Annotated in this window: 95 protein-coding genes and 1 pseudogene (1 of these 96 only partly in view); 52 read left to right on the top strand and 44 right to left on the bottom strand. The window is 72.1% G+C overall.

The window, feature by feature from the left end; translation table 11 throughout:
- The 5 genes from ACZ5PB_RS15120 to ACZ5PB_RS15100 all read right to left on the bottom strand — a co-directional run.
- On the bottom strand, positions 1-886 hold the start of the coding sequence (locus ACZ5PB_RS15120) for an efflux RND transporter permease subunit (RefSeq protein WP_468691228.1). The gene continues 2,261 nt to the left of window position 1, outside the view; the window shows 886 of its 3,147 coding nt (coding positions 1-886); its start codon is at positions 884-886; the stop codon falls past the left edge of the window.
- Between the two features lie 231 nt (positions 887-1,117).
- Complete coding sequence (locus tag ACZ5PB_RS15115) at positions 1,118-1,852, bottom strand: response regulator (protein WP_468691227.1); 735 nt, start codon at positions 1,850-1,852, stop codon at positions 1,118-1,120.
- A complete protein-coding gene (locus ACZ5PB_RS15110) occupies positions 1,849-3,198 on the bottom strand; it encodes a sensor histidine kinase (RefSeq protein ID WP_468691226.1) in 1,350 nt (449 codons plus the stop codon). Before ACZ5PB_RS15110 ends, ACZ5PB_RS15115 begins: the two co-directional genes overlap by 4 nt.
- A 221-nt stretch (positions 3,199-3,419) precedes the next feature.
- Complete coding sequence (gene pspAA / locus ACZ5PB_RS15105) at positions 3,420-3,698, bottom strand: PspA-associated protein PspAA (protein WP_468691223.1); 279 nt, start codon at positions 3,696-3,698, stop codon at positions 3,420-3,422.
- A gap of 15 nt (positions 3,699-3,713) precedes the next feature.
- Positions 3,714-4,505 carry a PspA/IM30 family protein gene (locus tag ACZ5PB_RS15100; protein ID WP_468691220.1) on the bottom strand — a complete coding sequence of 264 codons (792 nt, stop codon included), beginning with the start codon at positions 4,503-4,505 and terminating at the stop codon, positions 3,714-3,716.
- Positions 4,506-4,756: 251 nt separating this feature from the next.
- Here ACZ5PB_RS15100 and ACZ5PB_RS15095 point away from each other — a divergent pair, with 251 nt between their 5' ends.
- From ACZ5PB_RS15095 to ACZ5PB_RS15085, 3 genes are all read left to right on the top strand, one after another.
- A complete protein-coding gene (locus tag ACZ5PB_RS15095) occupies positions 4,757-5,362 on the top strand; it encodes a DUF3043 domain-containing protein (protein WP_468691219.1) in 606 nt (201 codons plus the stop codon).
- A 146-nt stretch (positions 5,363-5,508) separates the two neighbouring features.
- On the top strand, positions 5,509-6,207 hold the full coding sequence (locus tag ACZ5PB_RS15090; RefSeq protein ID WP_468691551.1) for a class I SAM-dependent methyltransferase: 699 nt from the start codon (positions 5,509-5,511) through the stop codon (positions 6,205-6,207).
- A gap of 103 nt (positions 6,208-6,310) precedes the next feature.
- Positions 6,311-8,200 (top strand): ABC transporter ATP-binding protein, encoded by a 1,890-nt coding sequence (locus ACZ5PB_RS15085; protein WP_468691218.1) that lies wholly within the window; start codon positions 6,311-6,313, stop codon positions 8,198-8,200.
- A 93-nt stretch (positions 8,201-8,293) separates the two neighbouring features.
- Here the strand turns inward: ACZ5PB_RS15085 and ACZ5PB_RS15080 are convergent, their stop codons facing one another.
- The gene (locus ACZ5PB_RS15080; protein WP_468691217.1) at positions 8,294-8,500 is read right to left on the bottom strand and encodes a hypothetical protein; all 207 of its coding nucleotides are present in this window, start codon (positions 8,498-8,500) and stop codon (positions 8,294-8,296) included.
- 80 nt (positions 8,501-8,580) lie between these two features.
- Between ACZ5PB_RS15080 and ACZ5PB_RS15075 the strand changes: the two genes are divergently transcribed.
- The 4 genes from ACZ5PB_RS15075 to ACZ5PB_RS15060 all read left to right on the top strand — a co-directional run bounded on the left by ACZ5PB_RS15075 (position 8,581) and on the right by ACZ5PB_RS15060 (position 13,470).
- Positions 8,581-9,774: a bifunctional adenosylcobinamide kinase/adenosylcobinamide-phosphate guanylyltransferase gene (locus tag ACZ5PB_RS15075; protein WP_468691216.1), complete on the top strand. Its 1,194-nt coding sequence runs from the start codon at positions 8,581-8,583 to the stop codon at positions 9,772-9,774.
- A 30-nt stretch (positions 9,775-9,804) separates the two neighbouring features.
- On the top strand, positions 9,805-10,875 hold the full coding sequence (cobT, locus tag ACZ5PB_RS15070) for a nicotinate-nucleotide--dimethylbenzimidazole phosphoribosyltransferase (RefSeq protein ID WP_468691215.1): 1,071 nt from the start codon (positions 9,805-9,807) through the stop codon (positions 10,873-10,875).
- 79 nt (positions 10,876-10,954) lie between these two features.
- Positions 10,955-12,778: a phosphatidylglycerol lysyltransferase domain-containing protein gene (locus ACZ5PB_RS15065; RefSeq protein ID WP_468691213.1), complete on the top strand. Its 1,824-nt coding sequence runs from the start codon at positions 10,955-10,957 to the stop codon at positions 12,776-12,778.
- A complete protein-coding gene (locus ACZ5PB_RS15060) occupies positions 12,775-13,470 on the top strand; it encodes a hypothetical protein (RefSeq protein WP_468691212.1) in 696 nt (231 codons plus the stop codon). Before ACZ5PB_RS15065 ends, ACZ5PB_RS15060 begins: the two co-directional genes overlap by 4 nt.
- A gap of 25 nt (positions 13,471-13,495) precedes the next feature.
- Here ACZ5PB_RS15060 and ACZ5PB_RS15055 read toward each other — a convergent pair whose 3' ends face one another.
- Positions 13,496-14,254: a hypothetical protein gene (locus ACZ5PB_RS15055; RefSeq protein ID WP_468691210.1), complete on the bottom strand. Its 759-nt coding sequence runs from the start codon at positions 14,252-14,254 to the stop codon at positions 13,496-13,498.
- 76 nt (positions 14,255-14,330) lie between these two features.
- On the opposite strand from ACZ5PB_RS15055, the gene ACZ5PB_RS15050 reads away from it, so the two are divergent.
- The gene (locus ACZ5PB_RS15050) at positions 14,331-15,155 is read left to right on the top strand and encodes an adenosylcobinamide-GDP ribazoletransferase (RefSeq protein WP_468691208.1); all 825 of its coding nucleotides are present in this window, start codon (positions 14,331-14,333) and stop codon (positions 15,153-15,155) included.
- A gap of 4 nt (positions 15,156-15,159) precedes the next feature.
- Here the strand turns inward: ACZ5PB_RS15050 and ACZ5PB_RS15045 are convergent, their stop codons facing one another.
- From ACZ5PB_RS15045 to ACZ5PB_RS15025, 5 genes are all read right to left on the bottom strand, one after another.
- Entirely contained in the window at positions 15,160-16,032 is an 873-nt protein-coding gene (locus ACZ5PB_RS15045; RefSeq protein ID WP_468691207.1) for an endo alpha-1,4 polygalactosaminidase, read from the bottom strand.
- Positions 16,029-16,700, bottom strand: coding sequence for a spherulation-specific family 4 protein (locus tag ACZ5PB_RS15040; RefSeq protein WP_468691205.1), 672 nt, complete (start codon positions 16,698-16,700; stop codon positions 16,029-16,031). The genes ACZ5PB_RS15045 and ACZ5PB_RS15040 overlap by 4 nt, the downstream gene beginning before the upstream one ends.
- Positions 16,701-16,791: 91 nt before the next feature.
- Positions 16,792-18,231 (bottom strand): hypothetical protein, encoded by a 1,440-nt coding sequence (locus tag ACZ5PB_RS15035; protein ID WP_468691203.1) that lies wholly within the window; start codon positions 18,229-18,231, stop codon positions 16,792-16,794.
- Positions 18,232-18,280: 49 nt separating this feature from the next.
- On the bottom strand, positions 18,281-19,801 hold the full coding sequence (gene pelF / locus ACZ5PB_RS15030; RefSeq protein ID WP_468691201.1) for a GT4 family glycosyltransferase PelF: 1,521 nt from the start codon (positions 19,799-19,801) through the stop codon (positions 18,281-18,283).
- A gap of 76 nt (positions 19,802-19,877) precedes the next feature.
- A complete protein-coding gene (locus ACZ5PB_RS15025; RefSeq protein WP_468691549.1) occupies positions 19,878-21,911 on the bottom strand; it encodes a hypothetical protein in 2,034 nt (677 codons plus the stop codon).
- 325 nt (positions 21,912-22,236) lie between these two features.
- Between ACZ5PB_RS15025 and ACZ5PB_RS15020 the strand changes: the two genes are divergently transcribed.
- The 8 genes from ACZ5PB_RS15020 to ACZ5PB_RS14985 all read left to right on the top strand — a co-directional run bounded on the left by ACZ5PB_RS15020 (position 22,237) and on the right by ACZ5PB_RS14985 (position 33,697).
- On the top strand, positions 22,237-23,748 hold the full coding sequence (locus tag ACZ5PB_RS15020) for a leucyl aminopeptidase (RefSeq protein WP_468691199.1): 1,512 nt from the start codon (positions 22,237-22,239) through the stop codon (positions 23,746-23,748).
- 293 nt (positions 23,749-24,041) lie between these two features.
- Entirely contained in the window at positions 24,042-25,430 is a 1,389-nt protein-coding gene (gene lpdA / locus ACZ5PB_RS15015) for a dihydrolipoyl dehydrogenase (RefSeq protein ID WP_468691197.1), read from the top strand.
- A gap of 80 nt (positions 25,431-25,510) precedes the next feature.
- Positions 25,511-27,316: a 2-oxoglutarate dehydrogenase, E2 component, dihydrolipoamide succinyltransferase gene (sucB, locus tag ACZ5PB_RS15010; RefSeq protein ID WP_468691195.1), complete on the top strand. Its 1,806-nt coding sequence runs from the start codon at positions 25,511-25,513 to the stop codon at positions 27,314-27,316.
- A 171-nt stretch (positions 27,317-27,487) separates the two neighbouring features.
- On the top strand, positions 27,488-27,916 hold the full coding sequence (locus tag ACZ5PB_RS15005; RefSeq protein WP_468691193.1) for a hypothetical protein: 429 nt from the start codon (positions 27,488-27,490) through the stop codon (positions 27,914-27,916).
- A gap of 186 nt (positions 27,917-28,102) precedes the next feature.
- On the top strand, positions 28,103-28,927 hold the full coding sequence (locus ACZ5PB_RS15000) for a hypothetical protein (protein WP_468691191.1): 825 nt from the start codon (positions 28,103-28,105) through the stop codon (positions 28,925-28,927).
- An 82-nt stretch (positions 28,928-29,009) separates the two neighbouring features.
- Positions 29,010-29,633: a GntR family transcriptional regulator gene (locus tag ACZ5PB_RS14995; protein ID WP_468691189.1), complete on the top strand. Its 624-nt coding sequence runs from the start codon at positions 29,010-29,012 to the stop codon at positions 29,631-29,633.
- 314 nt (positions 29,634-29,947) lie between these two features.
- The gene (aceE, locus tag ACZ5PB_RS14990; RefSeq protein ID WP_468691187.1) at positions 29,948-32,617 is read left to right on the top strand and encodes a pyruvate dehydrogenase (acetyl-transferring), homodimeric type; all 2,670 of its coding nucleotides are present in this window, start codon (positions 29,948-29,950) and stop codon (positions 32,615-32,617) included.
- Between the two features lie 105 nt (positions 32,618-32,722).
- Complete coding sequence (locus ACZ5PB_RS14985; protein ID WP_468691185.1) at positions 32,723-33,697, top strand: helix-turn-helix transcriptional regulator; 975 nt, start codon at positions 32,723-32,725, stop codon at positions 33,695-33,697.
- A 72-nt stretch (positions 33,698-33,769) separates the two neighbouring features.
- Here the strand turns inward: ACZ5PB_RS14985 and ACZ5PB_RS14980 are convergent, their stop codons facing one another.
- Both ACZ5PB_RS14980 and ACZ5PB_RS14975 read right to left on the bottom strand, forming a co-directional pair.
- Positions 33,770-34,690, bottom strand: coding sequence for an SDR family oxidoreductase (locus ACZ5PB_RS14980; RefSeq protein ID WP_468691183.1), 921 nt, complete (start codon positions 34,688-34,690; stop codon positions 33,770-33,772).
- 135 nt (positions 34,691-34,825) lie between these two features.
- Complete coding sequence (locus tag ACZ5PB_RS14975; protein WP_468691181.1) at positions 34,826-36,898, bottom strand: hypothetical protein; 2,073 nt, start codon at positions 36,896-36,898, stop codon at positions 34,826-34,828.
- A 205-nt stretch (positions 36,899-37,103) separates the two neighbouring features.
- Between ACZ5PB_RS14975 and ACZ5PB_RS14970 the strand changes: the two genes are divergently transcribed.
- Positions 37,104-37,622, top strand: a complete 519-nt coding sequence (locus tag ACZ5PB_RS14970) for a DUF4240 domain-containing protein (protein WP_468691547.1) — start codon at positions 37,104-37,106, stop codon at positions 37,620-37,622.
- 64 nt (positions 37,623-37,686) lie between these two features.
- Here ACZ5PB_RS14970 and ACZ5PB_RS14965 read toward each other — a convergent pair whose 3' ends face one another.
- Together ACZ5PB_RS14965 and ACZ5PB_RS14960 are read right to left on the bottom strand one after the other, a co-directional pair.
- On the bottom strand, positions 37,687-38,571 hold the full coding sequence (locus ACZ5PB_RS14965) for an SDR family NAD(P)-dependent oxidoreductase (RefSeq protein ID WP_468691179.1): 885 nt from the start codon (positions 38,569-38,571) through the stop codon (positions 37,687-37,689).
- Positions 38,571-39,347, bottom strand: a complete 777-nt coding sequence (locus ACZ5PB_RS14960; protein WP_468691178.1) for an SDR family NAD(P)-dependent oxidoreductase — start codon at positions 39,345-39,347, stop codon at positions 38,571-38,573. Before ACZ5PB_RS14960 ends, ACZ5PB_RS14965 begins: the two co-directional genes overlap by 1 nt.
- A gap of 206 nt (positions 39,348-39,553) precedes the next feature.
- Between ACZ5PB_RS14960 and ACZ5PB_RS14955 the strand changes: the two genes are divergently transcribed.
- Positions 39,554-40,156, top strand: coding sequence for a TetR/AcrR family transcriptional regulator (locus ACZ5PB_RS14955; protein WP_468691545.1), 603 nt, complete (start codon positions 39,554-39,556; stop codon positions 40,154-40,156).
- Between the two features lie 4 nt (positions 40,157-40,160).
- Here the strand turns inward: ACZ5PB_RS14955 and ACZ5PB_RS14950 are convergent, their stop codons facing one another.
- The gene (locus tag ACZ5PB_RS14950; RefSeq protein ID WP_468691176.1) at positions 40,161-41,315 is read right to left on the bottom strand and encodes a PP2C family protein-serine/threonine phosphatase; all 1,155 of its coding nucleotides are present in this window, start codon (positions 41,313-41,315) and stop codon (positions 40,161-40,163) included.
- A gap of 102 nt (positions 41,316-41,417) precedes the next feature.
- Complete coding sequence (locus ACZ5PB_RS14945; protein WP_468691173.1) at positions 41,418-41,918, bottom strand: GNAT family N-acetyltransferase; 501 nt, start codon at positions 41,916-41,918, stop codon at positions 41,418-41,420.
- Between the two features lie 182 nt (positions 41,919-42,100).
- Here ACZ5PB_RS14945 and ACZ5PB_RS14940 point away from each other — a divergent pair, with 182 nt between their 5' ends.
- The 3 genes from ACZ5PB_RS14940 to ACZ5PB_RS14930 all read left to right on the top strand — a co-directional run bounded on the left by ACZ5PB_RS14940 (position 42,101) and on the right by ACZ5PB_RS14930 (position 47,079).
- Positions 42,101-42,997 carry a TIGR01777 family oxidoreductase gene (locus ACZ5PB_RS14940; RefSeq protein WP_468691171.1) on the top strand — a complete coding sequence of 299 codons (897 nt, stop codon included), beginning with the start codon at positions 42,101-42,103 and terminating at the stop codon, positions 42,995-42,997.
- A 182-nt stretch (positions 42,998-43,179) separates the two neighbouring features.
- Positions 43,180-44,571 (top strand): NAD(P)/FAD-dependent oxidoreductase, encoded by a 1,392-nt coding sequence (locus ACZ5PB_RS14935; RefSeq protein WP_468691169.1) that lies wholly within the window; start codon positions 43,180-43,182, stop codon positions 44,569-44,571.
- A gap of 267 nt (positions 44,572-44,838) precedes the next feature.
- Entirely contained in the window at positions 44,839-47,079 is a 2,241-nt protein-coding gene (locus tag ACZ5PB_RS14930; protein WP_468691167.1) for a family 20 glycosylhydrolase, read from the top strand.
- Between the two features lie 31 nt (positions 47,080-47,110).
- Here ACZ5PB_RS14930 and ACZ5PB_RS14925 read toward each other — a convergent pair whose 3' ends face one another.
- Positions 47,111-48,586 carry a regulator gene (locus tag ACZ5PB_RS14925; protein WP_468691165.1) on the bottom strand — a complete coding sequence of 492 codons (1,476 nt, stop codon included), beginning with the start codon at positions 48,584-48,586 and terminating at the stop codon, positions 47,111-47,113.
- Positions 48,587-48,826: 240 nt separating this feature from the next.
- On the opposite strand from ACZ5PB_RS14925, the gene lipB reads away from it, so the two are divergent.
- From lipB to ACZ5PB_RS14905, 4 genes are all read left to right on the top strand, one after another.
- Positions 48,827-49,636: a lipoyl(octanoyl) transferase LipB gene (gene lipB, locus ACZ5PB_RS14920; RefSeq protein WP_468691164.1), complete on the top strand. Its 810-nt coding sequence runs from the start codon at positions 48,827-48,829 to the stop codon at positions 49,634-49,636.
- Between the two features lie 123 nt (positions 49,637-49,759).
- Positions 49,760-50,731: a lipoyl synthase gene (lipA, locus tag ACZ5PB_RS14915; RefSeq protein WP_468691162.1), complete on the top strand. Its 972-nt coding sequence runs from the start codon at positions 49,760-49,762 to the stop codon at positions 50,729-50,731.
- A gap of 272 nt (positions 50,732-51,003) precedes the next feature.
- Positions 51,004-51,198: an SCO2195 family GlnR-regulated protein gene (locus ACZ5PB_RS14910; RefSeq protein ID WP_468691160.1), complete on the top strand. Its 195-nt coding sequence runs from the start codon at positions 51,004-51,006 to the stop codon at positions 51,196-51,198.
- A gap of 19 nt (positions 51,199-51,217) precedes the next feature.
- Positions 51,218-51,916 carry a DUF4191 domain-containing protein gene (locus ACZ5PB_RS14905; RefSeq protein WP_468691158.1) on the top strand — a complete coding sequence of 233 codons (699 nt, stop codon included), beginning with the start codon at positions 51,218-51,220 and terminating at the stop codon, positions 51,914-51,916.
- A gap of 100 nt (positions 51,917-52,016) precedes the next feature.
- Here ACZ5PB_RS14905 and ACZ5PB_RS14900 read toward each other — a convergent pair whose 3' ends face one another.
- Positions 52,017-52,484 (bottom strand): RDD family protein, encoded by a 468-nt coding sequence (locus tag ACZ5PB_RS14900; RefSeq protein WP_468691156.1) that lies wholly within the window; start codon positions 52,482-52,484, stop codon positions 52,017-52,019.
- Positions 52,485-52,728: 244 nt separating this feature from the next.
- Between ACZ5PB_RS14900 and glnA the strand changes: the two genes are divergently transcribed.
- Positions 52,729-54,138, top strand: coding sequence for a type I glutamate--ammonia ligase (gene glnA, locus ACZ5PB_RS14895; RefSeq protein ID WP_468691155.1), 1,410 nt, complete (start codon positions 52,729-52,731; stop codon positions 54,136-54,138).
- Between the two features lie 80 nt (positions 54,139-54,218).
- Here glnA and ACZ5PB_RS14890 read toward each other — a convergent pair whose 3' ends face one another.
- Positions 54,219-55,403, bottom strand: a complete 1,185-nt coding sequence (locus tag ACZ5PB_RS14890) for an MFS transporter (protein ID WP_468691543.1) — start codon at positions 55,401-55,403, stop codon at positions 54,219-54,221.
- Between the two features lie 280 nt (positions 55,404-55,683).
- On the opposite strand from ACZ5PB_RS14890, the gene ACZ5PB_RS14885 reads away from it, so the two are divergent.
- The 6 genes from ACZ5PB_RS14885 to ACZ5PB_RS14860 are packed head-to-tail and all read left to right on the top strand — an operon-like array spanning position 55,684 to position 61,530.
- Positions 55,684-56,709 carry an ABC transporter substrate-binding protein gene (locus ACZ5PB_RS14885; protein WP_468691153.1) on the top strand — a complete coding sequence of 342 codons (1,026 nt, stop codon included), beginning with the start codon at positions 55,684-55,686 and terminating at the stop codon, positions 56,707-56,709.
- Positions 56,696-57,820 carry a FecCD family ABC transporter permease gene (locus ACZ5PB_RS14880; protein WP_468691150.1) on the top strand — a complete coding sequence of 375 codons (1,125 nt, stop codon included), beginning with the start codon at positions 56,696-56,698 and terminating at the stop codon, positions 57,818-57,820. The genes ACZ5PB_RS14885 and ACZ5PB_RS14880 overlap by 14 nt, the downstream gene beginning before the upstream one ends.
- Complete coding sequence (locus ACZ5PB_RS14875; protein WP_468691149.1) at positions 57,817-58,641, top strand: ABC transporter ATP-binding protein; 825 nt, start codon at positions 57,817-57,819, stop codon at positions 58,639-58,641. The genes ACZ5PB_RS14880 and ACZ5PB_RS14875 overlap by 4 nt, the downstream gene beginning before the upstream one ends.
- Entirely contained in the window at positions 58,632-59,480 is an 849-nt protein-coding gene (locus tag ACZ5PB_RS14870; protein WP_468691147.1) for a Rossmann-like domain-containing protein, read from the top strand. Before ACZ5PB_RS14875 ends, ACZ5PB_RS14870 begins: the two co-directional genes overlap by 10 nt.
- Positions 59,477-60,547, top strand: a complete 1,071-nt coding sequence (locus ACZ5PB_RS14865) for a GHMP family kinase ATP-binding protein (RefSeq protein WP_468691144.1) — start codon at positions 59,477-59,479, stop codon at positions 60,545-60,547. The genes ACZ5PB_RS14870 and ACZ5PB_RS14865 overlap by 4 nt, the downstream gene beginning before the upstream one ends.
- Positions 60,532-61,530: a pyridoxal-phosphate dependent enzyme gene (locus ACZ5PB_RS14860; RefSeq protein ID WP_468691143.1), complete on the top strand. Its 999-nt coding sequence runs from the start codon at positions 60,532-60,534 to the stop codon at positions 61,528-61,530. Before ACZ5PB_RS14865 ends, ACZ5PB_RS14860 begins: the two co-directional genes overlap by 16 nt.
- Positions 61,531-61,611: 81 nt before the next feature.
- Here the strand turns inward: ACZ5PB_RS14860 and ACZ5PB_RS14855 are convergent, their stop codons facing one another.
- Positions 61,612-61,908 (bottom strand): hypothetical protein, encoded by a 297-nt coding sequence (locus ACZ5PB_RS14855; protein WP_468691541.1) that lies wholly within the window; start codon positions 61,906-61,908, stop codon positions 61,612-61,614.
- A 148-nt stretch (positions 61,909-62,056) separates the two neighbouring features.
- On the opposite strand from ACZ5PB_RS14855, the gene ACZ5PB_RS14850 reads away from it, so the two are divergent.
- On the top strand, positions 62,057-62,416 hold the full coding sequence (locus ACZ5PB_RS14850) for an arsenate reductase family protein (protein ID WP_468691141.1): 360 nt from the start codon (positions 62,057-62,059) through the stop codon (positions 62,414-62,416).
- Between the two features lie 4 nt (positions 62,417-62,420).
- Here ACZ5PB_RS14850 and ACZ5PB_RS14845 read toward each other — a convergent pair whose 3' ends face one another.
- Entirely contained in the window at positions 62,421-63,356 is a 936-nt protein-coding gene (locus tag ACZ5PB_RS14845) for a Gfo/Idh/MocA family protein (protein WP_468691139.1), read from the bottom strand.
- A 785-nt stretch (positions 63,357-64,141) separates the two neighbouring features.
- Between ACZ5PB_RS14845 and glnII the strand changes: the two genes are divergently transcribed.
- From glnII to ACZ5PB_RS14805, 8 genes are all read left to right on the top strand, one after another.
- Complete coding sequence (glnII, locus tag ACZ5PB_RS14840; RefSeq protein WP_468691138.1) at positions 64,142-65,161, top strand: glutamine synthetase; 1,020 nt, start codon at positions 64,142-64,144, stop codon at positions 65,159-65,161.
- A 127-nt stretch (positions 65,162-65,288) separates the two neighbouring features.
- Complete coding sequence (locus tag ACZ5PB_RS14835; RefSeq protein WP_468691136.1) at positions 65,289-66,236, top strand: DUF6891 domain-containing protein; 948 nt, start codon at positions 65,289-65,291, stop codon at positions 66,234-66,236.
- 86 nt (positions 66,237-66,322) lie between these two features.
- Positions 66,323-66,445 (top strand): hypothetical protein, encoded by a 123-nt coding sequence (locus ACZ5PB_RS14830; protein WP_468691135.1) that lies wholly within the window; start codon positions 66,323-66,325, stop codon positions 66,443-66,445.
- Positions 66,446-66,590: 145 nt separating this feature from the next.
- Complete coding sequence (locus ACZ5PB_RS14825) at positions 66,591-67,274, top strand: winged helix-turn-helix domain-containing protein (RefSeq protein ID WP_468691133.1); 684 nt, start codon at positions 66,591-66,593, stop codon at positions 67,272-67,274.
- 183 nt (positions 67,275-67,457) lie between these two features.
- Complete coding sequence (locus ACZ5PB_RS14820) at positions 67,458-68,726, top strand: sensor histidine kinase (protein ID WP_468691131.1); 1,269 nt, start codon at positions 67,458-67,460, stop codon at positions 68,724-68,726.
- On the top strand, positions 68,711-69,355 hold the full coding sequence (locus tag ACZ5PB_RS14815; RefSeq protein ID WP_389246505.1) for a LuxR C-terminal-related transcriptional regulator: 645 nt from the start codon (positions 68,711-68,713) through the stop codon (positions 69,353-69,355). The genes ACZ5PB_RS14820 and ACZ5PB_RS14815 overlap by 16 nt, the downstream gene beginning before the upstream one ends.
- Before the next feature lie 141 nt (positions 69,356-69,496).
- Positions 69,497-70,279, top strand: coding sequence for a trypsin-like serine peptidase (locus tag ACZ5PB_RS14810; RefSeq protein ID WP_468691129.1), 783 nt, complete (start codon positions 69,497-69,499; stop codon positions 70,277-70,279).
- Between the two features lie 129 nt (positions 70,280-70,408).
- Positions 70,409-71,836 (top strand): DUF1996 domain-containing protein, encoded by a 1,428-nt coding sequence (locus tag ACZ5PB_RS14805; RefSeq protein WP_468691127.1) that lies wholly within the window; start codon positions 70,409-70,411, stop codon positions 71,834-71,836.
- On the opposite strand, the gene ACZ5PB_RS14800 is transcribed toward ACZ5PB_RS14805, so the two are convergent.
- Complete coding sequence (locus ACZ5PB_RS14800) at positions 71,821-72,285, bottom strand: hypothetical protein (RefSeq protein WP_468691125.1); 465 nt, start codon at positions 72,283-72,285, stop codon at positions 71,821-71,823. The genes ACZ5PB_RS14805 and ACZ5PB_RS14800 overlap by 16 nt on opposite strands.
- A gap of 81 nt (positions 72,286-72,366) precedes the next feature.
- Here ACZ5PB_RS14800 and ACZ5PB_RS14795 point away from each other — a divergent pair, with 81 nt between their 5' ends.
- Together ACZ5PB_RS14795 and ACZ5PB_RS14790 are read left to right on the top strand one after the other, a co-directional pair.
- Positions 72,367-72,963, top strand: a complete 597-nt coding sequence (locus ACZ5PB_RS14795) for a rhomboid-like protein (RefSeq protein ID WP_468691123.1) — start codon at positions 72,367-72,369, stop codon at positions 72,961-72,963.
- Positions 72,964-73,080: 117 nt separating this feature from the next.
- On the top strand, positions 73,081-73,899 hold the full coding sequence (locus ACZ5PB_RS14790; RefSeq protein ID WP_468691121.1) for a tyrosine-protein phosphatase: 819 nt from the start codon (positions 73,081-73,083) through the stop codon (positions 73,897-73,899).
- A gap of 16 nt (positions 73,900-73,915) precedes the next feature.
- Here the strand turns inward: ACZ5PB_RS14790 and ACZ5PB_RS14785 are convergent, their stop codons facing one another.
- A complete protein-coding gene (locus tag ACZ5PB_RS14785) occupies positions 73,916-74,443 on the bottom strand; it encodes a GNAT family N-acetyltransferase (RefSeq protein ID WP_468691118.1) in 528 nt (175 codons plus the stop codon).
- 54 nt (positions 74,444-74,497) lie between these two features.
- On the opposite strand from ACZ5PB_RS14785, the gene ACZ5PB_RS14780 reads away from it, so the two are divergent.
- Positions 74,498-75,235, top strand: a complete 738-nt coding sequence (locus tag ACZ5PB_RS14780) for a DUF4230 domain-containing protein (RefSeq protein WP_468691116.1) — start codon at positions 74,498-74,500, stop codon at positions 75,233-75,235.
- Positions 75,236-75,318: 83 nt separating this feature from the next.
- Here ACZ5PB_RS14780 and ACZ5PB_RS14775 read toward each other — a convergent pair whose 3' ends face one another.
- From ACZ5PB_RS14775 to ACZ5PB_RS14740, 8 genes are all read right to left on the bottom strand, one after another.
- Positions 75,319-76,047 carry a TetR/AcrR family transcriptional regulator gene (locus ACZ5PB_RS14775; RefSeq protein ID WP_468691114.1) on the bottom strand — a complete coding sequence of 243 codons (729 nt, stop codon included), beginning with the start codon at positions 76,045-76,047 and terminating at the stop codon, positions 75,319-75,321.
- A gap of 83 nt (positions 76,048-76,130) precedes the next feature.
- Positions 76,131-77,270, bottom strand: coding sequence for a PDR/VanB family oxidoreductase (locus ACZ5PB_RS14770; RefSeq protein WP_468691111.1), 1,140 nt, complete (start codon positions 77,268-77,270; stop codon positions 76,131-76,133).
- 3 nt (positions 77,271-77,273) lie between these two features.
- Positions 77,274-78,188, bottom strand: a complete 915-nt coding sequence (locus ACZ5PB_RS14765) for a metal-dependent hydrolase (RefSeq protein ID WP_468691109.1) — start codon at positions 78,186-78,188, stop codon at positions 77,274-77,276.
- 121 nt (positions 78,189-78,309) lie between these two features.
- Positions 78,310-80,352 carry a hypothetical protein gene (locus ACZ5PB_RS14760; protein ID WP_468691107.1) on the bottom strand — a complete coding sequence of 681 codons (2,043 nt, stop codon included), beginning with the start codon at positions 80,350-80,352 and terminating at the stop codon, positions 78,310-78,312.
- A gap of 76 nt (positions 80,353-80,428) precedes the next feature.
- Complete coding sequence (locus tag ACZ5PB_RS14755; protein WP_468691105.1) at positions 80,429-82,489, bottom strand: ATP-binding protein; 2,061 nt, start codon at positions 82,487-82,489, stop codon at positions 80,429-80,431.
- 121 nt (positions 82,490-82,610) lie between these two features.
- Positions 82,611-87,890: a pullulanase-type alpha-1,6-glucosidase gene (pulA, locus tag ACZ5PB_RS14750; RefSeq protein ID WP_468691539.1), complete on the bottom strand. Its 5,280-nt coding sequence runs from the start codon at positions 87,888-87,890 to the stop codon at positions 82,611-82,613.
- Positions 87,891-88,243: 353 nt separating this feature from the next.
- Positions 88,244-89,944: a carbohydrate-binding module family 20 domain-containing protein gene (locus ACZ5PB_RS14745; RefSeq protein ID WP_468691104.1), complete on the bottom strand. Its 1,701-nt coding sequence runs from the start codon at positions 89,942-89,944 to the stop codon at positions 88,244-88,246.
- A 215-nt stretch (positions 89,945-90,159) separates the two neighbouring features.
- Positions 90,160-91,398: an MFS transporter gene (locus ACZ5PB_RS14740; RefSeq protein ID WP_468691102.1), complete on the bottom strand. Its 1,239-nt coding sequence runs from the start codon at positions 91,396-91,398 to the stop codon at positions 90,160-90,162.
- Between the two features lie 177 nt (positions 91,399-91,575).
- Between ACZ5PB_RS14740 and ACZ5PB_RS14735 the strand changes: the two are divergent.
- Positions 91,576-91,713: pseudogene (locus ACZ5PB_RS14735) on the top strand (DUF1801 domain-containing protein); the annotation flags it as partial.
- A gap of 12 nt (positions 91,714-91,725) precedes the next feature.
- Here ACZ5PB_RS14735 and ACZ5PB_RS14730 read toward each other — a convergent pair.
- The 5 genes from ACZ5PB_RS14730 to ACZ5PB_RS14710 all read right to left on the bottom strand — a co-directional run bounded on the left by ACZ5PB_RS14730 (position 91,726) and on the right by ACZ5PB_RS14710 (position 97,786).
- Positions 91,726-92,766 carry a LacI family DNA-binding transcriptional regulator gene (locus ACZ5PB_RS14730; RefSeq protein WP_468691536.1) on the bottom strand — a complete coding sequence of 347 codons (1,041 nt, stop codon included), beginning with the start codon at positions 92,764-92,766 and terminating at the stop codon, positions 91,726-91,728.
- Positions 92,751-94,427, bottom strand: a complete 1,677-nt coding sequence (locus ACZ5PB_RS14725; protein ID WP_468691100.1) for a glycoside hydrolase family 13 protein — start codon at positions 94,425-94,427, stop codon at positions 92,751-92,753. The genes ACZ5PB_RS14730 and ACZ5PB_RS14725 overlap by 16 nt, the downstream gene beginning before the upstream one ends.
- A 168-nt stretch (positions 94,428-94,595) precedes the next feature.
- Entirely contained in the window at positions 94,596-95,456 is an 861-nt protein-coding gene (locus ACZ5PB_RS14720) for a sugar ABC transporter permease (protein ID WP_468691534.1), read from the bottom strand.
- An 11-nt stretch (positions 95,457-95,467) separates the two neighbouring features.
- The gene (locus ACZ5PB_RS14715; protein WP_468691098.1) at positions 95,468-96,502 is read right to left on the bottom strand and encodes a carbohydrate ABC transporter permease; all 1,035 of its coding nucleotides are present in this window, start codon (positions 96,500-96,502) and stop codon (positions 95,468-95,470) included.
- 9 nt (positions 96,503-96,511) lie between these two features.
- Positions 96,512-97,786 carry an extracellular solute-binding protein gene (locus ACZ5PB_RS14710; protein ID WP_468691096.1) on the bottom strand — a complete coding sequence of 425 codons (1,275 nt, stop codon included), beginning with the start codon at positions 97,784-97,786 and terminating at the stop codon, positions 96,512-96,514.
- A 300-nt stretch (positions 97,787-98,086) separates the two neighbouring features.
- On the opposite strand from ACZ5PB_RS14710, the gene ACZ5PB_RS14705 reads away from it, so the two are divergent.
- From ACZ5PB_RS14705 to ACZ5PB_RS14690, 4 genes are all read left to right on the top strand, one after another.
- Positions 98,087-99,751 (top strand): glycoside hydrolase family 13 protein, encoded by a 1,665-nt coding sequence (locus tag ACZ5PB_RS14705; RefSeq protein ID WP_468691095.1) that lies wholly within the window; start codon positions 98,087-98,089, stop codon positions 99,749-99,751.
- 25 nt (positions 99,752-99,776) lie between these two features.
- On the top strand, positions 99,777-100,796 hold the full coding sequence (locus tag ACZ5PB_RS14700) for a LacI family DNA-binding transcriptional regulator (RefSeq protein WP_468691093.1): 1,020 nt from the start codon (positions 99,777-99,779) through the stop codon (positions 100,794-100,796).
- Between the two features lie 74 nt (positions 100,797-100,870).
- A complete protein-coding gene (locus ACZ5PB_RS14695) occupies positions 100,871-101,746 on the top strand; it encodes a phosphatase PAP2 family protein (RefSeq protein WP_468691091.1) in 876 nt (291 codons plus the stop codon).
- 73 nt (positions 101,747-101,819) lie between these two features.
- Positions 101,820-104,813 carry a bifunctional [glutamine synthetase] adenylyltransferase/[glutamine synthetase]-adenylyl-L-tyrosine phosphorylase gene (locus tag ACZ5PB_RS14690; RefSeq protein ID WP_468691089.1) on the top strand — a complete coding sequence of 998 codons (2,994 nt, stop codon included), beginning with the start codon at positions 101,820-101,822 and terminating at the stop codon, positions 104,811-104,813.
- 451 nt (positions 104,814-105,264) lie between these two features.
- On the opposite strand, the gene ACZ5PB_RS14685 is transcribed toward ACZ5PB_RS14690, so the two are convergent.
- The 3 genes from ACZ5PB_RS14685 to ACZ5PB_RS14675 form a co-directional block, all read right to left on the bottom strand.
- The gene (locus tag ACZ5PB_RS14685; protein ID WP_468691087.1) at positions 105,265-106,002 is read right to left on the bottom strand and encodes an SAM-dependent methyltransferase; all 738 of its coding nucleotides are present in this window, start codon (positions 106,000-106,002) and stop codon (positions 105,265-105,267) included.
- Between the two features lie 68 nt (positions 106,003-106,070).
- Positions 106,071-107,432, bottom strand: a complete 1,362-nt coding sequence (locus ACZ5PB_RS14680) for a glutamine synthetase family protein (RefSeq protein ID WP_189821854.1) — start codon at positions 107,430-107,432, stop codon at positions 106,071-106,073.
- A gap of 154 nt (positions 107,433-107,586) precedes the next feature.
- Entirely contained in the window at positions 107,587-109,521 is a 1,935-nt protein-coding gene (locus tag ACZ5PB_RS14675) for an ABC1 kinase family protein (RefSeq protein ID WP_468691084.1), read from the bottom strand.
- Positions 109,522-109,622: 101 nt separating this feature from the next.
- On the opposite strand from ACZ5PB_RS14675, the gene ACZ5PB_RS14670 reads away from it, so the two are divergent.
- From ACZ5PB_RS14670 to ACZ5PB_RS14660, 3 genes are all read left to right on the top strand, one after another.
- Positions 109,623-110,045: a hypothetical protein gene (locus ACZ5PB_RS14670; RefSeq protein WP_468691081.1), complete on the top strand. Its 423-nt coding sequence runs from the start codon at positions 109,623-109,625 to the stop codon at positions 110,043-110,045.
- 72 nt (positions 110,046-110,117) lie between these two features.
- Positions 110,118-110,771, top strand: coding sequence for a DUF3105 domain-containing protein (locus ACZ5PB_RS14665; protein WP_468691079.1), 654 nt, complete (start codon positions 110,118-110,120; stop codon positions 110,769-110,771).
- Positions 110,768-111,457, top strand: coding sequence for a DUF305 domain-containing protein (locus tag ACZ5PB_RS14660; RefSeq protein WP_468691078.1), 690 nt, complete (start codon positions 110,768-110,770; stop codon positions 111,455-111,457). Before ACZ5PB_RS14665 ends, ACZ5PB_RS14660 begins: the two co-directional genes overlap by 4 nt.
- A gap of 18 nt (positions 111,458-111,475) precedes the next feature.
- On the opposite strand, the gene ACZ5PB_RS14655 is transcribed toward ACZ5PB_RS14660, so the two are convergent.
- From ACZ5PB_RS14655 to ACZ5PB_RS14645, 3 genes are read right to left on the bottom strand one after another with little or no spacing between them, the layout of a single operon-like run.
- Positions 111,476-111,988 carry a DUF5990 family protein gene (locus ACZ5PB_RS14655; protein ID WP_468691077.1) on the bottom strand — a complete coding sequence of 171 codons (513 nt, stop codon included), beginning with the start codon at positions 111,986-111,988 and terminating at the stop codon, positions 111,476-111,478.
- Between the two features lie 45 nt (positions 111,989-112,033).
- Positions 112,034-112,912 carry an alpha/beta fold hydrolase gene (locus ACZ5PB_RS14650; protein WP_468691075.1) on the bottom strand — a complete coding sequence of 293 codons (879 nt, stop codon included), beginning with the start codon at positions 112,910-112,912 and terminating at the stop codon, positions 112,034-112,036.
- The gene (locus ACZ5PB_RS14645) at positions 112,909-113,583 is read right to left on the bottom strand and encodes a DUF998 domain-containing protein (protein WP_468691074.1); all 675 of its coding nucleotides are present in this window, start codon (positions 113,581-113,583) and stop codon (positions 112,909-112,911) included. The genes ACZ5PB_RS14650 and ACZ5PB_RS14645 overlap by 4 nt, the downstream gene beginning before the upstream one ends.
- Positions 113,584-113,600 lie beyond the last annotated feature (17 nt).

Genomic DNA, 113,600 nt, shown 5'->3' with positions numbered 1-113,600 from the left:
CCTTGTCCATCGTGATCGACAGGGAGAGGCTGGGCTCACCGTTGGTACGGGTCAGGGAGGTCGCCGTCGCGGGCTTCTCCTCGACCTTGGCGACGTCACCGAGCCGTACCGGCTTGGGGGCGCTCTGCGCACCGGGCGCCGGCTGGGCGCTGACCCGCAGGTCCTCGATCTGCTTCAGCGAGGTGAACGCGCCGCCGACCTGCACGGTGCGGCTCTGGCCGCCCTCGGCGAAGGACCCTGCCGGGACGGAGATGCCGCCCGCCTGGAGGGCCTGCGCGAGGGTCATCGCGTTGAGGCCCGCCCCGGCCAGCTTGCGGTCGTCGGGGGTGACGGCGACCTGAAGGTCACGGACACCGGCCACGGTGACCGTGCCGACGCCCTCGATCTTCTCCAGCTCGGGGACCACGCTGCGGTCCAGCTGGTCGGCGAGCGCCTGCTGGTCCTTGGGCGAGGTGACGGCGAGCACCACGGTCGGGATGTCGTCCGTGGAGCCGGCCACGACCTGCGGGTCGACGTCCTTGGGGAGCATCGCGCGGGCCCGGTTCACGGCCTGCTGGACATCGGCCACGAGCTGCTTGGAGCCCTCGTCGCCGTAGTCGAACTGCGCCATGATCATGGCGCTGCCCTCGCTGGCGGTCGAGGTGACGGACTCGATGCCGTCGACGGCCTTGAGGGTGGACTCCAGCGGCTCGACGACCTGCTTCTCGACCACATCGGGGGACGCACCCTGGTAGGGGGCGATCACGGACACCATCGGGAGCTCGATGGTGGGCAGCAGTTGCTGCTTGAGCTGCGGAATCGCAATCGCGCCGAAGACCAGCGCGACGATCGATATCAGCCCGATCAGGGCCCGCTGGGCAAGGCTGAATCTGGACAGCCAGGACATGGATGGGTCTCTCTTCCGTGGCGAGCGAGGCAGGCGGACGCGACGGTTCCCCCGGTACGGGTCTCCCTGTGCGGAGGTCCCCCTGCGGAGGTGTCCCCCTGTGGAGGTCCCCTGCGGAGGGGTCACGCACGTCCTCTCATACGATCGGCCATCGCCGGAGGCCGATCCGTCGCTCCCAGGTCCCCTTTCCGCCGCGCACGTACCGCAGCTGGAGTACGTGGGGGTACGCCCTCACTCCACCCGTGGACGTACCAGGCCCGATTCGTATGCGAATACCACCAATTGGGCCCGGTCACGGGCGCCCAGCTTCGCCATCGCACGGTTGACGTGGGTCTTCACGGTGAGGGGGCTGACGACGAGGAGGGCGGCGATCTCGTCGTTGGAGTTGCCGCCCGCGACGTGGACCAGGACCTCGCGCTCGCGGACCGTGAGGGTGGCCAGGCGGGCGGCGTGCGCCCCGTCGGCGGCGGGCTCCTGGGCCGTACCTCCGTCGCCCTGTTTGAGGAAGGTGGCGATCAGGCCCTTGGTCGCGGCGGGCGACAGGAGGGCCTCTCCCCCGGCGGCGATCCGGATGGCGTTGAGGAGTTCGTCGGGTTCGGCGCCCTTGCCGAGGAAGCCGGAGGCACCGGCGCGGATCGACTCGACCACGTACTCGTCGACCTCGAAGGTCGTCAGCATCACTACGTGCACCCCGACAAGCGCGGGGTCCGCGCCGATCTCCCGGGTGGCGGCGAGACCGTCGGTGCCCGGCATCCGGATGTCCATCAGGACCACGTCGGGGCGCAGCCCCCGGGTCAGTTCGAGTGCCTGCGCGCCGTCGGCGGCCTCGCCGACGACCGTCATGTCCGGCTCGGAGTCGACCAGTACCCGGAACGCGCTGCGCAGCAGGGCCTGGTCGTCGGCGAGCAGAACCCTGATCGGGGGCAGCGGGGCGGCGCCCTGCGGCGGGGGAAACGCGGTGCTCATGTGGTCGGGTCCTCCCCCTGGCCGGTCCCGGTGGCGGCCTGCGCTGCCGTACGGGCCTGATCGGCGGCCGCAGGTGCCCGGTCGGCTGCCGTACGGGCCTTGTCGGGCAGGATCGCATGGACGCGGTAGCCGCCGCCGTAGCGGGGGCCCGCGGTGAGGGAGCCGCCGAGGGCGGTGACGCGTTCGCGCATGCCGACCAGGCCGTGGCCGCCGAAGCCGGGCCCGCCGTCGCTCCCGCCGTTGTCGTCGTGGGGGGCGGAGGTGGTGCCGGTGCCGGTGCCGTTGTCGAGGACCGTGACCTCGATCGACTTGCCGACGCGGACGACGCTGACCTCGGCCCTCGCGTCCGGGCCCGCGTGCTTGCGGACGTTGGTGAGGGCTTCCTGGATGATCCGGTACGCGGCCAGGTCGACGGACGCGGGCAGTACCTCGTCGTCGGTACGGGCGAGGGCGACCGGGAGTCCGGCGTTGCGGAAGGTGTCGAGCAGTCCGTCCAGGACGGCGAGGCCGGGGGCCGGTTCGGTGGGGGCCTGGGGTTCGCCGGACTGGCGCAACAGGCCGACGGTGGCGCGGAGTTCGTTGAGCGCGGAGCGGCTGGCCTCGCGGACGTGGGCGAGCGCCTCCTTGGCCTGGTCGGGGCGCTTGTCCATGACGTGCGCGGCGACCCCGGCCTGCACGTTGACCAGGGCGATGTGGTGCGCGACGACGTCGTGCAGGTCGCGGGCGATACGCAGCCGCTCCTCGGCCACCCGGCGGCGGGCCTCCTCCTCCCGGGTCCGCTCGGCGCGCTCGGCCCGCTCCCGGATGGCGTCGACGAAGGCACGGCGGCTGCGGACCGCGTCGCCGACGCTGGCGCCGATGCCGGTCCAGGCGAACAGGCCGATGTTCTGCTGCGCGTACCAGGGGCCCTCGCTGAAGCACATCGCGGCGGCCGTCAGCGCGACCATGGTGGACAGGCCGATGCGCCAGGTGGTGGGCCGGTCGGTGCGGGCGGCCACCGTGTAGAGCGCGACGACGGCGCTCATGGAGACCGGAGCGGGCTGCTCCGGGGCTGCGAGCGCGAGTTCGATGACGGTGAGCGCGCAGGTCACGCCGAGCACCACCCGCGGCTCGCGGCGCCGGAAGACGAGCGCGCCCGCCCCGAGCGCCATGAGGACGATGCTGCGCGGTCCGGGCGAACGGGCGCCGAAGGCCGGGCCGTGCAGGCCGTCGTGCGGATCGGCGAACGAGCCGACGATCATGCACGCGAGGACGAGGACGGCGAGAGCGGCGTCGGAGGCGAGGGGGTGGGCCCGTAGCCAGGAGCGGGGGCGGGTGAGGCCGGTGCTGAGGCCCAGGGGGGTCATGGGTTCACGGTACGGGGACGGGGTCGGCCCTGGGGCGGGCGGCGGGGGCGAGGGGGGCCATGGCGGGGGTGGGGCCATGGCGGGGGTGGGGCCATGGCGGGGGTGGGGCGGGGCCGGAGGGTTCGGCTCCGCGGGGGGCCGCCCCCTTGCCCGCCCGTTCCGCCCCCGGGGGGCGGCCCCGCCGCCCAAGGGGGCTCGGCGGGGCGTTGGAGTGGGAGGGGTCAGCCGGGGATGAGGCCGTCTTCGGTGAGCATGGCCCTGACTTCCTCCAGCGTGGAGTCAGGGGCCGGGAGGATGAGCTCGGACGGCTCCAGGGAGTCGTCCGCCAGGGGGGTGCCGAGAGTGCGCACCGCCTCCAGCAACGCTTCCAGGGTCCGCCGGAACCCCGGTCCGTCCCCGTTCTCCATCTCGGCCAGCAGCTCGTCGTCGAGCTTGTTGAGCTCGGCGAAGTGGCTGTCGGCCAGATCGAGCTGACCCTCCCCCATGATGCGGATGATCATGGTGTGCGCTCCCGCCTACTGCTTGTCGAACTTCGGGTGGGACTGGCTCTGCCCCTGCTGCGCGGCGTCCTGCTGGCCGCCCTCGATCGCCTGCTGCGAGGGACCGCCGGACAGCTCCGCCTTCATCCGCTGGAGCTCCAGCTCGACGTCCGTACCGCCGGAGAGGCGGTCCAGCTCGGCCTGGATGTCGTCCTTGGCGAGACCGGACTGGTCGTCCAGCGCGCCCGAGGCGAGCAGCTCGTCGATCGCGCCGGCCCGTGCCTGGAGCTGGGCCGTCTTGTCCTCGGCACGCTGGATCGCGACGCCGACGTCGCTCATCTCCTCGGAGATGCCGGAGAAGGACTCCGCGATCCGGGTCTGCGCCTGCGCGGCCGTGTAGGTGGCCTTGATGGTCTCCTTCTTCGTACGGAAGGCGTCCACCTTGGCCTGGAGGCGCTGGGCCGCGAGGGTCAGCTTCTCCTCCTCGCCCTGCAAGGTCTGGTGCTGAACCTCCAGGTCGGAGACCTGCTGCTGCAGCGCGGCCCGGCGGGACAGCGCCTCGCGGGCGAGGTCCTCCCGGCCCAGCGCGAGCGCCTTGCGGCCCTGGTCCTCCAGCTTGGAGGAATTGCTCTGCAGCGTGTTGAGCTGCAGTTCGAGCCGCTTGCGCGACGTCGCTACGTCGGCGACTCCGCGGCGTACCTTCTGCAGCAGTTCCAGCTGCTTCTGGTACGAGTAGTCGAGTGTCTCCCGCGGGTCTTCGGCCCGGTCAAGGGCCTTGTTCGCCTTCGCGCGGAAGATCATCCCCATACGCTTCATGACACCGCTCATGGGCTTCGCGCGCCCCCTTCTGACGGACTCCGGCTCCTGGCCACTCCAACAGAACCCACAGTACGGGCCCTGTCTCTATTACCGCACTGTTCCGGCGTCGATGTGCTCCTCCTCCAGGACGACTGTGCGGAGCCGGGGCCATGCGTAGGGAGTAGAAGCGACCCTTGGTTCCGCCGTTCCGGCGCAGCTGTTGCCGGATCGTTCCCCTCCGGACTGGGGTCCATGCCCCGCACCCCGTACCCTTGGGTTTTGTGTTCCGTAGCCGTGCCAACTCCAGCGCCGAGAAGACCGCCGCCACCGACAAGGTGACCGCCGATCTCTCCAAGTCGCCCCGTGACCCGCAGGCGCCCAAGGGGCGCCCCACCCCGAAGCGCGCCGTCGCGCAGTCGCAGCGCCGCAGTGCCGTGACCGCGCCGGCGAACCGCAAGGAGGCGATGAAGCGCCAGCGGGAGGCCCGCCGCGCCGACCTCGCCAAGCAGCGGGAGGCCCTCGCCAGCGGTGACGAGCGGTACCTGCCCGTGCGTGACAAGGGCCCGGTGCGCCGCTTCACCCGTGACTTCGTCGACTCGCGTTTCTTCGTCGCGGAGTTCTTCCTGCCGATGGCAGTGATCATTCTCGTGCTGAGCATGGTCCAGGTGGGCAACCTCCAGACCATCGCGCTGCTGCTGTGGATGATCGTCATCGTGCTGATCGTGATCGACTCGATCGGTCTCGCGATCCGGCTGAAGAAGCAGCTCAAGGCCCGCTTCCCGAACGAGTCGCTGCGCGGCGCCACGGCGTACGGCCTGATGCGCTCGCTCCAGATGCGCCGTCTGCGTCTGCCGAAGCCCCAGGTCAAGCGCGGGGAACGGCCCTGACCGCGGACACCCCCGAAGCTCCGGGAGCCCCGTCGACCGCCGCACCGGCGGGTTTCGGCGGGGCTCCCGCCGCGTGGCCCGCCGGTCAGGGGGGACTGCGCGAGGCGGTCCGGCGGGAACTGGTGGCCCGCCAGCTCGACGAGCAGATGGCCGGCCGCTTCCCGGTCGGCCAGCGGCTGCGGATACTCGACGTCGGCATGGGCCGGGGCACCCAGGCCCTGCGGCTCGCCCGGGCCGGGCACAAGGTGACCGGCCTGGAGTCCGACCCCGCACTGCTGGCCGCGGCCCGCGACGCGCTCTCGGGCGAGCCCGCCGGGATCCGTGAGCGGGTCCGGCTGATCGAGGGCAACGGTTACGACACCGGTGTGCACTTCCTGCCGGGCAGCTTCGACGTGGTGCTCTGCCACGGCGTCCTGATGCGCGTGGCCGAACCGGACGCGCTGGTGGCCGGGCTCGGCCGGATGCTGGCGCCGCGCGGACTGCTGTCGCTGCTGGTGCGCAACGCGGACGCGCTGGCCATGCGGCCGGGGCTGGCCGGGGACTGGACCGGCGCCCTGGCGGCGCTGGACTCGGACGCGTACACCTCGGACGCGTACCCGGACCCGCTGGGCCGCGCGGTCCGGGCCGACCGGCTGGAGGCGCTGACGGCGACCCTGGCCGGGATCGCGGCCCCGCTGCACGCCTGGTACGGGGTGCGGGTCTTCACGGACACCGTCGCGGACGGGGCGCCGCCGCCCGCCGGGGAGGAGCTGGCGAAGGTGCTCGCACTGGAGGACCGGGCGGGCCGGCGGGACCCGTACCGCAGGGTGGCGGCGCTGCTGCACCTGTGCGGCGTACGGGGCTGACGGCCGGGGTGGGGTCCGGGGGAAGCCCGGGGTTCGGGGTTCGGGGTGAAGTCCGTTCACCGCATCGGTCAGGTGCGCGGCCCCGCTTTGCGTCTTCTTTAACGTGGCCACGACAACCGAAAAGACCGGGGACCCGGTCGGCACCCCCAAACTGCCCGCGCGCGAGACCTGGCGCGCCCTCTACCGGCACTTCCGTCCGCACAGATGGGCGGTCGCGCTCGGCGCGCTGTTCACGTTGATCGGTGCGGCGAGCGGGCTCGCACAGCCGCTCGCCGCCATGGTGCTCGTCGACCGGCTCGGTCAGGACGAGCCGATCGTCGGCCTCCTGCTGCTGCTCACCGCGCTCGTGGTGCTCGGCACCGCGATCGCGTCCGTCGGCTCGTACGTCCTGGAACGCACCGCCGAGACGGTCGTCCTGGTCGCCCGCCGAGGTCTGATCGGCAGGCTGCTGCGGCTACGGGTGCCCGAGGTCGAGCGCACCCAGCCGGGCGACCTGATGTCCCGGGTCACCTCCGACACGACGCTGCTGCGCTCGGTCACCACGAGCTCGATCGTCTCGGCGGCGACCGGCAGCCTGACCTTCCTCGCGACCATCGCGCTGATGGCGTACCTGGACCTGGTGCTGCTCGGGGTCACGCTCGGAGTGATCGTGCTGATCGGCGGCGCCGTCGGGTTCGTCATGCCGAAGATCGCACAGGCGACGAAGCAGTCGCAGGAGGCGGTCGGGGCGATCTCGGCCGTGCTGGAGCGCGCCTTCGGGGCCTTCCGGACGGTCAAGGCCTCGGGCGCCGAGGCGCGCGAGGCGGCGGTCGTGGAGACCGCCGCGCAGGAGGCCTGGCGGCACGGCGTGCGCTCCGCCAAATGGCAGGCGCTGGCGGGGAGTTCGGTCGGTCTCGCGGTCCAGATGTCGTTCCTGGCAGTGCTGGGAATAGGCGGCGCGCGGGTCGCTTCGGGGTCGATCTCGGTGGCGACGCTGATCGGCTTCCTGCTCTACCTCTTCTATCTGATCGACCCGATCAGCCAGATGGTCAGCGCGGTCACCGAGTACCAGGTGGGTTCGGCGGCGGTGGCCCGGATCGTGGACGCGGAGAAGCTGGAGGTGGAGGAGCCGGGGGCGCTGGTGGCTCCTGTGACGGGAGAGCCCGCGCAGGTCACCTTCGAGGGCGTCACCTTCCGCTACCGGAACGATCTTCCGTTCGTCCATCACGGCGTCGACTTCGATGTGCCGGGCGGCGGCATGACCGCCTTCGTCGGCCCTTCGGGGGCCGGGAAGACGACCGTGTTCGGGCTGATCGAGCGGTTCTACGAGGCGACCGGCGGCCGGGTGCTGGTCGACGGCCGCGACGTACGGAGCTGGCCGCTCGCCGAGCTGCGCGCCACCATCGGGTACGTGGAGCAGGACGCGCCGGTGCTGGCGGGGACGCTGCGGGAGAACCTGGTGTTCGCCGCGCCGGACGCCTCGGACGAGGCGATACGGGAAGTGCTCGTCAAGGCCCGGCTGGACGGCCTGGTGGCGCGCTTGCCGGAGGGCCTGGAGACGGTGGTCGGGCACCGGGGGTCCAAGCTGTCGGGCGGCGAGCGGCAGCGGGTGGCGATCGCGCGGGCACTGCTGCGGCGGCCCCGGCTGCTGCTCCTGGACGAGGCGACCTCACAGCTCGACGCGGTCAACGAACTCGCGCTGCGCGACGCGGTGGCGGAGGCCGCCAGGGAGACGACGGTCCTGGTGGTGGCACACCGGCTGTCCACGGTGACGCTGGCCGACCGGATCGTGGTGATGGACGCGGGAAAGGTCCGCGCGGTGGGCACGCACACGGAACTGATCACCGGAGACACGCTCTACTCGGAACTGGCCGCGACGCAGTTCCTGACGGCGGAGACCGCGGGACGCGAGGAGACCGGGGAGCGGACCACGGAGCGGGGCGGGACCGGCGCGCAGGCTGTGGAGCAGGACGGGGCCGGCGGGCAGGCTGTGGAGGCGGCGGCGCGCCCCTGAGTTCTCGGGGGCGCGACGCCGTGATGCGCCGGTGGGCGCGGCCGGCCGGTCGGCGGTTGGCCGGAGGCCTCCCGGCGGCCGGTCGGCGGTTGGTCAGCTTTCCGCGTTCAGGCTCATCGGGCCGTAGATCTTCTTGCCGTCCTCCGACAGGGTCACCTGCGCCGCCCCGCCCTCCAGAAGGTCCTTCCAGACCTCCCCGAGCCAGGACTCCGCGTCACCCTGCGTGGTGAACTCCTCCGGCTCGACGGCCGGTTGGGTCTCCGTTCCGTCCGCCGTTTCGAACCGCCACGTCCACGCCATGTACGCCTCCCGGGTCGTTCGATGCTGCTCGCAGCGTAGCCGGGCGCGCAGCGCGCACAAGGACGCGGGAGGATCGACCCGTGGAACTGACTCTCCTCGGCACCGGCGCACCCGGCGGCCTGCCCCGCCCCGACTGCCCCTGCGCGACCTGCGCGACCGCCCGTGGCCCCCGTGCGCGCGGCGCCACCTCGCTGCTGGTGGACGGGGCGCTGCTGCTCGACCTGACCCCCGGGGCCGCGCTGGCCGCCGCCCGGGCGGGGCGCTCCCTGGGCGGCGTACGGCAGGTGCTTCTCACGCATCCGCACGACGGGCCGCCGGTCGAGCTGCCGCCGGGGCTGCCCCGGGCGGGGCGGGTGCCGGACGGCCAGGAGTTGACGCTGATCAGCGGGCACCGGGTGCGGGCGGTGCCGATGGACTCCCCCGGCACCGGGTACGAGGTGACCTCGGTGGAGGGTGACCGGCTGCTGTATCTGCCGCCGGGCGGTGCGCCCGCCGGGGACGGCGGGGTGCGGCCGTACGACCTGGTCGTGCTGGACGTGCTGGGGCGGCCGGACGCGCTGGCGAAGCTGCGGGGGTGGGGGGCGGTGGGTCCGGCGACCGATGTCGTCGCCGTACATCTCGACCATGACGTGCCGGGGGGCGCGGAGCAGGACAGGCGGCTGGCCGCGCTCGGGGCCAGGGCGGTGCCGGACGGGACGACGCTGGTGGCCGGTGAGTACGCGGAGGTGCCCGACGTGCCCCGGCGCACGCTCGTGCTCGGCGGGGCCAGGTCGGGGAAGTCGGTGGAGGCGGAGCGGCGACTGGAGGGCTTCCCGGGGGTGGTGTACGTGGCCACCGGCGGCCGCCGGGACGGCGACCGGGAGTGGGCCGAGCGGATCGGGCTGCACCAGCAGCGGCGTCCTGGCAGCTGGCGCACCGAGGAGACCTGCGAGGTGGCGGAGCTGCTGGCCCAGGACGGGCCGCCGCTGCTGGTGGACTGCCTGGCGCTGTGGCTCACCGACGCCATGGACCGGGTGGAGGCGTGGGACGACGAGAAGTGGGCCTCGGGCGGCCGGGCGGCGCTCGGCGAGCGGGTGGACGAGCTGGTGCGGGCGGTCCGGGAGACCGGGCGGACCGTGGTCGCGGTGAGCAACGAGGTGGGGTCGGGGGTGGTCCCGGCGACGGCGGCGGGGCGGCGCTTCCGGGACGAGCTCGGCCGGTTGAACGCACGGTTCGCGGCCGAGTGCGAGGAGGTTCTGCTGGTGGTGGCGGGACAGGTGCTGAGACTGCGGTGAAGCCCTGCGGGGGCCGGTACTGTTCGGCGAATGAGCGTGTTGAATCTTGACGACTTCTCCGACCTGATCGAGCGGCCGGACAGCGGTGTGCGGCGCGATGCCGAGGAGCGGCGGGAACGTTTCGCCGTGGCGCCCGGGACGCTCGGCCGGCTCGACGAGCTGGGCGAGTGGCTGGCGGCCGCCCAGGGCTCGGTACCGGTCAGGCCCGTCGAGCGGGCCAAGGTGGTGCTGTTCGCCGGGGACCACGGGGTGGCCGGGCTCGGGGTGTCCGCGCGCGAGGCCGGGTCGGCCCATCTCCTGGTGCGGGCGGCGCTGGACGGCGCGAGCCCGGTGGCCGTGCTGGCGCGCCGGGCCGGCGCGCAGCTGCGGATCGTCGACGCCGGGCTCGACTGCGACCCGGAGCTGCTGCCCGAGGAGGTCGTACGGCACCGGGTGCGGCGCGGTTCTGGCCGTATCGACGTCGAGGACGCGCTGACTGCCGAGGAGGCCGAGCGGGCCGTCCGGCTGGGCATGGCGATCGCGGACGAGGAGGCCGACGCCGGGACCGATCTCATCGTGCTCGGGGACCTCAGCGTCGGCGGCACCACGGCGGCGGCCACGCTGATCGCGGCGCTCTGCGGCACCGACGCCTCGGTGGTCACCGGGCGCGGCGGGGCGCACATCGACGACCTGGCGTGGATGCGCAAGTGCGCGGCGGTACGGGACTCGCTGCGGCGGGCCCGTCCGGTGCTGGGCGACCAGCTGGAGCTGCTGGCCGCCGTGGGCGGGGCGGACCTGGCGGCGATGACCGGGTTCCTGCTCCAGTGCGCGGTGCGCCGTACGCCGGTGATCCTGGACGGGGTGGTCTCGGCGGCGTGTGCGCTGGTGGCGCAGCGGGCCGCGTTCCGGGCGCCGGACTGGTGGCTGGCCGGTCAGGTCAGCGGCGAGCCGGCGCAGGAGAAGGCGCTGGACCGGATGGCGCTCAACCCTCTGCTCGACCAAGGCGTCACTGTGGGCGAAGGAACTGGGGCATTGCTGGCACTTCCACTGGTGCAGGCCGCCGCCGCGCTCGCCGCGGAGCTGCCGGCGCGAGACGAGGCGGCCGACGAGACGGACGGCTGAGTTCTGCCAGAGGCGCTTCCCCGGCCTTCTGGCGGGCGGAGTCCCGCGCGAAGCGTGATGCCCCATATCATCGCTTTTCATGGGAGATGTCCGCTTGCCTACCGATGGAACACCCAAGGCACCGCCGCGCGGGGCCGCCCCCGCCTCCGGGCCCGCCGCGCGGCGCAGTACCCCGCTGACGCGGCGCAGTGCGTCGTTCGCCGTCTGGTACCTGCGGATCGTGACGTTCATCTGCTTCCTGAGCGCCGTGTGGGTCTCCCTCGGCCAGGACCTGCGACGGCACAACGCGGGCGACTACTTCACCCCGTACCTGCTGACGGCGGGCTTCTCCTCGGGCCTGTTCGCGCTGATCATGGCGGTCACGCTGCGGCGCAGGAAGCGGGCCGCGTGGATCTTCAACACGGTGCTCAGCGGGCTGCTCTTCGCGCTGTTCGCGCTGGTGATGTTCTTCCCCGAGATCCGCCAGTACGGGCGCAACTGGGTCTCGCTGGTCCTGACCGGGGCGTTCTTCGTGGCGCTGCTGCTGGGCAGGCGCGAGTTCTACGCGAAGGGCGACCGGTCCAACCCGAAGCTGGCGGCGGCCGTCGCGGTGGGCGGGCTGCTGGTCACCTCGCTGCTGGCGGCGCTGCTGGTGACCGTCACCAACACGGCCTCGCACGGGGCGGGTTCCTCGACGTTCCTGGAGCGCTGGCGGTACGGGGTGGCCCGGCTGATCTCGCTGGCCGCGCCGGACGACCAGTTCGCCGGGATCATGACGCCGGGCTGGGTCAACGTCCTCATCAACATCATGAGCACCGCCCTGCTGATCGGCGTCCTGCTGGCCGCCTTCCGCTCGCGCAGGGCCGTCGACCCGCTTTCCGACGAGGACGAGGAGAAGCTGCGCGCGCTGCTCGACAAGCAGGGCGACCGCGACTCCCTCGGCTACTTCTCGCTGCGCCGCGAGAAGAGCGCCATCTGGTCGCCGACCGGGAAGGCGGCCGTCACCTACCGGGTGGTCGGCGGGGTCTCGCTCGCCTCGGGCGATCCGATCGGCGATCCGGAGGCCTGGCCGGGTGCGATCGAACCGTGGCTGGCGGAGGCCCGCGAGCACGGCTGGGTGCCCGCCGTGATGGGCGCCAGTGAGGAGGGCGGCACGATCTACGCCCGGCACGGGCTGAACGCCCTGGAGCTCGGCGACGAGGCGATCGTGGAGACGGCCGAGTTCACCCTTGAGGGGCGCGCGATGCGCACCGTACGGCAGGCGTACAACCGGGTGAAGCGGGCCGGGTACCAAGTCCGGATCCGCCGTCACGAGGAGATCCCCGAGGCCGAGATGGCCGAACTGCTGCGCAAGGCCGACGACTGGCGGGACGGGGAGACCGAGCGCGGTTTCTCGATGGCGCTGGGGCGGCTCGGCGACCCGGGTGACGGGCGCTGCGTGATGCTGGAGTGCACCGACGGCGACGGCGAACTGCGGGCGGTGCTCAGCTTCGTGCCGTGGGGGCCCAAGGGGCTCTCGCTCGACCTGATGCGCCGTGACCGGGACTCCGAGAACGGGCTGATGGAGTTCATGGTCATCGAACTCCTCCAGCGCGCCGCCGAGATCAAGATCACTCAGGTGTCACTGAACTTCGCGATGTTCCGGTCGGTCTTCGAGCGTGGTGCACGCCTCGGTGCGGGACCGGTGCTGAGGCTCTGGCGTTCGATGCTGAGCTTCTTCTCGCGCTGGTGGCAGATCGAGTCGTTGTACCGGGCCAATGCCAAGTACCGACCGATCTGGGAGCCTCGCTTCATGCTCTTCGAGAAGAGTGCCGACCTGCTGCGGATCGGCATCGCCGCCGGGCGTGCCGAAGGATTCCTGGAAGCCCCGGGGCTTCCCAAGTGGCTGCACCGCAAGCACCTGGAAACGGGGAAGAGAACGTGACCGCGACCGCCGTTCCCGAGACCTCGCTGCGCCGGTTCGCCCGGCGCGAGTGGGGTCCGCTGTACGCGCGCGTGCGCGAGGCACTGGTCACCCGCACCTGGCGGGCGATCCCGATGACCCTGGCGGCGGTCGCCCTGACCTCGCTGTTCCAGGTCGTGCAGAACCAGTCCTGGGGCTACCAGACGGTCCAGAACATCGGCGCGGTGCGCGCCGAGGACCCGCTGCCGCTCGCCCTGCTGCGCACCCCGCTGTCGCTGTTCGTGCCCGCGCTCGACCTGCCGGTGTGGGGTGCGCTGGCCCAGGTGCTGCTGGTGTTCGGCATCGCCGAGATCTGCCTGGGCCGGTTGCGGACGCTGTTCATCGCGTACGTCGCCACGCTGTCGGGGACGCTCTACGCGCGCGTGGGCGTGGCGCTGGGGCCGGACAACCCGGCCGGGCTGCCGGAGATCGACAGGACCGTGGTGGACACGGGTCCGTCGGCGGCGGTGGTGGGCCTGGCCCTGTACGTGTGCTGGCGGTACGGCGCGCGGTGGACGGCCGGGGCGGTGGTCCTGGCCATGGTGGTCGAGGTGATCGTCAAGACGAACCTGGCCGGCAAGGAGCACATCGCGGCACTGCTCGGCGTGTTCCTGCTGATGCTGGCCGAAGGGGCGCTGCGCAGGCAGCGGGAGCGGCGGGGCACGCGCGCGTAGCGGTACGCGCGCGTGGCCGTGGCCGTCAGGCCCCGGGCTCGCGCGGAGTGCGGTCCGGGGCGCCGCCCAGCCAGTCCTGGAAGGCGCGGGCCCGCCGGGCCCAGCGGCGGTCGTGCCGGTAGACCCGGCGCATCGCCCTGGCCCGCGCCCTGGGCCGGTTGCGGTAGAAGCGGCGCGCCCAGGGCGAGTTGGGGCGGGCCAGGCGGACCGCGCCGACGACGCCGACCAACGGCACCACGATCCCGAACAGGGCGGTGCGCACCTTGCCCTTGCACAGGGCGACCACCGACCACATCCCGTTGAGGGCGACGTTCAGGAACAGCAGTCCCCGGCTCCGCGTCTCCTCCTCCGTCAGGTCGTTGACGCCGAAGGGCAGCGACCCGGTCAGCACCAGCAGCACCAGGGCGGCGGTCAGGACGACGATCTCGACGCTGGTGCGGCCCTGTTCGGACCAGTAGACGTCGTCGAGGTGGAGGATCAGCGCGAACTCGTCCAGGACCAGCCCCGCCCCCGTCCCGAAGATCGCGGCGCAGACCGCCGCCCCCACCCCGTGCCGTCCGCTGGCCACCGCCCCGAAGCCGCCGATGGTGGTCAGGACGACCCCGGGCACCGCGTGGTGGATGTGCATCCCGCCCGGCGTGACGTTGCGGAAGGGCCCCTTCCCCGCCCGGATCAGCCGGGTGATGGTGCGGGTGACCAGGAAGGACAGCACGAAGGAGAGCAGCGCGACAAAGAGCGGGAGCTTTCCCGGCTCGACGATGTTGCGGTACATCCAGTGACCCATGCCACTCACTTCACCCTGTCCGTTTTGTGCGCAATACGTAACTTACCGTCGGGCGGCGCGGGATAGCCTGCGGCCGGTGAGCACTCCTCCCCCGCCGCCCCCCGCACACTCTCCCCCACCGCCCCGCCGGCCCCTCCAGGACGGGGTGCGGTTCGCCTTCGGCACCCTCACCGTCCTCCCGGTGCACGTCACCCACTGGGACCGCCGGGCGGCGCGTACGGGCATGCTCTGCGCCCCGCTCGCGGGCGCCGTGGTGGGGCTGTGCGCGGCGGCGCTCGGCGCTCTGCTGCTCCTGCTCGGCGCGGGCCCGCTGCTCGCCGCCGTCGCCTCGGCCGCCGTACCCGCCGTGCTCACCCGGGGGCTGCACCTGGACGGGCTCGCGGACACCGCCGACGGGCTCGGCAGCGCCAAGCCCGCCGCGACGGCGCTGGACATCATGAAGCAGTCGGACATCGGCCCGTTCGGCGTCATCACGCTGCTGTTCACACTGCTGGCGCAGGTGGCGGTGTACGCGCAGCTGTACGCGGACGGATGGGCGAGCGGCGCACTGGCCGCGCTGGTCTCCGGCGTGGTGGCCAGGCTCGCCCTCACCCTCGCCTCGCGCGAGGGCGTCCCCGCCGCCCGTCCCGAGGGTCTGGGGGCGGCGGTGGCGGGTGTACTCCCGGTGCGCGGCGCCGTCCTGGCCGCCCTCTCCGGCACGCTGCTGTGCGCGGCGGCGGGGCTGGCGCTGGGGCCGTACGGGGCGCTGCACCACGCTCTCGCGGTACTGGCCGCGCTGGGTGCGGCCCAACTGCTGCTGGCCCATTGCGTACGCCGCTTCGGCGGGGTGACCGGTGACGTCTTCGGCGCGCTGGCGGAGACGGCGGCGACGACCGCCCTGGTCGTGCTGGCCCTGGGCTGAGCGGTCAGCAGGGACTCCGCCAGGCGTCCAGTTCGTACCGCTTCACCATCGAACTGAGCCGCAACTGGCGTGCACGCGCACAGAACTCCCCGGCCGAGAGCTCGTACTCCACGTGGAAGACCGCCTTCCGTGCCTTGATGAACGGGGTCAGCAGCTCGCACTCGTCGAACTCGGCGCACTGCTCATTGACCGCGAAGTCGAAGTCCCCGACCAGTTGCGGGATCTGCTCCAGGTCGTTCTTGAGGCCGACCGCCATGCCGCGATCGTGGGCGAGGCGGGCGATCAGCCGGTTGTAGCGGAGCTGGTCGGCGGCGGTGAGCGGGAAGCCGGTCCTGTTCAGGTAGCCGTCCATGTTGTCGGGCTCGACGGCGTCGAAGCCCTTGTCGCGGCACATGTCCAACCGGGCGGCCATCAGGGGTTCCAGGACGTCGGTGCGGCGGATGTCGAGCCAGCGCTCGCCCTGCCAGCCGTTCCCCGCGCCGAGGACCTCGGCCGGGAAGCGGGCGGCGTCCGGCCGGAACTTCTCCCACGCCCCGGTCGACAGGTAGCAGATGACCTTGCGGCCCGCGGCGTGCAGCTCGGCCACCGTGGCGGCGGACGTGGTGTGCCCGTCGATGTCGTACACCGGTACGTCGACGGAGAGGTCCGGCTTCCCGCTGAGCTGCCACTGCCAGGCCACCCCCGGACGCGGCTGCCAACGGGCGCCGGTGGGGCGGGGCTCCGGGCTCGCGGAACCGGAGGCACTGCGGCTCGGGCCCGGTGCGGGGTCCGGGTCGGACGGCGCGCCACACCCCGCGACAAGCAGGAGGAGCAGGAGGAGCGGGACCACCAGGAGCACCGGCGGCACCGGCGACCCCAGCGGCCCCGCGCGCCTCATCGGCGTACTCCCGCACCGAAGCCCTGGGTGCCCAGCCCGTACGGCAGCGTCCCCCACGGGTGGGCGCCGCCGCCCGGCACCGCGCAGTGCACACCGGCGCCCCTTATGGCGGCCAGCGCGGAGACGTCCGTCGGGGCCGCGTACACCAAGTGGCAGAAGCGGTCCGCCGGATGGTCCCGCACCCACCCCGGAACCGGACCCTCCGCCTGATAGGTGTCCCAGCTGCCCTCGAACGTCACCAGTACGTCGGCGAGCGCGAGGTACGCCGGGTCGGGGTGCACCCCGTGGTTCAGCACCAGGGACCGCGCACCCGTCTCGCGGGCCGCCACCGCGAGCCTGCGGTAGTGGGCGAGAGCGTCGGGGCCCGAGGAGACCTGGTCGAGGAAGGTGCCGTCGGTGCCGTACCAGTCGCGGTACCGCAGCAGGTCCTCGACCACGGACGCGTGCGGGCGGCGCGCGTAGTCGGTGTCGACGTATCCCAGGACGCGCACCCCGGAGGCCCGCAGCCGCTCGGCGACCGCCGCGAACGCGGGGTCGGGCGAACTCCCGGAGCCGCTGGCCGGGTTGAGGATCACCCCGTAGAGCCGCTCCGGCACGCTCAGCACCGCCTCCCAGGCCTCGGGGCGGTCGGCGGGGTGTTCGTAGAGGGGTACCAGCAGGTGGGTCACGGGGCGGGTCCTCGGGCGGTTCGGCTGTCGGCTGTCGGCTGTCGGCTGGAAGCTCGGAGTTGGGAGCTGGGCGCTGGAAGGGTGCGCCGGGTCAAGGCCGGTGCGCCGCCGCCCTTCCCAGCGTGACGCAGACCAGCCCGGTCAGCAGCACCGCCGCCAGCGCGGGTACCGCCAGCGAGGTCAGCCGGGTCGCCCCGCCCAGGACGGCGACGGTCTGGACGAGCGCGGCGGCCCCGCACACCGAGGCCGCGGCGATGACCGCGCCGAACGCCTGGAGCAGCAGCCCGGTCCACATCAGGGTGCCGATCAGCAGCAGCCCGACGGCACGCGTCCCGTCGAAGCCCTCCGCCTGCGGCCACACCAGGGTCCCGGCCGCCGCCAGCCCCGCCAGCACCAGCAGGTACAGGCCCAGGCAGCGCAGCAGCGTCCATGCGGTGGCCCGCCGGAACGCCTGGTGCGTGGTGGAGGCCCGCAGCCCGGCCAGGGTGCCGCTGCGGAACTTGTGCAGCAGCCATTCGGCGGGCCCCATGCTGAGTGTGAGCGCGACCGCCCCCGGTGCGGCGGCGGCCCCGGCGGTGCCGCCCGTGAGGACGTCGCCGAGCGCCGCGTGCAGCACGAGCACACCGGTGGCCAGGCCGAACACCCCGTACGGCACGGAAGCCAGCACCTTCGGCCCGCCGGGCAGACCGGGCCGACAGGACCCCCTGGAGCCCCCGACCCCGCGCAGCAGCTCCACCGCCGCCAGTACGAGCACCGCCAGCGGCGAGAGGGCCAGCAGCGCGATCCTGGCCGGGTCGGGTACGTCGTACAGCAGGGCGAGGACCGCACCTGCCGACATCGGGGCGAGCGCGGTCAGCAGCAGCCGCTCCCGGCCCAGGACCAGCAGGACGGTGGCCGCCCCCTGGTACAGCGCCTGTACGGAGGCGAAGGCGACGGCGGCCCCTTCGCCGGTCCCTGCGACGCCGAGGGCCACCCCGGTCCCGAGCAGGGCGCCGAGCGGCGCCCCGGCGAGCAGCGAGCGGGCGGCGGCGGGGCGGTCGCCGAGTCCGAGCCAGGTGTAGGCGCGGTGGGCGAGCGCCTGGTTCCACGCCCAGCCGGTGAGCGCGCTGGCGATCAGTACGGCGATCGGGGTGGCGCCGGTGGCGAAGGGTGCCCCCAGCACGTACGCGAGTCCGGGCAGCGCGAAGACCAGTCCGCGCAGCAGGCACGGGAGCAGGCTGATGTGCCAGGGGTCGCCGGGCGCCAGCTCCGGTTCCGGGTAGGCCCGGGGCACGCGCGCGTAGAGGTCCTCGGCGAGTTCGAAGGAGTTGGCGCGGCCGTAGGTGAGCCGGATGTGCTCGTCGTTCATCCCGTCGGACTCCAGGATGGCGGCGATCTCGTCGGGGTGGACGGCGGCCTCGATCAGGCTGTGCAGCCGGGCCGCGAGTTCGTCCATCGGGTCGGCGGCGGTGGCCCAGGAGGGGCGTGGTCGCGGTATGGCCGGCAGGGTGTCCTGCCGGTCGTCGGGCGTCAGCCACATCGGGCCGCTCATGAAGTCCCTTTCGTGGCGGGTGCGTTGGTGTGGCGGGTGGGGGTACGGGTCACCAGGTGGACCCGTCGGCCGCCATCGCCCGCCACGGGTCGGGCATCCGCAGCCGCATCGTCCACTCGTCGGGCAGTTCGTGGACGACCGGCTCGGGCACCCCGTCGAGTTCCTGGTAGATGGAGCGGAAGCCCTCGATGGAGCGGCGCAGGGTGAACTGGTCGATGACGCGCTGCCTCGACGCCTCGCCGAGCCGTTTGCGCCGCTCGTCGTCCCGCAGCAGTTCCAGGGTGGCGCGGGCCATCGCCTCGGGTTCGCGCGGCGGGACGACGAGTCCGGTGTCGCCGACCGCCTCGCGCACTCCGCCGACGTCGGTGGAGATCGTCGTACGGCCGCAGGACATGGCCTCGATGATGCTGAAGGGGAAGCCCTCGCTGATGCTGGAGAGCATCACGACGCTGCCCGCCGCGTAGGCGCGGGCGACGTCCGAGACCCGCCCCTCGTAGCTGATGCCGTCGCTCACCCCGAGCTCGGCGGCCAGCTTCTCCAGTGTGGTCCTGTACGGTTCGCCGCCCTCGGGCACTCCGCCGAAGAGCCGCAGCCGCAGCTCGGGGAGTTCGGCGCGGGCGATCGCGTAGGCCCGTACCAGCGTCTCCAGGTCCTTGATGGGGTCGATCCGGCCCGCCCAGCTGAGGGTGGGGACCTCCGGTTCGGGGCCCGCGTGCGGGAAGAGCTGGGGGTCGACGCCGTTGTAGACGGTGCGGATGCGGGCCGGGTCGGCGCCGCCGCGCTCCTCCCACCTGCGGTTGTACTGGTTGCAGGGGGTGATCAGGTCGGCCTCGCGGTAGCCGAGGGAGTTCAGCTCCCGGTAGAAGCCGAGCAGCAGGGCCTTGACGGGCCAGCGCTGGGCGGCCGACCGGTAGCCGAGGTAGCGCTCGCGCAGGTAGATGCCGTGTTCGGTGAGGAGGAAGGGCGCTCCGTCGAAGTGCTTGGCGGCGAGTGCGGGCAGGGTGGCGAGTCCGCTGCTGACCGCGTGGGCGATGCTGCCGTCCGGGATGCGGGCGCCGAGCGGGCGCAGCAGGTGGTCGAGCAGGTCGGTGGCTATGAGGGCGTCGTGCAGGGTGGGCCCGGCCTTCGCCGTGTCGAGGTGCGGCATGGTCCAGATCCAGGTCAGGGTGCGCAGCACCGCCTCGCTGCCGAGGGCGGCGGTGAGCCGTCCCTGCCGGGCGAGTTCGGCCAGTGCGTACAGCTCCCGGCCGAAGTCGCAGCCTGCCGAGGGATCGAGGATCGACAGCAGGAAGCGTTCGTACGTGGCGAGGAAGGCGCGCTTCTCCCGCCCCCGGGGCTTGGCGGAGCGGGAGCCGTCGGCAGCTCCCCACAGCGGGACCACGCTGTGTGCGTAGACGTTGGCCGGCAGTTCCCAGGTGACGGGCTCGCGCCCGCTGCCGGTGAGGGACACGACGTGGAAGTCGACGTCGGGCATGCCGCGCACCAGTTGATCGCACCAGGTGCTGACACCCCCCTGGACGTGCGGGTAGGTGCCTTCGGTGAGCATGCTGACATGACGCCCACGGCTCATGTTCGTGTCCCCCCAGGACGAGTTGCCGACGGCTGGTGCGGTGGTGCTGTGCGGTGCCGTGCGGTGTGGTGCTGCGCTACGGAGCGGTCGGCAGCTTCAGTGTGACGGCGGACTGGAGTGCCTCGGGTCCGGCCCAGGCGGAGAGCGCCCCCGCGTACGGCGTCCCGAACGCGGCGGTACCGAGGAGCAGTTGCTTCTTGGTGCCCAACGGTGCGGTGACGGGTGCCACCACGCCGGACGGCGCCTTGACGGTGACGGTGTCGCCGACGCGGTACGCGGTGACGGTGCCTGCGGCGAGGGCCTTGTCCCAGGCGGCGCGGCGGGTGAACTCGACGCCGGCCTCGCGCTGGGTGGGGTTCACCACGGGTGCGTTGTCCGCGTACAGGGCCCGGTAGTCGGCCAGGACCTTGTCCAGGACCGGGTAGAGCAGCCGCTCCTCGGCCAGGTTGGACTGGTGGACGTAGTGCGGGCGCGGGTCGTTGCCGACGACGTGGCTCAGGGCGGTGCGGGCCTCCTGCGGGACGATGTGGTTCGCGTATCCGGTGGCGGTGTCGAGCGGGTCCTCCAGGCAGGTGGAGGCCGGGTTGCTCTCGCAGACGCCGCTGCCGCCGTCGCCCTTGGAGGTGTAGATCCAGTTGTACTCGTCGGTCATCTCGGCGGCGGTGCCCACGTTGTAGTACACGTTCATCGGGTGCCGGGGCACGGTCAGGGCGGCGCCCACGGCCCGCTGCTGCGGCTCGCGCGAGGCGTCGCTGGCCAGCCACTTCACGCCGTTGTCGGCGAGGGCGGGGGCCAGGTTGGGGTTGTCCACGGGCTGCTGCGGGGTGGTCCTGAGCCCCGAGTGCTCACCGGTGACGAGTTCGGTGCGGTCGACCGCGATCCCCTTGCCGGTGGCCCACCTGTGGTTGTCGGAGATCTGCTTGGAGATCTCGGCGCGGCTCATCCACAGGGTGTTGCCCGCCGCGTCGGTGGCGCACTTCCACGGCACGACGGTGGTGTCCTGCTTGCAGCCCAGGAAGGGGTGCGTGTACGTGTGGTTGATCCAGCGGTACTGGGCCCGGTCGGCCACCAGCTGCGCGGTCAGCGCGTCGGTGCCCCCGTGCTCGGCCTTCCACTCCTCGCCCGCGCCGGCGTTGTAGACCATGTCCAGCTTGAAGTTCTTCTCGCGCTGCCACTGCGCGGCGTACTGCGCGTCGGCCGCCGTCATCCGGACCGGGTTGTCGCCTTCACCTTCACCGCCCTCGCAGTCGAAGTCGCCCGGGGTGCAGTTGAGTTCGCTGTTCCAGCGAGCGTCGGGGGCGAAGACGTCATCGACGTGAACGGAGAAGTAGTTCCGGTTCTGCCCGAGGTGTACGCCCTGTGTCAGCCATTGAACGACACCGCGCGCCAGCACCCGGAACTGCCGCTGGTACTTGTTGTAGGCGAAGGTCACCACCAGCTCGCGGCGCCCGTCCTGGGCGTACTCGCCCACCAGGCTGCCCCGGGTCGTGGCACCGGTGGGCATGTCGAGGTAGCTGGTGAATCCGGCGCGCGGGCGGGCCGCGTAGCCGTAGCTCTCCATCACGGCGGGCGAGTTGTCCTCGAACTTCAGCGGCCCGTCGAGGTAGCCGAAGGGTCCGGCCTTCCCGGCGGCGGTGACGGTGGCGTCGGCGCCGTCCATCGGGCCCGCGTAGCCCTCCTGGTCCGTGTAGTCGAGGCCGACGCCCGGGTGCGCCCAGGTGTAGGCGTCGACCTGGCGGACGCCGAAGGTCTTCTCGTACGCGACCAGGGCCGCCGACTCCGCCGAACCGGCGCCGAACGGGGCCTCGTTGGGCAGCACCACGCCCTGGTACTTGGCGCGCGGCCGGCCGTCGACGGTGTCGCTCAGGAACGCGGCGTCGATCACCGGGCGGCCCGCGGCGCCGAGGTTCACCGTGGTGAACGGCACACCACTTCCTCTGAGTTCGTCCGTGATGGCGTTGACGGCCTCCCCGCCGTCGTCGACCACGAGCACCTTCAGATCGATGCGGGGAGCCACCGGGGCGGCCTGTGCGCCGCCGGGCGGCAGTGCCAGCACCACTCCGAGCAGACCGGCGGTCAGCAGCGCCGCCCCCGTTCTGCCCGCGCGCATCGCCCCCGACGCACTGCCCCGCCCCGCGTTGTGTCCGTACGGCATCCCGTACTCCCCTCCCCCTAGAACGCTTCCCTTACGACATCCTTGCGGACGCCCCAGGGAAGAACTGTGGAAATCATGCAAAGCAAATATCGGATCGCTTGCACGAACTCCGGCGAGTGTGACGCATCGCTCACGCTCCGCGCTCCCGAAACCTCGGAGAGACACCACGGACGAGTGAACCGGTTACTGCCGTGATCGAAGCACCCCCACGCGCGTAGTCTCGACCGATAGGCGCACATTCCCGCCTCACCAGGAACCCAGGAAGCGAGATTTCACCACCGTGACTGCTCTCACTCTCAGCACCTCCGGTGCCGCGACGCTGCGCGCCGACGCGCTCGTCGTCGGTATCGCCAAGGGCCCCAAGGGCCCGGTCGTCACCTCCGGCGCGGAGGCCGTGGACAAGGCGTTCGACGGAAAGCTGGCCTCCGTCCTGGAGACCCTGGGTGCCTCCGGTGCCGAGGGTGAAGTGACCAAGCTCCCGGCGCTCTCCGGTCTGAAGACCCCCGTCGTGCTGGCCGTCGGCCTGGGCCCCGTCCCGGAGCAGGACGAGACCTACGCCGCCGAGTCGCTGCGCCGCGCCGCCGGTGCCGCCGCCCGCGCCCTGACGGGTACGAAGAAGGCCGGTTTCGCCCTGCCGGTCGAGTCCGTCGAGGACGCGGAGGCCATCGCCGAGGGCGCGCTCCTCGGTGCGTACGCCTTCACCGCGTACCAGGAGGACAAGGGCGACGCCAAGCAGCCGCTCGCCGAGATCGCCCTGCTCGGCGCCAAGCCGCGCGACAAGGCGTTCAAGGCCGCCGCCGAGCGCGCGACCGCCGTCGCCGAGGAGATCAACCGGGCCCGCGACCTGGTGAACACCCCGCCGAACGACCTCTACCCCGAGTCCTTCGCCGCGGTCGTCCAGGCCGCCGCCAAGGAGCACGGCCTCAAGATCCAGATCCTGGACGAGAAGGCCCTCGTCAAGGGCAACTACGGCGGCATCCTGGGCGTCGGCGCGGGCTCCGCGCACGGCCCCCGCCTGGTGAAGGTCTCCTACACCCACCCCAAGGCGGAGAAGTCGCTCGCCTACGTCGGCAAGGGCATCACCTACGACTCGGGCGGCATCTCGCTCAAGCCGGCCGGCCACAACGAGACGATGAAGTGCGACATGGCCGGCGCCGCCGCCGTGTTCGCCTCCGTCGTCGCGGTCGCCCGCCTGGGCCTGAAGGTCAACGTCACCGGCTGGCTGGCGCTCGCCGAGAACATGCCGTCCGGCACCGCCACCCGCCCCGGTGACGTGCTGCGCATGTACAGCGGCAAGACCGTCGAGGTCCTCAACACGGACGCCGAGGGCCGTCTGGTGCTGGCCGACGCGCTGGCCCGCGCCTCGGAGGAGAACCCGGACGCGATCGTCGACGTGGCGACCCTGACCGGCGCCATGATGGTGGCGCTCGGCAGCCGCACCTTCGCCGTCATGGGCAACGACGAGTCGTTCCGCACCGCGATCCACGAGGTCGCGGAGGAGGTCGGCGAGCAGTCCTGGCCGATGCCGATGCCCGCCGAGCTCCGCAAGGGCATGAACTCCGAGACGGCCGACATCGCCAACATGGGCGAGCGGATGGGCGGCGGCCTGGTCGCCGGTCTGTTCCTCCAGGAGTTCGTCGGCGAGGACATCGCCTGGGCGCACCTGGACATCGCGGGCCCGGCCTTCCACGAGGCCGCGCCGTTCGGCTACACCCCCAAGGGCGGCACGGGCTCCTCGATCCGCACCCTGGTCAAGCTGGCGGAGCGCACCGCCGACGGCGACCTCGGTTAGCCGATCTCCCGTACGGCCCCGGGCCTGTCCTGGCCCGGGGCCGTACGCGCGCGTACGTCCCGTTTCGCCCGTAACGAAATATTTGTACGTATGTACGCGTTGGTAACCCCCGAGGCAAGCCTCCGCGCCCGTCTCGGAACCCGGCCCGGCGTCCCGCCATCCGTGAACAAGTGCGAAGATGGTTTACCGGCAGGACAGGGCCCCCACCACAGGGCCGAATACAAGCGGCCGTACACCCCCGCCGCCCGGTCATCGATGACCGGCGACCGGCGCACATGCATGGAGGACGTGACGTGGCGAACGACGCCAGCACCGTTTTCGACCTAGTGATCCTCGGCGGTGGCAGTGGCGGTTACGCCGCAGCGCTGCGCGGCGCCCAGTTGGGCCTCGACGTCGCACTGATCGAGAAGAACAAGCTGGGCGGCACCTGCCTGCACAACGGCTGCATCCCGACGAAGGCCCTGCTGCACGCGGGCGAGATCGCCGACCAGGCGCGCGAGTCCGCGCAGTTCGGCGTGAAGGCGACCTTCGAGGGCATCGACATCGCGGGCGTGCACAAGTACAAGGACGAGGTCATCTCGGGCCTGTACAAGGGTCTGCAGGGCCTGGTCGCCTCCCGCAAGGTGACCTACATCGAGGGTGAGGGCAAGCTCTCGTCGCCGACCTCCGTCGACGTGAACGGCCAGCGCATCCAGGGCCGCCACGTGCTGCTCGCGACCGGCTCCGTGCCGAAGTCGCTGCCCGGCCTGGAGATCGACGGCAACCGCATCCTCTCCTCGGACCACGCGCTCGTGCTCGACCGCGTCCCGGAGTCGGCGATCATCCTGGGCGGCGGCGTCATCGGCGTCGAGTTCGCCTCGGCATGGAAGTCCTTCGGCTCGGACATCACCGTCATCGAGGGCCTCAAGCACCTCGTGCCGGTCGAGGACGAGAACAGCTCCAAGCTTCTTGAGCGCGCGTTCCGCAAGCGCGGCATCAAGTTCAACCTGGGCACCTTCTTCCAGAGCGCCGAGTACACCGAGAACGGTGTCAAGGTCACGCTGGCCGACGGCAAGACCTTCGAGGCGGAGGTGCTGCTGGTCGCGATCGGCCGCGGCCCGGTCTCGCAGGGCCTCGGTTACGAGGAGCAGGGCGTCGCCATGGACCGCGGCTACGTCCTGGTCGACGAGTACATGCGTACCAACGTCGAGACCATCTCCGCGGTCGGCGACCTCGTCCCGACCCTCCAGCTCGCGCACGTCGGCTTCGCCGAGGGCATCCTGGTGGCGGAGCGTCTCGCCGGTCTCAAGACCGTGCCGATCGACTACGACGGTGTCCCGAAGGTGACGTACTGCCACCCCGAGGTCGCCTCCGTCGGTATCACCGAGGCCAAGGCCAAGGAGATCTACGGTGCGGACAAGGTCGTCGCTCTGAAGTACAACCTGGCCGGCAACGGCAAGAGCAAGATCCTCAAGACCGCGGGCGAGATCAAGCTCGTCCAGGTCAAGGACGGTGCCGTGGTCGGCGTCCACATGGTCGGTGACCGGATGGGCGAGCAGGTCGGCGAAGCGCAGCTCATCTACAACTGGGAAGCCCTGCCGGCCGAGGTCGCGCAGCTCATCCACGCGCACCCGACGCAGAACGAGGCGCTCGGAGAGGCCCACCTGGCCCTCGCCGGCAAGCCGCTTCACTCCCACGACTAATACGGTCGGTCTGACGACTGAACCGGTCAGTCCGCTGGGCGCGACGACCACCACATCTTCCGATAGGAGCAACTGAAACCATGTCGGTTTCCGTAACCCTGCCGGCGCTCGGCGAGAGCGTCACCGAGGGCACCGTCACCCGCTGGCTCAAGGCCGAGGGCGAGCGCGTCGAGGCCGACGAGCCGTTGCTCGAGGTCTCGACCGACAAGGTCGACACCGAGATCCCGGCCCCGGCCGCGGGCATCCTGGCCTCCATCAAGGTCGCCGAGGACGAGACCGTCGAGATCGGCGCCGAGCTCGCCATCATCGACGACGGCTCCGGCGCTCCGGCCGCTGCCGAGGCCCCGGCCGCCGCCGAGGCCGAGGCCGCACCGGCCGAGGCTCCGGCCGCACCGGCCGCCGAGGCTCCCGCCGCCCCGGCCGCCCCCGCCGAGGCTCCCGCCGCCGCTCCGGCAGCGGGTTCGGCCTCCGGCACGGACGTCACCCTCCCGGCGCTCGGCGAGAGCGTCACCGAGGGCACCGTCACCCGTTGGCTGAAGGAGGTCGGCGAGGAGGTCTCGGAGGACGAGCCCCTCCTGGAGGTCTCGACCGACAAGGTCGACACCGAGATCCCGGCCCCCGTCTCCGGCGTTCTCCTGGAGATCGTCGTCGCCGAGGACGAGACCGCCGAGGTCGGCGCCAAGCTGGCCGTCATCGGCGCGAAGGGCGCGGCTCCGGCTGCTGCCCCGGCCGCCCCCGCCGCCCCGGCTGCCGCTGCTCCGGCTCCGGCCGCCCCGGCTCCGGCCGCTCCGGCACCGGCTCCGGCCGCCCCGGCTGCTCCGGCACCGGCTCCGGCCGCCCCGGCGGCGCCCGCCGCTGCCGCTCCGGCTCCGGCCGCGCCGGCCGCCCCCGTGGCCCCGGCCGCGCCCGTCACCCCGGCCCCGGCTCCGGCCGCGACCTCCGGTGACGACGGTGCGTACGTGACCCCGCTGGTCCGCAAGCTCGCCGCCGAGAACGGCGTCGACCTGGGCCAGGTCAAGGGCACCGGCGTCGGTGGCCGCATCCGCAAGCAGGACGTCGTCGCCGCCGCGGAGGCCGCCAAGGCCGCCGCAGCCGCTCCGGCCCCGGCTGCCGCTGCCGCCGCTCCCGCCGCGTCGAAGGCCCCCAAGCTGGAGGTCTCCCCGCTGCGTGGCCAGACGGTCAAGATGACCCGCATGCGCAAGGTCATCGGCGACAACATGATGAAGGCTCTGCACGGCCAGGCGCAGCTGACCTCCGTGGTCGAGGTGGACATCACCAAGATCATGAAGCTGCGTGCGGCCGCCAAGGACGCCTTCGCCGCCCGTGAGGGCGTCAAGCTGTCCCCGATGCCGTTCTTCGTCAAGGCCGCTGCCCAGGCGCTGAAGGCCTTCCCGGTCGTCAACGCCCGGATCAACGAGGACGAGGGCACGATCACCTACTTCGACACCGAGAACATCGGTATCGCGGTGGACTCCGAGAAGGGTCTGATGACCCCGGTCATCAAGGGTGCGGGCGACCTCAACCTCGCCGGCATCTCGAAGAAGACCGCGGAGCTGGCCGGCAAGGTCCGCGCCTCGAAGATCACCCCGGACGAGCTGGGCGGCGCGACCTTCACGATCAGCAACACCGGCTCGCGCGGTGCGCTGTTCGACACGGTCATCGTTCCGCCGAACCAGGTCGGCATCCTCGGCATCGGTGCCACCGTCAAGCGTCCGGTGGTCATCAACCACCCGGACCTGGGCGAGACCATCGCGGTCCGTGACATGACGTACCTGGCCCTCTCCTACGACCACCGTCTGGTGGACGGCGCCGACGCGGCCCGTTACCTGACGGCCGTCAAGGCGATCCTGGAGGCCGGCGAGTTCGAGGTTGAGCTCGGCCTGTGATGTAGCGGCCCCGAGAGGGGCCGAGGATCGTAACGAGGTCGATCTCGGCCTGTAACTCCCCCGAGTACGTTCCGTACGTGCTCAATCTCTCCACTCGGCGGCCCCTTCGGACATTCTCCGGAGGGGCCGCCGGGCGTTAGGGTATTCACCGGTCGTGGGAGGGAGCGGGAAATGCAGCCCGGCAGGAAATCCGGCGGGGAAGCCGGTAAGGAATCCGACAGGAAAAGCAGGGCGAAGCGTATTTCGTTCGCCGTCGCGGGAGCTGTCGCGCTGACCGTGGGAATGGCCGGGTCCGCGACCGCCGAGGAGGGCGGGATCGCCTGGAGCAACGGGGCCGGCGGCGCTTCCTGGTGGGAGGGCGAGGGCGACCACCACGTGGTGCAGGACCTCGCGAAGGACGGGCATTCGGCGGTCGGCCGCCTCTACGTCCCGTACCGCAACAAGGTCTACAACAACTGGGTGACCGGCGGCCTGAACTACCGCGCGGACTTCAACTTCAACCTCGCCGAGGACGCTGTCCTCTCCTACCAGACCTGCGTCGGCGAGGCCGGGACCGGCGCGTTCAGCGCCTGTGGACCCTGGCAGTACGGGAAGGCCTGAGCGGCGTTGCGCTACGGGAGGGCAGCGCTTGCCGCCGTGCTGGCGTGCGGTCTTACGGCGGGCTGTGCGGCGGACGGCGACGACGGCGGTGCGGCCCGGCCCGTGCGGGTCGGCCCCGTGGCGACACCGGGCGGACCCACCTCCACCGAAATGCCCTTTTCCGCTTATGTTCCGGGTGAAAGGGAATTGGCGGACATCCAGCGGGCCGAGTCCGTACTGCTCAATTCCTGTATGGCGGAATTCGGTTTCACGACGCGGATCACCGCCCATTCCGACGCCGCGCTGCTCGCCGATCTGCGGGCCGGCACCACCCTCCCCCGTACTCCCGCGCAAGCGGCTTCGTACGGGTTCCACAACGTGCCGGGAAGTGCCGCCGGAACCGCCCCCGACGAGCCCCGGGAAAGCAGTCCCGACCAGCAGACCCGCCTGCTCGTCCTCAACGGGCCCGACCCCCGCCCCGCCCCCGGCGGAGCCCCCTCCACCGGTCCGGACCGCGAGGTCGGCGGCAAGCGGGTGCCGCGCGGCGGCTGCGCCGGGCGGACCGAGCGGCGGCTCGCGGTGGGCAGCCCGGCACAGAAGGCCGAGCACCCGGGGAACAGCGCGCTCAACACCCTGCTGCGGCTGCGCTCCGAGGCCTGGGCACAGGGCGCGAAGGATCCGGCGTACGTGGCGATGACCGCCGCCTGGTCGGCCTGTATGCGCGAGGCGGGGTTCTCGTACGCCTCCTTCGACGCCGCCGCCGAGGACCCGGCCTGGACCCGTACCGCACGTCCTGGCCCCCGCGAGAAGGCGGCGGCCACCGCCGACCTGAACTGCCGCGCGGCGCCGCGGGTGAACTACCTCGGCGTCTCCGAGGCCGTACATCTCGCGTACGAGCGGCGGGCGGTGCGGGACAACGCCGCCACGCTCGCCTCACTGAAGGCCCATTACGACGCGGTGGCCCGCAATGCCGCGAAGGTGCGGGACGCGCGGTCCGCAAAGGTGTCGCCAAAGGTGTCCAAGGACTCCTAGCCAGGCGTTCTGCGCCCGCACGCTCCCCGTATCGTCTATCCCCACACCGCCACCACCGCGTGCATGCGTGAAGGAGCACCCCATGACCCCGCCCGTCGTCCACTCGCTGCGCGAACAGATCCGCGAGCACATCGTGGAGGGGATCGTCAGCGGGCGCTGGAAGCCCGGCGAGCGGATCGTGGAGCGGCGGATCGCCACCGAGCTCCAGGTCAGCCAGACCCCCGTCCGGGAGGCGCTGCGCGAGCTGGAGACGCTGCGGCTGATCGAGTCGGCGCCCAACAAGGGCGTACGGGTGCGGAATCTGACCGCCGCCGACCTGGAGGAGAGCTACCCGGTACGGGCCGGTCTGGAGCAGATCGCCGCCGAACTGGCCGCCTCCACGCTCGCCGACGACGTGTCGGCGCTGGAGCCGCACGTGGTGGCGCTGTACGCGGCGGACCGGGCGGTGGACGGGACCGCGCAGGTGCGGCACACCGTGGGCTTCCACCGGGAGCTGGTGCGGGCGGCCGGGAACGGGGTACTGCTGCACACCTGGGAGGGACTGGGCATCGAGGTGTTCACGGCGCTGTCGATCCGCTGGCTGGGCACGGTGCAGAAGTCGTACGCGGAGGAGCACGAGGCGCTCGTGGACGCCTTCCGGCGGCGGGACCCGAGGATCGGCGAACTGGTGAAGGCGCACGTACTGGGGTGCGCGCCGAGGGCCTGAACGTCTCTCGCGAGTTCCTCTGAGACCTTCGCGACACCCCCTCTCCCGCGATCCCGTATGACCGAATTGCACCAGTTCGGCGTGACACTTCGTGCCGGTTTTCGTGGCACGGAATGCCTAATTCGGTCCTCGGGAGAATTTTTTGCCCCCAAACTTTGATCGATCATCGATCAGTTGCTTACAGTCGACGGCGGACCTCATCCGGTCCGCACTCCGGGTCCCGTCCTGCCAGACACAGACCCCCCGCAGTACCCCCTGCTCCACCCCTGCTCCACCTCTCCACCCCACCCCCTCCTTTACCGGAAGGCGGCGTCATGACCGACTCCGTACGCAACCGTCCGAGCGAGCTCGACCAGCTCCCGGACCGCGACACCGAAGAGACCGCCGAATGGGCGGCCTCCCTCGACGCCGTCGCCAAGGCCGCCGGTTCGAACCGCGCCGAATACCTGATGCGTCGCACCCTCCACCACGCCGAGGCCGCCGGACTGGCGCTGCCCAAGCTGCTGGAGACGGACTACGTCAACACCATCCCCACCTCCGCCGAGCCCGCCTTCGACGGCGACCTGGAGATGGAGAGCCGGATCACCGCCTGGAACCGCTGGAACGCGGCGGCCATGGTGACCCGAGGCTCCCGCTTCGGTGTCGGCGGGCACATAGCCACCTTCGCCTCGGCCGCCTGGCTGTACGAGACCGGCTTCAACCACTTCTTCCGCGGCAAGGAGGGGGACGGCTCCGGCGACCAGCTCTACATCCAGGGCCACGCCTCCCCCGGCATCTACGCCCGCGCCTTCCTCGACGGCCGTCTGAACGAGGAGCAGCTCGACAACTTCCGGCAGGAGGCGGGCGGCAACGGTCTCCCCTCCTACCCGCACCCGCGCCGGCTGCCCTGGCTGTGGGAGTTCCCGACGGTCTCCATGGGCCTGGGCCCGCTGTCCGCGATCTACCAGGCGCGGTTCAACCGCTACCTGGAGAACCGCAGCATCAAGGACACCTCGAACTCGCACGTCTGGGCCTTCCTCGGCGACGGCGAGATGGACGAGCCCGAGGCCACCGCCGCACTCGCGCTGGCCGCCCGCGAGGGTCTGGACAACCTGACCTTCGTCATCAACTGCAACCTCCAGCGCCTCGACGGCCCGGTCCGCGCCAACTTCCGCGTCGTGCAGGAGCTGGAGGGCGCCTTCCGCGGCGCCGGCTGGAACGTCGTCAAGTCGCTCTGGGGCTCCGCCTGGGACGAGCTGTTCCAGCTCGACACCACGGGCGCGCTGGTGCGCCGCCTGCGTGCCGTCCCGGACGCCCAGTTCCAGACGTACGCCACCCGTGACGTCGCGTACATCCGCGAGCACTTCTTCGGCGCGGAGCCCGCGCTCAAGCAGCTCGCCGACGTGCTGACCGACGCCAAGATCGCCGAGTGCTTCCACACCTCGCGCGGCGGCCACGAGGCCCGCAAGGTGTACGCGGCGTACAAGGCGGCCGTCGAGCACAAGGGCGCGCCGACCGTGATCCTCGCCCAGACGGTGAAGGGCTACACGCTCGGCCCGACCTTCGAGTCGCGCAACGCCAACCACCAGATGAAGAAGCTCACCGGCAAGGAGTTCCGCGCCATGCGGGACCTCCTTGAGCTGCCGATCCCGGACGCGAAGCTGGACGACAGCCTCGTACCGTACGGTCACCCGGGCGCCGAATCCCCCGAGGTCCGCTACCTCCAGGAGCGCCGCGCGGCGCTCGGCGGCCCGGCCCCGGCCCGTCGCGTGCACCCCGTGGCTCCCCTCCCGCAGCCGCAGGAGAAGTCCTTCGCCGCCCTGAAGAAGGGCTCCAAGCAGGGCATGGCCACCACCATGGCGTTCGTCCGCCTGGTGAAGGACCTGATGCGGGACAAGGAGACCGGCAAGCGCTGGGTGCCGATCGTCCCCGACGAGGCGCGCACCTTCGGCATGGAGGCGCTGTTCCCCTCCGCCGGCATCTACTCGCCGCTGGGTCAGACGTACGACCCGGTCGACCGCGACCAGCTGATGTACTACAAGGAGGCCAAGGACGGTCAGGTCCTCAACGAGGGCATCACCGAAGCCGGCTCCATGGCGGACTTCATCGCCGCGGCGACCGCGTACTCCACGCACGGCGAGACGATGATCCCGTTCTACATCTTCTACTCGATGTTCGGCTGGCAGCGGACCGGCGACCAGATGTGGCAGCTCGCCGACCAGCTCGGCAAGGGCTTCATCGTCGGCGCGACCGCCGGTCGTACGACCCTGACCGGTGAGGGCCTCCAGCACGCGGACGGCCACTCGCACCTGATCGCGTCCACCAACCCGGCGTCGCTGAACTACGACCCGGCGTTCGCGTACGAGGTCGCGGTGATCGTCCAGGACGGTCTGAAGCGGATGTACGGCGAGAAGCCGGAGGACGTCTTCTACTACCTGACGGTCTACAACGAGCCGATGCCGCAGCCCGCGATGCCCGAGGGCGTCGAGGAGGGCATCGTGCGCGGTCTCTACCGCTTCAAGGAGGCGGCCGCCGCTCCGGCGGACGCCCCGCGCGCCCAGTTGCTCGCGTCGGGCACGGCGATCCACTGGGCCCTGGAGGCCCAGGAACTGCTGGCCGCCGACTGGAACGTGCACGCGGACGTGTGGTCGGCGACCTCGTGGGGCGAGCTGCGGCGCGACGCGCTGGAGGCCGACGAGGCGCTCCTGCGCGGCGAGCAGCGGATCCCGTACGTGACGCAGGCGCTCGCGGACGCGCCGGGTCCGGTCGTGGCGGTGTCCGACTGGATGCGTCAGGTCCCGGACCAGATCAGCCAGTGGGTCGAGCAGGACTACACCTCGCTGGGCACGGACGGCTTCGGCCTGTCCGACACCCGGGAGGCGGCCCGCCGTCACTTCGGCGTGGACGCGCAGTCGGTCGTCGTGGCGACGCTGGCGCAGCTGGCGAAGCGGGGCGGCGTCCCGGCCTCGGTGGTGAAGGACGCTCGGGAGCGGTACGGCCTCTGACGGCCTGCTCCACCCGCGTCTTCGTACGGCGGTGCCCCGCACACTCCTGGTGTGCGGGGCACCGCCGTCGTCACGGCTGTCGTACCGCCCGGGCAGGATGGGGGCATGCGCGCTGCCCGACTGATCAAGATGGTGCTGCTGCTCCAGTCCAGGCCGATGATGACGGCCGCCGAGCTGGCGCGGGAGCTGGAGGTGTCCGAGCGGACCGTCACCCGGGACGCCCAGGCCCTCTCCGAGGCGGGCGTGCCCGTGTACGCGGACCGCGGGCGGACCGGTGGCTACCGGCTCGTCGGCGGCTACCGGACCCGGCTGACGGGGCTCGGGCGCAGTGAGGCCGAGGCCCTGTTCCTGTCCGGACTGCCGGGTGCGCTGCGGGAGATGGGCCTGGAGGACGCGGCGTCGGCGGCCCGGCTGAAGGTGTCGGCCGCGCTGCTGCCGTCCCTGCGCGACGCCTCCGAGAGCGCCGCCCAGCGCTTCCACCTGGATGCTCCCGGCTGGTACCAGGAGCCGCAGACACCGGAGTTGCTGCCCGTGGTGGCGGAGGCGGTGTGGGGCGACCGGGTGGTGGAGACCCGTTACGGGCGGCCCGACCGCGAGGTGGAGCGCCGTCTTGAGCCCTACGGCCTCGTCCTCAAGGCCGGTGTCTGGTACGTGTGCGCCCGGGCGGACTCCGGTGATCTGCGGGTGTACCGGCTGGACCGTTTCAGGGCGGTGACCGTCACCGGCGAACCCTTCGTACGGGACGAGGACTTCGACCTGCCCCGGTTCTGGGAGGAGCGGGCGGCGGATTTCTCCCGCTCGATCCTGCACACCCACGCGGAGCTGCGGCTGACCCCGGCGGGTGCCCGTGCCCTGCCCCGGGTCACGGACCCGGTCGCGGCGCGGGAGGCGCTCGCGGCGGCGGCCCCGCCGGACAATCGGGGCCGCGTGACGGTGACCGTACCGGTGGAGTCGGTGGAGGTCGCGTACACCCAGTTCCTGGGGCTGGGGGCGGAGGCGGAGGCGCTGTCCCCGCCGGAGCTGCGGGAGCTGCTGGCGGGTACGGCGCGGCGGATGTCGGAGCTGTACGGCGCCCCGTGAGGCGCCGTACGGCGGGCGGGTCAGCGGTGGTCCTGGGCCGGGGGTCTCGGCGGTGGACCCCCGCCGGGGTCGTCAGCGGTAGTCCTCCGCCGACACCTTCTCCCCCGCCATGTGCCGGGTCAGGAACCCCCACGCGTCCGGCTGCGACCCGTCCGCGTCGCGCACCCCGTACTCCTTGGCGAGCAGCGCGCTGGACAGTGACTGCCCGTTCCAGCGCGCCCGCTCCGGATCCGCCGCCAGGGCGGCGATGCCCCGGGCGACGTAGACCGGGGACTCGGCGATGGCGAAGGCCGGTTCCTTGGCGATGGCGTCGCGCCAGTTCTCCTCGGTGACGCCGAAGCCGTCGAGCATCTGCTCGGAGCGGAGGAATCCGGGGGTGACGGAGACGGCCGTGCCGCCCAGCGGTTTCAGGTCGTGGGCGAGGTTCGAAGCCATCCGGATGGGGGCGTTCTTCGCCAGGTCGTAGTAGAAGTTCTCGCGGAAGTTCTTGTTCGACTCGGCCGTGCCGTCGGTGATCTCGACGACGAGTCCGCCCTCGTGGCGCACCAGCAGGGGCAGGGCGCAACTGCTGGTGATGATGTGGCTCTTGACGCCGAGTTCCAGCATCCGCAGGCCGCGGTCGAGTTCGGTCTCCCACATCTTCTTGCCGAACTCGACGAGGTGCTCGCCGCCCCAGATGTCGTTCACCAGGACGTCGAGCCGGCCCTGCTCCCGGTCGATGCGTTCGACCAGCGCGCGGACCTGTCCCGGTTCCAGGTGGTCGGTGGGGACGGCGATGCCCTCGCCGCCCGCCGCCGTGACGAGTTCGGCGCTCTCCTCGATGGTCTCCGTCGTACGGCCGACCTCGCTGGCCTTCGTGCGGGTGGTGCGGCCGGTGACGTAGACCGTCGCGCCCCGGGCGCCGAACTGGACGGCGATGGCCCGTCCGGCGCCCCGTGTCGCGCCCGCGACCAGCACGATCCGTCCGGTCAGGTCCTTCGCGGTGTCGGTCATGGTGAGCTCCCTCTCCGTCGTCCTCGTCCTGTACGACAGAGCATGCCGCCCCATCCAGACAGCTACTGTCCGGATTTACGCGGGACACGGAGAAACCCTGGCTGCGAAGCGGCACGGCCTCGGGCCGGCCCGGTCTCAGCGCAGCCCGTCCAGGTCCGACCCGTCCGCCATCCGCGCACGAAGCTCCGCCTTCACCCCCTTCGGTGCCCTGACCGCGAGGAACGGCCCGGCGCCGGTCGCCTTCACGCCGCCGCTCGCCTCGATCCGGGTGACCTTGCGGCTGCCCGCCGCGAGCAGGTACCAGGCGCCCGACCGGGGTGCCTGCCACCCCGCCCCGGCGACCACGTGCTGACCGAACCGGCTGCACGAGGCGGTGTCCCGTACGGCGGCGACCGGGGTGCCCGGCGCAGTGGGCGAGGTGCCGGGCAGCTGGAGCTGGACCAGTACGCGGCCGGGGCCGCGCCAGGTGTCGGCGCGGGTGCACACCCAGTCGGCCCGGCCCGCCGCCTCGGGGAGGGTCTGCTGTGCGTACACCCAGTTGTTGACGGCCCGTACGCCCGCGCCGCGCAGCGACGGCAGGTGGCAGGCGGTGCGCGCCCAGCTCTTCAGGGCTGCGGCGCTGGTGGCCTCGCGCGGCTGCCGGGCGGGTGCCCCGGCACCCGGGGGCGGGGTGTACGTCAGGTGTACGGGGGCCAGGTCGCCGAGGTCGGTGAGGAGGAAGGCGTGCTTCTCGACGATCAGCTCGGAGGAGCGGAGCTGGAGCACCGGCCAGGAATCACAGGTTCCGCCTGCTCCGGGCCGGGGCACCGGGTCCGTCACTCCGTCGTCCCGTACGCCCAGGGCCCGGCCCGGCGTGTCCGGCCCGAGCAGGTCGCGGGTGGTGGTCTCGTCGATCCAGGGGGCGAGCAGGAAGCGGGAGCGGGTTTCGTCGCGGGTGACGACGAGGGCGGCGCCGGTGACCACGTCGGCGTCGTCGGTACGGACGAAGTCGAGCACCGGGGGCCGGTCGCCGTCGGCGGGCTCGGCGTAGCGGACGGTGCGGTCGCCGTCGTTGAGAAGGACGACCGAGGTGCCGTCGACGTCGCCCGCGTAGAGCAGCCGGGGCGGCCGGGTGGGCGGTTCCGTTCCGGTGCCGGGGGTGCTGGAGATCCGTACCGTGGTGGCCGGGCTCGCCCACACCTTGAGGGCGCGGCCGAGCAGGGCGGTGTCGTCCGTGCGGTCGCCCCGGGCGGGCCAGACGGTGAAGTCGACGCGGGAGGTGTCGGCCCACTCGTCCCTCCCGGCGCGCTGCAGATGGCCTGGGTCCAGGACCCGTTGGCCTATGGAGGCGTTGACGGAGCCGGTGGCCGCCGCGCGTTCCTCGGAGCGCGGGCCGCTGTCGCCCAGGACGAACGGCAGGGTCGCAGCGGCCAGTACGGCCACGACGACGGCCGCTCCCGCGCCGCGGGCGCGGTGGCGGCGGCGCAGGAGGTCGGTGGGGCGGGCGTGCACGAAGCAGGGGTCGAACTCGCCGGAGAGCAGCGGATGCCGGGATTCCGCTCCCCCCGCACCCTCGCCTCCTTCTCCTTGCGCCGTTCCCCCTGCCGGCTGTTCGCCGAGGACCTGCCTGCCGAGGCGGTCGGCGGTGCGTACGGCGAGGGCGGGTTCGGCGGCACCGGCCTCGGCGAGCAGCGCGCGGGTCGTCTCCTCGTCCAGGCCCTCGGCCCGGCGCAGGGCGAGGGCGGCGCGGGTGGCGGCGTCCACCCCGGACAGGACCTGTTCCAGGGCGAGTTCGTCGGCGCCGCCGGCGGCGGGGAAGACCCGCAGCCCCCATACCGCGGGCAGCAGGTGCCGCAGCTGCTCGGGCCCCGGCCCCCGGTCGGGCCACCAGCCGGGGCGTCTGCCGTACGCCAGTGCCTCGCGCAGCACCCGGGCGCGCAGGGTGGCGTAGGCGGTGGTGGTCCTGCCGTCGCGCTGGGCGGGGATGCCGGGGGCGTTGCGCGTAGGGCGGGCGGGGAGGGCGCGCTGGACGATTCCGTGGGCGGCGAGTACCCGGCGGTGGCGGCCGAGCGCGGGGGCCAGGGTGATGAAGGCGATCCGGACCAGGCGCGGATAGTGCTCGACGAGGGCGGCCTCGGCCTGCGCCACGCTCAGTCGGGACGGCGGGGGCTGTGGGGGCCGCGGGGTGCCGGCCGCGCCGGCCGGCTCCGTACGGTCTTCGGTGTCCATGGCGAGAGCAACCCCTTTGAGGGTGAGAGTGCGTGCGTCGCTTGCCCTTCAAACGAGTGAATCGTGGGACGGTCACATGAAGTACGCACCGGAAGTGGCACGCCCCGAACACGCGGTCGGCCGGGCGGACGTGAGTAACGAGACAGCCGTCATCCGGGCGCTCCGCGTGCGCCGCACCCTCACAAGCCCGATGCTGGACCACGTGATGGACGAGACGGAATTCTGGGAGATGGTCGACAGCACCCGCGCGGCCGCCGAGGGCGACCCCGAGGATCATGCCGACCTGCTGGTCGAGCGGTTGCTCCAGTCGGACCCCGAGGCCGTGCTCGACTTCGCCAGACACTTCGAGGTGCGCTACAACCGCGCGTACCGCTGGGATCTCTGGGGGGCCGCCACGGTGCTGATGGGGGCGGCGAGCGACGACGCCTTCGACTACTTCCGGTGCTGGCTGATCGGCCAGGGCCGGGAGGTCTTCGAGGGGGCGCTGCACGAACCGGACGATCTGGCGGAACTGCTGGACGACTTCGACGACGAACTGGACGGGGACGGCGAGGAGCTGGGGTACGCGGCGGACGAGGCGTACGAGCAGCTGACCGGGGCGGTGGCACCGGACCTCGGGGTCCCGCCGCAGCCCGCGGAGCCGGCGGGAACCCCGCTGGACCTCAGTGACGACGGTGCTCTGGCGGACCGTTTCCCCCAGCTGTGGGAGCGGTTCGGGGACTAGGGGACGGAGACGGGAAGGGCGGGCGGCCGGTGGCTGCCCGCCCTTCCCGTGTGCGGTGCGGGGCTCAGCCCATGTCGAGCTTCGGGGTGGTCCTGCCCAGCACCATCTCGGTACGGCCCGGCAGCACCGCGTCCAGCATTTCCGGCTGCGGGACCACCCAGTACGCGCCTGCGGCGACCTGGTCGAACACCCGGCGGGCGTGCTCCTCGGGCGTGATGCCCTGTTCGTCGGCGCGCTGCTGGAGCCGGGCATTGAATCCGGCAATCTCCGGCGGGGTCCCGTCGCCCGGCTTCGCCGCGCGGAAGATCTCGCTCCTGACCGAGTCCGGCATGACGACCGACACCTGGATCGGCGCCTGCCGCATCTGCATCTCGTAGTGCAGCGACTCGCTGAGCGCGAGCGTGCCGAACTTGGTGACGCTGTACGGCGCCATCAGCGGGCTCGGCAGCATGCCGCCGACCGAGGACACGTTGAGCACCCAGGCCCTGGTGCCCCGGGACAGCAGCCTGGGCACGAAGGCGCGCAGGCCGTTGACGTACCCGCCGATGTTGATGCGCAGGGCGGCGTCCCAGCGCTCGGCGGGGATCTCCCAGGAGTAGCCCATGGCCATGATCCCGGCGTTGTTGATCAGCATGTCGACGCTGCCGAAGCGGGCGTACGCCTGCTCGGCGAGGTGCTCGACGGAGGCGGGGTCGGCGACGTCGGTGACGACCGCCTCGACCTCGGCGCCGCCCGCCCTCAGCTCACCGGCGAGTGCCTCCAGGCGGTCGGCGGCGATGTCTGCGAGGACGACCCGCATCCCCAGCGAAACCGCGTGCCGGGCGAAGCCCGCACCGATGCCTACGGAGGCGCCGGTGATGACGGCGGTCCGGCCCTCGAAGGTCTCCGCCGCGGAGGCGGAGGCGGAGGCGGATTCGGGGGCGGGTGCGGGAACGGCTGCGGCGGCCATCAGAAGTGCGTTCCGCCGTCGATGCGGATCTCGGTGCCGGTGATGAAGGCACCGTCCTCGGAGCCCAGCATCGCCACCACGCCCGCGACCGTCTCCGGGCCCGCGAAGCCCTGGCCGATGGCCGGGGCCAGCTTCATGAAGAGCGACATGTCGGCGTCCTCGGGCAGGCCCGGACCCTTGCCGCTGGTCATGTCGGAGGCGATCGAGCCGGGGGCGACGGCGACGAAGCGCAGCCCCTGCTTGCTGTACTCGGAGGCCAGCGCGTGCGTCATCGACTGGATGCCGCCCTTGCTGGCCGCGTACGCCGACATGTACGGGTGGGCGAAAGAGGCGGAGGTCGACGAGAAGTTGACGACGACCGGCTGGTCTCCCTGGAGGAGGGCCGGTATCGACTCGCGGATCATCAGGAAGGTGCCGGTCAGGTTGACCGTGATCACCTTGTTGAAGAAGTCGAGCGTGGTCTCGTGGGTGTGTGAGGAACGCAGGATTCCGGCGGCGTTGACCAGCACGTCGAGCCCACCGAGGGTCTCCACGGCGGCGGTCACTCCGGTCTTCACCGAGGCCTCGTCGGAGATGTCGAGCACGGCGGTGGTCAGCCGCCCGGCCGCCTCGGCGGAGGTGGCGGCGGCCTGCTCGGCGGTCTCCTTGAGCCCGGCCTCGTTGACGTCGACGGCGACGACCCGGCCGCCCTCCGCCAGCACCCGGTGCACGGTGGCCCGGCCGATACCGGAACCCGCACCGCTGATCAGGACGCGGCGGCCTTCGTAACGCTTCATTTTTCTCTTCTCCCGGTTCCGGTTACTGCACGGGCCTCGGAAGGGGTCCGTACGCACACGGTACGCCTGCATGGCACGTTTTGCCACTACGTCACTACATGCATTTGTGTGCGCCCCGGGCGTACCCTGCTCTGGTGAGCACCCAGCCATCTCAGCCCGCACAGGCACCTGCCCCGGCGCCCGCCCAGCCGTCCGCCCAGCCGTCCCTGACCGAGCGCCGCAAAGCCGCGACCCAGCTCGACATCGCGCGCGCCGCCGCCGAGCTCTTCGCGGAGCACGGCCCCGACGGCACCACCGCCGAGGCCATCGCCACGCGCGCGGGGGTCGCACTGCGCACCTTCTACCGCTACTTCCGCAGCAAGCAGGACGCGGTCGCCCCGCTCCTGTCGGCGGGCGGCGACCAGTGGCGCGAGCTGCTCGCGGCGGCGGAGCCGGGCGCCGGGGTGCTCAGCACGCTGGAGCGGGCCGTGGCGGAGGTGCTCGCCGCCCCCGACGCCCAGGCCGCCGAGCAGCTCAACTGGACGCGCGGACTGCTGCGGGCCGCCGAGCAGGACACGGCGCTGCGGGCCGTCTGGTACCGGGTGAACCAGGAGTCGGAGGAGCGGCTGACCCCCGTCCTGGGCGCGCTCGCCGGGAAGGACGCCGATCCGCTGGAGGTACGGCTGGCCTCGGCCGCCGCCACCGCCGCCATCCGTACGGCACTGGAGGCATGGGCGCGCACGGACGCCGGGACCGAGGGGCCGGGCTCGCCCGCCGAGCTGGCGGCCCGCTGCCTGCGGGAGCTGACGGGCGGCATGAGCCTGTCCTGAGCCGTCAGAGTGACCGTTCCGGCTGCGGCTCCGGCTCCAGGAGCAGCAGCGCCACGTCGTCCCCGCCCCCATCGCCGTCCCGCTTCTCCCGCCCCGCGCGCCTCCGGCGCTTCCCGTCGCCCGTGAACCGGATCAGGTCCCGCAGGATCGCCTCCGTCAGCTCCCCCGGTCCGTCCGCCTTCGCCGCCAGGCCGGGCAGCCTGCGGGCCAGCGGGTAGAACGCGCCCTGTGCGTCGCGGGCCTCGGTGACGCCGTCGGTGTGGGCGAGCAGGCTGTCGCCGGGGCGGAGCGGCACCGCCGTGACGGTGGGCGCGACCAGCGGCGCCAGCGCGAGGCCGAGCGGCGGCGACGGGTCCAGGGAGAGTTCGATGGCCTCGCCGTCGCGCAGCAGCAGGGGCGGCGGATGCCCGCAGGACACCACCCGTACGACCTGCTCACCGGCCGGGAACTCCAGCAGTACGGCGGTCGCGAAGTGCCCGCCGTACTCCTCGGCGACCCCGTCGACCACCAGGCGCCGGTCCATCCTGGCGGCCACCGCGGCCAGGTCCGCGTCGTCCAGTACGGCTTCGCGGAAGGCGCCCAGGAGTGCCGAGACGGTGGAGACCGCCGACAGGTCGTGCCCCTCCACGTCGGCGACCACCGCCCGTACGCCCCAGGGCCCGGCCCGTACGTCGTACAGATCGCCACTGACCAGCGCCCCGCGCTGCGCCGACCGGTAGAGCCCCTCGCAGCGCACCGCCCCGACCCGCTCCGGCAGCAGGGGCAGCACGGCGAACTGGGCGGCCTCGGCCACCGTACGGACGCCGACCAGATGGGCGTCGCGGCGGCTGCGCATCCAGGAGAAGACCACGGCGAACACCGAGGAGAGGGCGAGGGCCACCACCGTGCCCGCGTCGGCCTGCCAGCCCGGGGTGTAGGGGCCCGCCATCGCCAGCACCGCCAGGCCCAGCAGCCCGGTGCCCAGCGGTCCGTAGACGACGGCCGCCAGCGGTGGCAGCAGGGTGAGGGCGTGGTTCAGCTCGATGCCGTCCCCGAGGGTGTCGATCGTCCCCAGGCCGATCAGGAGCGCCAGTGGCAGCACGCGCGCCCAGAGCGGTGCGGGCTCGCCCCTCAGCCACCCGGGTGACTCCTCGCCGCCGCGCGCTCGGACCGAGCTCATGGGGACACGGGCTCCTCTGCGGCCGACGGTGCGGGCGGTACGGAGCACGGCCTCGCGCTCCGATTTGGTCCACTATGCCCGCATTGTGGCGTGGGTGCGCCGTCAGCCGCCCGGCTGGTCGGCGACGGGGCGCCCCATCAGGACGTCGTCCACGTACTCCCCGTGCAGGAAGAACTCGCCGGGCAGCACGCCCTCCACCGCGAAGCCCTCGGCCTCGTACAGCGCGCGGGCGGGCTTGTTGTGCCCGAGCACCCTGAGGGTGATCCGGCGGGCGCCCCTGCGGGCGGCCTCCGCCCGGGCGGCCCGCACCAGGAGCCGGCCGACGCCCCGGCCCCGGGCCCGCTCGGCGACGGCGAGGCCGTTGATCTGGAGGACGTGCGTGTTGCAGGCGAGCGGGGTGGGGTGCACCAGCCGGACGTATCCGAGGAGCTCGCCGCTGTCCGCGTCCTCGGCGATCAGGACGTCCTCGGGCGGGTGGCCGGGGCCGAAGTTCGGCTCGTACGGCGGCTCCGGCTGCGGCCTCACGGCGTGCAGCCGCGACCAGGTGTCCCGGTCGAGCCCGCTGAGCGCGGCGTCGTCGGCCAGGACGGCGGGGCGAATCAAAGGGGCGGACGGGGACCCCGGGGCGGAAGGGGACCCCTGGGCGGACGAGGATCCCTGGGCGGACGAGGGTCCCGGGGCCGACGGGGATTCCTGGGCGGCATGGGGTTCAGGGTGCGGCATGGCGTCACTCTGACACGGCGCGCACGGATCACGAACGGGGTTTCGCAGGGCAGGATGGCCTCATGCGCATCGCGGTCACCGGCTCTACGGGCCTCATCGGTACGGCACTTGTACGCTCCCTGCGCGCGGACGGACACGAGGTGGTGCGTCTCGTACGACGCCCGGCCAGATCCGGTGACGAGGTCACCTGGGACCCGAAGCGGAGTTACGTCGACACGGCCGGGCTCGTCGGCTGCGAGGCCGTGGTGCATCTGGCCGGGGCGGGCATCGGCGACCACCGGTGGACCGACGCGTACAAGCGGGAGCTGCGGGAGAGCCGGCTGCTCGGCACCTCGGCGATCGCCGAGGCGGTCGCCTCCCTGGACGTACCGCCGAGGGTGTTCGTCAGCGGCTCCGCGCTCGGTTTCTACGGGGAGACCGGCGAGCGGAAGGTCGACGAGGAGGCGCCGCCGGGCGACGGGTTCCTGCCGTCGCTCTGCGTGGACTGGGAGGAGGCCGCGGCCCCGGCCCAGGAGGCGGGGATCCGTACGGTGTTCCCCCGGACCGGGCTGGTCGTGGCGCGCGGCGGTGGGGCCTGGGGACGGCTCTTCCCGCTGTTCAAGGCGGGTCTGGGCGGGCGGCTAGGGAACGGCCGGCAGTACTGGAGCTTCATCGCCCTGCACGACGAGGTGGCCGCCCTGCGGCACCTCGTCGACACCGAGTCGCTGTCGGGACCGGTGAACCTGACCGCCCCGGAACCGGTCACCAACCGTGAGGTCACGGCGGCCATGGGGCGGGTGCTGCACCGGCCCACGCTCTTCGCCGTGCCCGAACCCGCGCTGCGGATCGCGCTCGGGGAGCTGTCGGGGGACGTGCTGGGCAGTCAGCGGGTGGTGCCGGGGCGGCTGCTGGAGTCGGGCTTCTCGTTCGCCTTCCCGAAGATCGACGACGCGATCAGGGCGGCCCTGCGCGACGCCTAGGGCGGCCCCGGGCGTCTCCTGAGGCGGCCCCGTGCGACCGGCGTGCATCGGTGCCCGGGAGGTGCGCGCCTGACGGAGAAGGTGTGCGGACTTCTACGCTGCTGCTCCAGCGCGGGTATCCCGCAGGGCTGTTGGGGGCATGAGCCCCGCACCACAGCCGGGCCGACCTCGGGGAGGGGCACGTGCTCACCACAGCACACCATGCGGACGTCATCATCGTGGGGGCCGGGGTCGCCGGGCTCCGGGCCGCCCACCAGCTCATCAGCGCGGGTGTAACGGTCAGGGTCCTGGAGGCCGCCCCTTACGTCGGGGGGCGGATGTCGACCGAGCGGATCGACGGATTCCGGCTCGACCGGATCGGTCAGGTCCTCAGCACCGCGTACCCGGAGCTGCTGAACACGCCGGGCCTGGACGGACTCGTGCTCCGCCCGTTCGCCCCCGGTGTGCTGGTCCACAGCGAGGGCAGGCGCTGGCGGGCGGGCGAGACCGGCGGGGTACGGAGCGCACGGGGCGCACTCACCGCGGCGCGCGCCCTCGCGAGCGCCCCTCGGGGTGCGGCCGGCCGTGGCGGTACGTCGTCCCGCACGGGCTCCGCACCGGGCTGCCCGTCGCCGAACGGCACCGCCCGCCCGCTGGGCGGCGCCCTCGACCAGGCGCGCCTCGCGGCGGCCCTCGGCAGGCTGGCCGCCACTCCGCTCGACCGGCTGCTGTCCCGGCCCGAACTCCCGGCGCTGGACGCCCTGTTCCGCCGCGGTCTGCCGTCCCGTACGGTCAACGGCTTCCTGCGGCCGCTGCTCTCCGCCCTGCTCTGCGACCCGGACCTCGGCTCCTCCTCCAGCCGCTGCGCCGATCTGGCCCTGCGCGGGTTCGCGCGCGGCCGGCTCTGTCTGCCCGAGGGCGGGGCGGACACGCTGCCGGAGCTGCTGGCGGCGACCCTGCCGCCCGGCACCGTACGCACCGGGGTGCATGTCACCGGTGCGTCCATCTCCTCGGTCACCACCGAGGAGGACGGCCCGCTGGGCTGCCGTTCGCTGCTGGTGGCGACCGGCGCGCGGACCGCCGCCGAACTGCTGCCCGGGCTGCGGGTACCGGACTTCCACCCGGTGACCGTGCTGCACCACACCGCGGACTCGGCGCCCCCGACCGGATCGGCTCTGGTCCTGGACGCCGACCGGAGCGGCCCCGTCTCGCACACTGCCGTCGTCAGCGCCGTCGACCCCACGCGCGCGCCGGACGGCAGGGTGCTGATCTCCTCCACGGTCCTGGGCACGCCCCCGCCCGGTCTGGAGGAAGGGGTCCGCTCCCACCTGGCACGGCTGTACGGCACCCCGACGGACGACTGGCGGCTGCTCGCCGTGCACCACGACCCGCAGGCCGTGCCCGCGATGCCCGCCCCGCACGACGTGCACCGCCCGGTGCGGCTGCTGTCCGGCCTGTACGTGTGCGGCGACCACCGCGAGACGAGCACCGTGCAGGGCGCCCTGCACTCGGGCCGCCGGGCGGCGCAGGAGATCCTGCGCGACTTCGGCATCCGCCCGGGTTACGCGGCCGAGGAACTGCGCGAGGCCGCCTGACCACCGCCGCGCGACGCCGCCTGACCACCGCCGCGCGAGACCGCCTGACGCTCACCGCGCGAGGCCGCCCGGCCGCCGCCGCGCGGCACCCCCGACCTCCGACCCTCGGCCCCGGGGTCGGAGCCCGGCCCGCAGGAAAGTCCAACTCCCTTTCCTGCGGGCCTCCGAAAGTCCAACTCCCGCCCCTGCGGGCCCCCTTGTGCATGTGGTCTACACCTCATTACGGTCCCGGAGACCTCAAGCACCCCAGGAGTCCGCGGAGGCCCCATGCGTCGCGCCGTACCCGTCCTGTCCCTCCTCGTCGGCCTGCTGGCCGCCGCCCTGACCGTCCCCGCACCGGCCGGGGCGAACGCCCCGGGACCGCAGGAGGCGAAGGCACGGAGCGCGAAACCGGCCGTACCCGACGTCGTCCCCCGCCCCACCTCCTGGTCCGACCTGGGCGGAACCGGCACGCTCACCTCCCGCAGCCGGATCTTCGTCGCCCCCGCCCCGGGCGGGCGCACCCACCTCCCGGCCGCCCGCAGCGAGCTCGTCGCCCCGTCCGCGCAGACCCCCGCGCAGCTCGCCGCCCAACTCCGTACCGACATCGCGAAGGTCAGCGGCCTCACCCTGCCCGTGCGCACCGACGTCCAGCGGGCCACCGCGGGCGACATCGTGCTGCGCCTGACCGACGACAAGGCCCTCGGCGCGGAGGGCTACCGGCTGGACAGTGCGGCGGCCGTACGGATCGACGCGGCCTCCGCCCACGGCCTCTTCTACGGCACCCGCACCCTCCTCCAGCTGCTGCGCGCCGCCCCCGGCCACCGCACCCTCCCGCGCGCCCGCTCCGTCGACGTACCGGCGCAGCGAATGCGGACGGTGATGCTGGACGCGGGCCGCAGGTACTGGCAGCCCGCGTACCTGGAGAACCTGGTCCGGCGGATGGGCGACCAGAAGCTCAACACGCTCTTCCTGCACCTCGCGGACTCCGAGGGCTTCCGGCTGAACAGCCCGAAGTTCCCCGGCCTCGCCGACCCGGCCAGCAGTTACGACCGGGCGGACATCGAGCGGCTCAAGAAGTTCGCCGCCCGCCACCACGTCCAGGTGATGGGCGGCATCGACGTACCGGGCCACGCGACCGTGCTCACCGAGGCGTTCGGCATCGGCTTCGGCGACGGGCCGAACCCCTGCACCCCCGCGCACACCCACTCGCACCTGACGCCGAACTGGATGGTCGACATGACCAGCGGGCGGGCCGTCGCCAGGTCGAAGGAGATCGTCGAGGAGTTCGTGGGCTGGTTCGACGCCCCGCTGTTCAGCATCGGCGCGGACGAGCTGCCCGGTCAGCTCGCCGACTGCCCGAGGGTCAAGGACCACCTGGCGGCCGACCCGGACACCAGCACCCTCGGCGATCTGCTCAACCGGTACATCAACACCCTCGACGCGGTGATCACCCGCCACGGAAAGCGCACGGCCGTATACAACGGCTCCGAGCACATGGCCGCCCCGCAGCAGAAGGTGAACCCCTCGGTGGTCTTCATGACCTGGGAGGGCAAGGGGGCCGGTCCGCAGATCCCCGGCCACGACGAGCTGGCGCTGGCGCCCTTCTACGTGACGCCGAACAACTACCACAACCTGTACCCCGACGAGTCCTGGATGTACGGGAGTTGGGCCCCCAGCGCCGCCCCCGACATGCTCGGCTCGATGATCACCAATTGGGCGGACTACAACTTCTGGGCCGACGACGAGTACTTCGAGCAGCACACCCGCGCGCCCCGCGCGATCCTCGCCGACCGCTCCTGGAACGCCTCCCCCGTCCCCGACACCCTCGCCGACTTCCGGGCCAGGCTGGCCCGGATCGGCGAGGCGCCCGGGGTGACGCCGACGAAGGCGAAGCCGCGCACCGGTGCGTCACGGCCCGCCCACCACTGGACCTTCGACCCCGCGCCCTACCCCAGGGGCTGGACCTGGGCGGGCAGCCCCGGAAACACCCTGTTCGTCCCGGACCGGGCGGGCTCGCTGCCGGGCACCTCGTACATCGTCAACAACCCCACCCCCGTCCCCGACGGCATCCGGGGCCAGGCCTGGCACTTCGACAACGACCGGGACGGGGTCGGCTTCGGCGGTCTCGACGTGGCCGAGCCGTGGACGGTGTCCACCTGGGTGCGCGCGACCGGCACCACCGCCGACCAGACGCTGCTCACCTCGAAGGCGGGCGCGCTCAAGCTCCGGCAGTGGGGCACCGGCCGGGTCGGCTTCACCCGCTACGGGGAGAAGGACCACTCCTTCGACTACACCCTGCCCCTGAACACCTGGGTGCAGCTCACCTGGGTCACCACCCCGGGCTCGACCACCCTCTACGCGAACGGCGAGCAGGTCGGCACGGTCGCCGCGTCGATCCCGCTGCCGCTGCGCTCGATCGGCGCCCCGCAGGCGGGCCTCCGCGGTGACCTGGACGAACTGATCACCTGGGACGCGGCGCTGAGCCCGGCCCAGGTGCGCGACCGCTTCACCTCGTACGGCCGCTGAGGTCCGGAAACCGGGCCGTCGGGCCGGGCCGTCACCCCAGGGCGGCGACCCGGTCCCGGTAGCCCCGTACCGCCGCGGCGTCCCGGTAGGGCTCCAGCCTCCGCTCGAACTCGCGCACGTACTCCGTGGCCCGGGCCGAGCGCATCTCGGAGGCCTGCTGGGCCGCCTCCGCGCCCAGCGAGCACGCCTGGTCCAGCTCGCCGAGCCCTAGCCTGGCCTGCGCGAGCACCACCCGGCAGAACAGCCTGCTGCGCGCATAGCCGTGCGGGCGCAGCTGGAGGGACTTCTCCGCGTGCTGGGCGGCGGCCCGGTACTGCTGGAGGTCCCGGTGGCAGTGCCCGAACTCGTCGGCGAGCTGCGCCTCGTCGAAGAACTTCGCCCAGTGCGGTACGTCGTCCCCGGGCCGGGAGGCCTCCATCGCCCGTTCCGCCCGTACGAGGGAGGAGGTGCAGGCCCGCACCTCGCCGAGCACCCCGTGCCCGCGCGCCTCGACGGCGTGCAGCAGTGCCTGGACGACCGGCGGCGCGGACGAGCCGACGCCCTGCTGCGCGACCCGCGCCAGCTGCACGGCTTCCCGCCCGTGCCCGAGGTAGACGGCCTGCCGGCTCATCGTGACCAGCACGTAGCTGCCGTACGCCCGGTCACCGGCCGCCTGCGCGAGCCGCAGCGCCTGCACGAAGTAGCGCTGGGCGAGTCCGTGGGCGGCGATGTCGTACGAGGTCCAGCCCGCGAGCCGGGTCAGATCGGCGGCGGCGGAGAACAGCCGGCGGCCCGTCGCCTCGCCGTAGACGCCGCGGAGCATGGGTTCCGCCTCGTGCTCCAGATAGCGCACCAGGGCCTGCCGGGCGTGCCCGCCGCCGTACGCGTGGTCCAGGGTGCGGAAGAGCTCGGCCACCGAGCGCAGGGCCGCGATGTCGCCGGTGGTGACCCGCTGCCCGGGCCCCCGGTCGGTCTGCCGCTGCCGGGGCATCGAGAGGGCGGGGCGGCCCTGGGTCGGCACCCTCATCACGGCGACCGCGCCGTTCTGCGGCGGCGCCGGGGGCGGTTCGGCGCCCCTGCCGACCCGGTCGTCGGCCCGGCCGATCAGCCAGTCCCTGCTGGGGACGACGAGCCCGGCCGGGGTGAATGCGATCTTCCGCAGTTCGGCGTGGCTGCCGGAGTCCTTGCGCCAGAGGCCGCTGACGATGTCGACGGCCTCCTCGGGGGTGGCCGCGAATTCGAGTCCCGCGTAGACGGGGGCGCAGGCGTCGAGGCCGAGGTCCTGGGCGGACAGCCGTCTGCCCAGCCTTCTGGTGAACACCTCGGCGATGAGTGCGGGGGTGGTGCCGCGGGGTTGCTGGCCGCGCAGCCAGCGGGTGACCGACGTCTTGTCGTACCGAAGGTCCAGGCCGTGCTCCAGTCCCAGCTGGTCCACCCGTCGGGCCAGGCCTGCGTTGGAGAATCCCGCTTCTGCGATGAGCGCGGCGAGCTGTCGGTTGGGGATGCGCTGCGGAGGTCGTTCCGTCATCAGCTCTGAGCTCTCCTGCCTTCCGGGCCCCGGGTGGCAGCCCTCATGGAACGGCGCGAATTTAGCGATACTGGGCCCTCCAACCGGCCTCTGCGCCTCTACTTCATCCGATCGTGTGACGATTCACCGAAGGCGCTGACGGAGACCCCGTGCTTCGCCCGGTCCTCGCCCTGCCCAAGGGCCCTCGTCCGCGCCGCCGTACAGTGGCTGTGGGCGTGGCGATACGAAGGAGACACCACCGTGAGTGAGCTGCGGTTTGTCCGACTGGGGTTCGGCGGCGATGCCGTCGAGTACCAGGAGGCCTGGCAGAAGCAGCGTGAGGTGCACGCCGCCCGTTTCGCGGACGAGGTGCCCGACACCTGTCTGTTCCTTGAGCACCTGCCCGTCTACACGGCGGGGCGGCGCACCGACGACAGCGAGCGCCCCCTGGACGGGACGCCGGTGGTGGACGTGGACCGGGGCGGCAAGATCACCTGGCACGGCCCGGGGCAGCTCATCGGCTACCCGATCCTGAAGCTGCCGCGTCCGGTCGACGTCGTCGCGCACGTACGGCGGCTGGAGGACGCGCTCATCCGCACCTGCGCCGACTTCGGTCTGGAGACCACCCGGGTCGAGGGCCGCAGCGGGGTGTGGGTGCTGGGCGATCCCGTCGAGCGGCGTCCCGCCATCGGCGGCCTCTCCCTGGACTTCGACCCCCGGCTCTCGGACCCCGAGTTCGACGCCCGGCTGAACGGCCCCGAGTACGCGCCCTCCAACGCCGGTCAGCGGCGCGAGGACCGCAAGCTGGCGGCGATCGGCATCCGGGTCGCCAAGGGCGTCACGATGCACGGCTTCTCACTGAACGTGAACCCGGACAACACCTGGTTCGACCGCATCGTGCCGTGCGGCATCCGGGACGCGGGCGTCGCCTCGCTCGCGGGCGAGCTGGGCCGCGAGATCACCGTCGAGGACGTACTGCCGGTGGTGGAGAAGCACCTGCGCGAGGTACTGGCCGAGGCCACGCCCGCGCCCCGCGTCGTGGAAAAGGCACCCGAGACGGCCTCCGCGTAGCCGATCCGGGGAATGCCCCTGTCCGGCACCGGGTTGTCCGGACGTAAAGCCATACAAATATCGGGCGTACCCTGGTGTTCGCCGAAGAATCGAAGCCGTTTTTGGCAAGAGGGAGTGCTGGACGTGTCCGCTGTCGCACCCGACGGTCGCAAGATGCTGCGCCTGGAGGTCCGGAACAGCCAGACCCCCATCGAGCGCAAGCCCGAGTGGATCAAGACCCGGGCGAAGATGGGTCCCGAGTACACCAAGATGCAGGCCCTGGTGAAGGGCGAAGGACTGCACACGGTGTGCCAGGAGGCTGGCTGTCCCAACATCTACGAATGCTGGGAGGACCGCGAGGCGACCTTCCTCATCGGCGGCGACCAGTGCACGAGGCGCTGTGACTTCTGCCAGATCGACACGGGCAAGCCCGAGGCGCTGGACCGCGATGAACCGCGCCGCGTGGGCGAGTCCGTGGTCACCATGGACCTGAACTACGCCACCATCACCGGCGTCGCCCGCGACGACCTGGAGGACGGCGGCGCCTGGCTCTACGCGGAGACCGTGCGCCAGATCCACCAGCAGACGGCCGGCCGTGAGCTGGGCCGTACCAAGGTGGAGCTGCTCGCCCCGGACTTCAACGCGGTGCCCGAGCTGCTGGACGTGGTCTTCGAGTCCCGCCCCGAGGTCTTCGCGCACAACGTGGAGACGGTGCCGCGCATCTTCAAGCGCATCCGCCCCGGCTTCCGCTACGAGCGTTCGCTGGACGTCATCACCAAGGCTCGCGCGGCCGGTCTGATCACCAAGTCGAACCTGATCCTCGGCATGGGTGAGACCCGTGAAGAGGTCAGCGAGGCGCTGCGCGACCTGCACGAGGCGGGCTGCGAGCTGATCACCATCACCCAGTACCTGCGTCCTTCCCCCCGGCACCACCCCGTCGAGCGCTGGGTGAAGCCGATGGAGTTCGTCGAGCTGAAGGACGAGGCCGACGCGATCGGCTACTCCGGTGTGATGTCCGGGCCGCTGGTCCGCTCCTCCTACCGCGCGGGCCGGCTGTACGGCCAGGCGATGGAGCGGCGCGGGACCCCGGTCGCTGCGGCCACGCCCGCGGTGTGAGTGCCGTGTGAAACCCGGCACAGCGAGCGCGTGCCGGTGACTGCCGTAATGACGCGGCCCGTACAACCCCCCGCAGGTCGGGGCGTCGTACGGGCCGCGTCATTGTTTTCGCCCGTACCGTCAAGGTTTCATCGGTGTTTGACCGATCGGTCACGTACCGGTAACACCGAACAGTGACCCTGGATTCACGCACCGCAGTTCTTGGGTCACGACGTCACGTCACGCAGTTCCCGTCACGCCGTTACGCAGTCTCTACGAGGGAGACCCCCGCCATGCAGGCCGTACGCGCCAACGCCCTTCCGTCCGTCACCGACGCTCTGCGACTCGTCGAGTCGATGCTGATGGGCACCGGTCAGCGCACCGCACGCCGTAACGCCTGGACCTCCGTGCTGGAGGACCGGCGCCGGGCCAAGGACCGGGTGGAGACGGAACACGTACTGGAGGCCGTGTCCGCTCGTACGTCCTAGGCAACGTAAACTTTCTCGCATGGCGAGGAAGGAACGCGCAGAGAACGCGGACACTGCGAACCCCGGGCGACTCAAGCAGATTGCCCTGACCTACAAGATGACCCGGCGCAACGACCCCAAGGTGGGTCTTGTCGTCGCGGGCGTGGGCATCGTCATTTTCGGTGTCCTTCTCGGCCTCGGATTCCTGATCGATCACCCGGTCTACCTGGGCATTCTCGGCTTCCTGCTGGCCTTCCTCGGAATGGCGATCATCTTCGGACGGCGCGCCGAGCGTGCCGCCTTCGGACAGATGGAGGGGCAGCCGGGAGCCGCGGCGGCGGTGCTGGACAACGTCGGCCGTGGCTGGACCACGACCCCCGCGGTGGCGATGAACCGCAACCAGGACGTCGTCCACCGGGCCGTCGGCAAGGCCGGCATCGTGCTGGTCGCCGAGGGCAACCCGAACCGGCTGCGGACGCTGCTGGCGGCCGAGAAGAAGAAGATGGCGCGCATCGTCGGCCCCGAGGTCCCGGTGCACGACATCATCGTGGGCAACGGCGAGGACCAGACCCCGCTGAAGAAGGTCCGCACCAAGATGCTCAAGCTGCCCCGCCCGCTCACCGGCCCGCAGGTCACCGCGACCAACGACCGGCTGCGCGCGATGGGCGACCTGATGAGCAACATGCCGCTGCCGAAGGGCCCCATGCCCAAGGGCATGAAGATGCCGCGCGGCCGCTGATCTCCTCCTCCCCCGTTCCTTCTACGCAGAAGACGGCCCCGGAACCGACTGGTTCCGGGGCCGTCCTGCTGTCCGCGCGTCCACGGCGCGTACGGGGGGACTACATCCGCACCTGTACGGCACGGGCGAGGCGGTCGTGCAGGCCGCGTCCGTCGCGGTCCCAGATCAGGGCGGGGATCGCCAGGCAGAGCAGCACGCTGCGCACCACGACCCAGCCGAAGCCGAGCCTGCCGCCGTGCTCGGAGACCACCCGCAGCCGGAAGAGGCGCTTGCCGGGAGTGCAGCCGACGGTGCCCACGGTCAGGATGCTGAGCACCAGGAAGATGCCGAGCGCCCAGTTGCCGGCCGCCTGGGAGTCGCCGCGGGCGAAGAGCCCGTACGCGATGAGCAGGCACAGCAGCCAGTCGACGAAGAGGGCGCCGAAGCGGCGGCCCAGCGGGGCCACCGAGCCCGGCCCCTCGGGGGGCAGGCCGAGGCGCTTGCCCCGGTGTCCGAAGTCGGCGCCCATTTCCTCGGCCGCCGCGCGCGGCCCGGAGAGCCACGATCCGATTGCTTGCCTGTTGTCCACCCGTCCAAGGTACTGCGCCCCCTTTCGTTACGGTCCGGGCGGGGGCGCTCCCGGGGCCCGCCGGGCGGCTCCGAGGGTGTTCGCCGGAGCGGGCTGGTTAACTTGGGCGAAACAAATGGGTCATGCTGGAGAAATCCCGTCTGCCTATGGTCGACGCCAGCGTGTGCCACCGCACTGGCCCGCATGAAGCCCCGCAGAAGAGCGGCAACCCTGCCCGGCCCCGGGTGGGAGTAGGAGGAGCTGGATGTTCGGGAACGCCGACGAAGCCAAGAAGTTCATCGCGGACAACGACGTCAAGTTCGTGGACGTCCGGTTCTGCGACCTGCCGGGCGTGATGCAGCACTTCACGATCCCCGCCGCGGCCTTCGACCCGGACGAGGAGCTGGCCTTCGACGGTTCGTCGATCCGTGGCTTCCAGGCCATCCACGAGTCCGACATGGCGCTGCGCGCCGACCTGTCGACGGCCCGCCTGGACCCGTTCCGCCGCGACAAGACCCTGAACATCAACTTCTTCATCCACGACCCGATCACGGGCGAGCAGTACAGCCGTGACCCGCGCAACATCGCCAAGAAGGCCGAGGCCTACCTCGCCTCCACCGGCTTCGCGGACACCGCGTACTTCGGCCCCGAGGCCGAGTTCTACGTCTTCGACAACGTCCGCTTCCAGACGTCGGCGAACGAGAGCTTCTACCACATCGACTCCGAGGCCGGCGCGTGGAACACCGGTTCCACCGAGAACAACCGCGGCTACAAGGTCAAGTACAAGGGTGGCTACTTCCCCACTCCCCCGGTCGACCACTTCGCCGACCTGCGTGCCGAGATCTCCCTGGAGCTGGACAAGCACGGTCTCCAGGTCGAGCGCCAGCACCACGAGGTCGGCACGGCCGGCCAGGCGGAGATCAACTACAAGTTCAACACCCTGCTGGCCGCCGCCGACGACCTGATGCTCTTCAAGTACATCGTGAAGAACGTCGCCTGGAAGAACGGCAAGACCGCCACCTTCATGCCGAAGCCGATCTTCGGCGACAACGGCTCGGGCATGCACGTCCACCAGTCGCTGTGGCAGAACGGCATCCCCCTCTTCTACGACGAGCAGGGTTACGCGGGCCTCTCGGACATGGCCCGCTACTACATCGGCGGCATCCTCAAGCACGCCCCCTCCCTCCTCGCCTTCACCAACCCGACGGTGAACTCCTACCACCGCCTGGTCCCCGGCTTCGAGGCCCCGGTCAACATGGTCTACTCGCAGCGCAACCGCTCCGCCGCGATGCGTATCCCGATCACGGGCTCCAACCCGAAGGCCAAGCGCGTCGAGTTCCGCGCCCCGGACCCGTCCTCCAACCCGTACCTGGCCTTCTCGGCGCTCCTGATGGCCGGCCTGGACGGCGTCAAGAACAAGATCGAGCCGCCGGAGCCGATCGACAAGGACCTCTACGAGCTGGCCCCCGAGGAGCACGCGGGCGTCCAGCAGGTCCCGACCTCGCTGCCGGCCGTCCTCGACGCCCTGGAGGCCGACCACGAGTACCTCCTGGCCGGCGGTGTCTTCACCCCCGACCTGATCGAGACGTGGATCGACTACAAGCGCACCCAGGAGATCGCCCCGATCCAGCTGCGCCCGCACCCGCACGAGTTCGAGCTGTACTTCGACCTCTAGGCCGGACTGCTTCACCCGCCCTTCACGGAGCCCCGTCACCGCCCTCTTGGGTGGTGGCGGGGCTCCGTCGTGTGTGGGGGTCAGGTGGTGGGGCGGGAGAAGTGGCGGGCTCCCCGGGCCAGGGTGGCGGTGGCCGGGGCCAGGAAGCAGAGGGCGGCGCAGGTCAGGAGGACCGGGGTGGGGCCGAAGGTGGTGAGGGCCGGGGCGATCAGGGCCAGGCCCAGGGGGGCCAGGCCGTAGGAGAGGAGGAAGTCGAGGGAGGAGACGCGGGCGAGTTTGTCCGGGGCCACCTCGCGCTGGGTGGCGGTGAACCAGGGGACGTTGAAGAGTTCGATGCCGATGCCCGCCAGGACGTACGCGGCGATGACCAGGGCCGGGTGTACGGGCAGGGCGAGTGCCAGGGGTGCGAAGCCGTAGCAGGCGAGGCCCAGGAGGGCGGTGCGGCCCTGGGAGCGGGGGCGCCAGCGGGCCATCAGCAGGGCGCCGCCGAGGGCGCCGAGCGTGTACGCGGTCATAGCGGCGGCCAGGACGGCTTCGGTTCCGTAGCGGTCGCGGCTGATCAGGGGCAGGGCCACACCGGTCGCCGAGTAGCCGGTGGCGATGACGGTGGTGAGGGCGCCCAGTCCGGCCAGGAACCAGGGGTGGCGGCGGGCTTCCCGCAGGCCTTCGACGAACTCGCCGTAGAGGGAGGGCCGTTGGGCCGGTTCCGCGGCGTGCGCCGGGTTGCCCCGGCCGGGGAGGAGTGCGGCGGCCAGCCAGAGCAGGCCGATGCCCAGGAGCAGGGTCGCCGTGTTCAGGAAGACCGCCAGCAGGGCGGTCAGGGCGGGGCCCGTGAGGGTGGTGACCCGTACCGCCAGGGTGGTGGCGGCGTTGGCCTGCTGGCGTTGCTCCGGGGCCACGATCTCGGCGGTGAGTGCCTGGAAGGCGGGGCGGCAGGCGCCCTGGCCCGCTCCTGCCAGGGCCGCCGCGCCCAGCATCAGGGGGAGCGAGCGGTCGAGGCCCAGGGCCAGGAGGGGCGCGGCGACGGCTGCCGCCAGGCCGGCCGCCAGGACCACGCCGCGTCGTGAGTGGCGGTCGGCGAGTACGCCGCCGACCGCCACGGCTATCAGGAATCCGACGGTACGGGCGGCGAGCAGCAGCCCCAGTTCCGGGGCGGTGAGGGTGCGGTCCAGGACGGCGAGGCCGAGGACGAAGGGCAGGGCCCAGGTGGCGAGACCCGAGGCGGTGGTGCCGGTCCACAGGCGGAGGAAGCCGGGGTCGCGCAGGACGCTTCGGGTGGGGCCTGGGGGTGTGTCCGACGGGGGGCCGGGCTTCGGGGTGGGGTGAGCGGTTGTCACTGCGGGTGAGCTCCTGGGGTTTTGTGGCCCCCCAATTCCCTTCACCCATAAGTGAGTTGAGTGGGTGGGGTGGAGTTGCCGCGGGGGGCTCCGGGCCTGGGGGGCTAGCTTATTGAAAATGATTACCGTTACAGTAGCGCTCGTTCCGGGCTGCGTCAGCACCTGTGTGCGGTCCGGATTTCCTGCTTCCACTCCTCTGGGAGGACACATGTCCCGTTCTGTCCGGGTCGGCGCCGTCGCGCTGGCCCTCTCTTTCGCGGCTGTCGGCTGCGGTGAGGCTTCGAAGGGGGCCGGGTCCGCCGCACCTGCCGGGAAGGGCGGCGGAAAAGGGGTGGAAATCAGCAGCTGCGGGCGGCAGTTGGCCTTTCCGCAGACGCCGGAGCGGGCCGTCACGCTCGATCAGTCCGCCACCGAAGTGCTGCTGGAGCTGGGGCTGGAGGGGCGGATGGCGGGTACGTCCAACCTCAAGACGAAGATCGCGCCCGAGTACCGGGAGGCGTACGGGAAGGTTCCCGTACTCAGTCCGAAGCTGCTGGGGGGCGAGCAACTGCGCGCCGCCGCACCCGACCTGGTGGTCGCCGGGTTCAACGACCACTTCACCAAGGACCGCACCGGCACCCGCGAGGAGCTGGCCGGGCTCGGGCTGCCCTCGTTCCTGAGCGCGGTGGACTGTCCGAAGCAGAACCCGGCCGGGAAGTCCCCCTTCGACCTGCTGCTGGACGACTACCGGAACCTGGGGAAGGTCTTCGGCGTCGAGGAGCGGGCCGCGAAGCTCGTACGCGATCAGCGGGCCGCGCTGGACACCGCGAAGAAGGCGGCGGCCGGGGTGCGGGGCACGCCCCGGGTGGTGTGGGTGTACTCGGTGTACGGGGACGCCCCGTACGTGGCCGGGAAGACCGCCATGGCGAGCGAGCTGAGCCGGGTCGTCGGTGCGAAGAACGTCTTCGACGACCTCGACGAGGACTGGCCCTCCGTCACCTGGGAGGAGATCGCCAAGCGGAAGCCGGATCTCATCGTGGTCGGCGATCTCTCCGAGCGCGGCAAGCCGGGCGACAGTGCCGCCGACAAGCTGGCGGCGATACGCGGGAATCCGGTGATGGCGCAGTTGGACGCGGTCACCGAGAACCGTTTCATCACCGTCCCGGGGACGGAGATGGATCCGTCGGTGCGGACCGTGGACGCGCTGCCCCGGCTCACCGACGGGCTGAAGGACCTCGGTTATGCCAAGCGGTAGTGGGGGTGGCCCGGCGAACGTCGGGCTGTTGGATCCCGGCGTGCCGTTGGCGTCCGTGAGTGGCCCCGGTGCGGAGGAGCTTGCCGGGCAGCGGCGTACCGCGCGGGTGTGGGTGCTGTTCGCGGGCGGGTGTGTCCTGCTGCTCGTGTCGGTCTTCGTTTCGGTGCGGATCGGGTCCACGCCCGTCGGTTACGGGGACGTGGCGCGGAGCATCGCCTCGCGGCTGGGGATCGGGACGGGCGGGGCGCCGGTGCCCCGGCTGCTGGACTCGCTGGTCTGGGAGTTGCGGGTGCCCAGGGTGCTGCTGGCGGCGCTGGTCGGGGCGTCCCTCTCGGTGTGCGGGGCGGTGCTCCAGGCGGTGACCCGTAACGCGCTGGCCGATCCGTATCTGCTCGGGGTGTCCTCCGGGGCGTCGACCGGCGCGGTGGTGGTGGTCGTGCTCGGGTTCGGGGCGCAGGCGCTCGGGGTGACCGGCGGGGCATTCGTCGGGGCGCTGCTGTCGTTCGGGCTGCTGATGCTGCTGCTCAGGCGCAGTGGGCTGGATTCGGTGCGGATCGTGCTGACCGGGGTGGTGGTGGCGCAGCTCTTCACGGCGCTGACCTCGCTGGTGCTGATGGCGTCCGGTGACGCCGAGGCGGTCAGGGCGATCACGCAGTGGCTGCTGGGGTCGATGGCGTCGGCGCGGTGGGACACGGTGCTGGTGTGTGCGGTGGTGACGGCCGTCGGGTTCGGGGTGGTGTGGTCCCGCTCCGGAGCCCTGGACGGGTTCTCGTTCGGTGCGGACACGGCCGCCTCGCTCGGGGTCGACGTACGCGCGGCGCGCTGGGTGCTGCTGGTGGTGACCTCGCTGATGGCGGCGGTCGCGGTGGCGGCGGTCGGGGCGATCGGGTTCGTCGGGCTGATCGTGCCGCACGGGGTGCGGTTCCTGGTGGGGCCGCTGCACCGGGTGCTGCTGCCGTTCTCGGCGGTGGTCGGAGCGGTGTTCCTGGTGTGGACGGACGCACTGGCGAGGGTCGCTTTCGCGCCGCAGGAGGTGCCGGTGGGGGTGTTCACGGCGCTGCTGGGGGTGCCGCTGTTCCTGTGGGTGCTGCGGCGGAGGGGGGAGTTGTGAGGATCGCGGCGGAGGGGCTGACCTGGTCGGTGGCCGGCAAGCAGGTGGTGCGCGGGGTCTCGCTGGAGGTCGCGCCCGGCGAGACGGTCGGGCTGATCGGGCCCAACGGCTCGGGCAAGTCGTCGCTGCTGCGCTGTCTGGCCGGGCTGCGTACGCCCGACGAGGGTTCGGTGTCGTACGACGGTGAGGACGTACGGGGCTGGAGCGCGCGGCGCCTCGCGCGGCGGGTGGCCTTCGTGGAGCAGGCCGTCGACGTGGAGAGCGAGCTGCGGGTCGCGGAGGTGGTGGGGCTCGGCCGCACCCCGTTCCGGGGCCGGTGGGGCGGGCCGAGCGCCACGGACCGGGCGGTGGTGGCGGCCGCACTGGAACGGGTGGGGCTGACGGACCTCGCGGACCGGGAGTGGAAGGCGCTCTCCGGCGGCGAGCGGCAGCGCGCGCACATCGGGCGGGCACTCGCCCAGCGGCCGAGGGCCCTGCTGCTCGACGAGCCCACCAACCACCTCGACGTGAAGCACCAGTTGGAGCTGATGGAACTGCTCGGCGAGGCCGGGCGGACGGTGCTGGTGGCACTGCACGACCTGTCGCTGGCCGCCAGGTACTGCGACCGGCTGCTGCTGATGCACGGCGGGCGCCTCGTCGCGGCCGGGACGCCCGCCGAGGTGCTGACGAGGCCGCTGCTCGCGGAGGTCTTCGAGGTGGACGCCGAGATCGGGACCGACCCGCTGGGGCACTTCGCGGTCGCCTACCGGGGCGGGGCCGCCGGCCCAGGAATTTCCGTAACGAACAGGGACGAGAAGGAGAAGGAAGCGTCATGGACGTGATCAGGAGCACCGGGACGGACGCGCTCGTCGAGGAGGTACTCGCGGGTGAACACGGGCCGCTGCCCGAGGAGTTGACGGCGACCAGCGTGTTCTGGGCGCACCACGGGACGCGGCTGGCGGGTGGCAGCACGACCTACCTCAACCAGTACCTGCTGGTGCGGGTCGGCGGCGCCTTCGGGGCCTGTGCCTTCGAGGCGGGCGAGCTGGACGCGGGGGTGTGCGGGGCGCTGTCGGGGAGTTCGCTGGGGGCGCTGCTGCGCGATCCGGCCAGGCCCGTACGGGTGGCGGCGCTGGACGCGTATCTGGCGGCGGTGCGCCCGCACCGGGACGCGGGTGCGGAGGCGGTGCTGCTGCCCGCCGGGCCGCCGGAGGTGCGGGCGGTGGCCAGGGACGCGGCGATCGCCGGGCTGCTCGAACTGCCCGAGGGGGCCGGGGTCGCGCTGATCGGGGTGGTCAATCCGCTGGTCGCGGCGATCCGGGAGCGCGGGTGCGTGCCCCTGCTGTGCGACTTCAACCTGCGGACCACGCAGTGGGGCGACCCGGTGAGCAGGGACATGGCGGAGGTACTGGAGGCGGCGGACGCGGTGGTGGCGACCGGGATGACGCTGAGCAACGGCTCGTTCGACACCATCCTGGCGCGCTGCCGCGAGCGGGGCGTGCCGCTGGTGGTGTACGCGCAGACCGGGAGTGCGGTGGCGCGGGCGTTCCTGGGGGCGGGGGTGAGTGCGGTGTCGGCGGAGCCGTTCCCGTTCTCGCAGTTCAGTGCGGACCCGACGGTGCTCTACCGGTACCGGGCGGCCGATGCGGTGGCGGGCGCCGCAGGGGCGGGCGCCGCGTGAGGGCCGTTGCCGTCCGTCCCGCCGCCGCCGCGCCCGGCCCGCGTACCGGCATCGGGCACGCGTCCTGTCACCACGGCGAGATCCTCCAGGGCCTGTTCAGGGACGCGACGGGGCGGGTGTGCGCGGGGCTCGTGACACTGCCGGTGTACGGCGGGCTCGGCAGCCGGGCGGCCTTCGTACCGCACCCCGGAACGCCGCCGGACGCGGTGACGGTCTCTCCGCCCGACCGGACGAAGGCACGGCGGGCGGTCCGGCTGGCGGTCGAGGAGTGCGCGAGGAGAGCCGATGTCCCGTTGTGCGGCGGCGAGTTGACGCTTGCCGGGGATCTTCCCGTCGGACTGGGGATGGGCTCCTCCAGCAGTGATGTGCTCGCGGCGCTGCGCGCGGTCGCGGACGCCTTCGGGGTGCACCTCGACGCCGGAACGCTCGCCGGTCTCGCCGTACTGGCGGAAGGAGCGTCCGATCCGCTGATGCTGGACGGCCGGCCGGCGCTGTTCGCCCAGCGGGAGGGGCGGGTGCTGGAGGTGTTCGGCGAGGCTTTGCCGCCGGTGGTCGTGGTCGGCTGCACGCTGGGCGGCGGACGGCCGGTGGACACGCTGACGCTGGGCGGCGCCCGGAGCACCGCCGATGCCGAACTCGATGAACCCGCTGAACCCGATGAACTCGCTGAACTCGACGAATACGCCCGGCTGCGGGGCCTGTTGCGGCGGGCGGTACGGGAACGCGATGCCGGGTTGCTCGGGCAGGTGGCCACCGGAAGTGCCCGGCTCGGCCAGCGAAGGCTGGCGCACCCGGAGCTCCCCGCACTGGAGGCGGCGGCCGCGCGGGTCGGGGCCGTCGGCGTACAGGTCGCACACAGCGGAAATGTGGCCGGGCTGCTCCTGGACCCCTCGGACGGCGGGCTGCGGCGGCGGGTGCGGGCGGGCGCGCGGGCCCTGGAGTCACTGGGCCTGCCGGTCGCCCGGGTGTTCACCACGCACCGCCCGGCAGCCACTCCCTCCCCCTCCCCCGCCCCGTCCCTGTCCCCCTCCCCCCTGCGAGGAGCACTTCCATGGATACGCACATAGCGGAGTCGATCGGCCGCCCCGACCTGGTCGAGCTCGACGACGGGCTGCTCTGCCTGCGCTTCGAGACGATGAAGGTGGTCTCCGCACTGGCCGCCGTACGCCACCTGCTCGACACCGGGACGGTGCGGCGCGGGGACACGCTGGTGGACAGTTCCAGCGGGATCTACGCCTATGCGCTGGCGCTGGCCTGTCACCGGTACGGCATGGGCTGTGTGATCGTCGGCTCCACCACGGTGGACCGTACGCTGCGCACCCAACTGGCCGTACTGGGCGCCCGGTTGGAGCAGATGGAGCCGTGCGACGACCTCAAGCTGGACCAGCGGCGGCGGGTGGCCAGGGTCGCCGAGATCCTGGCCGCGCACCCCGGCTACCACTGGATGCGGCAGTACCACGACGACATCCACTACCTCGGCTACCGCGCCGTCGCCGACCTCGTACGCCGTGAGACGGACACCCGGCGGCTGACCCTGGTCGGCGGGGTGGGGTCCGGGGCGTCCACCGGGGCGCTCGCCGGTTATCTGCGGGAGCACTCGCCGGGGGTGGAGCTGGCGGGCGTACAGCCGTACGGCAGTGTCACGTTCGGCAGTGAGCGGGTGGCCGATCCGGAGATCATCATCGCCGGGATCGGCAGCTCCATCCCGTTCGGGAACGTGGACCACCGGCGGTACGACACCGTGCACTGGATGTCGTTCGGTACGGCGCTGTCGGGGAGCGTCGACCTGCTGCGGCGGCACGCGGTGTTCGCCGGGCTCTCCACCGGGGCCGGGTACCTCGCCGCGCGCTGGGAGCGGGGGCTCGCGCCGGACCGGACCGTACTGTTCCTGGCGGCCGACACCGGGCACCGGTACGCGGACTCGGTGTTCGCCCGGCACGGGGAGGCGGCGGCGGTCGAGGACCTGAAACCGGCGGACGTGGCGTCGACGGACGAGCTGGCGCTGCCGTGGTCGCGGATGCGGTGGGCGCGGGCGGCGGGGCCCGCGTAGCCGGTGAAGGGTGAAGGGCGGGTGGGCGGTGCCGGTTCTCCCGGTGCCGCCCACCCGCCCTGTGGTGTCCGCGCCCTCGCGTCAGCCCAGCTCGTCGCGGATCAGCTCGCGGACCAGCCGGCACGTCGTGTTCGACGGCGGGTGGATGCCCACGCGGGCCGCCATGGCGCGGATCTTGCGGTTGGTCGCCTTCTCGGGGACGTACACCCCGGTGTCCATCAGGGCTATCGCCAGGCGCATGGCCTTGAGACGGCGGTTGTGGGAGATGTACCACTCACGCGGCCGGCCGGCCGGGAGGGGCTTCTTCCTGAGGGGACTGAGGGGCTTGCGGTCGGCCCCGGTCGGCTTCTTCGGCTTTCCTGGCAGGGCATTCGTCATGAGTACGGCAGCGGCCACGAGCATCCTCCTGATGCGGTCGACAACCCTCTCGAACTACCTCCATTTTACTTCCCACCACTGACAATCGCCGCTGGCCAGGCGGCATTTGGCGGGGGTTCGGGGTGGGGTGGGAGGTACCGTTGGGGGCATGGAGATCTGGATCAATCCCGCGTGTTCGAAGTGCCGTTCCGCAGTGCGGCTGCTCGACGAGGAGGGTGCCGATTACACGGTCCGGCGCTACCTCGACGACGTACCGGACGAGGCGGAGATCCGGGCGGTGCTCGGGCGGCTGGGCCTGGAGCCGTGGGACATCACGCGCACCGGTGAGGCCGAGGCGAAGGAACTGGGCGTGCGGGAGTGGGCGCGGGACGCGGATGCGCGGGAGCGGTGGATCTCGGCGCTCGCCGCGCATCCGAAGCTGATCCAGCGGCCGATCATCACGGCGGACGACGGCAGTGCGGTGATCGGGCGTACGGAGGAGGCGGTACGGGACGCGCTGGGGCGCTGAACCGTCAGGAGAGCTGCTTGTCCTGGGCGGCCTGGGCGGCCAGGGCGGCCAGGGCGGTGTCCGCGTCCGCCAGGATCTCGGTGACGCGCAGGCCGAAGCGGGCGTCGCAGGGGTGCGGGGTGCCGGTGCGGATGGACTCCAGGAGGGCGCCGATCGCGGTGCCGAAGGAGTCGACGGCCTCGCCCCAGGTGCCGGGGAGGGACTGGACGCCGGCCGTGCCGCGCAGTTCGATGCCGACGCCGGACGCCTCGCGCGGGGCACTCAGGCTGAGGGTGGCGGTGCTGGAGGCGCCGGAGGTGTGGCGCAGGGCGAGGTGGACGGTGTCGCCGGGGCCGTCGGCCGCGGAGAGGCGGGTCACGTCGCCCAGCACGGGCAGGAGCACGGAGAGCGCGTGCGGGCCGACGTCCCACAGCCCGCCCTTCTCGCCGCGCCACGGGGAGGCGGCGTACGGGCTGTCGGAACCGGCCGAGAAGAGGGCGCCCAGCCAGTGCGCATGGGCGGTGAACCAGCCGTCGGTGGCGGTCTGTTCGGCGATCCAGGGGGCCGTGCCCGCGGCGAAGCGCAGGGTGAAGAAGACGACGGAGGAGACTCCGGCGGCCTCGACGGCGTCCGCGACCTCGCGGGCACCGTCGACGGTGGTGGCCACCGGCTTGTCGAGGAGCAGGTGACAGCCGGCCCGTGCGGCGCGGACGGCCAGGGATGCCTGGATGTCCGGGGGCAGCGCGACGGCGACCGCGTCGCAGGCGGCGAACAGGGCGTCGACGTCGTCGTACGCGGTGGTGGAGTGCGCCTCGGCGAGGGCGGCGGCGGCCTCGGGGCGGCGGCCCCACACGCCGGTGAAGTCGACGTCGGGGTGGGCGGAGAGGGCGGGGGCGTGGGTGCGGGCGGCCCAGGGGCCGGTGCCGAGGAGGCCGATGCGGGTGGTGTGGGTGGAGGTCATACGGACCAGTCTGCCTGGCGCGCCGGAGCGGGGGCGGGGGTCCGCTGCGCGGGCTTCTCCCCTCCCCGCCCCTTCCCGAACTGGGGCGCTGCCCCAGACCCCGGCCCGTACGGCCCGGGCGGGGGTGGGTGGGCCGCCGGCCCTCGGGGTGGGGCAGAGGTGGCGAGCCCGGCCACCGCCGGTGGCCATGTGCGGGTGTGTGCGTGGCTGGCCGCGCAGTTCCCCGCGCCCCTGAAGTACTCGTAGTTACGGGCGCAGGGAACTGAGCGGCGCTGGGCACGAGTGGTTGCCTTTGGGGGCGCGGGGAACTGCGCGAGCAACCACCCACCGGCCCGCACATCCCCACCCCTGGCCCCGCGGAGCGGTTTAGGGAAGGGGCGGGGAGGGGCACCTGCCCGCCGCAGGCGCGACACCGCCCAACACTCCCAGCGCCACGCGGCGGCAGCCGCAAATCCAGCACAGCGGGAAGGGGCGGGGAGGGGCACCCTCCGGCCCGCCGCAGGCGCGACACCGCCCCACCAGCCAGCGCCGCGCGGCCGCGGCCGCAGATCCCGTGCAGCAGGGAGGGGCGCCCGTCACGCGGGCATGAAGTCCGTTGCGATGTACGTCACGTGCCCCCGGTGCCCCGGTAACACGGGGTTCACAAACGGGCAACGGACGGGAAATGCCCGGTTGCCAGGCTGCCGACCATCACCGCAGCAGCACGGGGCGCACCGCCCCGCCACCGCCGCACCGGTGGCACACCGCACCCCGCAGCCGCGTAGAACCCGTAAAGGATGGCGTCCGTGACGTTCAAGGCCGAGTACATCTGGATCGACGGCACCGAGCCGACCGCCAAGCTCCGCTCCAAGACGAAGATCCTCGCCGACGGCGCCCCACTGCCGGTCTGGGGCTTCGACGGGTCCAGCACGAACCAGGCCGTGGGGCACGCCTCGGACCTCGTGCTGAACCCGGTGTTCTCCTGCCCGGACCCGATCCGGGGCGGTGACGACATCCTCGTCATGTGCGAGGTGCTGAACATCGACATGACGCCGCACTCCTCCAACACCCGCGCCGAACTCCGCCCGCTGGCCGAGCAGTTCGCCGCGCAGGAGCCGATCTTCGGCATCGAGCAGGAGTACACCTTCTTCGAGGGCGAGCGGCCGCTCGGGTTCCCGGCGGGTGGCTTCCCGGCCGCGCAGGGCGGTTACTACTGCGGTGTCGGCGCCGACGAGATCTTCGGGCGCGAGATCGTCGAGAAGCACCTCGACCACTGCCTGACGGCGGGCCTCGGCATTTCCGGGATCAACGCGGAGGTCATGCCGGGCCAGTGGGAGTTCCAGGTGGGTCCGCTGGCCCCGCTGGAGGTCTCCGACCAGCTGTGGATCGCCCGCTGGCTGCTCTACCGCACCGCCGAGGACTTCGGGGTGTCGGCCACCCTGGACCCCAAGCCCGTCAAGGGCGACTGGAACGGCGCCGGTGCGCACACCAACTTCTCCACGAAGGCGATGCGCGAGGGGTACGACGCGATCATCACGGCGTGCGAGTCGCTGGGCGAGGGTTCCAAGCCGATGGACCACGTCAAGAACTACGGCGCGGGCATCGACGACCGGCTGACCGGTCTGCACGAGACCGCCCCGTGGAACGAGTACAGCTACGGCGTCTCCGACCGCGGCGCGTCCGTGCGCATCCCCTGGCAGGTGGCCCAGGAGAAGAAGGGCTACATCGAGGACCGGCGTCCGAACGCCAACGTCGACCCGTACGTCGTCACCCGGCTGATGGTCGAGACGTGCTGCACCGCGCTGGAGAAGGCCGGGCAGGTCTGAGTCCTGCGGCGAGCACAGTGGTTCGGGGCAGGGGCGGTCGCGCGGTTCGTGCGCGGCCGCCCTTGCCGCGTTCTCCCTGCCGCGTTCTCCCCGCCGCGTTGTCAGTGGCGTGTGCCAGGGTGAAACCATGTCCGACAACAACTCCGGGGTCCTTGAGATCTCCGTGGAGAACGAACTCGGCGAGCCGGTGGTCCGCCCCACCCTCGCCGAACTGACCGCGCTCGTGCACCGCATCGGCGGGGACGACGACCACTTCCTGGTGGTGAGCCGCCTCCCGGTCGACGAGCAGCGGTACATCCAGGTGTGGCACGACGCGGGCGGGGCCTATGACTTGGAGCACCGCGCGGGCGGCCCCGAGGAGCACTACGTGACCGAGGTCGCGGACCCGGGGACGGTGCTGCGGGCGATGCTCGCCTGGGTGGCCGACGAGGGCAAGGGCTGGGGGGACGGCGCCGGGGCGGGCCTGGAGTGGGAGCGCAACGACCTCCTGCCGCCGCCGCCCGAGGAGGTCGCGGGTCTCGACGACGAGTTGCGCGCCAAGGTGGTCGAGTCCCTGAAGGAGCTGATACGGGGCGGCTACCGCGACCGGCACCAACTGGTGCGCTCCGTCGAGGACATCTACGGGGAGCAGGTGTCCTCGCCCCAGGCCTGGCAGCTCGTGCAGTGGCTCTGGCAGGAGCGGGTCACCGAGCAGGAGGCGTGGGAGGGGACCACGGACCCGGAGCGGCTGACGGCGGCGTTCAAGGCGCTGGACGCGGCGGGCATCCTCGCGCGGGAGGACTTCACCTGCTGCCGTTCCTGCGGCATGAGCGAGATCGGCGCGGAGGCACCCGAGGGCGTCACCCCGCGCGGCTTTGTGTTCTTCCACACGCAGATCACCGCGGCGGCGGCGAACGGCGGCGGACTCACCCTCTACTACGGCGGGTTCGAGCCGAAGCCCGAGCTGACGGCGTCGATCGGCCGGGAGGTCGTGGCAGCACTGGGCGAGGCGGGGCTGTCGACCGAGTGGAACGGGTCACCGGACCAGGCGATCGAGGTGACACCGCTGGACTGGCGCAAGCGGCTGACGGGGTGAGGGGGCCTGCCGGGGCGCGGGGCGCACGGGGGCGCACTGCGGCACGACCCTCCTGCCCGGCCCGTACGTCTGGTCTAATGGGGCCCATGACCGGCTTCCAGAACTCCACCGCTACGGGTCGCTTCGACCTGGAGCCGTTCTGGCCTTCCCGTCAGCACCACGACTTCGACCGGGTCTGTTGTCGCGCGACGAACGCGCGGGCCCTCTAAAGCCGTTCGCCCCGGACCCCGCCGACCTCCTCGGTCGGACCGGTCCCCCGACGACGGCCTTCGGTCCGCGCGCATCCGTAGGAAGCAAGACGCCACCGCGTGACTCTCCGCGGCGGCCTCCTCCGCGCGAAAGAGCTGACCTGCCATGACGAACACCCGTATCCGCACCGTTCCCGCCACTTCCGCCGCAACCGCCGCACAGCGCCGGGCAGTTCACGAACCGTTGCGCCCGACGGCCCACCGCCTGCGGGCCGTCGACCGGGACGAGGTGGCACCGCCGTCCGCCCCGGCCGCCCTCCGCCCGGCGTACGACGTCGCCGACTACCTGCCGCCGGGCGCCACTTGGCTGCCCGCCCCGCAGCACACCCTGCCCGCGCTGCCCGGCCGTCCGGCGATGGTCGGCTACCTGGTCCTCGTACCGGCGGACCAGCAGCAGGGCGTGCCGCCCGTCCTCGTACCGGAAAGGACGCTTCCGGTACGCGCCCCCGAGCCGGTCCGGCAGCAGCCGGTCCGGGCGGAGGCGGAGGCCGGGCTCGACGCCGTGGCCCAGGGGGCCGTGCGGATCGACACCTCGCGCCGGCTCGTCGAGGTGGACGGGCGGACGCTGGACCTGACGTACCTGGAGTTCGAGCTCCTCGCGCACCTGGTCGCCCGCCCGCACCAGGTGCACACCCGCGACCAGCTGGTCACCACCGTCTGGGGCTACGGGCACGTCGGTGACGGCCGTACCGTCGACGTGCACATCGCCAGGCTGCGCCGCAAGCTGGGCGCCGAGCACCGGCGGAGCATCCAGACGGTGCGCCGGGTGGGGTACAAGTACGCGCCCTGACCGGCCGACCCCCGGCGGTGCCTCCCGGCGTACGGGGTCCCCGCGCGGGCGGTGGTGCCAGGTACACCCCCGCTTCGGGTGTGGGGCCCCGTGACCTCGGCAGTCGGCGCGGGTGAGACTGTGCGTGCGGTGAGTGCACGGTTGCCTCGGCGCACAGCGGCGGACCGAGAGGGATCACACACCATGAATGCCACCCAGATACGTGCCTCACTCCTGGCGGGGGCACGCGGGCTCGGGCTGTCGGTCGTCTCGGTCGCCGTCAGCTGCCTCCTGTTCTCCTTGACCCTGGTCTCGCTGGTGCTGATCGTGATCGGGGTGGGTGTCTTCACCACCCCGGTCGTGCTGGACTGGGTGCGCCAGTGGGCCAACCGCCGCCGGCTGCTGGCCGGTACCTGGTCGGACGTACGGATAGCCGTCCCCTACCGGCCGCTGCCGCCGGACGTGCGCAGCGGGATCACCGGTCAGGTGGAGCGGACCTCGCTGATGGTGAAGGACCCGGCGACCTGGCGGGACCTGCAGTGGCTGTTCGTGGACCTGTCGGCGGGTGCGGTCACGGCGCTCGTTCCGGCGCTGCTGCTGTTCTACCCGCTGGAGGGAGTCGTGATGGCGGCCGGGCTGTGGCGGGTGTTCACCCCGCCCGCCGACCCGTACTGGTACACCTTCGTACGGGTCAGCAGCCAGGGCACCGGGCTGATCGCCATGGGCGTCGGCATGGTCATCCTCTTCCTCGGGCTGCGCTACAACCCGGTCGTCCTGCGGGCCCACTTCCGACTCGCCAAGTTCTTCCTGGCCCCGACCGCCGAGGCCACCCTCGCCCAGCGCGTGGAGAAGCTGACCGAGACCCGCCACGACGCCCTCGACACCTCCGCCGCCGAGCTCCGCCGCATCGAGCGCGACCTGCACGACGGTGCGCAGGCCCGGCTGGTGGCCATGGGCATGAACCTGGGCACCATCGAAGCACTGATCGAGAAGGACCCGGCCCAGGCGAAGAAGCTCCTCGGGATGGCCCGCGCGTCGTCCGCCGAGGCGCTGACCGAACTGCGCGACCTGGTGCGCGGCATCCACCCGCCGGTGCTGGCCGAGCGCGGCCTCGGCGACGCGGTGCGGGCGCTGGCACTGCGGCTGCCGGTCGAGACCGAGGTGACCGTGGACCTGCCGGGACGGGCCGAGGCGCCGGTGGAGTCGGCGGCGTACTTCGCGGTGAGCGAGGTACTGACGAACGCGGTCAAGCACGCTCAGGCCGACCGCATCTGGATCGACATCCACCACGCCGAGCGGACGATCCGGATCTCCGTCACCGACAACGGCCGGGGCGGGGCCACCGTCGGAGGGGGATCCGGGCTGACCGGGGTCGAACGCCGACTCGGTACATTCGACGGCGTACTTGCCGTCAGCAGTCCCGCGGGCGGTCCCACCATGGTGACCATGGAGATTCCTTGCGAGTCCTTCTAGCCGAAGACCTCTTTCTGCTCCGCGACGGCCTGGTCAGGATGCTCGAAGCGTTCGACTTCGAGGTCCTGGCCGCCGTCGAGACCGGACCCGAACTCACCAAGGCCTTCGCCGAGCTGGAGCCGGACGTCGCCGTCGTCGACGTCCGGCTCCCGCCGTCCCACACCGACGAGGGCCTCCAGTGCGCGCTGGCGGCGCGGCGGGCCAGACCCGGCCTGCCCGTGCTCGTACTGTCCCAGCACGTCGAGCAGCTGTACGCGCGCGAGCTGCTCGCGGACGGCAACGGCGGCATCGGGTACCTCCTGAAGGACCGGGTGTTCGACGCGGAGCAGTTCATCGACGCGGTACGGCGGGTGGCGGGCGGCGGAACCGCGATGGACCCGCAGGTCATCTCGCAGCTGCTGTCGCGCCGGGCGCAGGACAAGCCGATAGGCCAGCTCACCCCGCGCGAGAAGGAGGTGATGGAGCTGATGGCGCAGGGCCGCTCCAACGCCGCCATCGCCGCCCAGCTGTTCGTCACCGAGCGGGCGGTGGCCAAGCACACCTCCAACATCTTCGGAAAGCTGGACCTTCCGGTGTCGGACGACGACAACCGGCGGGTGCTGGCGGTGCTCGCCTACCTGGACCGGTGACAGTGATCAGTAGCCGGTGACCGGGCCGGGGGCCGGTCGGGGACGACAATCTGCCGAGCCGTGCATAACCTGTGTGCGTCGCGGCGATGGTGGCCGGAAACGGTGGGCAGAGAGAGGTACCCCGACGTGCGTGAACGGTGGATGCCGGCCCCCGTGGCCATGGCCGGAGTAGCGGCGCTGATGGTGCTGACCGCCGGATGCGGCGGGCCGGTGGCCTCGGCGCCCCGGCTGGACCCCGGGGTGTCGCCGACGCCGCAGAAGTCCGCCGCCGTGCTGGACTACCCGCCGTTCATCGGGGTGCTGACCGAGGGCGACGAGCACTGGTGCACGGCGAGCGTCGTGGACAGCCCCAAGGGGAACATCGTGGCGACCGCCGCCCACTGCGTCGGCGAGATCGAGGGGCAGCCCAAGCGGAGCATCTCGTTCGCGCCCGGCTTCTCCGGCCAGGGCAAGGGCAAGCAGCCGTACGGGTCGTGGCGGGTGCGGTCCGTGCAGGTCGACGACCGGTGGCAGGAGCAGGAGGACGACCCGTACGACTTCGCCTTCCTGGCCCTGGAGCCCGACTCCGAGGGGCGCAACGTCCAGGACGTGGTGGGCGCCGCCGGGCTCGACTGGGACTCCGGGCCCGCCCGCCAGGTGACGGTGGTCGGCTACCCGGAGCCCGACCACAACCCGGACAACCGCCCGGTCACCTGCACCACCGACAGCGAGCAGGACGGGGAACTGCCCGGCATGGTGCAGATGCGCTGCGCGGGCTTCTGGAACGGGACCAGCGGCAGCCCCTGGCTCACCGGGTACCGGGGCCCCGACCGCCCCGGGAAGCTCATCGCGGTACTGAGCGGCGGCGACACCGACGCCGAGTCGACGGCCGCTCTCTTCGGGGCTCCGGCGCGGGCGCTTTATCAGCGGGCACTGAAGGCGTGAGCGGGAATTCCGTAATCTTCCGCGAATTGGTGCGTTCCCACGAAATCGTGGGGTGAGTGGGAAACGGTTGAACGCGCCGTTCCCGGCGTGCGTATGGGACTTCGCCCGGAAGAAAGCGAAGGACCCCCCATGGGACACAAGCGTTCGAAATTGGCGAACAGGACGATCGCCGCCACCGCCGCACTGATCCTCGGCGCGGGCGGCACGGTCGCACTGAATGTGTACGCCTCCGCCTCCGAGGAACCGGCCGCGCCCGCCGCGTCGCCGTCCGGACCACGTATGTCGACCATCGACTGCCCCGACGCGGCCAATTCCCTCCCGGACGTTCCGCAAGGCGCGCGGCAGGACGTCGACCGGGAATTGGCGGCGATGGACAGCCGGCTCACCGAGGCGTACCGGAAGTTCGCGGAATCCAAGGAGAACGGCGCGGACCGGGCGGCCCAGGAGGCCGTGCTCGGGCCGCTGAAGGAGGAGCGGGCGGCCTCCCTCGGCCGGATCGGGGACGCCGTGGAACGGCAGCCGGAGGCGGACCGCCCGCAGAACCTCGACGGGCTCGCGTCGTGCACGATGCGGGCCGAGGAGGGCGGGGCGGAAGACGGGGCTGCGAGTGACCCCGGGAACGGCGAGCAGGCCGGGAACGGCGAGCAGGGCGGTAATGGCGAGCAGCCCGGAAACGGGCCCGAGCGGTCCGACTTCGTCGACATCCGTTCCGTACGGCCCAATGTCGCGCAGGTCCGCGAGCGCCGCAGCGCCTCGCGCGGCACCTTCACCACCGCCTGCGGCCGGAACGAGAACGGCAAGTTCAATCCGGACAACGTCATCGTCGCGCCCGGTGTGAGCAATGGCGCGCACCACATGCACGACTACGTCGGAAATCAGGCCACCGATGCCTTTTCCACCGACGACGTACTCGCCTCGGGACGGACCACCTGCCGGAATCCGGGCGACAGGTCCACGTACTACTGGCCCGTGCTCCGCCTCCAGAACGGAAAGGACGAGGCGGATTCCGGCGCGGACGGCGGCGGAAAGGACAAGAACACCGGGGAAATCCAGACCCCGTCCCAGGTCACCCTCAATTTCGTGGGGAATCCGACCGGCCGGGTCGTCGCCATGCCGCGCTTCCTGCGGATCATCACCGGGGACGCGAAGGCATTCACCAACGGCAATGCGAATGCCAATGCGTCCTGGAGCTGCACCGGTTTCGAGAACCGGCAGCTGAAGGACAAGTACCCGATCTGTCCGCGCGGCAGTCAGGTGGTCCGTACGTTCAAGTTCCAGAGCTGCTGGGACGGGTCGAACGCGGACAGCGCCAACCACCGCACGCATGTCGCCTTCGCCCGCTCCAACGGGTCGTGCGACACCGGGTTCCGGCCGATCCCGCAGCTCGTGCAGCGGATCGTGTACGCGGTGCCGCCGGGGCCGGGGTTCGCGGTCGACTCGTTCCCCGAGCAGCTGCACAAGCCGGTGACCGACCACGGTGACTTCATCAACGTCTTCGACGAGAAGCTGATGCGCCGCATGGTGAGCTGCATCAACACCGGTCAGCGCTGCCGGTAGCGCCGGCCCTGGTGCTGGTCATGGCCCTGGTCATGGTGCTGCTCCCCGCTCCCCGAGTGGCCCTCGGCGGTCTGCACGCTGCCGCCCAGCCGGCCGCGCAGCGCCGTGACCACCGCCTGTTCGCCGGAGGCGATCCAGCGGCGGCCGATGAGGTAGCTGCCGCCGTAGTCGTTCGCCGCGTCGAACCACTCCTGCCGTCCCCGGTCGGTGGCGAAGGTGGTGAGGATGTAAGTGCCGCCGTCCGTACGGCAGTTGGCCTGGCGGATCTCGGCGGCGTCCGTTCCGATGTCCGGTACGCAGCCGGCCCTGGCAGCCAGTTCCTCCAGGGTGCCGGTGGCCTCGGGGGCGGGCGGGGGCGTCGGGGGCGTAGGGGACGGGTTCCCGCAGGCGGCGGTCAGGGGCAGGGCCAGCAGGGCCGCCGCGGCTGCCACCGCTGTTCGTACTCGCATCCGGCCCATGGTGGTGCGCGGCGTCGGGTGCGTGCGCCGGATGGCCCTTAACGGCCGTATCTGACACATCCGTTACGCCTCATGCGCGATCATGCCTCCATGCACTTCCCGGACCTTCCCGTACTCGCCCCCGCCTACGTCGGCGGCGTCCAGCTCGGCGCCCATGCCGCCCGCCGCCATCTGTCCGGGGCGGAGCGGGAGGAGTTCCTGCGGGCCTGTTCCACCAATGTGGAGCAGCTCGGCGCGGGGCGCTGGGAGACCCTGCTGACCAGTGCGGTGGTGGTGGAGGAGCCGTTGCCGCTGCCGTACGCACTCCTGTTGCTGGCGGTGCTCGGGTACGCCGAGTACGCGTACGGGGCGTGGTGGGCGGCGGGCGTCTTCCTGGTCGGGCACGCGGGGGCGACGCTGCTGGTGTACGAGGGGCTGCGGGCCACCGGGGCCGACGCCGCGACCCGGTCCGCCGTCGACGTGGGGACCAGCTACGGGTTCAACGCGGTGCTGGGGGCACTGACGGCGGCGCTCCCCCGTGGTCCGCTCCGGTTCGCCGGACGGGCCACCCTGCTGGCCCTCGCCGCCCGGCCGCTGCTCAACAAGGACCGGCCGAGCTTCACGGATGTGGGGCACTTCACCGCCCTCGCCCTGGGGGTCGCGCTGAGCACCGCACTCACCCGGCGCTGACCGGCCGGGACGCGGCTCCGCACCCCCGTGGGCCGGGCGTACCCCGTGCGAGGTCAGGGGCCCCGGGGACGTACCGTGTGGGTGCCCCCCAACACACCACCAGGAGCCCCAGCCGTCATGAGCGCACTCCCCTCCACCAGCGTCGCCAACCTCCGCGACCTCGGCGGCATCCCCCTGTCCGGCGGGCGGACCGTTCGGTCCGGGCTCGTGCTGCGGGCGGCGCAGCTGGACCGGATGGACCCGGCCTCAGACCCGGTCGTCGCCGGGCTCGGCATCGCCACGATCGTCGACTTCCGCAGTGTCGCCGAGCGCGCCGACTACCCGGACCGGGTGCCCGAGGGGGTCCGGATCGTGGTCGCGGACGCGCTCGCCGACACCATCGCCATAGCGGTCAGGGGCGGCGATCCCGACGAGAAGCCGGCCGCCGCCCAGCTCAAGCACATCATGTCCGACCCGGAGATGGCCGAGGAGCACCTCGGCGGCGGGCGGGCGCTGGCACTGTTCGAGGACACCTACCGCGCGCTGGTGTCGTCCGGCTCGGCGGTCGCCGCGTACCGCAGCTTCCTCACCGAGCTGGCCGCGGAGGACGCGGGCCCGCTGCTGTTCCACTGCACGGCGGGCAAGGACCGTACGGGGTGGGCGGCGACCGTCGTGCTGACCCTGCTGGGGGCCGACGCCGAGACGGTCATGGCCGAGTACCTCGCCGTGAACCCGGCCGTCCGGGCCGCCTTCGTACCGCTCATCGAGGGCTTCGTCGCGAAGGGCGGCGACCCCGAGCTCGCGCAGGCGATCATCGGCGTCGAACCGGCGTACCTCACGGCCGCGCTCACCGAGGTGAACGAGAAGTTCGGCTCGATGGAGGCGTACGTACGGGACGGCCTCGGCATCTCCGACGAGGCCGTGGAGCGGATACGGGCCCGGCTCACCCAGGGCTGAGCCGGGCGGAACACCCCTAGGCGGTCAGGGTCTTCTCCAGCAGCGTCACCGCGTAGGAGGGGGCTCCCCCGGGAGCCTCCTTCGCCTTGTTCTCGCCGGTGAAGCGGTAGCCCGCCGCCTCGTAGTACGTCCGCAGGCGCGGGTTGTGCGACACGCAGTCCAGGCGGGCCAGCGCCCGGCCCGACTCCACGATGCGGGCCTCGGCCGCCGCGAGCAGCGCGCGCCCCGTGCCCGCCGGGGCGTGTGCGCGGTCGGTCATCAGCCGGTGGACGTAGCCCGCGACCGGCGGCTGCGGCCCCCAGGCACCCTCGTCCTCCCACCAGAGCTCGTACGCGCCCACCACCGCCCCCTCGTGCACCGCGAGCCACACCTCTCCCTCGCGCATCCGGCGCCGGAAGTGTGCGGCGTCCTTCTGGCCCGGCTTCCACTGGTCGATCCCCTCCTCGGCCATCCACCGCGCCGCTCCGTCGTGGAGGCGTACGAGGTCGGTGAGGTCCGAGTCAGCGGCGGGGCGGAAGGTGAGCCCGGCGGTCGTTTCGATCATGCGCAGAACGATAACTGCCGCGTGAGCGGGGCCTGTCGGGGGAACCCGCCCGGTATGGACCGCACTGATGCACGCAGTGACCGGGAGCAGGATCGCGACGAGCGGGACCTCGGCGAGCGGGATCTCGGCGAACCGCGTCCGGCGGCCCGCCCGCCCCGCCGCCGGATCTCCCTCTGGATCAAGATTCCCGCCGTGCTGCTGGCCCTGGTCGCCGTGCTGCTCGTCGGCACCCGGCTGTTCCTGATCCCCGGCCTCGGCGACCTCTTCGGCAGCGAGACCAAGGACCGCAGCGGGCCGGCCGTGCTGAAGTCCCTTCAGGACATGAGCAGTTACGAGGCCGCCTCCGGCAACTTCCAGGTGGTGGTGGACCTGGAGAAGGACGCCAAGTTCCTCCCGGACGCGATCCGGGGCACCCGTACCCTCTACGTCGGCGCGGGCACGGTCGGCGCGAGCGTCGCCATGGGCGGGCTCGGCAAGGGCGACGTGACGGTGAACGAGGAGCGGACCGCCGCGACCATCCGGCTGCCGCACGCCACCCTCGGCAAACCCGCGCTCGACCCGGACCGTTCGTACGCCGTGTCCAAGCAGCGCGGGCTGCTCGACCGCCTGGGCGACTTCTTCTCCGACAACCCGAACGACGAGCAGGCCGTCCACCGGCTCGCCGCCCAGCACATCGGCGACGCCGCCAAGGAGAGCGGGCTGACCGCCCGGGCCGAGAAGAACACCACGGGCATGCTCCAGGGACTGCTGCGCTCGCTGGGCTTCAAGGACGTGACCGTCACCTACAAATGACCGTGACAGGTGACCGTCACCGACAAGTGACCGTCACCGACAAGCAACCGTCACCCGGCAACCGCCTTTCGCAGCCGCCCCGTTCACTCCGCCGCGCCCCGCTGCCCCGGCACCACCGGCAGCATCGGCCCCAGCACCATGAGCCTCTCGACCAGTTCCCCGAACGGGCCGTCCGCCGGTTCGTCGGCCAGTATCCGCAGCACGATGCCCGCCATCTCCGCGTCGTACGTCGCGCTGACCGCCATCAGCGCGGCGAAGTCGTGGACGAGCTGCATCTCCAGTTCCGCGCGCGGGATCCTGCGCCCGTCGAGCCAGATCAGGGCGGTCGACTCGGCGAGCGACACCCAGGAGCGGACCACCAGCGCCAGCCTGGCCGGGGGTTCGCCGACGCCGAGGTGGTCGAGTATCTGCTCGTACGCGGCCTGCCGCACCTCGTCGATCATGGCGTTGGTCGTCGAGGAGCCGACGGCGGGACCGCCGCGCATCAGCGCGGCGAAGCCGGGGCCGTGTTCGTCGACGAAGCCGAAGAAGCGGCCCATCACCCGCAGCAGCCGCCCGCCCAGGGGGCCTTCGTGCGGTTCGTTGAAGCGGGCGGCGAGCTCGTCGGCGGCCCGCCGCAGGGCGGCCTCGTACAGGCTCTGCTTGCCGGGGAAGTAGTGGTAGACGAGCGGGCGGGAGATCCCGGCGGCCGCGGCTATCTCGTCGATCGAGACCTCATCGGGCGAGCGATGGCTGAACAACTCCAGCGCCACGCCGATCAGTTGCTGCCTGCGCTCTTCGACGCCCATCCTGCGGCGCACCCCGGTCGTCATCGCACCAGCCTAACCGCCCGGCCTGCGAAGAGGACCCCCAGGGCCCGGTCCGGATCTTCCCCGGGCCCCTCCCCCAGCTCTGCCTAGAGGTCGAGGACCAGGCGCTCTCCGGCGGCCCGCGAGACACAGATCAGCAGCGAGTCGCCGCGCTCCGAATCGGTCAGCAGCTCGTCGCGGTGGTCGATCTCGCCCTCGATCACCCGTTGCTGGCAGGTACCGCAAAAGCCCTGCTCACAGGAGTACGAGACATTCTTCACCAGGGGCTTGACCGCCGCCAGGATCGAGGAGTCCGCGGGCACGGTGACCGTTCCGCCCGTCCTGCGCAGCTCCACCTCGAACGCCCCGGAGCCACCGGCGCCCGCGCCCGGCGCGAACCTCTCGACGTGCAACGAACAGTGCCCCGGCAGTGATCCCTCCACCGCCCCCAGGAGCCCCTCCGGCCCGCAGCAGTACACGGCCGCCCCCTCGGGCACCTGTGCCCACAGTGCCGCCAGGTCGGGCAGTCCGTCGGTGTCCTCGGCGACCACGGTCACCCGCCCGGGGCCGCCCAGTTCCTCGATCTCCGCCAGGAACGGCATCGTCGCCCGGCTGCGGCCCGCGTAGAGCAGCTTCCAGTCGGCGCCCGCCGCCTGCGCCCGGCGCAGCATGGGCAGTACGGGGGTGATCCCGATGCCGCCCGCCACGAAGACGTAACTCGCCGACTCCACCAGGGGGAAGCGGTTGCGCGGGCCGCGCACCTCGATCTCCGAGCCCTCGTGGACGCGTGCGTGGAGCTCGGCCGAGCCGCCCCTGCCGTCCGCGATGACCCGGGTGGCGACGGTGTACGAGGCCCGGTCGGCCGGGTCGCCGCACAGCGAGTACTGGCGGACCAGGCCGGAGGGCAGGACCAGGTCGAGGTGGGCGCCGGGCTCCCAGGCGGGCAGGTCGCCCGCGTCCATGGCTTCGAGGTGCAGCCGCACTACGCCGTCGGCCGGTTCGTCCCGGCCGCTGACCAGCATGTGGATCCCGGCGGGCCGGCTGCCGGCGCGGGCGCCGGAACCGGTGCTGGTGCGGCGGCCGGTGCCCGATATCGGCTCCTCCAAGGCGGGCATCGGCCACAGCGGCGACCGGTCGACGCGCTTGCGCAGGGCCCGCCGGGCGAGCAGGGCGAGGGCGGCGGCCGAGGCGGTGAGGGCGACGGTGCGCAGACGGGGTGCGGTGCGCGGGCCGGGGGTGCGGGACATGGTTCAGGAACCTCCGGAGGTACGGGTCTCGGCGGCCCGCGCGGCGGGGGATTGCGCGAGGTAGGCGACGGCCTGGGCGGTGCTGCCCTCCTGGGAGGGGTGGTAACTGCGGCTCAGATAGCGCGGAACGGACCTCGCCATCGCGCCGGGCGACGGGAGCACGCCCTGCTTCCCGCACCGGACCAGGTCGCCCAGGGTGGCCTTGCTGGTGCCGCCCAACGTCGGGTCGTTGGCCATGAAGAAGCGGGAGCCGCGCTGCCACATGAAGACCAGGGCGGTGAACGCGGTCGCCCAGGTGCGGGCCCTTCGCCGGTAGCTGCCGTCGACGTGCTGGAACAGCTCGAAGGCCACCGACCGGTGCTCGACCTCCTCCGCGCCGTGCCAGCGCAGCAGGTCGAGCATCATGGGATCGGCGCCCCTGCGGTCGAGTTCGTCGGCGTTGAGCACCCAGTCGCCGAGGAAGGCGGTGTAGTGCTCGATGGCCGCGATGATCGCGATCCGCTCCAGCAGCCACCACTCGCGGGCCCTGCCGGGCGGCAACGTACGGTCGCCGAGCAGCTTCTCGAAGAGCCAGTCGACCTGGGCGGTGTACGGGGTGGGGTCCAGGCCCTGTTCCCTGAGGTGCGGCAGGACGTCGTCGTGGGCCTGGGAGTGCATCGCCTCCTGGCCGATGAAGCCGATGACGTCCTCGCGGAGCCTGTCGTCCCTGATCAGCGGGAGGGCCTGCTTGTAGACGTGCACGAACCAGCGCTCGCCCGCCGGGAGCAGGAGGTGCAGGACGTTGATGGTGTGGGTGGCGAAGGGGTTGCCGGGGAGCCAGTGGAGCGGCGTGTCCTGCCAGTCGAAGGACACCTGCCGGGCCTTGAGCGGCGTCCACTCCGACGCGACGGGGGCCGGGCCCTGCTGCGTATTAGACATGGCGTCAATGTACTGAGGAGTACGACCTTGGGAACAGGCCCCTGCACGAGGAGATTTGCGACGCCTCTCGCGCAAGGGCCCGGACCGGGGGGCGGTGCCAGTGACGGTGACGGTGACGGTGTCAGTGCAGGGACTCCGCCGTGCCGCCGTCCGTCAGCGTGCCGCTGAGTTCGGCGCGGGCCCCTTCCTTGGCCGGTACGGACATCAGCTGGCCGTCGTCCTTGGCCGTGACGTCACCGGTCACGGCCAGCGAGGCGAACCTGTCGCTGCCCGCGGCGAGCAGATAGGGCTTGCCCGCCCTGGACTTCCACAGCACTCCGGCGAGGACCTTGGCGTCCTTGGCTCCGCAGGCCGCCGTGTCCTCGGACTTGGCGGCGATGGCGCCGGGCGCGCTCTTCCCGCTGCCCGGCGCCTGGAACTGGACCAGGGTCCGGCTGCCGGGGCCGCGCCAGGTCTCGGCCCTGGTGCACACCCACTGCGCGCTGCCGTTGGACTCGGGCAGGGTCTGGGTGGCGTACGGCCAGGAGTTGACGTTGCGCACGCCGTGCGAGCGCAGCGTCGGGAGCAGGCAGCCGGTGCGCGCCCAACTCGTCCTGTCCGCCGTGCTCTTGAGGTCGGCGGGGGCGTCCGGCGGGCCTGCGGTGAGCCGGGCGGGGAGGAGTTCGCCGAGGTCGGTGAGGGTACGGGTGCCGGAGCTGTCGCGCACCTCCATGGCGTCCCAGGTGCGGCAGTCGCGGGCCATCGAGGAGGCCGCGACGGGTGCGGTGACCCCGTCGGCGTCGCGGGCCAGGACGCGCGGGGCGGCGGCCGGGTCGAGGAGGTCGCGGACGGCGACCCGGTCGGCCCAGGGGGCGGTCAGATAGCGGACGTGGGTGGCGGTGCGTGCGACGACGACCGCGTTCGCGGAGGCTTCCCCGGCGTTGTCGGCGCGGGCGAAGTCCAGGGCCCGCGGGCCCTCGCCGCCGTGGGCCGGTTCGGCGTACCTGACCAGCCGGAGCCCGTCGTAGAGCACGGCCACCCGGGCGCCGTCGAGCTTGCCCGCGTACAGCAGCTGCGGGGGTCCCATGGCGGGCCCGGTGGGGGTGCCGGGGGTGGCGGAGACATGGGTGTCCTCGCCGGGGCTCGCCCAGGTCGCCAGGGCGCGGCGCAGCATGTCGTTGTCGTCGGCGAGGGAGCCGCGGACCGGCCAGGCGGAGAAGTCGGTGCGGTCGGAGGTCTTCCAGGCGGCGGCCGGAGCGATGCTCAACTGGGCGGGGTCCAGGGCTCTTTCGGCCGCGGCGGACATGCCGTACAGGGACGCGCCCGCCGACGGCGTGTTGAACCGGTCGGCGGCGACCGTGCCCACCACGAGGGCGGCGAGGACCGCCAGGGCGATCCGGGTGTGCTGGCGGCGGCGCATCAGGTCGGTGGGCCTGGCCTGCAGCGAGCACGGGTCGAACTCGGCGGACTCCAGCAGCGCGGAGGGCTCGACGGTGTCGGCCTCGGCGAGCGCCGGGGCGGTGTCGGCGACCCCGGCGGCGCTCAGCACCCGCCGTACCTCCGCGTCCTGAAGCCCTTCGAGCCCGCGCAGTACGTAGGCGGCGCGGCCGGCCCCGGAGAGGGCGGCCAGCCGCTGGTCGAGGGCGAGTTCGTCGGCGCCGCCCGACTTGGGGAACAGCCGGATGCCCCACACCTGCGGCAGCAGCGGCGGCAGCTGGGCCCGCTTGGGCCAGGCCCTGCGGCGCAGCGGCGGCTCGGCTTCGAGGGCCTGGCGCAGTACCTGCTGCCGTACGAAGGCGTGGCCGCGGTCGCGCTCGGAGGGCTCGCCGGGCCCGGTCCGTCCGTCGGCGCGGCGCGTCAGCGGGATGCCCGCGACGGTCTGCGCGGTGCGCCCGGTCCTGCCGCGCGGCAGGGAGCGCTGCACCAGGGAGTGGGCGGTCAGGACGCGGCGGTGGCGTCCGAGGTGCGGGGGCAGCACGAGGTAGGCGAGGCGGACCAGGCGCGGGTAGTGCTCGACGAGCGCGGCCTCGGCCTGTCCGACGCCGACGGCAACGGTCGGCTCGGCGGCGGCTCCGGACCGGCCGGCTGCGGAGTCCTTCCCGGTGGAGTCGCCGGTGGCGGAGTCGTGGGTGGAGTCGTGGGTGGGCTTGCGGGGGCGGCTGATGACATCCTGTGGGCGTCGCACATTACGCAGAACGAGCGATTGATCCGATGGTCACCCACCACTTTGGCCGCTGCCTGCACCCTTGTTGGGGGCTCTGTTACGGGGCGGTCCCCAACAGGGCCTGTGCCAGGGCGGATTCCTGGTCGGCGGCGCCCTGGGCGAAGGCCGTCTCGTAGGCGGCGTCGCCGATCGCCTCGCGGGCCCGGCGCTCGCACTCCGCGCGCACGGGGGCCAGTTCGGGGGTGCCGCGCTGGGGGTGGCCGACCTGTTCCCAGTAGGACTGTCCGGTGCCGTACGCCCGGGCGGCCCGGATGCCGTCGCCCTGGGCGGCGAGTGCGGCGGCCAGGAGGTCGAGCCCCAGGGCGATGCCGAAGCTGTCGCCGAGCCGGTACTTGGCGTCGATCATGGCGCGGGCGTGGGCGGCGGCCTCGTCGCTGCGGCCCTGGAGGAGGGCGATCAGGGCGAGTTGGTAGTCGGCGTAGGCGCGGGTCCAGATCTCGCCGTTGTCCGCGCAGAGCCGGCTCAGTGCGGTGGCCGCCGCCGTGGCGTCCTCGTACTCCCCCAGGGCGGTCAGCGCGAACACCCGCACCAGGCGGCAGCGGAGCTGCGAGGCGGAGGAGAAGGGGTCGGCGGGGCGGATCTCCAGGCAGCGCTCGGCGACCGTGAGGGCGGCGCGCGGGCGGCCCATCAGCAGGTACGCGACCCCCAGGAGGTAGGCGGCGGCCATCATGCCCTCGGGGTCCTGGGCCCGCCAGGCGGCGACGGCGCACTGCTCGCCGAGCCGACGGGCGCCCTCCAGGTCGCCCTGGACGCAGGCGGCGAACCCGAGGGCCCACAGGGCGCGGGAGCGGTGCGCGGAGGGCATGCCGGGTGCGTCGCCGTGTGCGGCCAGCACCCGTTCGAGATAGCCGCGGGCCTCGTGGAGGTGGCCGCCGCAGGACCAGAAGAAGCCGACGCGAGCGGCCATGGCCATGGCTTCTTCGGGTGCGTGGACGAGCAGGTGGTCGAGGGCGGCGCAGAGGTCGGCGTGGGCGGCGGCGATCCGCCGGTACCAGGCGATCTGCTGGGCGCCGAGCCAGCCCTCGTCGGCGGCGCGGGCCAGTTCGGCGTAGTGGGCGGCGTGCCGGTCGGCGGCGCTCTCGCGCTCCCCGAGTTCGCCGAGCCACATGGCCCCGTACTCGCGCAGGGTGTCCAGCATCCGGCAGGTGCCGTCGGGGGCCCGGCGCACCACGGACTTGCGGACCAGCCCGTGCAGGGCCCGGCCGACGGCGGGCCCGTCGAGCGGTCCGCCCGCGCCGATCGCCTGGGCGTCGGCCTCCGCGAAGTCGCCACGGAACACCGAGAGCCTGGCCCACAGCAGCCGTTCCAGCGGGGTGCACAGCTCGTGGCTCCAGCCGATGGCGGTGCGCAGCGCGCGGTGCCGCTGCGGCCAGATGTCCTCCCGCGCGAGGACGTCGAGCCGGGAGTCGGCACGGCCGGTCAGCCGCCGGGCGACGTCGTGCACGCTGCGGCCGTCGCCGAGCTGCGCGCAGGCCAGTTCCACGGCGAGGGGGATGCCTTCGAGATGGGCGCAGATCGCCTCGACCGCGTCGGAGTCCGGCGGGGTGTCGAGGCTGCCGTCGGGCACCAGGAGCCGCGCCCGGTCAAGGAAGAGGGCGGTGGCCCCGCCCTCGGCCCGGCCGAGCGGCAGCGGGGGCACCTCGACGAGCACCTCGCCGCGTGCGCCGAGCGGCTGGCGGCTGGTGGCGAGGACGGTCAGGTCGGGGACGGTGGTGAGGAGTTCGCCGACCAGGTGGGCGCAGGGGGCGGCGAGCCGTTCGCAGGAGTCGATGACGATGAGCAGCCGTTTGCCCTGGAGGGATTCGCAGAGGGCCTCGGCCGGCATGCGCAGGGTGTGGTCGGCGAAGTCGACGGCGTCGGAGACGGTCGCGACGAGCAGCTGGTCGTCCTGGAGGGGGGCGAGGTCGGCCCACCACACGCCGTCGGGATGCCGTGCGACGGCGTGCCGCGCGGCCCGCAGCGCGAGGCGGCTCTTGCCGACGCCGCCGGGGCCGGTGAGGGTGACGAGACGGTACGTGGCGAGGGCGTGCTCGACACGGGCGAGGTCGGCCCGGCGGCCGACGAAGCTGGTGGTCTCCTCGGGAAGGTTGCCCAACACGGGTTCATTCTGGACTACTTGCCGGGGTCGGCGCCCCGGCGGAGGCGCACCCGGCCGGACGGTCCGGGTGCGCCTCCCGCTCACGAAGGCAGCGAAGGCCGCGATGGCCCTGCCTGCGGGCTCAGGACGCCGTGAAGACCGCGACCGTACGGCCCGGGACCGTGAAGGTGCCCGTGGTGGCGTCGTAGGCGGACTTCTTCACCGTGGCGTCCGCGCCGCCCGCCTGCACCGGGTGCAGTGTGTGGGTGCCGCTCTGCGGCGGGGCGACGGTCTGGCGCTGGGTGGCCGGGGTCGCGTTGATGACGACCGTCAGTCTGCCCGCCCGCATGGTGAGGACGCCGGGCGTCTCCCCCTGCCCGGAGAGCGGGAAGGTCACCTTCGACTGGACCTCCGCCGCCGTCGCCAGCGCGAGGTCGGGCTCCGTGGTGCGGATCTTCAGCAGGTCCCGGTAGGCCGCCGAGGCTCCGTCGATCTCCGCACAGCCCGCCGTGAGCGCCGGATTGGTCAGCAGCGGCTTCCCGTAGGGCCACTTGGGCCGGTTGTCGGCCGCCATCGGCAGCCCCCGCCCGAAGCCGTTGCCGTCGCGGCAGTCCCAGTGGATGGCGTTGAACCAGTCCCCGCTGTCGTAGGAGTTGCGGTCCAGCGACTTGGAGCGCAGCAGGTCCGTGCCCGCCTGGGACAGCGAGGGCCCCTGGGAGAGGACGGCCGTCGCCATGGACAGGACCTGCATACGGGCCCGGTCGGCCGGTGACACGGTGGCGGGCAGCTTGAAGGCGAGCGAGTCGTACAGCGACTCGTTGTCGTGCGCGTCCGCGTAGGCGAGCGCGTCGCCGGGGGCGGCCGCGTATCCCGCCGGGGCCCCGTTGTAGTCGACCTCCGAGCCCTTGACCGTACGGCCGGAACTGTCGGTGAAGGAGTACGAGGCGAGGTTCCCGGTCAGCCCGACCTTGATCAGGTCCTGGTAGTGCAGCAGCCGGGCCCGCTGTTCGGCCGGAGTGCCGTTGCTCTTCGAGGAGTTGGGGTCGGTGAACAGTCCGCTGCCGAAGCCCTGGACGCCCGGGTCCTCGTCGAAGGGGCCGCCGCCGCGCACCGCGTCGCGCGAGCGGTCGGAGAAGGTCGCGATGCCGGTGCCCGCCATGTTCTTCTGGGTGGCCTGCTCGAAGCGGGCGTCGTCGGCGATCTCGCCGAAGTTCCAGCCCTCCCCGTACAGGATGATCGCCTTGCCGTCGACGCCGTCCTTGGCGACGGTCAGCGCGTCCAGCGCCTTGCGCACGGCCAGGATGTTGGCCTTGGGGTGGTGGCCCATCAGGTCGAAGCGGAAGCCGTCGACCTTGTACTCCCTGGCCCAGGTGACCAGGGAGTCCACGACCAGCTTGCCCATCATGGTGTTCTCGGGGGCGGTGTTGGCGCAGCAGGTGGAGGTGGCGACCGAGCCGTCGGGCATCAGCCGCTGGTAGTAGCCGGGCACGATCCGGTCGAGCACGGACTTGTCGCTCTGGCCGGAGGCGACGGTGTGGTTGTAGACGACGTCCATCACGGTCCGCAGCCCGGCGCCGTTGATGCCCTGCACCATCTGCCGGAACTCGACCGTCCGCTTGGTTCCCTCGGGGTCACTCGCGTACGAGCCCTCGGGCACGGTGTAGTGCAGCGGGTCGTACCCCCAGTTGAAGGCGTCCTTCGCGGCCACCTTCCCGACGCACGCCTGCTGCTCCTCGGAGTCGGGCGCCATCTTCGTCAGGTCGCAGGCGGGTGTGGCCTGTTCGGACTTCTTCTCGGGGATGGTGCCGATGTCGAAGACGGGCAGCAGATGGACGTACGAGGTCCCGGCCGAGGCCAGTTGCCGCAGGTGCCGCGATCCCTTGGACTCGCGGTCGGTGAACGCCAGGTACTCCCCCGGGTGCTGGGAGGTGCGGTCGGCGATCGAGAAGTCCCGTACGTGGAGCTCCTGGATCTGGGCGTCCTTGACCGGCTTCGCGGCGGGCTTCTTCAGCGTGCCCCACCCCTTGGGGGCCAGTTTCGGGTCGGTCAGGTCCACGACCAGGCTGCGTGCGGAGTCGGTGGTCAGGGCGGTCGAGTACGGGTCGGTGACCCTGTTCGTCACGACCTTGCGCACGCTGGGCGCCCACACGTCGACGACGTACCGGTACGGCTTGCCCGCCCAGGCGCGCTCGCCGGTCACCGACCAGACGCCGCTGCGGTCGTCGCGCCGCATGGGCACGGTCCGTCCGCCCAGCTCCAGGGCGACCTTGTGGGCGGTCGGCGCCCACACCGACAGGGTGGGCCTGCCGCCCCGGAAGACGGGGCCCAGGGCGGCCTTGGCGGCCTCGGTGCCGTAGGTGGCGTCGAGGACGCCCGGCAGCTGGACGCCGGTGGCTGCCAGCAGGGCGCCGTTGGCGGCGCGCTGGGTGGCGACGAGCTGGCCGCGCAGGGCGGCGTCGATCCGGTCCCGGTCGCGGGCGTCGACGGTGAAGGCCGGATGGTCCTTGAGGTGCGGGTACTTGGCCTTCTGCGCGTCGGTCAGCCGGCCGGGCGTGAGCCGCAGCCAGCGGCCCTCGTCGCTCAGCGCACCGTCGGCGATCCTGATGCCGCCGTCCTTGGCGTACACCAGCTGCTGGCTGGTCGCCTCGGTCGCCTTCACCTTCCACACGACGGTGTCGCGGTCGATCCACTGCGCCTCGGCCTTGGCGAGGTCGAGCGTGCCCGCCCCGCCGGCCTGCGGCAGCACGTACGTGGGCTGTCCGGCGAGCGCCCACACCTCGTTGCCGTAGGTGGCCAGGTCCAGGGACTGGTCGGTGGGCTGATCCTTCTCGTCGCCCTTGTGCAGGATGTAGCTGAGCGAGGTCGCCCCGGCGGCCAGGGGCACTTCGTAGGTGACGCCGAACGCGTCCTTGCGGACCGGCTGGAGGGGCTTGGCCCAGTCGGTCGGGTCCTTGGCGCCGGTCCAGGTGTGCAGGCCCCAGCCGTCGTAGTTCCCGTCGGGGCGCTGGTAGTGGAGGATCGCCTTGGTCTTGTCCTGCGGCGGGTAGGTGCCGTCGGGGGCCTTGGTGAGCTGGCCGTCCTGGCCCTGTTCGACCCAGACCTCACCGGTGACGCCGAGGTCGACGGTGCGGGCGGGGCCTTCGGCGGTGCCGTTCTTCTCGACGGTGTACGGGAAGGTGGTGGCGTCCTCGGGGAGTTTCACCCAGGCGAAGGCGCCGTAGGCGTCGCGTCCGGTGAACTCTCCTGTGCCTGCCGCCGACTTGAGCTGCCAGCCGGTGTAGTCGTTGTCGGCACGCCGGTAGTGGACGACCGCGTGGGTGCGGTCCCCGGCGCGCGGCTTCTCGGGCGGCGGGGTCTGCCCCGCCGTCGTGTCGGCGAGGGCACTGGCCGTGCGTCCGGCACTGTCGACCACGACTGCCTTGTACCGCAGTGCGGTCCCGGCATTCACGTCGGCGCCGAGGAACTGGGTGACCTTGTACGGGGCGTGGTCGGCGGAACCGAGGGTGCGCCAGGGGCCGTTGCCGACCTGGGCGGCGAAGACCACGCGGTTGAGCTGTCCACCGGTCGGGGCGGCCTCGATCTCGACGGTGCCGGTGGCTCCGGCGGCGGGCGCCTTGAGGGTGAGCGCGGGCTTGGACCCCGGGGCACCCAGCGGGTTCTCCGCCCGGAGTACGAGGCTGGAGAGCGCGGGCACGGTGACCTTCACCTTGCCGCCGCTGCCGGCCACCTGGGCGGAACCGCCGTAGACCGTACGGTAGTTGGCGGCGGAGGCCGGGATCTCGACCGTCCGCGCCACGGCCGCGCTGTTGGCGGCCACCAGGTACTCGACCTTGCGCCTGGCGTCCGTACGCGCGAAGGCGTACACGGATCCCTCGCTCAGCCGCTCCTCCTGGACGCCGTCGCGCAGGGCGGGGTGGTCCTTGGTGAGCCTGGAGAGGGCGGCGATGGAGCGGTAGACGGGGTGCGTGGTGTCGTAGGCGTCGCTCGCGTGGGTGCGGTCGGTGCCGAGCTGGTCGTCGTCGAGGTAGTCGGGGACCTTGGAGGCGAAGAGGGTCTGGCGTGAGTCCTTGTCGCCGCCCGCGCCGGTGAAGCCCTGCTCGTCGCCGGAGTAGATCACCGGGTTGCCGCGCCCGAGGAACATCAGCTCGTTGGTGAGCCTGGCACGTTGGACGAGTTCGGCGTCGCTCGCCTTCGGGTTGTCCTGCTTGAGGAAGGTGCCGATGCGGCCCATGTCGTGGTTGCCGGTGAAGGTCACCTGCTCGTACGCGTTGGCCTTGTCGGTGGTGTAGCGGTAGTCGGCGGCGAAGGCCTTGGCGAGCCGGTCGGCGCCCGCGCCCTGGGAGGCGTACCCGCGCAGCGCGTCCTGGACGGGGAAGTCGAGGGTGGCGTCGAGCCTGCCCCGGGTGACGTACGGGGCGGTGGCGGCCGGGTTGGAGTCGTAGACCTCGCCGAACATGAAGAAGTCGTCGCGGCCCCGCTTCTTGGCGTAGGCGTCCAGGGCGGTGGCCCACTGGGTCCAGAAGTCGAGGTCGACGTGTTTGACGGTGTCGATGCGGAATCCGTCGATGTCGAAGTCGCGGACCCACTTCTCGTAGATCCTCGCCATGCCGGAGACGACCTCGGGCCGCTCGGTCCACAGGTCGTCGAGCCCGGAGAAGTCGCCGTACTCGGCGCTCTCGCCCGCGAAGGTCGAGTCGCCCCGGTTGTGGTACATGGTGGGGTCGTTGAGCCAGGCCGGCGTCTTCCTCTCGCCCGCGCGCGGCACGGGTGTGTAGGGGAAGGAGTCGCGGTCGATCTTGGCGCTGCCGGGCTTCGTACGGTCGTCGAAGGGGCGGCCCGAGGAGTCGAGGTAGGGGTACGCGCCCTTGGGGCGGTAGCCGTACTTCTTCTCGGCGAAGTCGACGGTGTCGGCGGTGTGGTTGGTGATGACGTCGAAGAAGACCTTCATGCCCTTGGCGTGGGCCTTGTCGATCAGCGTCTCCAGGTCGGCGTTGGTGCCGAAGTGGGGGTCGACCTGGGTGAAGTCGGTGATCCAGTAGCCGTGGTACCCGGCGGAGGCGTCCTTGCCCGTCCCCTGCACGGGCTTGTTCCTGAAGATGGGCGCCATCCAGATGGCGGTGGTACCGAGGCCCTTGATGTAGTCGAGCTTCTGGGTGAGGCCCTTGAGGTCACCGCCCTGGTAGAAGCCCTTGTCGGTGGGGTCGTAGCCGTGCTCCAACCGCGAACCGGTCAGCCCTCCACGGTCGTTGGAGGCGTCCCCGTTCGCGAACCGGTCCGGCAGGACGAAGTAGAACTGGTCCCGGGTGAGGTCGTGCCGGGCGGGCTCGGCGGCCAGCTTGGCGTCGGACGGCGGCGCGGGGGGCCGGGGCGCCGGGGGCGCGGCGAAGGCGGGCACGGCGGCGGGCGCGAGCGCGGCGCACATCGCCACACTCACGACGCCGACGGCCGCTCTTCGCAGAGCGACGGCTCGGGGGCGGGGTATCACGGGCGGGGTCTCCTGGGCGGTGAGGGTGGGCGGGGGGTACTCGGTGGGTGGCCGGCTCAGCCGCCGGCCTCCGACCGCGGACGGCGCGGCTCGCCCGGGCTGAGCGCGGCTCGGGTCGGCCGGGTTGAGTGCGGCTCGGGTCGGCTGGGTTGAGTGCGGCTCGGGTCGGGTCAGGTCGGCTGAGCTGGGCGCGGCTCGGTTGGGCTGAGCTGGGCGACGGCTCGGTTGGACTCGGCTCGGCCGGGCTCGGCTCGGGTCGGCTGAACTCGGCTCGGCCGGGCTCGGCTTGGTTACGGGCGGAAGGTGGCGCCGGTCAGGGTGACGCGGCCGGTGGCCGGGACGGTCGCGGTGCGGTTGGTGCCGCTCTCCCAGGTGACGTTCCCCGCGGCGTCCTTGCGGACGTACTTGTAGGCGAAGGCGGTCCCGGCGGGCAGTGTCACCTCGCCCTTCCAGACGGGGTACGAGGCGGGGTCCAGCTTGGGTGCGGCGGCCGGGTTCCAGTTGCCGAGGGCGCTCTGGTCGCCGACGACGTGGATGTTCTGCCCGGGGGCGGTGGTGGCCGTGACGCCGAAGGTGGCGCCCGAACCACCCGTCTCGGTGCTCTTGCAGGTACGGGCGCCGGTGTGCAGGGCGACGGCGGTGCCGGCCGGGATGCTCGCCGTGAACTGGCCGCTCCCGTTGACGCTCACCGCGCGCCCGCTCTGGACGTCGCAGTAGTCGCCCGCCGCGAGTCCGGTCTGGAAGGTGCGGCTGAGGGTGGCACCGTCGTGGTTGAGGGCGACGTACGCCTTGTCGCCCCGGCCGAAGGCGATCTGGTTGCCGCCGTTGTCCCACCAGTGGGTGACGACCTGGCCCCGGGCGGTGTTGCGGAAGCCGACCATGGAGGCCACCTCGCGCCAGTCGTGCTGGCACTTCCACCCGTCGGCGTAACAGGCGTCGACCTGACCGCCCTTGGGCGCTCCGGCGTCCTTGTCGCTCCACTCGTAACCGGAATGCACGTCGGGCGCCCCGTAGGGCCAGGCCAGCATGAAGACGTTGGCGAGGGTGTAGGCGCTGCCCGCCTTGTAGTTGAGGGTGTCACCGCCGCGCTCGGTGTCGTGGTTGTCGACGAAGACCGCGGACTTCCCCGACTCCATGAACCCCCAGCCCTCCCCGAAGTTCTTGAGGCTCGCCAGACTCCCGCCCTGGAAGGCGGACTTGAGGCCCCGCCCGTAGCGGAACTCCTGGACGTCACCGTTGCCGAGGTACTCGGACGGGGAGACCGCCTCGCCGTCGCCGTGGATCGCCTCCTGCTTCCAGTGGACCTGGGGGTTGGTCAGCTTGCTCTTGATGGCGGCGAGGTCGGCGGCGGGCATGTGCTTGGCCGCGTCTATCCGGAACGCGTCGACGCCGAGCGAGAGCAGGTCGTTGAGGTATCCGGCGATCCTGGTGCGGACGTACTCCTCGCCCGTGTCGAGGTCGGCGAGTCCGACGAGTTCGCAGTTCTGGACGTTGGCCCGGTCCCGGTAGTTGCTGATCTGGGACCGGCAGTCGTCCATGTCGGCGCCCGAGTACAGGCCGGGGTAGCCGTACTTGGTGTACGAGGAGCCGCCCGTGCCCGTCCCGTCGCCCGCCGCCATGTGGTTGATGACGGAGTCGGCGACCACCTTGACCCCGGCGGCGTGGCAGGTGTCGACCATGGCCTTGAAGGCCGTCCGGTCCCCGAGCGGACCCGCGATCCGGTAGCTGACCGGCTGGTAGGCGGTCCACCACTGCGCGCCCTGGATCCGCTCCTGCGGCGGCGAGACCTGCACGTACCCGTATCCGGCGGGCCCCAGCCGGTCGGTGCAGGCCTTGGCCACCGAGCTGAACCTCCACTCGAAGAGGACGGCGGTGACGTCCTTCCCGCCGGGCGGGGCGGCCTGCGCAGCGGGAGCGGCCGGGCCGACGAGGAAGGTCGCGGCACCGGCCACGAGGGCGGAGGCGGCGGACAGCAGTCTGCTGCGGGTCATGGGTGTTCCTCCTGCATGGGGGGAGGTGGTGGGGGCGGCTCGGGCGCGGGTCCCGCCGCGCCCTGGAACGTTCCTGAATGTTCTTGCTGAATGTTCTTGCTGCAAGAATCCGGAACTTCTTGCGGAGTGACGCTACGAGGAGGGGTAAGGGCGGTCAACCCTTTGGACAGCAGCAGTTGTTCGAATTGAACGGGCAGGTCAGGGCAGGTCCGGACCTAACCGACGGACTCCGGTGTGCACCGGTTGACGCGGTACGCGGCCGGCACGCACAGGTTGGCCGCGACCGCGAGCGCGATCAGGGCCGCGCAGGTCAGCAGCACCGTCGACCGCTCCCACCCGTCGGCGGCCAGCGCCACGACGAGATAGCCCAGCGGAATGGCCAGTCGCTCTCCGGCACCGTTGAAGGCACTCATCCGCCCCTGCTCCGGCTGCGGGACGTGCTGCTGGAACGCGGTGTGACACGCCACCACCCCGATGTCCAGCGCGATGCCCGCCACCAGGGCAGTCAACAGCACGACCGGCAGCGGGAGTTCCAGCCCCAGCGCGGTCAGTGGCAGCGCCAGCCCGCCGCCCGCCGCCACCGCGACCACCAGCAGCCGGTACGGCTTCCAGCGCAGGCACACGAGGGTCCCGGCCAGCAGCCCGCCCGTGAACGCCGCCTGGACCAGGCCCCAGTCGCGCGCTCCCGCGTACCGCTGCTCGGCCACCAGCGGCCCGAGCAGCTGGAAGCCCGCCAGCCACGCCGCGACCAGCAGCGTCCCGGACAGGGTGTACGTCCACAGCCAGGTGCGCGAGCGGAAGCCGGACCAACCCTCGCGCAGGTCGGACAGCACGCCGCCGCGGGCGGGCATGGCGTCCAGCCGCAGGCCGAGCAGCAGTACGGCCGCGACGGCGAAGGTGAGGGCGTCCCAGGCCAGCGCCCAGGCCGCACCGCTCACGGCGATCACGATGCCGCCGACGGCCGGACCGGCCACCTTGACCGCGTTGGTCGGCAGCCGCAGGAACGCGTTGGCCCGCTGGAGGTGTTCCGCCGGGACGATCTGCGCCACGGCACCCTGCGCCGCGGGCCCGGTGAAGGCCGCCGCGGCCCCCGATACGAAGCCGCACACCGCGATCGAGGTCGTGGTCGCGTGGCCGGTGGCCACCGTCAGCGCCAGCGCGCCCTGTGCGAGGGCGGCCAGGAGGTTGCCCAGGAAGAGGATCCGGCTGCGCGAGAGCCGGTCCGCGAGCACCCCGCCCGCCAGGAGGAACACCACGGTCGGCACCGTGTTCGCGGCCAGTACGAGGCCCAGCGAACCGGCCCCGCCGCCCCGCTCGATGACCGAGTAGGCCAGGGCGAGGGGGGCCATCGCGGACCCGGTCGCCGAGATGAGGTTCGCCGCCACGAACCGCCGGAATCCCGCGACTTGCCACAGCCTGGTGCGGCTCTCCGGTGAACCGACGGCCGTCCTCATGCTCCCCCTCGTGCCCCCCTCGTACTCCCGTCGCGCTCCGCGCGGGAAGGCACGTTACGCCGTGCCCGCACCCCCGCCGCAGCCGGGCCGGGCTACTCTCCCCGCATGGTGCAGAGCAAGGCGGACAACGTCGACGACTACCTGACCGAGCAGTCCGAGCAGTCCCAGGGCCGCGGGGACGCCCTCACCGAGCGGCTCGCGGCGCAGGACATGGGCAAGGGCTGTCTGCGCTTCCGCAAGCCGGAGCACATCGACTACGGCCTGGTGCGGGACCTGCTGCGGGCCACGGCCGCCGCCCCCGGCACGGTCTGCTGACAGTCCCCGCGCTCACCCCCGCGCGTGCCCCGTGGACCCCCGTACCACCAGCTCCGGCTGGAACACGAACTCCGTGTGCTGCACCGGATTCCCGCCGATCTCCTCCAGCAGCGCCCCCACCGCGGCCGTCGCCATCGCCTGGACCGGCTGGCGGACCGTGGTCAGCGGCGGGTCCGTGAAGGGGATCAGCGGCGAGTCGTCGTAGCCGACCACCGAGACGTCCTGCGGTACCCGCAGCCCTCGGTCGCGGGCCGCGCGGATGACGCCGAGCGCCATCATGTCGCTGCCGCAGACGATGCCCGTGCAGCCCGCGTCGAGCAGGGCACCGGCGGCCACCTGGCCGCCCTCCACGCTGAACAGGGTGTGCTGGACCAGGTCCGGGGAGCCCGTCGCCTCGATGAACCCCTCGCGCTTGCGGTGGGAGGGCACGAAGCGGGCCGGGCCGACCGCGAGGCCGACCTTGCGGTGGCCCAGTTCGGTGAGGTGGGTGACCGCCATGCGGACCGCCGCGTGGTCGTCCGGTGAGACGAAGGGGGCGCTGATCGCCGGGTTGTAGCCGTTGATCAGGACGTACGGGACACCGCGTGCGGACAGCGCCGCGTAGCGCGCCGGGTCGGCGGACAGGTCGGCGTGCAGCCCGGAGAGGAAGACGATTCCGTCCACGCCCCGCTCCACCAGCTGCTCGACGAGTTCGTCCTCGACGGAGCCGCCGGGCATCTGGGTGCACAGGACCGGGGTGTAGCCGCGGCCCGCCAGGACCTGTTCCACGACCTGGGCGAACGCCGGGAAGATCGGGTTCGTCAGCTCCGGAATGACCAGCCCGACCAGGCCCGCGCTGCGCTGGCGCAGCCGGGTCGGGCGTTCGTAGCCGAGCACGTCGAGGGCGGCCAGGACCCGGTTGCGGGTGGCTTCCGCGACGCCCGCCTTGCCGTTGAGGACGCGGCTGACCGTCGCCTCGCTGACCTTGGCCTGCGCGGCGAGGTGGGCCAGTCGGGGGGCGGCGACGGGTGAGCCGCCGCCCCTCGGCTCGGGAACGGTCACACGGCCCACCAGACGGTGGTGTCGGCGGGCAGGGTCAGCTCGCCCTCGGTGAGCGTCACTTCGTCCGAGGCGAGCAGTACGCGGCCGGGTGCGGCGATGCGGACCGGCGCGCCGGTGGTGTTGGCCGTGCAGACGAAACCGTCGCGGGCGAAGGACAGCACCCCCTTCGGGGCGTCCTGGAGCCACTGGACCTCGGTGCCCGCGCCCAGGCCCCGGTGCTCGCGGCGCACCGCGAGCGCGGAGCGGTAGAGCTCCAGGGTGGACGTCGGGTCGCCCTGCTGGGCCTGCACCGACATGGCGCCCCAGCCGTCGGGCTGCGGCAGCCAGCTGCCGCCCGCGCCGAACCCGTACGACGAGCCCTCCACGGTCCAGGGGATCGGCACCCGGCAGCCGTCGCGGAAGCCGTCCTGGCCGGCCGCGCGGAAGAAGGACGGGTCCTGGCGGGCCTCGTCGGGGAGGTCGGTGACGTCGGGCAGGCCGAGCTCCTCGCCCTGGTAGACGTACGCCGATCCCGGCAGGGCCAGCATCAGGAGTGTGGCGGCGCGGGCGCGGCGCAGGCCGAGCTCGCGGTCGCCGGCGGTGCGGATCTGGGTGCCGAGTCCCGGCGGGTTGGCGAAGCGGGTGGCGTGCCGGGTGACGTCGTGGTTGGAGAGGACCCAGGTGGTCGGGGCGCCGACCGGGCGCATCGCGGCGAGCGAGGAGTCGATGACCTCGCGCAGGGCATCGGCGTCCCAGTGGGTGCCCAGGTACTGGAAGTTGAAGGCCTGGTGGAGCTCGTCGGGGCGGACGTAGTGCGCGGTGCGCTCGACGGTGGGGGTCCAGGCTTCGGCGACGCCGATGCGCTGACCCGGGTACTCGTCGAGGATCTGCCGCCAGGCGCGGTAGATGGCGTGCACGCCGTCCTGGTCGAAGAAGGGCATGACGTCGTTGCCGAGCAGCTTGAGCTGGTCGTGGGTGCCGAGGTCGGGCAGGCCCTCGGCCTTGACCAGACCGTGGGCCACGTCGATGCGGAAGCCGTCGACGCCCATGTCCAGCCAGAAGCGGAGGATGGAGCGGAACTCGTCGGCGACGGCCGGGTGCTCCCAGTTGAAGTCGGGCTGCTCGGGGGCGAAGAGGTGGAGGTACCAGTCGCCGGGGGTGCCGTCGGGGTCGGTGGTACGGGTCCAGGCCGGGCCGCCGAAGACGGACTCCCAGTCGTTCGGGGGGAGTTCGCCGTCGGCGCCCTTGCCGGGGCGGAAGTGGTAGCGGTCGCGGAGGGCGGATCCCGGGCCTTCGGCGAGGGCGCGCTTGAACCACTCGTGCTGGTCGGAGGAGTGGTTGGGGACGACGTCCGTGATGATGCGCAGGCCCAGTTCGTGGGCGTCGCGGATCAGGCCGTCGGCGTCGAGCAGGGTGCCGAACATGGGGTCGATGGCCCGGTAGTCGGCGACGTCGTAACCGGCGTCGGCCTGCGGGGAGGCGTAGAAGGGGCTCAGCCAGACGGCGTCCACGCCCAGGTCGCGGAGGTACGGGAGGCGGGCGCGGATGCCGGGGAGGTCGCCCATTCCGTCGCCGTTGCCGTCGGCGAAGCTGCGGGGGTAGACCTGGTAGATCACCGCGTCGCGCCACCACTCCGGGGTGGAGGGGGTGGTGGGGGTGGAGGGGGTGGCAGGGGCAGCGAGGTGCTGGGTCATGTCGTCCCTGGGTGGTCTGGGAGGTGAGGGGGTCGGGTGCGGGGTGGTCCGGCGGGTGGGCGGGGGCGGAGGTGGGGCGGGGGCGAGTTGTGCGGCTCCGCCGGGGGCCGCCCCCTTGCCCGCCCGTCCCGCCCCCGGGGGGCGGCCCCGCCGCCCAAGGAGGCGGGGTCAGCCCTTGGTGGCGCCGGCGGTCATTCCGGAGACCAGGTGGCGTTGGGCGAAGATGAAGACGATGCCCGCCGGGATGGCGATGAGTACCGAGGCGGCAGCCATCGGGCCCCACTGGCTGCTGTACTGGTTGACGAACTTCTGCAGGCCGCCCGCCAGGGTCATGTTCTCGTCGCCGACCAGGAAGGCCGAGGCGTACGCGACCTCGCCCCACGCGGTGATGAAGGAGTAGAAGGCGGTGACCGCCAGGCCGGGCTTGGCCAGCGGGAGGATCAGCCGCCAGAAGGTGCCGAACGGGGTCAGGCCGTCGACCTGGCCCGACTCGTCGATCTCCTGCGGGATCCCGTCGAAGAAGCCCTTCATCATCCAGGCGCAGAAGGGCACCGAGATGGTGAGGTAGGTGATCACCAGGCCCATCGGCTGGTTGAGCAGCCCCAGCTTCGCCATGATGTTGTAGATCGGCACGATCAGGACCGCGACCGGGAACATCTGGGTGACCAGCAGCGTCCACATCAGCCCGCGCTTGCCCGGGAAGCGGAACCGGCTGATCGCATAGCCCGTCGTCGCCGAGACGAAGACGCCGATGACGGTCGAGAGCGCCGCGATGAGCAGCGAGTTGCCGAACCAGGTGAGGAACGGGGTGTCGTTCAGCAGGCTCGTGTAGTTGGCGAGCGTCGTCTCGCGGACGAAGTCCGTGGTGGTCGCGTACTTCGCCGGCTTGAGCGAGGTCAGCAGGACCCACAGCACCGGGAAGACCGCGACGACCGACGCGACGATCAGGGTCGCGTGCAGCCCGAAGGACGCGAGGGGCGAACGGCGGTCGCGGCGCTGGACGTTGGCCGCCTGCCCCGTGCTCAGCATCGTCTCGGTGGTCACCAGACTTCTCCCTGCTTGCGGAGGACTCGCCGGTAGACCGCGGCGAAGATCATCAGGAGTACGAGGATCAGGACGCCCCAGGTGGACGACTGCGCGAAGTCGCGCGGGCTGATCTCGAAGGAGAACTTGTACGCCTGGGTGACGAGAATCTGGGTGGCCTCGCCGGGTCCGCCCCTGGTCAGCAGGAAGATCACCGGGAACATGTTGAAGGTCCAGATGGTGCTGAGCAGGATGACGGTGGTGGAGACCGGGCGCAGGCCGGGCATCGTGATGTGCCGGAACCGCTGCCAGGCCGAGGCGCCGTCCATCTCTGCGGCCTCGTACAGCTCGCCGGGGATGGACTGCAGCCCGCCGAGGAGGGCGACCATCATGAACGGGATGCCGAGCCAGACGTTCACGGAGATCACCGCGAACTTGGCCCAGGTCGGGTCGTTCAGCCACGGCACGGCGTCGATGCCGCCGCCCGCGAGGATCTTGTTGAGGAGCCCGTTGTCCTGGTTGTAGAGGAAGCGCCAGGCGAAGACGGAGACGAAGCCGGGGACCGCCCAGGGCAGCACCAGCATCACCCGGTAGAGACCGCGGCCGGCGATCTTCCGGTTGAGGATGTTGGCCAGGGCCATGCCGAGCGCGAAGGTGATCGACACACAGGCGACGGTCCACAGGACCGTCCAGCCGAGGGTGGCGATGAACTGGCTGCCGGTGAGCGCGTCGACGTAGTTGTCGAGGCCGACGAACTCGTAGGTCGCGGGCATGTGGTTGACGCCGATGGAACGCTCGACGTTCGCCTCGTTGGCGTTGGTCAGCGACAGGAAGATGCCCCGGAGCAGCGGGTATCCGATGATGACGCCGATGACGACCACCACGGGGGCGACCATCGTCCAGGCGTACCAGTGGGTGGAGAGGGACCGCCGGAAGCGTCCCGGGGTGTGGCCGGTGGTGTCCCTCGGGCCGTCTGCGCGGCTCCGGCCGCGGGCGGGGGTGTTCCCGCCCGCGGCCTTCCCCGTCGACCGGCCGGTGTCAGCAGCAGTCATCGGTGGTTCCTAGCTCCAGCCCTTGAGCAGCTTGCGGTACGCGTCACCGGTGTTCTTCACGCCCGCCTCGGGCTCGATCTGTCCGGTGAGGACCTTGGTGTACTCGGTGACCAGCGGGGCGAACAGGCTGCCGGTCTCCGGGATCCACGGGCGCTCGACGGCCTTCTCGACGACCGGCTTGAAGAACGTGACGATCTCGTTCTTGGCGACGTCCGGCTGGGAGTAGACCGAGGTGCGGGTCGGGAGCAGGTTGAGCTCCTTGGTGACCTGGGCCTGGACCTCGGGCGAGCTCATGTACTCGACGAAGGCGTACGAGGCGTCCAGGTTCTTGGAGCCCGCGTAGACGGCGAGGTTGTGGCCGCCCTGCGGGGCGCCCTGACCGGCCGAGCCTGCCGGGACGGGGGCGATGCCCAGGTTGCTCTTGTCCTTGAACTGGTCACCGGCGTAGGTGTCGGCGATCGCCCACGGGCCGTTGATCATCATCGCGACGTCGCCCGACTTGAACGCCTTCTGCATGTTGTCGAAGCCGTCGGTGGCGTCGGTCTTGGCGGCGCCGGAGGTCACCAGGTCCTTGGCGACCTTCATGGCCTTGACGCCGGCCTCGTTGTCGACGGTGATCTTCTTGTTCTTGGCGTCGACCAGGTCGCCGCCCTCGCCGTAGAGGAAGGAGAGGAACCAGTACGCGTCGTCGCCGCGCAGGTACATGCCGGTCTTGCCGGTCTTCTCCTTGATCTTGGTGGCGGCCGCCTTCAGCTCGGCGATGGTGCCCGGCACCTCGACGCCCGCGTCCTTCAGCATCTTCTTGTTGTAGAAGATGCCCATGGAGTCGATGACCTGCGGGACCGCGTAGGTCTTGTCCTTGAACTTCGTCGAGGCCGCGGCCTGCTTGAGGAAGTCGGCCTCGTTCTTCAGGGCGGTGGTGCCGTCCAGCGGGGCCAGGTAGCCGAGGTTCGCGAAGTCGGGGGTCCAGGCGACCTCGGAGCGGATCACGTCAGGAGCGCCGGAGCCCGCCTGGGCGGCGTTCTTGAACTTGTTCTGCGCGTCGCCGAAGGGCACGTTGACGTACTTGACGGTGACCTTGGGGTGCTTCTTCTTGAAGTCCTCGGCGATCTTCTTGAAGACCTTGTCCTCACTGCCGACCGTCGAGGTGTCCCACCAGGTGACCTCGCCGGCGAGCTCGCCGCCCGAACCCTTGGTCTGGCCGCCGTCACTGTCGCCGCCACAAGCGGTCGCCGCGAGCGCCAGGGTCGCGACCAGGGCGGTGGCTGCTATGCCACGTCGCATCTGAACTCCTTCAAGTGCCGTACCGCTCCGTCGCGGCGCCGGGTTGTGAGGGAACGTAACAAGCCTGAAAGAAGTCCGAAAGAGTTTGCGAGAAATTTCTGCAAGGCGAGCAGATCGTTACATCCACGTGTCCTGCCCATGTCCGTCGGACCCCTTGCGGCGCAGGTCGCAGGGCCTGTAACGGCCACACGGGGGCGGTTGTCCGGACCTTCGCAAGAACTTGCAAGGCTGTTACTTTCGAGGAGCACCGGCGTTGATCCCGTAGTTGCCGATACGAGAACACGCACGCAAGGAAGCGCCATGACACCCCCAGCCCCGCCCCGGACCACTTCCCCCACCACTGCCCCCTCCACCTCCGCCTCCGCCCCCGAAGGCAGGTCGTCGCAGTGGTGGCGCGATGCCGTCATCTATCAGGTGTACGTCCGGTCCTTCGCCGACAGCAATGGGGACGGCGTCGGGGATCTGCCCGGTATCCGCACACACCTGCCGTACCTGGCCGAGCTGGGCGTGGACGCGGTGTGGCTGACCCCCTTCTACGCCTCGCCCCAGGCGGACGGCGGCTACGACGTGGCCGACTACCGGGCCGTCGACCCGCTCTTCGGCACCCTCCAGGACGCGACCGAACTCATCGACACCGCCCACGAGTTGGGCCTGCGCATCATCATGGACGTGGTGCCTAACCACACCTCCGACGCGCACGAGTGGTTCCGCGCGGCCCTGGCGGGCGGCCCGGAGCGGGACCTCTACCACTTCCGCCCCGGCAAGGGCGCCGACGGCGAACTCCCCCCGAACGACTGGGAGTCCGTCTTCGGCGGCCCGGCCTGGACCCGTACCACCGACCCCGACGGCACCCCCGGCGACTGGTACCTCCACCTCTTCGCCCCCGAGCAGCCCGACCTCAACTGGGAAAACCCGGCGGTGCACGCCGAGTTCGACTCGATCCTGCGGTTCTGGCTGGACCGCGGCGTGGACGGCTTCCGCGTCGACGTCGCGCACGGCATGGTCAAGGCGCCCTCGATGCCCGACATCGGGGCCCGCGAGCAGGCCAAGATGATCGGCTCCCAGGTGCTGCCGTTCTTCGACCAGGACGGGGTGCACGCCATCCACCGGCAGTGGCGGCGGCTGCTCGACTCGTACGACGGTGACCGCATCGGCGTCGCCGAGGCCTGGGCGCCCTCCGCCGAGCGGCTCGCCCTGTACGTGCGCGGCGACGAACTGCACCAGGCCTTCAACTTCCAGTTCCTGACCTGCCCCTGGGACGCGGCGGCGATGCGCGCCGTCGTCGACGCCTCGCTCGCCGCGACCGGCTCGGTCGGCGCCCCCACCACCTGGGTGCTGTCCAACCACGACGTGGTCCGCCACCTCACCCGGTACGGCGCCGGCGACCACGGACTCGGTCTGCACAGGGCGCGGGCCGCCGCGCTGCTGATGCTGGCCCTGCCCGGGTCGACGTACCTCTACCAGGGCGAGGAACTGGGGCTGCCCGAGGTCACCGACCTGCCCGACGCGGCCCGCCAGGACCCCTCCTTCTTCCGCAGCGACGGGCAGGACGGGCTGCGCGACGGCTGCCGCGTACCGATTCCGTGGGCGGGGGACCTGCCGCCGTACGGCTTCGGCAGCGGCGAGGGACGGGCGGGCAGCTGGCTGCCGCAGCCGGACTCCTGGCAGCGGTGGAGCGTGGCCGCCCAGACCGGCGACCCGGGCTCGACCCTGGAGCTGTACCGTGCGGCGCTCGCCGTACGCAGGGAGCTGCCGGGGCTCGGCGACGGGGAGATGGTGTGGCAGCAGTCAGCGCCCGAACTGCTCGACTTCGTCCGGCCCGGCTTCCGCTGCACCCTCAACGCCGGGCCGGGACCCCTTCAACTCCCCACCCCAGGACGCCTCCTGCTGTCCTCCTTCGGTCTCGCGGCGGACGGCGAAACCGTCACCCTTCCGGCCGATTCCTGTGCTTGGTGGGCAATCTGACATGCGCCCGGTAAGGTCCCACGTCATGACCGCACGGCTAGCCGACATCGCAGCCCAGGCGGGGGTCAGCGAAGCGACGGTCAGCCGGGTCCTGAACGGCAAGCCGGGTGTTGCCTCGGCCACCCGCGAATCCGTACTCGCCGCACTCGACGTCCTCGGGTACGAGCGGCCGGTCCGGCTGCGCCGGCTCAGCGCCGGCCTCGTCGGGCTGATAACCCCCGAGCTCGACAACCCGATCTTCCCGGCGCTCGCCCAGGTGATAGGCCAGGCGCTGACCCGCCAGGGCTACACCCCGGTGCTCGCCACCCAGACCCCCGGCGGCTCCACCGAGGACGAGCTCACCGAGATGCTCGTGGCGCGCGGCGTCTCCGGCATCATCTTCGTCTCCGGCCTGCACGCGGACACCACGGCCGACATGCAGCGCTACGAGCAGCTGCGGGCCCAGGGCGTCCCCTTCGTACTCGTCGACGGTTTCTCGCCGAAAGTGCAGGCGCCGTTCATCTCGCCGGACGACCGGGCGGCGATGCGCCTGGCGGTCACCCACCTCGCGGCGCTCGGCCACACCCGGATAGGCCTTGCGGTCGGTCCGAAGCGGTTCGTGCCCGTGCTCCGCAAGATCGAGGGCTTCCGCTCCAGCATGCTGGAGCGGTACGCAATGCCCGCCGAGGAGGCGGACGATCTCGTGCAGCACTCCCTCTACACCCTGGAGGGCGGCCAGGCCGCCGCCTCCGCGCTGATCGAGCGGGGCTGCACGGCCGTGGTCTGCGCCAGCGACATGATGGCGCTCGGCGCGATAAGGGCGGCGCGGCGGCTGGGCCTGGAGGTGCCGCGCGACGTGTCGGTGGTCGGCTTCGACGACTCCCCCCTCATAGCGTTCACCGACCCGCCGCTCACCACCATCCGCAAACCGGTCACCGCGATGGGCCAGGCGGCGGTCCGGGCCCTGCTCGAAGAGGTCGGCGGGACCCCCGCACCGCACAGCGAGTTCGTCTTCATGCCGGAGCTGGTCGTACGGGGGTCAACCGCCTCGGGACCTCGTCCTTGAGGGGGATACGGGCCGGTCTTAAACCCACCCGAGGATGATCGGTGCCGGATAACGATCTGGCAGACTTCCGTCCCATGGGTGAAGCGACTACGAGAACCGAGGCAGGCCACAGGGCCACCACTGCGTCACCCACGGTGACCGGGGAGGGGTCCTCACCGGCCCGTCCTTCGCTGCTCCGGCGCATCAGGTCACCCCGCCGGCCGCGCGTCTGGTTCGAGATCCTGCTGATCGCGGTCAGCTACTGGATCTACTCGATGATCCGCAACGCCGTCCCCGAGCAGAAGGCGAAGGCGCTCGCCAACGCCGACTGGATCTGGAAGGTCGAGCAGGACCTCGGGATCGCCGTCGAGAAGTCGATCAACCATGCCATCGACTCGGTGACCTGGCTCATCGTGTCGATGAACTACTACTACGCGACCCTGCACTTCCTGGTCACCCTGGGTGTGCTGGTGTGGCTGTTCAAGTGGCAGCCCGGCCGGTACGCGGCCTCCCGGACCATCCTCTTCGCCACCACGGGGGTCGCCCTCGTCGGCTACTACCTGTACCCGCTGGCGCCGCCCCGGCTGATGAACGGGGGCGGCTTCGTCGACACGGTCCTGGTGCACCACACCTGGGGGTCGATGGCGTCCGGCGACCTCAAGCACATGACGAACCAGTACGCGGCGATGCCCTCGATGCACATCGGGTGGTCCACCTGGGCCGGCCTGACGATCTTCTTCCTGGCGTCGGCGCCCTGGGCCCGCGTCCTGGGGCTGCTGTACCCCACCCTGACACTGGTCGTCATCGTGGCCACCGCGAACCACTTCTGGCTCGACGCGGTCGGCGGCGTGCTCTGCCTCGCCTTCGGCTACGCGGTCGCCTACGCCTGGTACGGCTCGCTCCCCCACCGGCTGCCCAAGCTGGTCGGCACGGGAGGCGGCGGCCGGGCCCTGCTGCCTGCCGGGGCCTAGGGTCGGACTCGTACCGTGCACATCGGCAGTCGTACCGTGCACTGTGAGCGAGCGAGAGGGCGGGGAACCGCGAATGACCGTGCCAGGCCGCCGTAGCAGCACCTTCACTCGTCTCATCCGGCACGGGTTCACCGACCCCGCCACCTCCGAACGGCTCCTGCACGAGGACGCCCTCGCCTCCGTCCGCACCGATCCCGTACTCCTCGACGCCCTCGGCGCGACCGCCGACCCCGACCTCGCCCTGCTGGGCCTCGTACGGCTCGCGGAGGCACAGTCCGACGAGGAGGAGCGGCAGGAGTTCCTGCGTACCCTCGTCTCCGCCAAGCCGCTGCGCGACCGGCTGCTCGGCGTCATGGGCGCCTCCGAGGCGCTCGCCGACCACCTCGCCCGGCACCCCGGCGACTGGCACGCGCTGCTCACGTACGAGGCCGCCGACCTGCACCCCGGGGTGCCTGAGTTCGAGCACGGGCTCGCCGCCGCCGAGGATCCGGTGGCGCTGCGGGTCGCCTACCGGCGGTGCCTGCTGTCGATCGCGGCACGGGACGTGTGCGGCACGACCGACGTCGCCGAGACCGCCGCCGAGCTCGCCGACCTCGCGACGGCCACCCTGCGCGCCGCGCTGTCCATCGCCCGCCGGGCCGCCCCCGACGACGCCGCGCTCTGCCGCCTCGCGGTGATCGCGATGGGCAAGTGCGGCGGGCACGAGCTGAACTACATCTCGGACGTCGACGTCATCTTCGTCGGCGAGGCGGTGGACGGCGCCGACGAGGACAAGGCGATGCGGGCCGCGACCCGGCTCGCCTCGCACCTGATGCGGATCTGCTCGGAGACCACCGTCGAGGGCACCATCTGGCCGGTCGACGCCAACCTGCGCCCCGAGGGCCGCAACGGCCCCCTCGTGCGCACCCTGTCCAGCCATGTCGCCTACTACCAGCGGTGGGCCAAGACCTGGGAGTTCCAGGCGCTGCTGAAGGCCCGCCCGGTGGCCGGGGACCTCGCCCTGGGCGAGGAGTACATCGAGGCCCTGTCGCCCATGGTGTGGCAGGCCGCCGAGCGCGAGAACTTCGTTCCTGACGTGCAGAAGATGCGCCGCCGGGTCGTCGACAACATCCCGCCGGGACAGCTGGAGCGCGAGCTGAAACTGGGGCCCGGCGGGCTGCGGGACGTCGAATTCGCCGTACAGCTCCTGCAGTTGGTGCACGGGCGCAGCGACGCGTCGCTGCACAGCGGTACGACACTGGAGGCGTTGCGGGCGCTGGCCGCCGGGGGGTACGTGGGCCGGGCGGACGCCGCCCAGCTCGACGAGGCGTACCGCTTCCTGCGCCGGATGGAGCACCGCATCCAGCTCTACCGGCTGCGCCGCACCCACCTGGTCCCGGAGTCCGAGGCCGACCTGCGGCGGCTGGGCCGTTCGCTGGGGCTGCGCGGCGAGCCGGTCACCGAGCTGCAGGCCGTCTGGAAGCGTCATTCGTCGGTCGTACGACGCCTCCACGAGAAGCTCTTCTACCGGCCGCTGCTCGACGCGGTCGCCCAACTCGCCCCTGGCGAGACCCGGTTGAGCCCGCGTGCGGCCGGTCAGCGGCTGGAGGCGCTGGGGTACGCGGACCCGGTGGGCGCGCTGCGCCACCTGGAGGCCCTCTCCTCGGGCGTCACCCGCAAGGCCGCCATCCAGCGGACCCTGCTGCCCGTGCTGCTGGGGTGGTTCGCCGACTCCGCCGACCCCGACGCGGGCCTGCTCGGCTTCCGCAAGGTGTCGGACGCGCTCGGCAAGACGCCCTGGTACCTGCGGCTGCTGCGGGACGAGGGTGCCGCCGCGGAGAACCTCGCCCGGGTGCTCTCCGCCGGGCGCCTCGCCCCCGACCTGCTGCTGCGCGCACCGGAGGCGGTGGCGATCCTCGGCGATCCCAAGGGCCTCAACCCGCGCGGGCGCGAGCACCTGGAGCAGGAGGTGCTGGCCGCGGTGGGCCGCGCGGACGGGGCCGAGGCGGCGGTGGCGGCCGCGCGCGGGGTGCGGCGGCGGGAGCTGTTCCGTACCACCGCCGCCGACATCATCGGCTCGTACGGTACGGAGGAGAGTCCCGCCGAGTCCGACCCGGGCGCACTGGTCGACCGGGTCGGCGGCGCGGTGACCGCGCTGAACGCGGCGACGATCGCGGGGGCGCTGCGGGCGGCGGTCCGCGAGCAGTGGGGCGACGAGCTGCCGACCCGTTTCGCGGTGATCGGCATGGGCCGCTTCGGCGGGCACGAGCTGGGTTACGGCTCCGACGCGGACGTGCTGTTCGTGCACGAGCCCCGCGAGGGCGTCGACGAACAGGAGGCCTCGCGCGCCGCCGCCAAGGTCGTCTCCGAAATGCGCAGGCTCCTCCAACTTCCCACCGCTGACCCGCCGTTGCTCATCGACGCGGATCTGCGTCCGGAGGGCAAGAGCGGCCCCCTGGCCCGCACCCTGAAGTCGTACGAGGCGTACTACCGGCGCTGGTCGCTGGTCTGGGAGAGCCAGGCGCTGCTGCGGGCGTACCCGATGGCCGGGGACGCGGACCTCGGGCAGCGCTTCATCGACCTGATCGACTCGCTCCGCTACCCGGTGGAGGGCCTGGGCGAGGACGCGGTCCGCGAGATCCGCCGCCTCAAGGCGCGCATGGAGTCGGAGCGGATGCCGCGCGGCGCCGACCCGACCCTGCACACCAAGCTGGGCCGGGGCGGGCTGAGCGACGTGGAGTGGACGGTCCAGCTCCTCCAGATGCAGCACGGCTGGGCCGAACCGGGCCTGCGCACCACCCGCACCCGCGAGGCCCTGGCCGCCGCGCACGCGGCGGGCCTGATCCCGACCGAGGAGGCCGCCATCCTCGACGAGGCGTGGGTCCTGGCGAGCCGGGTGCGCAACGGGGTGATGCTGGTACGCGGCCGCGCCGGCGACACCTTCCCGTCGGACGGCCGCGAACTGGCGGCGATGGGACGCTACTTGGGTTACGACACGGGCCACGTCGGGGACATGCTGGACGACTACCGACGAATCACCCGACGGGCCCGGGGCGTGGTGGAGGAGCTCTTCTACGGGGCGGCGTAGGGGCGCGGGGCGGGTCGCGCCTGCGGCGGACCAGTGCCCCTCCCCGCCCCTTCCCACTGCGCTCAATCTGCGGCTGCCGCCGCGTGGCGCTGGGAGCGTTGGGCGGTGTCGCGCCTGCGGCGGGCGATGCCCCTCCCCGCCCCTTCACCTAAACCGCTCCGCGGGGCCAGGGGTTGTTACCCGCGGGTCGAGTGTGGTTGCTCGCGCAGTTCCCCGCGCCCCCAATCCGACTACTCGCGCCAAGCACCACACAGCTCCCGGCGCCCGTCAGCGACGAGTACTTCAGGGGCGCGGGGAACTGCGCGGCCAGCCACGCACACACCCGCACTGTGACCACCGGCCGTGGCCGGGCCCGCCACCTGGGGTCTGGGGCGGAGCCCCAGTTCGGGAAGGGGCGGGGAGGGGAAATGGCGCCGCAGGCAGCCCCGGCCGCCCACCCGGCCCGGTGGGCTCAGCCTTCCGTGCGGCGCAGAACCAGCGTGTGGAAGCCAAAGCTGTCGCGGTAGCCCCGCAGCCACTCGGACCGGTGCAGAGCGGCCTTGGCGAGCGCCTCGGCGCTGTCCGGGTCGTCCGGGTGGTCGAGGGCCCAGGCGGACAGCGATCCCGTCCAGTTCCACTCGTAGTCGTCGAGTTCGTGGCGGGTGGAGAGGTGGCCGTAGACCGGGGTCCAGCCGGCGTCGGTGATCCGGTAGACGGTGGAGGCCAGGTCCTCGTACTCCCCCAGCATCTCGACCGCCTCGGACGAGGGCTCGGCCAGCCAGTACGCGTCACCGATGACGACCCGCCCGCCGGGCGCGAGGTGCTTGTGCGCGGCCTCCAGAGTGCCGAGCAGCCCGCCGAAGACGTGTGTGGAGCCGGAGCTGATGACGACGTCGAAGGGGGCGTCCGACGCGAAGGCGGCGGCGTCCGCCTCATGGAGAGCCAGCCGGTCACCGACACCCCGCGCGTCGGCCTGCCTGCGGCCCTCGGCCAGGGCATTGCCCGCGAGGTCGACGCCCTCGGCGGTGGTGCCCGGGTGTGCTTCCAGCGCCATGATCAGCCACTCGGCCTGCCCGCAGCCGAGGTCGAGGATGCGCTCGCCGCCCCGGTCGAGGGCGCGGGCAAGCACCCGCTCCAGCGAGGCGACGTCGAGCGGCGAGGCGATGGGGTGGTGCGCGTGTGCCAGTTGAGACATGAGTGATCGATCCATGTCCGGCACTCTCTCAGGGCGCCGGGCCCCCCGCACCGACTTTTGCCGAGGGCCCGACGCGCCTGCCGCTACAGCACCGGCAGATTCTTCCGCAGCTCGAACGCGGTCACCTCGGAGCGGTACTCCTCCCACTCCTGCTTCTTGTTCCTCAGGAAGAAGTCGAAGACGTGCTCGCCGAGGGTCTCGGCCACCAGCTCGCTGCGCTCCATCAGGGCGATGGCCTCACCGAGGTTCTGCGGCAGCGGCTCGATGCCCATGGCGCGCCGCTCGGCGTCCGAGAGCGCCCACACGTCGTCGTCGGCGCCCGGCGGAAGCTCGTACCCCTCCTCGATGCCCTTGAGACCTGCGGCCAGGAGCACCGCGTACGTCAGGTACGGATTCGCACCCGAGTCGATCGACCGGACCTCGACCCGCGAGGAGCCCGTCTTGCCGGGCTTGTACATGGGGACGCGGATGAGGGCGGAGCGGTTGTTGTGGCCCCAGCAGATGTACGAGGGGGCCTCGCCGCCGGAGCCCGCCGTGCGCGCGGAGCCGCCCCAGATGCGCTTGTAGGAGTTGACCCACTGGTTGGTGACGGCGGAGATCTCGGCGGCGTGCTTGAGCAGCCCCGCGATGAAGGAACGGCCGACCTTGGAGAGCTGGTACTCGGCGCCCGACTCGTAGAAGGCGTTGCGGTCGCCCTCGAAGAGGGAGAGGTGGGTGTGCATGCCCGAGCCGGGGAACTCGCTGAACGGCTTCGGCATGAAGGTGGCCTGCACGCCCTGCTCCAGCGCGACCTGCTTCATGACCAGGCGGAAGGTCATGATGTTGTCGGCGGTGGAGAGCGCGTCGGCGTAGCGCAGGTCGATCTCCTGCTGGCCGGGGGCGCCCTCGTGGTGGCTGAACTCGACCGAGATGCCCATCGATTCGAGCATGGTGATCGCCTGGCGGCGGAAGTCCATGCCGACGTTCTGCGGGGTGTGGTCGAAGTAGCCGGAGTTGTCGGCGGGGACCGGCTTGGAGCCGTCCAGCGGCTTGTCCTTGAGCAGGAAGAACTCGATCTCGGGGTGGGTGTAGAAGGTGAAGCCGAGGTCGGAGGTCTTGTTGAGGATGCGCTTGAGGACGTAGCGGGGGTCGGCGAAGGACGGCGAGCCGTCGGGCATCAGGATGTCGCAGAACATCCGGGCCGTACCGGGGGCCTCGGCGCGCCAGGGGAGGATCTGGAAGGTGCTGGGGTCCGGCTTGGCGATCATGTCCGACTCGTAGACCCGGGCGAAGCCCTCGATGGCGGAGCCGTCGAACCCGATGCCCTCGTCGAAGGCCTGCTCCAGCTCGGCCGGCGCCACGGCGACCGATTTCAGGAAGCCGAGCACATCGGTGAACCACAGGCGCACGAAGCGGATGTCCCGCTCCTCCAACGTACGGAGCACGAATTCCTGCTGCTTGTCCATTTTCACATCCATCCTTGCTGGTCAGGCCGCCTGCTCCGACGCCTCGGGACACACTGGGGGCTCCCCAGCATCCCACCACACGGTTTCCGGCAGGTTGCGCAGCGCCCCTCGTGAAGATGACGCGGGTGGCGGACGTGCCGGTCAGGGGGCCGGGTCAGGGGGCCGGTCGGCTGACGACGTACACGGTCCGCAGCAGTACCGCCGCCGAGAGGGCCAGCAGGTGGAAGCCGACGAGGCCGTACAGATTGAGCTTCTCGCTCATGGCCGGGCCGCCCTCCATGCCGACCAGTTGGAGGCCGGCCACGCCGAGGAAGATGCCGACGGCGGCGAGCACCACCCGGCCGACCAGGTCGCCCACGAAGCGCCGGTCGCGCGGGTCGGCGAGCAGGCGGACGTTCATCGAGAGGCGGCCCTCGGCGAGACTGCCGCTTATTCGGTCGAGGCGGCGGGGCAGCCGGCGCAGCACGGGCAGGAGGGCGAGCAGTTCGTGCTGGGCGGTGTCGCGGACGCTGCGCGGGGCCAGCCGGTCCTGGAACTGTTCGGTGGCGTACGTGCGGGCGGCGGCCAGCATGTCGAAGCCGGGCGAGAGCCGTACGAGGGTGCCTTCCAGGGTGGCCAGGGCGCGGAAGACGGCGGCCATTTCGGCGGGGACGGCGAGGCGGAAGTCGGCGACCAGGCGGAAGAGTTCGGTGAACATGGTGACGTCGGGGGCCGAGCCCCGGCCGAGGTGGCGGGCGCTGAAGCGGCCGAGTGCGCGCTGCAGCTGCTGTTCGTCGACGTCCTCGGGGCGGTCGGTGACTTCGAGGAGGGCGTCGCACAGGGCGGCCGCCTCGCCGCTCTCGACGGCGAGGAAGAGTCCGGCGAGGGAGTCGCGCAGTCCGGGGTCGATGCGGCCGACGGAGCCGAAGTCGAGGAGGGCGGGGGTGCCGTCGTCCTGGAGCAGGATGTTGCCGGGGTGCGGGTCGGCGTGGAAGACGCCGTCCAGCATGATCTGGTCGAGGAGGGCGTGCAGCAGGGCGTGGGCGATCCGGGCTCCGTGGTCGGCGTCGTCGGGGACGGCCTGGCCGAGGGGGGTGCCCTCGATGCGGCTCATCACCAGGACGCGCTCGGTGGAGAGGTGTTCGTGCAGTACGGGGACGGTGAGCGCGGCGGTGCCCGCGCGGGCTGTCGAGGCGGCGCGGACGGCCTTCATGTTGCGGGCTTCGACGCGGAAGTCGAGTTCCTCGCGCAGGGCCACGGCGAAGCCGCGGGCCAGGTCGGTGAGGCCGAGGCCGCGGCCCCAGTCGGTACGGGTGTGCAGGGCGGCGGCGAGTCGGCCGACGATGTCGAGGTCGCGCTCGACGAGCGGCAGGATGCCGGGGCGCTGGACCTTCACTATCGCCGGGGTGCCGTCGCTGAGGACGGCGGCGTGCACCTGGGCGATGGAGGCGGCTGCCAGCGGTTTTCGGTCGAACTCGGTGAAGACTTCCGCGACGGGTGCGCCGAGCTCGGCGGTGAGGGTGGCCTCGACCTCCGGCCAGGGGGCGGGCGGCACCTGGTCCTGGAGGCGGCTGAGCTCCTCGACGTACACCTCGGGGAGCAGGTCGCGGCGGGTCGACATCAGCTGGCCGAGCTTCACGAAGGTGGTGCCGCCGGCCTGGAGCGCCTGGCGCAGCTCCGTCGCGAGGAGTTCGTCGCGTACGTCGCCGGCGTGCCTGCGGCCCCGGAGGTAGGGGCCGAGGCCGTGCCGGGTGGCGATGCGCAGGACGCCGGAGTAGCGGCGGGCGCGGGCGATCCTGGCGCGCAGGGACTGGAGGCGGCCGAGGGGGCGCAGGCCGGTGGGGAGGACCAGGTCCAGGACGACGAGGACGGTCATCGACATGAGGACGCCGACGAGGGCCATCAGTGAGATGAACATCGGCTGGGGGGCGCCGTCCTTCGCCATGTAGGGGCCGACCAGCGCGCCGGACGCGGTGACGGCGACCAGCCCGGAGAGGACGACCCGGGACCTGACCGCGCGGACGCCGAGGAGGCGCCGGGCGAGTACGGCGGGGAGGACGACAACGACGACGAAGACAAGAACTGCGACCAACAGGCCCACGATCACCATGGAGGGAATTGTGCACCAACTCGCCAGCGTCAGAACGGAGTTGAAGATTCCGCCCGGTTGCCTGGTGACGTACGGCGAGGTGGCCATTACGATCCCCCCTCATGGGGGCCCTGCGGCACACCCGCAACAGTCGCATCAGGTGCACCGCGGACCGTGCGCACAGCGAGGGCATCGCGCGCGTCAGGCGCGGTGTGGCGCTCCTGTGTGCCGCGGCGGCCTTTCTCGGGGCGCTGCTGCTCTGCCTGGGCCCGGCTCCCGCCCATGCCACCGGCGGCGGACCCCATGCCGTGACGGCCGCGGTCTCCGCTCCCGCGTACAACTGCCCTTACGAGCAGGGGCATTGCGGGGTCTTCCCGCACCTGTCCCCCGCCGTCCTGACCGCACCCCCGCAGGACGCCACACCGGGGACGGTCCCGCTGCTGGTGCGGCGGGTGGACGACTCGGGGGTGGCGGGAGCGGCACGCGGGGGCGAGGCACGGGCGCGGGCGCCGGGGCCGCACGTCCTTCAGGTGCTGCGGAGGTAGGAGAGGTTCCCGTGCTCCGGGATCCCCCTCTCCCCCTTTCATCCTCCGTACTGCGTAAGGACGTTGCCGATCATGTCTGTCACCACTTCCCGCAAGGCCCGAATAGAGGAGATGCGGCGCGCCGAGAAGGCTCGCGACCGCCGCAACAAGGCGATCGCCCTGGTCACCGGCGGAGCCGTACTGGCCGGGCTGATCGGCTTCGGGGCGTACGTCTTCCTGAAGGAGTCCGACAAGAAGGAGGCCGCGACCGTCGCGGCCAAGGGACCCATCAAGGACGAGAAGGTCTGGGACGCCAAGAAGCTGGGCCGTACGCACGTCACCAAGGAGGTCACCTACCCGATGACCCCGCCGGTCGGCGGTGACCACCACCAGGCGTGGATGAACTGCCAGGGCGACGTCTACGACAAGCCGATACCGAACATGAACGCGGTGCACTCCCTGGAGCACGGCGCGGTGTGGGTGACGTACACCGACAAGGCGGCCAAGGGCGATCTGGACAAGCTCAAGGCCAAGGTGAAGAAGACCCAGTACTCGCTGATGAGCCCGGTGAACGAGCAGGCCGGGGCGATCATGCTGAGCGCGTGGGGCAAGCAGGTCACGGTGACCGGGGCGGACGACCCGCGGGTCAACCAGTTCTTCACCCAGTACGTGATGGGCCCGCAGACCCCGGAGCCCGGCGCGGCCTGCTCCAACGGGCTGACCCTGGACACGGTGGGCCAGAAGTGAGCAGGTCCCTGTGGGGTGCGGTGGGGGCGGTGGTGTTCGCCCTGGTGGTGGCGGTGGGAGCGGTGGTGGTGACCCGGGCCGCCTCGGCTCCGGCGGGGGACTCGTCCGACGTGTCCCCCGCGGCGTCCAGCAGGTCGTCGGTGCCCGCCGGGAACTCGGCGGACGCCGGGTTCGCCCGGGACATGGCGGCCCACCACCAGCAGGCCGTGGAGATGTCGTTCGTCGTACGGGACCGGACGCGGGACACCGACGTGCGCCGGCTGGCGTACGACATCGCCAATACGCAGGCCAATCAGCGCGGCATGCTGCTGGGCTGGCTGGACCTCTGGGGCCTGCCGAAGATCTCGCCGCCGGACGCGCCGCAGATGGCGTGGATGGGGCACTCGGGCACGGGCCACGCGGCCGGGCCGAAGCCGAAGGAGGAAGGGCTGATGCCGGGCATGGCGACCCGGGCCGAGCTCGCCGAACTGGGCAGGGCGGACGGCAGGCAGGCCGAGATCCGCTACCTGCGGCTGATGACCACCCACCACCAGGGCGGGGTCGCGATGGCCGAGGGCTGCGCGAAGCTGTGCACGGTACCGGCGGAACGGGCCCTCGCCCAGGGCATGGTCGACGCCCAGCAGTCCGAACTGGAGCTGATGGCCGACCTGTTGAAGGAGCGGGGCGCCCCGGTGCGCGGCGAGTAGCACCGGCCCGGCCGTACGTCATCCGCCCGCTCCCGTGTCCCAGGCGATACGGGGCGGGCGGACCGCCGCGCACAGCGGTTTGCCCTGGCCGTCGGTGAGCCCGAGCCGGCCCACCGCCAGGCCCGTGCCGAGGAGTCCGGCGGGCAGGTCGGCGAAGAAGATCTTGGCCCGGCGGAACATCTCGAACTCGCCGCCCTCCGGCAGCTCGCCCCAGGTCAGATAGAAGAACCGCTCGCCGGGCCGCCCCTGCACGAACGGCCCCTTGAAGTCCGGCTTGCCGTCCCTTCCGGTCACCACACGCACCGGGAAGTCCCAGACCGCTTCCGCCGCGTCGCCCCGCACCGGCCGGTCCGGCTCGCGGCCGCGCTGCACCGCCACGTGCACGTCCCGGAACTCCTCGCAGGTGAGTCCCGGCAGGTCGGTGCCGATGACGCGCACGGTCAGCTCCGACGGCGGGGCGGACGATGGTGCCGTCGATTTCGCCGTTCTCTTCGATGTCGCCGTTTTCTTCGATGCCTCGTGATCAGTCATGGATCCATGTGACCACGCGGGTCTGACAACCGCCCGTGACCAGCATTACGCACCGTGACGGACTCGCAGCACCGCCCTCGCGACCGCCTCCGGCCGGTCCAGCATCACCAAGTGCCCGGCGGGCACTGCCGGTTCGAAGCGGGCGCCGAGCAGGTCGGCCAGATCGCGCTGGCGCTCCAGCCACCGGACGGCGAGGAGACCCGGACGGCCGTCGTAGCCCGGCATGACCGTCACCGGGGCTCCGGCGGGCAGCGGGTGGGTGGCGCGCAGGGCGAGGAGTTCGGCGGCCACCGCCATGTAGTGGGTGTTGTCCAGGAGCGCCCCGTCGAGCACCCGCGCGGTGCGGTAGGTGCGGCGTACGAGTTCCGTGGGCGCCGGGTCGGCCGCGCCGTCCGCCCGGGAGGCGCGGACCACCGCGCGACGGGTCGCGGGACCGAGCGCGGCCGGGGCGCCGACGGCGGTCAGCGCGGCGGCCAGTCCGCGCGCGAGGGCCGTGCGGACGGCGGGCGCCGCGGGCACGCGCGCGTGGGGCTCGACGCTGGAGTCCAGCAGGAGCACCCCCGCCGTGCGCGCCGGGTACAGCCGCGCGAACGCCTCCGCGTGGAATCCGGCGATCGAATGGCCGACGACCGTGGCGGGTCCCGCCGATCCGGTGCCCAGGCCGAGCGCGTCGAGCAGGGCGGCGATGCGGTGCGCCTCACCGGCGGCGGTCGGCGGGACCGCGGCGGGCTCCGAGAGACCGTGGCCCGGCCGGTCGAAGCACACCACGGTGCGGCGCGGGGCGAGCAGCCGTACCACCGGCTCCCAGTCGAACCAGCTCATCGCCAGTCCCGCGCTCAGCACGCACACCGGGCCGCTGCCCTCGACGACCACGTGGTGCGCGACACCACCGATCCGTACGAACAACTCATTCGCGTCAGTCACGGGGACAGCTTCTCGCGCCACACCGACCGTGCGAGCACCGCCAGCCAGATCGCCACCAGCAGCACTTGCAGCCGCTGCCCGGCCCCGAGCAGATAAGTGCCCCTCCCGGCCTGGAAGGCGGCTACGGAGGCCAGGGTCCAGGCGGTGGCGGCCAGTTCGAGGGCGACCAGGGCGGGGCCGCTGCGGGCGAGCGGCGTCCACTGCCGGTAGCGGCGTGCGGCGACGGTGAGCGCGACGATCCCGGCCAGCGCGCCCACGATGGCGAGGCTGCTGCTCCAGGCGTGCGCGGTGTGGGTCGCCGGGACCAGACCCGCGGTCTCCCTGGCCGCGCACTCCGGGTCGGCGGTGGGCGCGCAGCTCAGCGGAAGCCGGGAGTCCGCGACGGTCGCCCCGCCGAACAGAACCAGCCCCGCCCAGCCCGCCACCAGCCACGGCCTGCGCGGCGTGCGCGCCAGCGCCCACAGCGCGCCGAGGAACAGCAGCGAGCCCGCCACCAGGTCGGTGGCGCGGAAGAGTCCGCCCAAGGGCTGGTCCGCGGCGGCCAGTTCACTGACGTACGTACGGATGGGATCGAGGCCGGTCCACAGGAGGACCTCGATCACCCATGTGGTGTACGCGGCGGCGCCGAGGCCGAGGAGAACGGCGAGAGGGCGAGTGCTGAATACGGACATAGTGGGATTGATGCTAA

The sequence above is a fragment of the Streptomyces sp. NPDC032721 genome, assembly GCF_055579625.1.
The sequence above is the reverse complement of the archived record's forward strand: the minus strand, read 5'-3'. Positions and strand labels throughout refer to the sequence as shown.

Excerpts from the sequence above, each read along its gene's own strand:
- ACZ5PB_RS14825 (WP_468691133.1), top strand. The coding sequence starts at position 66,591 with ATGACGAACACCCGTATCCGCACCGTTCCCGCCACTTCCGCCGCAACC.
- ACZ5PB_RS14845 (WP_468691139.1), bottom strand. The coding sequence starts at position 63,356 with ATGACCTCCACCCACACCACCCGCATCGGCCTCCTCGGCACCGGCCCC.
- ACZ5PB_RS14885 (WP_468691153.1), top strand. The coding sequence starts at position 55,684 with ATGTCCCGTTCTGTCCGGGTCGGCGCCGTCGCGCTGGCCCTCTCTTTC.
- ACZ5PB_RS14670 (WP_468691081.1), top strand. The coding sequence starts at position 109,623 with ATGGGGGCCCTGCGGCACACCCGCAACAGTCGCATCAGGTGCACCGCG.
- ACZ5PB_RS14740 (WP_468691102.1), bottom strand. The coding sequence starts at position 91,398 with ATGAGGACGGCCGTCGGTTCACCGGAGAGCCGCACCAGGCTGTGGCAA.
- ACZ5PB_RS15100 (WP_468691220.1), bottom strand. The coding sequence starts at position 4,505 with ATGAGCGGTGTCATGAAGCGTATGGGGATGATCTTCCGCGCGAAGGCG.
- ACZ5PB_RS14860 (WP_468691143.1), top strand. The coding sequence starts at position 60,532 with ATGGATACGCACATAGCGGAGTCGATCGGCCGCCCCGACCTGGTCGAG.
- ACZ5PB_RS15005 (WP_468691193.1), top strand. The coding sequence starts at position 27,488 with ATGCAGCCCGGCAGGAAATCCGGCGGGGAAGCCGGTAAGGAATCCGAC.
- ACZ5PB_RS14665 (WP_468691079.1), top strand. The coding sequence starts at position 110,118 with ATGTCTGTCACCACTTCCCGCAAGGCCCGAATAGAGGAGATGCGGCGC.
- ACZ5PB_RS14790 (WP_468691121.1), top strand. The coding sequence starts at position 73,081 with ATGAGCGCACTCCCCTCCACCAGCGTCGCCAACCTCCGCGACCTCGGC.
- ACZ5PB_RS14770 (WP_468691111.1), bottom strand. The coding sequence starts at position 77,270 with ATGTCCCGCACCCCCGGCCCGCGCACCGCACCCCGTCTGCGCACCGTC.
- ACZ5PB_RS14810 (WP_468691129.1), top strand. The coding sequence starts at position 69,497 with ATGCCGGCCCCCGTGGCCATGGCCGGAGTAGCGGCGCTGATGGTGCTG.
- ACZ5PB_RS14680 (WP_189821854.1), bottom strand. The coding sequence starts at position 107,432 with ATGGACAAGCAGCAGGAATTCGTGCTCCGTACGTTGGAGGAGCGGGAC.
- ACZ5PB_RS15110 (WP_468691226.1), bottom strand. The coding sequence starts at position 3,198 with ATGACCCCCCTGGGCCTCAGCACCGGCCTCACCCGCCCCCGCTCCTGG.
- ACZ5PB_RS14765 (WP_468691109.1), bottom strand. The coding sequence starts at position 78,188 with ATGTCTAATACGCAGCAGGGCCCGGCCCCCGTCGCGTCGGAGTGGACG.
- ACZ5PB_RS14690 (WP_468691089.1), top strand. The coding sequence starts at position 101,820 with ATGACCGTGCCAGGCCGCCGTAGCAGCACCTTCACTCGTCTCATCCGG.
- ACZ5PB_RS14855 (WP_468691541.1), bottom strand. The coding sequence starts at position 61,908 with ATGACGAATGCCCTGCCAGGAAAGCCGAAGAAGCCGACCGGGGCCGAC.
- ACZ5PB_RS14785 (WP_468691118.1), bottom strand. The coding sequence starts at position 74,443 with ATGATCGAAACGACCGCCGGGCTCACCTTCCGCCCCGCCGCTGACTCG.
- ACZ5PB_RS15035 (WP_468691203.1), bottom strand. The coding sequence starts at position 18,231 with ATGAGCGGCCCGATGTGGCTGACGCCCGACGACCGGCAGGACACCCTG.
- ACZ5PB_RS14645 (WP_468691074.1), bottom strand. The coding sequence starts at position 113,583 with ATGTCCGTATTCAGCACTCGCCCTCTCGCCGTTCTCCTCGGCCTCGGC.
- sucB (WP_468691195.1), top strand. The coding sequence starts at position 25,511 with ATGTCGGTTTCCGTAACCCTGCCGGCGCTCGGCGAGAGCGTCACCGAG.
- ACZ5PB_RS15045 (WP_468691207.1), bottom strand. The coding sequence starts at position 16,032 with ATGAGGCGCGCGGGGCCGCTGGGGTCGCCGGTGCCGCCGGTGCTCCTG.
- ACZ5PB_RS14985 (WP_468691185.1), top strand. The coding sequence starts at position 32,723 with ATGCGCGCTGCCCGACTGATCAAGATGGTGCTGCTGCTCCAGTCCAGG.
- ACZ5PB_RS14795 (WP_468691123.1), top strand. The coding sequence starts at position 72,367 with ATGCGCGATCATGCCTCCATGCACTTCCCGGACCTTCCCGTACTCGCC.
- glnA (WP_468691155.1), top strand. The coding sequence starts at position 52,729 with ATGTTCGGGAACGCCGACGAAGCCAAGAAGTTCATCGCGGACAACGAC.
- ACZ5PB_RS14950 (WP_468691176.1), bottom strand. The coding sequence starts at position 41,315 with ATGAGCTCGGTCCGAGCGCGCGGCGGCGAGGAGTCACCCGGGTGGCTG.
- ACZ5PB_RS14960 (WP_468691178.1), bottom strand. The coding sequence starts at position 39,347 with ATGAAGCGTTACGAAGGCCGCCGCGTCCTGATCAGCGGTGCGGGTTCC.
- ACZ5PB_RS15025 (WP_468691549.1), bottom strand. The coding sequence starts at position 21,911 with ATGCGCGCGGGCAGAACGGGGGCGGCGCTGCTGACCGCCGGTCTGCTC.
- ACZ5PB_RS14705 (WP_468691095.1), top strand. The coding sequence starts at position 98,087 with ATGACACCCCCAGCCCCGCCCCGGACCACTTCCCCCACCACTGCCCCC.
- ACZ5PB_RS14655 (WP_468691077.1), bottom strand. The coding sequence starts at position 111,988 with ATGACTGATCACGAGGCATCGAAGAAAACGGCGACATCGAAGAGAACG.
- ACZ5PB_RS14980 (WP_468691183.1), bottom strand. The coding sequence starts at position 34,690 with ATGACCGACACCGCGAAGGACCTGACCGGACGGATCGTGCTGGTCGCG.
- ACZ5PB_RS14995 (WP_468691189.1), top strand. The coding sequence starts at position 29,010 with ATGACCCCGCCCGTCGTCCACTCGCTGCGCGAACAGATCCGCGAGCAC.
- ACZ5PB_RS14830 (WP_468691135.1), top strand. The coding sequence starts at position 66,323 with ATGACCGGCTTCCAGAACTCCACCGCTACGGGTCGCTTCGACCTGGAG.
- ACZ5PB_RS14725 (WP_468691100.1), bottom strand. The coding sequence starts at position 94,427 with ATGACCCAGCACCTCGCTGCCCCTGCCACCCCCTCCACCCCCACCACC.
- ACZ5PB_RS14965 (WP_468691179.1), bottom strand. The coding sequence starts at position 38,571 with ATGGCCGCCGCAGCCGTTCCCGCACCCGCCCCCGAATCCGCCTCCGCC.
- ACZ5PB_RS15115 (WP_468691227.1), bottom strand. The coding sequence starts at position 1,852 with ATGAGCACCGCGTTTCCCCCGCCGCAGGGCGCCGCCCCGCTGCCCCCG.
- pulA (WP_468691539.1), bottom strand. The coding sequence starts at position 87,890 with ATGTGCGCCGCGCTCGCGCCCGCCGCCGTGCCCGCCTTCGCCGCGCCC.
- ACZ5PB_RS14835 (WP_468691136.1), top strand. The coding sequence starts at position 65,289 with ATGTCCGACAACAACTCCGGGGTCCTTGAGATCTCCGTGGAGAACGAA.
- ACZ5PB_RS14675 (WP_468691084.1), bottom strand. The coding sequence starts at position 109,521 with ATGGTGATCGTGGGCCTGTTGGTCGCAGTTCTTGTCTTCGTCGTCGTT.
- ACZ5PB_RS14720 (WP_468691534.1), bottom strand. The coding sequence starts at position 95,456 with ATGCTGAGCACGGGGCAGGCGGCCAACGTCCAGCGCCGCGACCGCCGT.
- ACZ5PB_RS14870 (WP_468691147.1), top strand. The coding sequence starts at position 58,632 with ATGGACGTGATCAGGAGCACCGGGACGGACGCGCTCGTCGAGGAGGTA.
- ACZ5PB_RS14930 (WP_468691167.1), top strand. The coding sequence starts at position 44,839 with ATGCGTCGCGCCGTACCCGTCCTGTCCCTCCTCGTCGGCCTGCTGGCC.
- ACZ5PB_RS14685 (WP_468691087.1), bottom strand. The coding sequence starts at position 106,002 with ATGGATCGATCACTCATGTCTCAACTGGCACACGCGCACCACCCCATC.
- pspAA (WP_468691223.1), bottom strand. The coding sequence starts at position 3,698 with ATGATCATCCGCATCATGGGGGAGGGTCAGCTCGATCTGGCCGACAGC.
- ACZ5PB_RS14925 (WP_468691165.1), bottom strand. The coding sequence starts at position 48,586 with ATGACGGAACGACCTCCGCAGCGCATCCCCAACCGACAGCTCGCCGCG.
- cobT (WP_468691215.1), top strand. The coding sequence starts at position 9,805 with ATGAGCGTGTTGAATCTTGACGACTTCTCCGACCTGATCGAGCGGCCG.
- ACZ5PB_RS14910 (WP_468691160.1), top strand. The coding sequence starts at position 51,004 with ATGCAGGCCGTACGCGCCAACGCCCTTCCGTCCGTCACCGACGCTCTG.
- ACZ5PB_RS14745 (WP_468691104.1), bottom strand. The coding sequence starts at position 89,944 with ATGACCCGCAGCAGACTGCTGTCCGCCGCCTCCGCCCTCGTGGCCGGT.
- ACZ5PB_RS14715 (WP_468691098.1), bottom strand. The coding sequence starts at position 96,502 with ATGACTGCTGCTGACACCGGCCGGTCGACGGGGAAGGCCGCGGGCGGG.
- aceE (WP_468691187.1), top strand. The coding sequence starts at position 29,948 with ATGACCGACTCCGTACGCAACCGTCCGAGCGAGCTCGACCAGCTCCCG.
- ACZ5PB_RS15065 (WP_468691213.1), top strand. The coding sequence starts at position 10,955 with ATGGGAGATGTCCGCTTGCCTACCGATGGAACACCCAAGGCACCGCCG.
- ACZ5PB_RS14940 (WP_468691171.1), top strand. The coding sequence starts at position 42,101 with ATGCGCATCGCGGTCACCGGCTCTACGGGCCTCATCGGTACGGCACTT.
- ACZ5PB_RS15055 (WP_468691210.1), bottom strand. The coding sequence starts at position 14,254 with ATGGGTCACTGGATGTACCGCAACATCGTCGAGCCGGGAAAGCTCCCG.
- ACZ5PB_RS15090 (WP_468691551.1), top strand. The coding sequence starts at position 5,509 with ATGGCCGGCCGCTTCCCGGTCGGCCAGCGGCTGCGGATACTCGACGTC.
- ACZ5PB_RS14710 (WP_468691096.1), bottom strand. The coding sequence starts at position 97,786 with ATGCGACGTGGCATAGCAGCCACCGCCCTGGTCGCGACCCTGGCGCTC.
- ACZ5PB_RS14820 (WP_468691131.1), top strand. The coding sequence starts at position 67,458 with ATGAATGCCACCCAGATACGTGCCTCACTCCTGGCGGGGGCACGCGGG.
- ACZ5PB_RS14975 (WP_468691181.1), bottom strand. The coding sequence starts at position 36,898 with ATGGACACCGAAGACCGTACGGAGCCGGCCGGCGCGGCCGGCACCCCG.
- ACZ5PB_RS14850 (WP_468691141.1), top strand. The coding sequence starts at position 62,057 with ATGGAGATCTGGATCAATCCCGCGTGTTCGAAGTGCCGTTCCGCAGTG.
- ACZ5PB_RS14880 (WP_468691150.1), top strand. The coding sequence starts at position 56,696 with ATGCCAAGCGGTAGTGGGGGTGGCCCGGCGAACGTCGGGCTGTTGGAT.
- pelF (WP_468691201.1), bottom strand. The coding sequence starts at position 19,801 with ATGAGCCGTGGGCGTCATGTCAGCATGCTCACCGAAGGCACCTACCCG.
- ACZ5PB_RS14695 (WP_468691091.1), top strand. The coding sequence starts at position 100,871 with ATGGGTGAAGCGACTACGAGAACCGAGGCAGGCCACAGGGCCACCACT.
- ACZ5PB_RS14970 (WP_468691547.1), top strand. The coding sequence starts at position 37,104 with ATGGACGAGACGGAATTCTGGGAGATGGTCGACAGCACCCGCGCGGCC.
- ACZ5PB_RS14800 (WP_468691125.1), bottom strand. The coding sequence starts at position 72,285 with ATGCGAGTACGAACAGCGGTGGCAGCCGCGGCGGCCCTGCTGGCCCTG.
- ACZ5PB_RS14780 (WP_468691116.1), top strand. The coding sequence starts at position 74,498 with ATGGACCGCACTGATGCACGCAGTGACCGGGAGCAGGATCGCGACGAG.
- ACZ5PB_RS15080 (WP_468691217.1), bottom strand. The coding sequence starts at position 8,500 with ATGGCGTGGACGTGGCGGTTCGAAACGGCGGACGGAACGGAGACCCAA.
- ACZ5PB_RS14805 (WP_468691127.1), top strand. The coding sequence starts at position 70,409 with ATGGGACACAAGCGTTCGAAATTGGCGAACAGGACGATCGCCGCCACC.
- ACZ5PB_RS14700 (WP_468691093.1), top strand. The coding sequence starts at position 99,777 with ATGACCGCACGGCTAGCCGACATCGCAGCCCAGGCGGGGGTCAGCGAA.
- ACZ5PB_RS14775 (WP_468691114.1), bottom strand. The coding sequence starts at position 76,047 with ATGACGACCGGGGTGCGCCGCAGGATGGGCGTCGAAGAGCGCAGGCAG.
- ACZ5PB_RS14905 (WP_468691158.1), top strand. The coding sequence starts at position 51,218 with ATGGCGAGGAAGGAACGCGCAGAGAACGCGGACACTGCGAACCCCGGG.